This window comes from Pseudomonas asiatica, from assembly GCF_040214835.1.
In the GTDB taxonomy this organism is placed as follows: Bacteria; Pseudomonadota; Gammaproteobacteria; order Pseudomonadales; family Pseudomonadaceae; genus Aquipseudomonas; species Aquipseudomonas putida_Z.
In genome coordinates, this window is the sequence record NZ_CP157874.1 from 238398 (window position 1) to 351062 (window position 112665).

General features: G+C 63.4%; 103 protein-coding genes, 2 tRNA genes and 1 pseudogene (2 of these 106 running past the window's edge). 44 read left to right on the top strand and 62 right to left on the bottom strand.

Annotated features, from left to right (window positions below):
* Together ABNP31_RS01040 and desA are read right to left on the bottom strand one after the other, a co-directional pair.
* A protein-coding gene (locus ABNP31_RS01040) for a GGDEF domain-containing protein (protein WP_085664173.1) crosses the window boundary here: on the bottom strand, positions 1–142 show its 5' end (the start). Its footprint begins 887 nt before the window's first position; only the first 142 of its 1029 coding nucleotides appear in the window; its start codon is at positions 140–142; its stop codon lies beyond the left edge, outside the window.
* 100 nt (positions 143–242) lie between these two features.
* Positions 243–1427, bottom strand: a complete 1185-nt coding sequence (gene desA / locus ABNP31_RS01045; protein ID WP_039614263.1) for a delta-9 fatty acid desaturase DesA — start codon at positions 1425–1427, stop codon at positions 243–245.
* Between the two features lie 146 nt (positions 1428–1573).
* On the opposite strand from desA, the gene dibA reads away from it, so the two are divergent.
* Positions 1574–3469: a phosphodiesterase DibA gene (gene dibA, locus ABNP31_RS01050; protein ID WP_350012913.1), complete on the top strand. Its 1896-nt coding sequence runs from the start codon at positions 1574–1576 to the stop codon at positions 3467–3469.
* A 93-nt stretch (positions 3470–3562) separates the two neighbouring features.
* Here dibA and ABNP31_RS01055 read toward each other — a convergent pair whose 3' ends face one another.
* From ABNP31_RS01055 to tcyJ, 9 genes are all read right to left on the bottom strand, one after another.
* On the bottom strand, positions 3563–4207 hold the full coding sequence (locus ABNP31_RS01055; protein WP_008096606.1) for a methionine ABC transporter permease: 645 nt from the start codon (positions 4205–4207) through the stop codon (positions 3563–3565).
* A complete protein-coding gene (locus ABNP31_RS01060) occupies positions 4197–5306 on the bottom strand; it encodes a methionine ABC transporter ATP-binding protein (protein WP_025337312.1) in 1110 nt (369 codons plus the stop codon). The genes ABNP31_RS01055 and ABNP31_RS01060 overlap by 11 nt, the downstream gene beginning before the upstream one ends.
* A gap of 1 nt (position 5307) precedes the next feature.
* Positions 5308–6108: a MetQ/NlpA family ABC transporter substrate-binding protein gene (locus tag ABNP31_RS01065; protein ID WP_085664171.1), complete on the bottom strand. Its 801-nt coding sequence runs from the start codon at positions 6106–6108 to the stop codon at positions 5308–5310.
* Complete coding sequence (locus tag ABNP31_RS01070; protein ID WP_085618362.1) at positions 6101–7492, bottom strand: LLM class flavin-dependent oxidoreductase; 1392 nt, start codon at positions 7490–7492, stop codon at positions 6101–6103. The genes ABNP31_RS01065 and ABNP31_RS01070 overlap by 8 nt, the downstream gene beginning before the upstream one ends.
* On the bottom strand, positions 7492–8673 hold the full coding sequence (locus tag ABNP31_RS01075) for an SfnB family sulfur acquisition oxidoreductase (RefSeq protein WP_085664170.1): 1182 nt from the start codon (positions 8671–8673) through the stop codon (positions 7492–7494). Before ABNP31_RS01075 ends, ABNP31_RS01070 begins: the two co-directional genes overlap by 1 nt.
* A 134-nt stretch (positions 8674–8807) precedes the next feature.
* On the bottom strand, positions 8808–10049 hold the full coding sequence (locus tag ABNP31_RS01080) for an SfnB family sulfur acquisition oxidoreductase (RefSeq protein WP_025337316.1): 1242 nt from the start codon (positions 10047–10049) through the stop codon (positions 8808–8810).
* 375 nt (positions 10050–10424) lie between these two features.
* Positions 10425–11183 (bottom strand): L-cystine ABC transporter ATP-binding protein TcyN, encoded by a 759-nt coding sequence (tcyN, locus tag ABNP31_RS01085; protein WP_013970435.1) that lies wholly within the window; start codon positions 11181–11183, stop codon positions 10425–10427.
* A 2-nt stretch (positions 11184–11185) separates the two neighbouring features.
* A complete protein-coding gene (gene tcyL / locus ABNP31_RS01090; RefSeq protein WP_025337317.1) occupies positions 11186–11854 on the bottom strand; it encodes a cystine ABC transporter permease in 669 nt (222 codons plus the stop codon).
* Positions 11851–12645, bottom strand: a complete 795-nt coding sequence (tcyJ, locus tag ABNP31_RS01095) for a cystine ABC transporter substrate-binding protein (RefSeq protein ID WP_003257420.1) — start codon at positions 12643–12645, stop codon at positions 11851–11853. The genes tcyL and tcyJ overlap by 4 nt, the downstream gene beginning before the upstream one ends.
* 393 nt (positions 12646–13038) lie before the next feature.
* Between tcyJ and epsC the strand changes: the two genes are divergently transcribed.
* Both epsC and betT read left to right on the top strand, forming a co-directional pair.
* Positions 13039–13971 carry a serine O-acetyltransferase EpsC gene (gene epsC / locus ABNP31_RS01100; RefSeq protein ID WP_085618358.1) on the top strand — a complete coding sequence of 311 codons (933 nt, stop codon included), beginning with the start codon at positions 13039–13041 and terminating at the stop codon, positions 13969–13971.
* A gap of 333 nt (positions 13972–14304) precedes the next feature.
* Positions 14305–16266 (top strand): choline transporter BetT, encoded by a 1962-nt coding sequence (gene betT, locus ABNP31_RS01105; protein ID WP_238067660.1) that lies wholly within the window; start codon positions 14305–14307, stop codon positions 16264–16266.
* Between the two features lie 119 nt (positions 16267–16385).
* Here betT and tauD read toward each other — a convergent pair whose 3' ends face one another.
* Genes tauD through tauA form a run of 4 tightly spaced genes read right to left on the bottom strand, consistent with a single transcriptional unit; the run spans position 16386 to position 19892 of the window.
* A complete protein-coding gene (gene tauD / locus ABNP31_RS01110) occupies positions 16386–17219 on the bottom strand; it encodes a taurine dioxygenase (protein WP_238067146.1) in 834 nt (277 codons plus the stop codon).
* Positions 17220–17267: 48 nt separating this feature from the next.
* Positions 17268–18107: a taurine ABC transporter permease TauC gene (gene tauC / locus ABNP31_RS01115; protein ID WP_085618356.1), complete on the bottom strand. Its 840-nt coding sequence runs from the start codon at positions 18105–18107 to the stop codon at positions 17268–17270.
* On the bottom strand, positions 18104–18892 hold the full coding sequence (tauB, locus tag ABNP31_RS01120) for a taurine ABC transporter ATP-binding subunit (RefSeq protein ID WP_075044314.1): 789 nt from the start codon (positions 18890–18892) through the stop codon (positions 18104–18106). The genes tauC and tauB overlap by 4 nt, the downstream gene beginning before the upstream one ends.
* A 28-nt stretch (positions 18893–18920) precedes the next feature.
* On the bottom strand, positions 18921–19892 hold the full coding sequence (tauA, locus tag ABNP31_RS01125; RefSeq protein WP_075044315.1) for a taurine ABC transporter substrate-binding protein: 972 nt from the start codon (positions 19890–19892) through the stop codon (positions 18921–18923).
* A 654-nt stretch (positions 19893–20546) separates the two neighbouring features.
* Between tauA and ABNP31_RS01130 the strand changes: the two genes are divergently transcribed.
* The 8 genes from ABNP31_RS01130 to ABNP31_RS01165 all read left to right on the top strand — a co-directional run bounded on the left by ABNP31_RS01130 (position 20547) and on the right by ABNP31_RS01165 (position 27698).
* Positions 20547–21881, top strand: coding sequence for an OprD family porin (locus tag ABNP31_RS01130; RefSeq protein WP_025337324.1), 1335 nt, complete (start codon positions 20547–20549; stop codon positions 21879–21881).
* 165 nt (positions 21882–22046) lie between these two features.
* Positions 22047–22685 (top strand): peroxiredoxin, encoded by a 639-nt coding sequence (locus ABNP31_RS01135; RefSeq protein WP_013970445.1) that lies wholly within the window; start codon positions 22047–22049, stop codon positions 22683–22685.
* A 289-nt stretch (positions 22686–22974) separates the two neighbouring features.
* Positions 22975–23568 (top strand): NADPH-dependent FMN reductase, encoded by a 594-nt coding sequence (gene ssuE / locus ABNP31_RS01140; RefSeq protein WP_024087992.1) that lies wholly within the window; start codon positions 22975–22977, stop codon positions 23566–23568.
* 84 nt (positions 23569–23652) lie between these two features.
* A complete protein-coding gene (locus ABNP31_RS01145) occupies positions 23653–24618 on the top strand; it encodes a sulfonate ABC transporter substrate-binding protein (RefSeq protein ID WP_085664168.1) in 966 nt (321 codons plus the stop codon).
* A 58-nt stretch (positions 24619–24676) separates the two neighbouring features.
* Entirely contained in the window at positions 24677–25825 is a 1149-nt protein-coding gene (gene ssuD, locus ABNP31_RS01150) for an FMNH2-dependent alkanesulfonate monooxygenase (RefSeq protein ID WP_025337326.1), read from the top strand.
* 10 nt (positions 25826–25835) lie between these two features.
* Positions 25836–26633 carry an aliphatic sulfonate ABC transporter permease SsuC gene (gene ssuC / locus ABNP31_RS01155; RefSeq protein ID WP_039614250.1) on the top strand — a complete coding sequence of 266 codons (798 nt, stop codon included), beginning with the start codon at positions 25836–25838 and terminating at the stop codon, positions 26631–26633.
* Entirely contained in the window at positions 26630–27442 is an 813-nt protein-coding gene (gene ssuB / locus ABNP31_RS01160) for an aliphatic sulfonates ABC transporter ATP-binding protein (protein WP_013970450.1), read from the top strand. The genes ssuC and ssuB overlap by 4 nt, the downstream gene beginning before the upstream one ends.
* A gap of 40 nt (positions 27443–27482) precedes the next feature.
* Positions 27483–27698, top strand: coding sequence for a TOBE domain-containing protein (locus tag ABNP31_RS01165; protein ID WP_003255829.1), 216 nt, complete (start codon positions 27483–27485; stop codon positions 27696–27698).
* A gap of 139 nt (positions 27699–27837) precedes the next feature.
* On the opposite strand, the gene ABNP31_RS01170 is transcribed toward ABNP31_RS01165, so the two are convergent.
* From ABNP31_RS01170 to ABNP31_RS01185, 4 genes are all read right to left on the bottom strand, one after another.
* Positions 27838–28470 (bottom strand): TetR/AcrR family transcriptional regulator, encoded by a 633-nt coding sequence (locus tag ABNP31_RS01170; RefSeq protein ID WP_025337328.1) that lies wholly within the window; start codon positions 28468–28470, stop codon positions 27838–27840.
* Complete coding sequence (gene gshA / locus ABNP31_RS01175; RefSeq protein WP_075044319.1) at positions 28470–30047, bottom strand: glutamate--cysteine ligase; 1578 nt, start codon at positions 30045–30047, stop codon at positions 28470–28472. Before gshA ends, ABNP31_RS01170 begins: the two co-directional genes overlap by 1 nt.
* 287 nt (positions 30048–30334) lie before the next feature.
* A complete protein-coding gene (locus tag ABNP31_RS01180) occupies positions 30335–30718 on the bottom strand; it encodes a PaaI family thioesterase (protein ID WP_003257433.1) in 384 nt (127 codons plus the stop codon).
* Entirely contained in the window at positions 30718–33042 is a 2325-nt protein-coding gene (locus ABNP31_RS01185; RefSeq protein WP_350012914.1) for a Tex family protein, read from the bottom strand. Before ABNP31_RS01185 ends, ABNP31_RS01180 begins: the two co-directional genes overlap by 1 nt.
* A gap of 217 nt (positions 33043–33259) precedes the next feature.
* On the opposite strand from ABNP31_RS01185, the gene ompR reads away from it, so the two are divergent.
* Together ompR and ABNP31_RS01195 are read left to right on the top strand one after the other, a co-directional pair.
* On the top strand, positions 33260–34000 hold the full coding sequence (gene ompR / locus ABNP31_RS01190; protein WP_012270052.1) for an osmolarity response regulator transcription factor OmpR: 741 nt from the start codon (positions 33260–33262) through the stop codon (positions 33998–34000).
* A gap of 13 nt (positions 34001–34013) precedes the next feature.
* The gene (locus tag ABNP31_RS01195) at positions 34014–35327 is read left to right on the top strand and encodes an ATP-binding protein (protein ID WP_013970454.1); all 1314 of its coding nucleotides are present in this window, start codon (positions 34014–34016) and stop codon (positions 35325–35327) included.
* Between the two features lie 114 nt (positions 35328–35441).
* Here ABNP31_RS01195 and rimK read toward each other — a convergent pair whose 3' ends face one another.
* Both rimK and ABNP31_RS01205 read right to left on the bottom strand, forming a co-directional pair.
* Positions 35442–36347 (bottom strand): 30S ribosomal protein S6--L-glutamate ligase, encoded by a 906-nt coding sequence (rimK, locus tag ABNP31_RS01200; protein WP_013970455.1) that lies wholly within the window; start codon positions 36345–36347, stop codon positions 35442–35444.
* Positions 36344–36760 carry an ATP-dependent zinc protease family protein gene (locus tag ABNP31_RS01205; RefSeq protein ID WP_230491514.1) on the bottom strand — a complete coding sequence of 139 codons (417 nt, stop codon included), beginning with the start codon at positions 36758–36760 and terminating at the stop codon, positions 36344–36346. The genes rimK and ABNP31_RS01205 overlap by 4 nt, the downstream gene beginning before the upstream one ends.
* 175 nt (positions 36761–36935) lie before the next feature.
* Between ABNP31_RS01205 and ABNP31_RS01210 the strand changes: the two genes are divergently transcribed.
* Positions 36936–37337 (top strand): RNA-binding S4 domain-containing protein, encoded by a 402-nt coding sequence (locus tag ABNP31_RS01210; protein WP_013970457.1) that lies wholly within the window; start codon positions 36936–36938, stop codon positions 37335–37337.
* A 127-nt stretch (positions 37338–37464) separates the two neighbouring features.
* Here the strand turns inward: ABNP31_RS01210 and ABNP31_RS01215 are convergent, their stop codons facing one another.
* Positions 37465–38259, bottom strand: coding sequence for a phosphatase PAP2 family protein (locus tag ABNP31_RS01215; RefSeq protein WP_075044322.1), 795 nt, complete (start codon positions 38257–38259; stop codon positions 37465–37467).
* Positions 38260–38380: 121 nt separating this feature from the next.
* Here ABNP31_RS01215 and hslO point away from each other — a divergent pair, with 121 nt between their 5' ends.
* From hslO to ABNP31_RS01230, 3 genes are all read left to right on the top strand, one after another.
* Positions 38381–39280: an Hsp33 family molecular chaperone HslO gene (gene hslO, locus ABNP31_RS01220; RefSeq protein ID WP_015268604.1), complete on the top strand. Its 900-nt coding sequence runs from the start codon at positions 38381–38383 to the stop codon at positions 39278–39280.
* Between the two features lie 179 nt (positions 39281–39459).
* Positions 39460–41001, top strand: a complete 1542-nt coding sequence (locus tag ABNP31_RS01225) for a phosphoenolpyruvate carboxykinase (RefSeq protein ID WP_350012915.1) — start codon at positions 39460–39462, stop codon at positions 40999–41001.
* A gap of 290 nt (positions 41002–41291) precedes the next feature.
* Positions 41292–41732, top strand: a complete 441-nt coding sequence (locus ABNP31_RS01230; protein ID WP_075044324.1) for an acyl-CoA thioesterase — start codon at positions 41292–41294, stop codon at positions 41730–41732.
* Positions 41733–41787: 55 nt separating this feature from the next.
* Here ABNP31_RS01230 and ABNP31_RS01235 read toward each other — a convergent pair whose 3' ends face one another.
* From ABNP31_RS01235 to fdhD, 3 genes are all read right to left on the bottom strand, one after another.
* Positions 41788–42270: a glycine zipper domain-containing protein gene (locus ABNP31_RS01235; protein WP_085599970.1), complete on the bottom strand. Its 483-nt coding sequence runs from the start codon at positions 42268–42270 to the stop codon at positions 41788–41790.
* A gap of 317 nt (positions 42271–42587) precedes the next feature.
* Entirely contained in the window at positions 42588–44933 is a 2346-nt protein-coding gene (locus ABNP31_RS01240; RefSeq protein ID WP_350012916.1) for an FdhF/YdeP family oxidoreductase, read from the bottom strand.
* 5 nt (positions 44934–44938) lie between these two features.
* Positions 44939–45769 (bottom strand): formate dehydrogenase accessory sulfurtransferase FdhD, encoded by an 831-nt coding sequence (gene fdhD, locus ABNP31_RS01245; RefSeq protein WP_075044326.1) that lies wholly within the window; start codon positions 45767–45769, stop codon positions 44939–44941.
* Positions 45770–45956: 187 nt separating this feature from the next.
* On the opposite strand from fdhD, the gene lysM reads away from it, so the two are divergent.
* Entirely contained in the window at positions 45957–46397 is a 441-nt protein-coding gene (gene lysM, locus ABNP31_RS01250; RefSeq protein WP_023661080.1) for a peptidoglycan-binding protein LysM, read from the top strand.
* A 111-nt stretch (positions 46398–46508) separates the two neighbouring features.
* Here lysM and yrfG read toward each other — a convergent pair whose 3' ends face one another.
* Positions 46509–47171: a GMP/IMP nucleotidase gene (yrfG, locus tag ABNP31_RS01255; protein ID WP_003257447.1), complete on the bottom strand. Its 663-nt coding sequence runs from the start codon at positions 47169–47171 to the stop codon at positions 46509–46511.
* Between the two features lie 64 nt (positions 47172–47235).
* Here yrfG and nudE point away from each other — a divergent pair, with 64 nt between their 5' ends.
* On the top strand, positions 47236–47802 hold the full coding sequence (nudE, locus tag ABNP31_RS01260) for an ADP compounds hydrolase NudE (RefSeq protein WP_015268611.1): 567 nt from the start codon (positions 47236–47238) through the stop codon (positions 47800–47802).
* Positions 47799–48617, top strand: a complete 819-nt coding sequence (gene cysQ / locus ABNP31_RS01265) for a 3'(2'),5'-bisphosphate nucleotidase CysQ (RefSeq protein WP_350012917.1) — start codon at positions 47799–47801, stop codon at positions 48615–48617. Before nudE ends, cysQ begins: the two co-directional genes overlap by 4 nt.
* A 156-nt stretch (positions 48618–48773) precedes the next feature.
* Here cysQ and ABNP31_RS01270 read toward each other — a convergent pair whose 3' ends face one another.
* Genes ABNP31_RS01270 through rfbC form a run of 4 tightly spaced genes read right to left on the bottom strand, consistent with a single transcriptional unit; the run spans position 48774 to position 53034 of the window.
* Entirely contained in the window at positions 48774–49229 is a 456-nt protein-coding gene (locus ABNP31_RS01270; protein ID WP_085664163.1) for a YiiD C-terminal domain-containing protein, read from the bottom strand.
* Positions 49229–50635: a sigma-54-dependent transcriptional regulator gene (locus tag ABNP31_RS01275; RefSeq protein WP_025337340.1), complete on the bottom strand. Its 1407-nt coding sequence runs from the start codon at positions 50633–50635 to the stop codon at positions 49229–49231. The genes ABNP31_RS01270 and ABNP31_RS01275 overlap by 1 nt, the downstream gene beginning before the upstream one ends.
* The gene (locus tag ABNP31_RS01280; RefSeq protein ID WP_025337341.1) at positions 50632–52446 is read right to left on the bottom strand and encodes a sensor histidine kinase; all 1815 of its coding nucleotides are present in this window, start codon (positions 52444–52446) and stop codon (positions 50632–50634) included. The genes ABNP31_RS01275 and ABNP31_RS01280 overlap by 4 nt, the downstream gene beginning before the upstream one ends.
* Positions 52447–52488: 42 nt before the next feature.
* On the bottom strand, positions 52489–53034 hold the full coding sequence (gene rfbC, locus ABNP31_RS01285; protein WP_085664162.1) for a dTDP-4-dehydrorhamnose 3,5-epimerase: 546 nt from the start codon (positions 53032–53034) through the stop codon (positions 52489–52491).
* A gap of 279 nt (positions 53035–53313) precedes the next feature.
* Here rfbC and aguA point away from each other — a divergent pair, with 279 nt between their 5' ends.
* Together aguA and ABNP31_RS01295 are read left to right on the top strand one after the other, a co-directional pair.
* Complete coding sequence (aguA, locus tag ABNP31_RS01290; protein ID WP_025337343.1) at positions 53314–54420, top strand: agmatine deiminase; 1107 nt, start codon at positions 53314–53316, stop codon at positions 54418–54420.
* A gap of 185 nt (positions 54421–54605) precedes the next feature.
* A complete protein-coding gene (locus ABNP31_RS01295) occupies positions 54606–54803 on the top strand; it encodes a hypothetical protein (protein WP_075044327.1) in 198 nt (65 codons plus the stop codon).
* A 132-nt stretch (positions 54804–54935) separates the two neighbouring features.
* Here the strand turns inward: ABNP31_RS01295 and ABNP31_RS01300 are convergent, their stop codons facing one another.
* A complete protein-coding gene (locus ABNP31_RS01300; RefSeq protein ID WP_085664161.1) occupies positions 54936–57014 on the bottom strand; it encodes a TonB-dependent receptor in 2079 nt (692 codons plus the stop codon).
* Between the two features lie 504 nt (positions 57015–57518).
* Here ABNP31_RS01300 and ABNP31_RS01305 point away from each other — a divergent pair.
* Positions 57519–58838 (top strand): OprD family porin, encoded by a 1320-nt coding sequence (locus ABNP31_RS01305; RefSeq protein WP_015268619.1) that lies wholly within the window; start codon positions 57519–57521, stop codon positions 58836–58838.
* 126 nt (positions 58839–58964) lie between these two features.
* Here ABNP31_RS01305 and ABNP31_RS01310 read toward each other — a convergent pair whose 3' ends face one another.
* The 3 genes from ABNP31_RS01310 to ABNP31_RS01320 all read right to left on the bottom strand — a co-directional run bounded on the left by ABNP31_RS01310 (position 58965) and on the right by ABNP31_RS01320 (position 62969).
* Positions 58965–60632 (bottom strand): FMN-binding glutamate synthase family protein, encoded by a 1668-nt coding sequence (locus ABNP31_RS01310; protein ID WP_350012918.1) that lies wholly within the window; start codon positions 60630–60632, stop codon positions 58965–58967.
* A 227-nt stretch (positions 60633–60859) separates the two neighbouring features.
* The gene (locus ABNP31_RS01315) at positions 60860–62248 is read right to left on the bottom strand and encodes an ATP-binding protein (RefSeq protein ID WP_085664215.1); all 1389 of its coding nucleotides are present in this window, start codon (positions 62246–62248) and stop codon (positions 60860–60862) included.
* Between the two features lies 1 nt (position 62249).
* Positions 62250–62969, bottom strand: a complete 720-nt coding sequence (locus ABNP31_RS01320; protein ID WP_350012919.1) for a response regulator — start codon at positions 62967–62969, stop codon at positions 62250–62252.
* Between the two features lie 140 nt (positions 62970–63109).
* Here ABNP31_RS01320 and ABNP31_RS01325 point away from each other — a divergent pair, with 140 nt between their 5' ends.
* Positions 63110–65407: a TonB-dependent siderophore receptor gene (locus tag ABNP31_RS01325; protein ID WP_350012920.1), complete on the top strand. Its 2298-nt coding sequence runs from the start codon at positions 63110–63112 to the stop codon at positions 65405–65407.
* A 152-nt stretch (positions 65408–65559) separates the two neighbouring features.
* Here ABNP31_RS01325 and ABNP31_RS01330 read toward each other — a convergent pair whose 3' ends face one another.
* The 3 genes from ABNP31_RS01330 to ABNP31_RS01340 form a co-directional block, all read right to left on the bottom strand.
* The gene (locus ABNP31_RS01330; RefSeq protein WP_085721806.1) at positions 65560–65766 is read right to left on the bottom strand and encodes a DUF3079 domain-containing protein; all 207 of its coding nucleotides are present in this window, start codon (positions 65764–65766) and stop codon (positions 65560–65562) included.
* Between the two features lie 152 nt (positions 65767–65918).
* A tRNA-Thr gene (locus tag ABNP31_RS01335) sits at positions 65919–65994 on the bottom strand.
* Between the two features lie 98 nt (positions 65995–66092).
* Entirely contained in the window at positions 66093–66341 is a 249-nt protein-coding gene (locus ABNP31_RS01340) for a hypothetical protein (RefSeq protein WP_015268625.1), read from the bottom strand.
* Positions 66342–66917: 576 nt separating this feature from the next.
* Here ABNP31_RS01340 and ABNP31_RS01345 point away from each other — a divergent pair.
* On the top strand, positions 66918–67208 hold the full coding sequence (locus tag ABNP31_RS01345) for a DUF3077 domain-containing protein (RefSeq protein WP_003257466.1): 291 nt from the start codon (positions 66918–66920) through the stop codon (positions 67206–67208).
* Positions 67209–67596: 388 nt separating this feature from the next.
* Here ABNP31_RS01345 and ABNP31_RS01350 read toward each other — a convergent pair whose 3' ends face one another.
* The 5 genes from ABNP31_RS01350 to ABNP31_RS01370 form a co-directional block, all read right to left on the bottom strand.
* On the bottom strand, positions 67597–68802 hold the full coding sequence (locus tag ABNP31_RS01350; protein WP_085664143.1) for a methyltransferase: 1206 nt from the start codon (positions 68800–68802) through the stop codon (positions 67597–67599).
* Between the two features lie 124 nt (positions 68803–68926).
* Positions 68927–69616 (bottom strand): ABC transporter permease, encoded by a 690-nt coding sequence (locus ABNP31_RS01355; RefSeq protein ID WP_015268628.1) that lies wholly within the window; start codon positions 69614–69616, stop codon positions 68927–68929.
* Positions 69616–70308: an ABC transporter permease gene (locus tag ABNP31_RS01360; RefSeq protein ID WP_013970485.1), complete on the bottom strand. Its 693-nt coding sequence runs from the start codon at positions 70306–70308 to the stop codon at positions 69616–69618. Before ABNP31_RS01360 ends, ABNP31_RS01355 begins: the two co-directional genes overlap by 1 nt.
* 54 nt (positions 70309–70362) lie before the next feature.
* Positions 70363–71115 (bottom strand): ABC transporter substrate-binding protein, encoded by a 753-nt coding sequence (locus tag ABNP31_RS01365; RefSeq protein WP_013970486.1) that lies wholly within the window; start codon positions 71113–71115, stop codon positions 70363–70365.
* Positions 71116–71126: 11 nt separating this feature from the next.
* Positions 71127–71900: an ABC transporter ATP-binding protein gene (locus tag ABNP31_RS01370; RefSeq protein ID WP_075044343.1), complete on the bottom strand. Its 774-nt coding sequence runs from the start codon at positions 71898–71900 to the stop codon at positions 71127–71129.
* A gap of 664 nt (positions 71901–72564) precedes the next feature.
* Between ABNP31_RS01370 and gabP the strand changes: the two genes are divergently transcribed.
* Positions 72565–73950, top strand: a complete 1386-nt coding sequence (gabP, locus tag ABNP31_RS01375; RefSeq protein WP_025337364.1) for a GABA permease — start codon at positions 72565–72567, stop codon at positions 73948–73950.
* Between the two features lie 180 nt (positions 73951–74130).
* Here gabP and ABNP31_RS01380 read toward each other — a convergent pair whose 3' ends face one another.
* Positions 74131–74574, bottom strand: a complete 444-nt coding sequence (locus ABNP31_RS01380) for a hypothetical protein (RefSeq protein WP_013970488.1) — start codon at positions 74572–74574, stop codon at positions 74131–74133.
* A 59-nt stretch (positions 74575–74633) separates the two neighbouring features.
* Positions 74634–75614 carry a polyphosphate kinase 2 gene (gene ppk2 / locus ABNP31_RS01385; protein WP_085591892.1) on the bottom strand — a complete coding sequence of 327 codons (981 nt, stop codon included), beginning with the start codon at positions 75612–75614 and terminating at the stop codon, positions 74634–74636.
* Between the two features lie 192 nt (positions 75615–75806).
* On the opposite strand from ppk2, the gene ABNP31_RS01390 reads away from it, so the two are divergent.
* Positions 75807–76013, top strand: a complete 207-nt coding sequence (locus tag ABNP31_RS01390; RefSeq protein WP_350012921.1) for a hypothetical protein — start codon at positions 75807–75809, stop codon at positions 76011–76013.
* Positions 76014–76153: 140 nt separating this feature from the next.
* Here ABNP31_RS01390 and ABNP31_RS01395 read toward each other — a convergent pair.
* The 4 genes from ABNP31_RS01395 to ABNP31_RS01410 all read right to left on the bottom strand — a co-directional run bounded on the left by ABNP31_RS01395 (position 76154) and on the right by ABNP31_RS01410 (position 79899).
* Positions 76154–76229 (bottom strand) — tRNA-Phe (locus ABNP31_RS01395).
* A gap of 90 nt (positions 76230–76319) precedes the next feature.
* Positions 76320–76592, bottom strand: coding sequence for an oxidative damage protection protein (locus ABNP31_RS01400; protein ID WP_003257478.1), 273 nt, complete (start codon positions 76590–76592; stop codon positions 76320–76322).
* Positions 76589–77656: an A/G-specific adenine glycosylase gene (gene mutY / locus ABNP31_RS01405; protein ID WP_013970490.1), complete on the bottom strand. Its 1068-nt coding sequence runs from the start codon at positions 77654–77656 to the stop codon at positions 76589–76591. The genes ABNP31_RS01400 and mutY overlap by 4 nt, the downstream gene beginning before the upstream one ends.
* Positions 77653–79899, bottom strand: a complete 2247-nt coding sequence (locus ABNP31_RS01410; RefSeq protein WP_085691990.1) for an AsmA family protein — start codon at positions 79897–79899, stop codon at positions 77653–77655. Before ABNP31_RS01410 ends, mutY begins: the two co-directional genes overlap by 4 nt.
* A 302-nt stretch (positions 79900–80201) precedes the next feature.
* On the opposite strand from ABNP31_RS01410, the gene ABNP31_RS01415 reads away from it, so the two are divergent.
* From ABNP31_RS01415 to hisF, 6 genes are all read left to right on the top strand, one after another.
* Positions 80202–81863 (top strand): OFA family MFS transporter, encoded by a 1662-nt coding sequence (locus ABNP31_RS01415; protein ID WP_238067158.1) that lies wholly within the window; start codon positions 80202–80204, stop codon positions 81861–81863.
* Between the two features lie 262 nt (positions 81864–82125).
* Positions 82126–82719 (top strand): imidazoleglycerol-phosphate dehydratase HisB, encoded by a 594-nt coding sequence (hisB, locus tag ABNP31_RS01420; RefSeq protein ID WP_003255736.1) that lies wholly within the window; start codon positions 82126–82128, stop codon positions 82717–82719.
* Positions 82720–83358 carry an imidazole glycerol phosphate synthase subunit HisH gene (gene hisH / locus ABNP31_RS01425; RefSeq protein ID WP_025337371.1) on the top strand — a complete coding sequence of 213 codons (639 nt, stop codon included), beginning with the start codon at positions 82720–82722 and terminating at the stop codon, positions 83356–83358.
* A complete protein-coding gene (locus ABNP31_RS01430; protein WP_003257483.1) occupies positions 83359–83619 on the top strand; it encodes a DUF2164 domain-containing protein in 261 nt (86 codons plus the stop codon).
* Positions 83620–83646: 27 nt separating this feature from the next.
* Complete coding sequence (gene hisA, locus ABNP31_RS01435; RefSeq protein WP_003257484.1) at positions 83647–84384, top strand: 1-(5-phosphoribosyl)-5-[(5-phosphoribosylamino)methylideneamino]imidazole-4-carboxamide isomerase; 738 nt, start codon at positions 83647–83649, stop codon at positions 84382–84384.
* Between the two features lie 10 nt (positions 84385–84394).
* Positions 84395–85165, top strand: coding sequence for an imidazole glycerol phosphate synthase subunit HisF (hisF, locus tag ABNP31_RS01440; RefSeq protein WP_025337372.1), 771 nt, complete (start codon positions 84395–84397; stop codon positions 85163–85165).
* A gap of 120 nt (positions 85166–85285) precedes the next feature.
* Here the strand turns inward: hisF and choV are convergent, their stop codons facing one another.
* The 3 genes from choV to ABNP31_RS01455 all read right to left on the bottom strand — a co-directional run bounded on the left by choV (position 85286) and on the right by ABNP31_RS01455 (position 88338).
* Positions 85286–86464: a choline ABC transporter ATP-binding protein gene (gene choV, locus ABNP31_RS01445; protein WP_025337373.1), complete on the bottom strand. Its 1179-nt coding sequence runs from the start codon at positions 86462–86464 to the stop codon at positions 85286–85288.
* A complete protein-coding gene (gene choW, locus ABNP31_RS01450) occupies positions 86461–87309 on the bottom strand; it encodes a choline ABC transporter permease subunit (RefSeq protein ID WP_169774667.1) in 849 nt (282 codons plus the stop codon). The genes choV and choW overlap by 4 nt, the downstream gene beginning before the upstream one ends.
* An 81-nt stretch (positions 87310–87390) precedes the next feature.
* Entirely contained in the window at positions 87391–88338 is a 948-nt protein-coding gene (locus ABNP31_RS01455) for a choline ABC transporter substrate-binding protein (protein WP_085664137.1), read from the bottom strand.
* A gap of 453 nt (positions 88339–88791) precedes the next feature.
* On the opposite strand from ABNP31_RS01455, the gene ABNP31_RS01460 reads away from it, so the two are divergent.
* A complete protein-coding gene (locus tag ABNP31_RS01460; protein ID WP_350012922.1) occupies positions 88792–90168 on the top strand; it encodes an L-serine ammonia-lyase in 1377 nt (458 codons plus the stop codon).
* A 498-nt stretch (positions 90169–90666) separates the two neighbouring features.
* On the top strand, positions 90667–91773 hold the full coding sequence (locus ABNP31_RS01465) for a GlxA family transcriptional regulator (RefSeq protein ID WP_025337376.1): 1107 nt from the start codon (positions 90667–90669) through the stop codon (positions 91771–91773).
* A gap of 120 nt (positions 91774–91893) precedes the next feature.
* On the opposite strand, the gene ABNP31_RS01470 is transcribed toward ABNP31_RS01465, so the two are convergent.
* From ABNP31_RS01470 to choX, 5 genes are all read right to left on the bottom strand, one after another.
* On the bottom strand, positions 91894–92151 hold the full coding sequence (locus ABNP31_RS01470; RefSeq protein ID WP_003257487.1) for a hypothetical protein: 258 nt from the start codon (positions 92149–92151) through the stop codon (positions 91894–91896).
* Positions 92152–92474: 323 nt separating this feature from the next.
* Positions 92475–92951, bottom strand: coding sequence for a thioesterase family protein (locus tag ABNP31_RS01475; RefSeq protein WP_085664136.1), 477 nt, complete (start codon positions 92949–92951; stop codon positions 92475–92477).
* A gap of 10 nt (positions 92952–92961) precedes the next feature.
* Positions 92962–93927: an L-carnitine dehydrogenase gene (locus ABNP31_RS01480; protein WP_085664135.1), complete on the bottom strand. Its 966-nt coding sequence runs from the start codon at positions 93925–93927 to the stop codon at positions 92962–92964.
* Positions 93928–93945: 18 nt separating this feature from the next.
* Positions 93946–94830, bottom strand: a complete 885-nt coding sequence (locus ABNP31_RS01485) for a 3-keto-5-aminohexanoate cleavage protein (protein WP_085664134.1) — start codon at positions 94828–94830, stop codon at positions 93946–93948.
* Between the two features lie 121 nt (positions 94831–94951).
* Positions 94952–95896: a choline ABC transporter substrate-binding protein gene (gene choX, locus ABNP31_RS01490; RefSeq protein ID WP_350012923.1), complete on the bottom strand. Its 945-nt coding sequence runs from the start codon at positions 95894–95896 to the stop codon at positions 94952–94954.
* 147 nt (positions 95897–96043) lie between these two features.
* Here choX and ABNP31_RS01495 point away from each other — a divergent pair, with 147 nt between their 5' ends.
* Positions 96044–97006: a GlxA family transcriptional regulator gene (locus ABNP31_RS01495; protein WP_085618407.1), complete on the top strand. Its 963-nt coding sequence runs from the start codon at positions 96044–96046 to the stop codon at positions 97004–97006.
* Here ABNP31_RS01495 and ABNP31_RS01500 read toward each other — a convergent pair.
* The 3 genes from ABNP31_RS01500 to ABNP31_RS01510 all read right to left on the bottom strand — a co-directional run bounded on the left by ABNP31_RS01500 (position 96997) and on the right by ABNP31_RS01510 (position 98848).
* Positions 96997–97548 carry a hypothetical protein gene (locus ABNP31_RS01500; protein ID WP_075044353.1) on the bottom strand — a complete coding sequence of 184 codons (552 nt, stop codon included), beginning with the start codon at positions 97546–97548 and terminating at the stop codon, positions 96997–96999. The genes ABNP31_RS01495 and ABNP31_RS01500 overlap by 10 nt on opposite strands.
* A gap of 66 nt (positions 97549–97614) precedes the next feature.
* Entirely contained in the window at positions 97615–98331 is a 717-nt protein-coding gene (locus ABNP31_RS01505) for a hypothetical protein (protein ID WP_080958440.1), read from the bottom strand.
* Positions 98332–98446: 115 nt separating this feature from the next.
* The gene (locus ABNP31_RS01510) at positions 98447–98848 is read right to left on the bottom strand and encodes a lysozyme inhibitor LprI family protein (RefSeq protein ID WP_085664132.1); all 402 of its coding nucleotides are present in this window, start codon (positions 98846–98848) and stop codon (positions 98447–98449) included.
* Between the two features lie 287 nt (positions 98849–99135).
* On the opposite strand from ABNP31_RS01510, the gene ABNP31_RS01515 reads away from it, so the two are divergent.
* From ABNP31_RS01515 to ABNP31_RS01545, 7 genes are all read left to right on the top strand, one after another.
* Positions 99136–100113 carry a dipeptidase gene (locus ABNP31_RS01515; RefSeq protein ID WP_003257506.1) on the top strand — a complete coding sequence of 326 codons (978 nt, stop codon included), beginning with the start codon at positions 99136–99138 and terminating at the stop codon, positions 100111–100113.
* Between the two features lie 77 nt (positions 100114–100190).
* Positions 100191–100721 carry a DUF5943 domain-containing protein gene (locus tag ABNP31_RS01520; RefSeq protein ID WP_013970507.1) on the top strand — a complete coding sequence of 177 codons (531 nt, stop codon included), beginning with the start codon at positions 100191–100193 and terminating at the stop codon, positions 100719–100721.
* A 15-nt stretch (positions 100722–100736) separates the two neighbouring features.
* Entirely contained in the window at positions 100737–102797 is a 2061-nt protein-coding gene (gene dgcA / locus ABNP31_RS01525) for a dimethylglycine demethylation protein DgcA (protein ID WP_025337383.1), read from the top strand.
* A gap of 177 nt (positions 102798–102974) precedes the next feature.
* Complete coding sequence (gene dgcB, locus ABNP31_RS01530) at positions 102975–104927, top strand: dimethylglycine demethylation protein DgcB (protein ID WP_013970509.1); 1953 nt, start codon at positions 102975–102977, stop codon at positions 104925–104927.
* Positions 104927–106159 (top strand): electron transfer flavoprotein subunit alpha/FixB family protein, encoded by a 1233-nt coding sequence (locus tag ABNP31_RS01535; protein WP_039613190.1) that lies wholly within the window; start codon positions 104927–104929, stop codon positions 106157–106159. Before dgcB ends, ABNP31_RS01535 begins: the two co-directional genes overlap by 1 nt.
* Before the next feature lie 10 nt (positions 106160–106169).
* Positions 106170–106940, top strand: coding sequence for an electron transfer flavoprotein subunit beta (locus ABNP31_RS01540; RefSeq protein ID WP_003257512.1), 771 nt, complete (start codon positions 106170–106172; stop codon positions 106938–106940).
* Between the two features lie 748 nt (positions 106941–107688).
* Positions 107689–108498, top strand: coding sequence for an RHS repeat-associated core domain-containing protein (locus ABNP31_RS01545; protein ID WP_085664130.1), 810 nt, complete (start codon positions 107689–107691; stop codon positions 108496–108498).
* A 47-nt stretch (positions 108499–108545) separates the two neighbouring features.
* Here the strand turns inward: ABNP31_RS01545 and gbcA are convergent, their stop codons facing one another.
* Positions 108546–109838, bottom strand: coding sequence for a glycine-betaine demethylase subunit GbcA (gene gbcA / locus ABNP31_RS01550; protein ID WP_013970512.1), 1293 nt, complete (start codon positions 109836–109838; stop codon positions 108546–108548).
* 295 nt (positions 109839–110133) lie between these two features.
* On the opposite strand from gbcA, the gene gbcB reads away from it, so the two are divergent.
* Positions 110134–111234 (top strand): glycine-betaine demethylase subunit GbcB, encoded by a 1101-nt coding sequence (gene gbcB / locus ABNP31_RS01555; protein ID WP_015268654.1) that lies wholly within the window; start codon positions 110134–110136, stop codon positions 111232–111234.
* Positions 111235–111369: 135 nt separating this feature from the next.
* Here gbcB and ABNP31_RS26125 read toward each other — a convergent pair whose 3' ends face one another.
* Complete coding sequence (locus ABNP31_RS26125) at positions 111370–112242, bottom strand: methyl-accepting chemotaxis protein (RefSeq protein ID WP_404943662.1); 873 nt, start codon at positions 112240–112242, stop codon at positions 111370–111372.
* Between the two features lie 30 nt (positions 112243–112272).
* Positions 112273–112665, bottom strand: a pseudogene (locus tag ABNP31_RS26130) (MCP four helix bundle domain-containing protein) (its annotated part continues 330 nt past the right edge of the window); the annotation flags it as partial.

Genomic DNA, 112665 nt, shown 5'->3' on the forward strand with positions numbered 1-112665 from the left:
GGCGGGCAACCTCGCCCTGGGCGTGGAGCAGCGCAAGCAAGGTCTGGGCGGCTTCGGGAGGCGGGGTGCCGGGCAGTGTCGTTGGAATGTTCTTGGCCATGTGCACGGAGCAGATCTCGGCGTGAAAGCGTGCGGCCAGCATCTGGCCCGCCACGCGGGCGATGTGCCAGATATGAGTGTAAACGAGAGGGCGAAGTTCCGGGCGGCACGCCCCGCCAAAGGGGCGTGCCGATCAACGGCGGTCAGGCGCCGGTCGGGCGCAGGGAGTAGGTCTTGAGCTGTGCCGCGAAGTCGCGCAGGGCATGGATGCCGCTGGTTTCCGCCTCGTGTACCCAGTCCTTCATGGCGGCCAGCATGTCGTGGCCGTTGGCGCTGGTGCGCGCCCAGATCTGCTGCAGGGCCAGGCGTTTTTCGTAGATGGTCTTCAGCGCCTGGCTGTGGGCGAGCATCGACTCGATGCGCACATGGTGGCGGTCTTCCAGCAGGCTGGTCTCGCGCGACAACAGGCGCTTGGCGCGGCGGAAGTGGTGGCGTAGCGAGGCATCGACGCGGGCCAGCTCCTGCTTGACCAGCGGGCCGATCACCAGCTTGCGGTACTGGGCCATGATCTGGAAACGGTTGTTGAGGATGGCCATGGCGGTGTCCATGTCCAGGCTGGCCTTGCCGGCCACCCGGTGGGCGATAGGAGCGACGCGCTGCACCTTGGCCAGGCGCAGCAGGCAGAACAGGCGGATCCACGCCCAACCCATGTCGAACTCCCAGCGCTTGACCGACAGCTTGGCCGAGTTGGGGTAGGTGTGGTGGTTGTTGTGCAGCTCTTCGCCACCGATGACGATGCCCCACGGCACCAGGTTGGTGGCGGCGTCGCGGCACTCGAAGTTGCGGTAGCCGAGGGCATGCCCCAGGCCGTTGACCACGCCGGCCGCCCAGAACGGAATCCACATCATCTGCACTGCCCAGATGGTGATGCCGATGGTGCCGAACAGCAGCAGGTCGATTACCGCCATCAGCGCGATGCCGCCCAGCTTGTAGCGCGAGTAGAGGTTGCGCTCGATCCAGTCGTCCGGGCAGTTCTTGCCGTAGATGCGCAGGGTTTCGGGGTTGCGCGCCTCTTCCCGGTAAAGCTCGGCACCCTTGCGCAGCACCGTGCCCAGGCCCTTGTACAGCGGGCTGTGCGGGTCGTCGGGGGTTTCGCACTTGGCGTGGTGCTTGCGGTGGACGGCAGTCCATTCGCGGGTGTTCTGCGCCGTGGTCAGCCACAGCCAGAAACGGAAGAAGTGCTTGAGCGCGCCATTGAGCTCCAGGGCCCGGTGCGCGGAGTAGCGATGCAGGTAGACCGTGACGCTGACGATGGTCACGTGGGTCATCAGCAGGGTGATGCCGACCAGTTGCCAGGCCGACAAGTCGAGCAGGCCGTTGTACCACATAGGTGTAAATACCCTCGGAATGCAGGAGGAGGGGCTGATTATCCCTTGGGCAGGAAATAAATACAGTCACCCGTTCAGATAGGAAGTCACGACATGTTTCAGCCTTTATAATGCCCCATCATTTTTTATGGGCAATTGCACCCGACATGTCTGTTTCCGTTCGCGACGCCTTGCGCATGGCTGCGCTGTATGTGGTGCTCTCGATCCTCTGGCTGACGCTGGCCGAGGTGGTGTTGCACGGCATGACCGAGGATCCCCTGGCACTGACCGTGGGCCGGCAGATCAACGTGGTGGTCTGGGTGCTGCTGAGCGCCTTGCTGATCTATGTATCGAGGGTACGGCTGCTCGACTTCATCGGCGTTGGCGCGCGTATGCGTGGTGAAGACCGTGAACGCCTGCGCATGGCTGCGGCAGTGTTCGACAGCACCCTCGAAGGCGTGCTGGTGACCGATCGCGATGGCCTGATCGTGCACGTCAACCGTGCCTTCATGCGAATCACCGGCTACCAGCAGGACGAGGTCATCGGCCAGCGCCCGAACAAGTTCAAGTCGGGCCGCCATGGCCTGGCGTTCTACCAGCAGATATTCGCCACCCTGGCGGAAAAGGGCGAGTGGAGCGGCGAAATCTGGAACCGGCGCAAGAGTGGTGAAATCTACCCGCAGTGGCAGACCATTTGCGCCATCCGCGACGATGAAGGCGAGCTCAGCCATTACGTGGCGGTGTTCAGCGACATCAGCGCGATCAAGCATTCGGAACAGGAACTGGCCTACCTGGCCCACCACGACCCGCTGACCGACCTGCCCAACCGCCTGCTGTTCAACGACCGGGTCGAGCAGGCCCTGGCTGCAGCCCAGGCCAACAAGCGTGGTTGTGCCTTGCTGTTGCTGGACCTGGACCACTTCCAGAGCATCAACGACGGCCTTGGCCACACCATTGGCGACCAGTTGCTGAAACTGGTGGGCGAGCGCCTGGGTGAGGTGCTGGGCAGCGGCGTGACCCTGGCGCGCCTTGGGGGCGACGAATTTGGCGTGCTGGCGGAAAACTGCCATGAGGTCGGCCAGGCGGGCAAGCTGGCGCAGGGCATCATCGAGCGTATGCGCGAGCCGTTCCTGTTCGACGGTCACCGCCTGTTCATCAGTGTCAGCGTGGGCATCAGCCTGTTCCCCAGCGATGCCTTGAGTGCCGAGCAGTTGCTGCGCAATGCCGACTCGGCGTTGTACAAGGCCAAGAGCAACGGGCGGGCCTGCTATGCGCTGTACACCGAAGAGCTGACCGCCCACGCCCAGCAGCGGGTTGAAACCGCCGGCGATCTGCGCCGGGCCCTGGAGCAGGACGAGCTGCGGGTGTTCTACCAGCCGGTGCACGACCTGGCGAGCGGCCGCCAGGTCGGCGTCGAGGCCCTGGTGCGCTGGCAGCACCCCCTGCGCGGCCTGGTGCCGCCGGGCGAGTTCATCCCGATTGCCGAGCGTACCGGGCTGATTGCCGAGATCGACGCCTGGGTACTGCGCCAGGCGTGTCGGCAGATGGTGCGATGGCAGGGTGAAGGGCGGCAGCTGGCGTTCGTGGCGGTGAACATCTCCAGCCGCCTGTTTGGCCAGCACGAGCTGTACCAGCAGGTGGCCGAGGTGCTGCACGACACCGGTCTGGACCCGGCCTTGCTGGAGCTGGAGGTGACCGAGAGCGCGGTGATGGAGGACCCGGAGGTGGCCCTGGAGCAGTTGCATCGCCTGCGCGAGCTGGGGGTGACCCTGGCCATCGACGACTTCGGCACCGGTTATTCATCGCTGCTGCGGCTAAAGCGCTTGCCGGTGCAGAAGCTGAAGATCGACCAGGGCTTCGTTGCCGGGTTGCCGCTGGATGAGGACGACATCGCGATCGTCCGGGTGATCATCGCCCTGGCCCGCAGCATGGGCATGCAGGTGCATGCCGAGGGCATCGAGCAGGCAGAGCAGGCCAGTTTCCTGCTGCATGAGCTGTGTCAGCTGGGGCAGGGGTACTGGTTCGGGCGGCCGGTGCCTGCCGGGGATCTTCGCTGGGGTTGAAGGCCCCTTCGCGGGCATGCCCGCTCCCACAGGGATAGCGTTGTATTCAAGCCCTGTGCAGTACCTGTGGGAGCGGGCGTGCCCGCGAAGCATTCAGCGCTTGTTCAAGCCTTTCGCCAACCGGTCTCCACCCAGCTGGATCAACGCCACCAACGCCACCAGCATGGCAATCACGGTCAGCATGATCTGGCTGTCGAAGCGCTGGTAGCCATAGCGGTAGGCGATGTCTCCCAGTCCCCCGGCACCGATCGCTCCGGCCATGGCCGAGGAGTTGATCAGGGTCACCAGGGTAATGGTGAAGCCCCCGACAATCCCCGGCAGCGCCTCTGGCAGCAGCACGTGCCAGACAATGTGCCAGCGTCGGCAGCCCATGGCCTGCGCAGCCTCCACCAGGCCGTGGTCGACTTCGCGCAGGCTGACCTCGGCAATCCGCGCGAAGAACGGCGTGGCGGCAATGGTCAGCGGCACCACCGCCGCCCACACGCCATAGGTGGTACCCACCACCAGGCGGGTGAAGGGGATCAGCGCGACCATCAGGATCAGGAACGGGATCGAGCGGAACAGGTTGACGAAGGCACCCAGCACCCGGTTCAGCAGCGGGGCCTCGAAGATCCCGCCCTTGTCGCTGGTGACCAGCAGCACCGCCATCGGTACCCCCACCAGCAGGGCGATCAGCGACGACACGCCAACCATCAGCAGGGTATCGAGCAAGCCTTCCAGCAGGCGATCAAACCACATGGCCCAGTACCTCCACGTCCTCGGCCCAGCGGCGGGCGCGTTCCAGCAATTGATGGGTGTCGTGCGGCGAGTGCTGCACCGACAGGATCAGCTGCCCCAGGGCATGCTCGCCAATGGTTTCCACACCGCCCTGCAGCAGGCGCACGCGCCCGCCAAGGTCGTTGAACAGGGCAGACAGTTCGGGCTCGCCGAGCAGGGTCAGCCTCAGCACCACCGCACTGTCGCGGCTTGCCGGGCTGGCCCGCAGGCTGGCTTGCAGCGCGGCTGGCAACCTGGCTTGCAACGGCGCCAGCAGGGTACGGGTGACCTCGTGGCGTGGTGAGCCAAACACCCGCCAGACCTCACCCTGCTCGACCACTTCTCCACGTTCCAGCACCACCACCCGGTGGCAGATATCGCGGATTACCGCCATCTCGTGGGTGATCAGCACGATGGTCAGGCCTAGGCGCTGGTTGATGTCGCGCAACAGTTCGAGAATGGAAGCGGTGGTCTCCGGGTCCAGCGCCGAGGTGGCCTCGTCGCACAGCAGGATCTCGGGGTCATGCACCAGCGCCCGGGCAATGCCCACGCGCTGCTTCTGCCCGCCGGACAGCTGCGCCGGGTACACGTGGTGCTTTTCCTGCAGACCGACCAGCTCCAGCAGTTCGCGCACCTTGCGCTGGCGTTCGGCCTTGGCCACGCCGGCCACCTTCAGGGGCAGCTCGACGTTCTGCCACACGGTCTTGGCTGACATCAGGTTGAAGTGCTGGAAGATCATGCCGATACGCCGGCGCAGGGCTACCAGGTGGTCCTCGTCGAAGGGCGCGATGTCCACCTGGTCGATCAGCACCCGGCCCTGGCTGGGTTGCTCCAGACGGTTGATGGTACGCAGCAGCGATGACTTGCCGGCGCCGCTGCGGCCGATGATGCCGAAGATCTCGCCATGGCGGATGTTCAGGTCGATGCCTTGCAAGGCCGGTTGCGCCTGGCCCGGGTAGGTCTTGCCCAGGCCGATGAAGCGCACATGGGCTTCATTGACCTCCGGGCGCAAGGCCTGCTCCCTGGCCGTTGGCGGCAGTGGTTGTGCGGTGGGCGCCCGGAGCGCGCTGGCCTGGCTCATGTCAGCCCTCCCAACCGGCCTGGTAGAGCTTGCCGTGGGCTTTGTCCAAGGCTGCGCGCACCACTGGCGAGTGCTGGTAGATGTCGACGAACTTGGCCAGGCGTGGGTCGTCCTTGCTTTGCGGGCGAATGACGAACTGAATCACGTACTCCTTGTTCTCCAGGCCGTCGAACAGCAGAGCGGAGCCAGCGTCGAAGCTGTTGGCCAGGCGGATGTAGGCCGGGTAGCCCTGCACCAGGTCGGCGTCGTCATAGGCGCGTACCAGCTGTACGGCCTCGACCTGAAGGATCTTCAGTTTCTTCGGGTTGGCGACGATGTCGTCCTCGGTGGCCTTGTAGCCGACCCCCGGCTTGAGGGTGATCAGCCCGGCCTTGGCCAGCAGCTGCAGGCCACGGCCGCTGTTGATCGGGTCGTTGGCGATGGCCACGCTGGCACCTTCGGGCAGGTCGGCGAAACTCTTGTACTTTTTCGAGTACAGGCCGACGTTGTTGATGATGCCCGGGGCGTAGGGCACCAGGTTGAAGCCCGCAGCCGCCTTGGCGTTTTCCAGGAACGGGATGTGCTGGAAGTAGTTCACGTCGATGTCGCCGCTGTTGAGGCTGACATTGGGTGCGATCCAGTCGCTGAACTCGACCAGCTTAACTTCCAGGCCTTGCTTGTGCGCTTCTTCCACTGCGGCTTCCAGCGGGATGGCAAAGGCCGAGGTGGTGCCGATCTTCAGCGGCTCGGCAGCCAGCGCGCTGGCGGACAGGCCGAGGGTGAGGGCAATGGCCGCGACGGGCCGGAACAGTTTATCAAGCATGGTGCAGGGCTCCAGTCGGGGCAGGGGTAGAGGTAAAGCGGTAAGCCGAGCCAGGGTGGTCGGCGGGCAAATGCGGGTGGTCGGCCTGGAACAGTTTTTCGCGCAGGGTGCCTTCGGCGTAGGCGGTCTTGTAGCGGCCACGCTGTTGCAACTGCGGGATGACCAGGTCGATGAAGTCCTCGAAGCTTTCCGGGGTTACGGTGCGGGTCAGGTTGAAACCGTCCAGGCCGGTTTCATCGATCCAGGCGATCAGCTGTTCGGCCACCTGCTCGGGCGCGCCGACCAGGGTCACGTAACGGCCACCCAGGGCGTGCTGCTGCAGCAGGCGCCGGCGGGTCCAGGCGTTGTCCTGCAACTGGCGCGTGGCCGACTGGATGGCGTTGCCTTGGCTGAAGGCAATCGGCTCGTCCAGGGCGTAGGCGGCGAAGTCGATGCCGGTGGACGCTGCGAAGTGCGCGACCCCGGCCTCGGCGCTGGCATGGCGCAGGTACTCGGCATGCTTGGCCTGGGCCTGCTGCTCGGTGGCGGCGACGATCACCGTGATGCCCATGAACACCTTGACCGCTTGCGGGTCGCGGCCAGCGGCCTGGGCGGCGGCGCGCACCTTGTCGACCTGGGCGCGGGTGGCGGTTTTGTCCTGGCCACTGATGAACACGCATTCGGCATGGTTGCCGGCGAAGGCCAGGCCACGCTGCGAGCTGCCGGCCTGGAACAGTACCGGTGTACGTTGCGGCGAGGGCTCGCACAGGTGGTAGCCGTCGACCTTGTAGAACTCGCCCTGGTGGTTGACCTTGCGCACCTTGTCGGGCCTGGCATAGACGCGCTGCTGGCGGTCGGCGACCACGGCATCGTCGGCCCAGCTGCCTTCCAGCAGCTTGTACAGCACCTGCAGGTACTCGTCGGCCTGGTCGTAGCGGCGGTCATGCTCGGGTTGCTGCGTCAGGCCCATGGCCCGGGCAGCGCTGTCGAGGTAGCCGGTGACGATGTTCCAGCCCACCCGGCCATTGCTCAGGTGGTCCAGGGTGGAAAGGCGCCGGGCGAACAGGTACGGCGCTTCGTAGGTGAGGTTGGCGGTAAGGCCGAAGCCCAGGTGACGGGTGACGGCGGCCATGGCCGAGACCAGCAGCAGCGGGTCGTTGACCGGCAGCTGGATCGACTCCTTGAGGGTGACGTCCAGCGACTGGCCGTAGATGTCGTAGGTGCCGACGATGTCGGCGATGAACAGCCCGTCGAACAGGCCGCGCTCCAGCAGGCGCGCCAGACTGGTCCAGTAATCCAGGGTCTTGTACTGGGTCGAGGTGTCCCGTGGGTGGGTCCACAGGCCGTGGTTGATGTGCCCGATGCAGTTCATGTTGAAGGCATTGAGCAGGATCTGTTTGGCCATCAGATGGTCCCCCGGCGTGGTGGGTTGGCATCGTTGAGGTAGTAGTTGCCGATGGCGTGGTACTTCCAGCGCACCGGGTCGTGCAGGGTGTGCACGCGGGCGTTGCGCCAGTGGCGGTCGAGGTTGTGTTCGGCCAGGGTGGCCTGACTACCGCCCAGTTCGAACAGGGTGGTGCCGGCCGCGAGGGAAATCTCGGTGCTGATGGCACGGGCCTCGGCCACCGCGATGGAGGCGGCGGCCACGTTGTCGGCAGTGCTGTCGTCGCGGGCGCGGTCCAGGTATTCGCCGGCGCGCTCCAGCAAGGCTTCTGCGGCGTGCAGGCGGATCGCCAGGTGGCCGAAGCTTTTCAGCGTCAGCGGGTCATCGCTGGCCTTGTCCAGGCCGGAGTCGACCCAGGGGCGGCTGCGGGTGCGCACGAAGTGCAGGGCATCTTCGTATGCGGCGCGGGCGATGCCGGTGTCGATGGCGGCATGAAGGATCTGCGCCAGCGGGCCGACCGGGGTGGGGCGTTCGAAGGCGCTCTGGAACGGCACCACGTCGGCGGCGCTGACGTACACGTTGTCGAATACCACCGAGCCACTGCCGGTGGTGCGCTGGCCGAAGCCGCTCCAGTCGTCGATCACCTGCAGGCCCTGGCTGTCGGCCGGGACGAAGGCCAGGTGCTGCACGCCCTGTTCATCGACCACCGAGGTGGGAATGCGCTGGGCGTAGATAGCGCCGGTGGAGTAGAACTTGCGGCCGTTGATGCGAAAGCCATCGCCGTCGTGGGTCAGGCGAGTGGTGCGCTCGTTGGCGGTCTTGGTGCCCAGTTCGGCCAGGGCGTTGCCGAAGCGGCTGCCGGCCAGTACTTCGGCGTACAGGCGCTGTTGCTGTTCGGGTGTGCCGTTTACCCGCAGCACTTCCAGGCCGTAGAAATGGTTTTGCGGGATTTGCCCGAGCGAGCCGTCAGCCTGGGCGATGCGGGCGATGACCTTGGCCAGGGTTACGTTGGACACGCCGGCGCCGCCGAAGGCCTTGGGCACGCTGATGGCCCACAGGCCGGAGCGGGTGAACAGTTCCAGTTCGGCGTGCGGCAGACGGCGCTCGCGGTCGCGCAGGGCGCTGTCGCGGCGCAGGTGTCGGGCGACTTCTTCGGCGACGTTCAGGGCTTCGGTGTCGCTGGTGATGATGTTTGTAGTCATGGTGTTTCTCCGGGGCCTTGGGGCCGCTTTGCGGCCCATCGCGACACAAGGCCGCTCCTACAGGAGGTACGCGATCCCTTGTAGGAGCGGCCTTGTGTCGCGATGGGCTGCAAAGCAGCCCCAAGGCCCACAAATCAGATCCAGGAATGCCGCGCGGGCAAGGTGCCGTTGAGGTGGTAAGCGCCAACCGCGTGGTACTTCCAGCGCACCGGGTCATGCAGGGTGTGCACCCGTGCATTGCGCCAGTGGCGGTCAAGGTTGAACTCGGCGAGGGTGGCGCGGCTGCCGGCCAGCTCGAACAGCTTTTCGCTAGCCTGCAGGGCAATCTCGGTAGTCAGCACCTTGGCTTCGGCCACCGCGATCGAGGCCCGCGCCGCGCTTGCTGCATCGATCGGCGCGGCGTTGACCTCGTCGAGGACTCGCGCGGCCTTGCGCAGCAGCGCTTCGGCGGCGTGCAGCTCGAGCTTCAGGCGGCCGATGTCGGCGATTACATAGGGGTCGTCGCTGGCGCGGTCGACCTTGGCCTCGATCCATGGCCGGGCCTTTTCGCGCACGAAGCTGATGGCGTCTTCGATCGCCGCTTCGGCAATGCCGGCATCGATCGCCGCCTGGATCAGCTGCGAGGCAGCGCCCTGGATGTTGGGAATGTCGCGCTGGCGCCAGTTGTCGATCACCAGGTCAGCATCCACCGGTACCTGGTCGAGCAGCACGGTGCCGCTGGCAGTGGTGCGCTGGCCGAACCCGGACCAGTCATCGACGATGCGCAGCCCCGGGCTGCCTCGGCGCACGAATGCCAGGCGCTGGCGGCCTTCGTCGTCCAGTGCCTTGACCGCCACCCAGTGGGCGAACAGGGCGCCGGTGGAATAGAACTTCTCACCGCTGATGCGATAGCTGTCGCCGACGCGGGTGATCCTGGCCTTGAGGGTCAGGGTGTCCTTGGTGCCGCGTTCGGGGCCGGCATTGCCGATGCGCCAGCCATCGAGCACGCTGCGGAAGATCACCGCCTGCTGCGCCTCGGTGGCAGTCAGGCGCAGCAGTTGCAGCATGCCGAACTGGTTCTGCGGGATCTGCCCCAGGGCCGGGTCGGCGGCGCTGATCAGGCGGAACACTTCGGCCACGGTCTCGAATGACACATCGGGGCCGCCATGGGCCTTGGGTACGCTGATGCTGCCCAGGCCGCTGCGGGTGAACAGTTCGATCTCGGCCCATGGCAGTTTGCGTTGCTGGTCGCGGCGAGCGGCCTGCTCGCGGGCGACCTCGGCCAGTTCGCGGGCCGCTTGCAGGGCTTCGGCGTCGTTGCGCAGTACCTTGGCCGGCAGCAGCAGGGGCGAGCTGTCGAGATCGCTGTGGAATTGGGTATTGGGTTGGCTGGACATCAGTACCGCTCCTTGGCTGCACTCAATGCCCTGGCGTTACGCACTGGGGTGATTGTGATCCTGACCATTCCTGACCTCACAAAAAAGTAATGCCGCTACAGCTGATCGCGACAGATGTGTGCTGGTCCGGTGGTCCGGTTTATATACCCTAATGCTTTATAAAAAGTTTATGAACTAACTCTTTGGAATATGTATAGATGGAAGGAGGAGAGTGTCTGTTCCAGGCAGGCGCGATCGGTGTAGGAGCGGCCTTGTGTCGCGAAAGGGCTGCAAAGCAGCCCCGGCAATCTCGGCAGTAATGCTGAAAGCCTGGGGCCGCTGCGCGCCCCATCGCGACACAAGGCCGCTCCTACAGGGATCTGTGTATGTGCGTGCCTATTCGGAGGCAGCAGTCCCCAGGAACTTGCGCAAGAACTGCCGGGTACGCTCTTCCTTCGGCGCCGCAAACAGCGCCTTGGCCTCGCCCTGTTCCACGATCACGCCCTTGTCGAAGAAGATCACCCGGTTCGCCACATCGCGGGCAAAGCTCATCTCGTGGGTAACGATGATCATGGTGCGCTTCTCCTCGGCCAGGCCGCGGATGGTCGCCAGCACTTCACCCACCAGTTCGGGGTCCAGCGCCGAGGTCGGTTCGTCGAACAGGATCACCTCCGGCTCCATGGCCAGGGCGCGGGCGATGGCCACCCGTTGCTGCTGGCCACCGGAAAGGCGCCGCGGGTAGGCATCTTCCTTGCCCGCCAGGCCAACCTTGGCCAGCAGGCGCCGGCCCAGTTCGATGGCCTGCTCGCGGGGCGTCTTCTTGACGATCACCGGCCCCTCGATCACGTTTTCCAGGGCGGTGCGATGAGGGAACAGGTTGAAGTTCTGGAACACGAACCCGGCCTGCTGGCGCAAGCGGCGAATCGCACTTTGCTGCCCACCCAGCGGGCGGTTGGCGTCGATGCTGATGTCGCCAATCTGGATCTGCCCGGCATCGGGTGTTTCCAGCAGGTTGAGGCAACGCAGGAAGGTGGTCTTGCCCGAGCCGCTGGGGCCGATGATGGCCACCACTTCGCCGGGCTGCACGGTCAGGTCGATACCGTTGAGCACGGTCTGGCCCTTGAACCGCTTGGTCAGGCCTTTGACTTCAATCATGCTCAATGCTCCTGGTCATGCTGGTTGACTCGCGCTTCCATGCGGTTCTGGAAGTGCGCGAGGATGCTGCACAGCACCCAGTAGATGACCGCCACCGCCACGTACATGGTGAACACTTCGAAGGTGCGCGCGGTAATCAGCTGGGCCTGGCGGAACAGCTCGGGCACCTGGATGGTCGCCGCCAGGGCGGTGTCCTTGACCAGCGAGATGAAGCTGTTGCCCAACGGCGGCAGTGCGGTGCGCAAGGCCTGGGGCAGGATCGCCCGGCGCATGGCCTGGACGCGGGTCATGCCGATACTGGCGGCGGCTTCCCACTGGCCACGGTCGATCGAGGAAATCGCCGCGCGCAGGATTTCGCAGATGTAGGCGGCCATGTTCAGCGACAGGCCGATCAGCGAGGCCGGGATCGGGTCGAGCTCGATGCCGATCTGCGGCATGCCGAAGTAGATGACGAACAGCTGCACCAGCAGCGGCGTGCCGCGGAAGAACGACACGTAGACCCGCGCCAGCCAGTTCAGCGGCAAGATCTTCGACAACCGCATCAGTGCCAGGGCAAAGCCCAGCAGCAGGCCGAAGAACATGCCGCCAACACTGAGCAGCACTGTATAACCCGCGCCCTTCAGCAGGAAGGGCGCGGAGTCGACAACGAGTTGCAGGCTTTCAGCAATCATTTGGTGACATCGGCACCGAAGTATTTCTCGGACAGCTTGGCCAGCGTGCCGTCAGCCTTGAGCTTGTCCAGTGCCTTGTTGATCGCTGCCAGCAGTTCCGGCTCGCCCTTGCGCAGGGCCACGCCGCTTTCCAGGCGCGAGAAGGCATCGCCGGCCAGTTCGGTGTCCTTGGCTTTTTGCGCGTATTCCAGCGCGGCCAGGCGGTCGATCAGGATGGCGTCGATGCGGCCGTTGCGCAGGTCGGCGAACTTGCTCGGGTCGTCTTCATAGGTGCGCACATCGGCTTGCGGCACGTCCTTCTTGACCCATTGCTCGTAGTTGGTGCCCAGGCCCACGCCTACCTTCTTGCCGGCCAGGTCTGCGGCCTTGTGGATGTTCAGCTGCTCGGCCTTCTTCTTCAGGATCAGCGCCTGGATGCCGGAGATGGTGTAAGGCTCGGAGAAGTCATACTTCTTCTTGCGCTCTTCGGAAATGGTCACCTGGTTGATCACCACGTCCAGGCGCTTGGACTCCAGTGCGGCGAGGATGCCGTCCCACTTGGTCGGCTGCACCTTGGCCTTTACCCCCAGCTCCTTGGCCAGCAATTCGGACAGTTCCACTTCGAAGCCGGTCAGCTTGCCGTTTTCGTCCTGGAAGCTGAACGGTGGGTAGGTGCCTTCGAGGCCGACGTTGATCACGCCTTTTTCCTGGATGGTCTTCAGCTGCTCGCCGGCGAAGGCCTGGCCGAGCAGGCCGGCACCCAGCAGGAGTGCCAGGCTGGCGTTGAGTAGCGGTTTGGCGAATTTCGACATTTCAGAGCCCCGCGCTTGTTGTGTAAGTGGTGGGTGGCGACTATAGGGTCGGCTGCTTAGGCCAGGAAATACTAAAAAATTATTTTGTTATTTCCTTTTTGGTTTTTGCCAGGTGCTGGCTGCTTTGAGGGTAGGCGAGGTTGCCTGCTCCGTCATCGCGGCTTATGCCTGACTTAGCGCAGGATGGAATAAAGCGTTGTTTTTTCCAAGGGATGGATTTGCCGTAGAGTGGATTGCATGTAGGCAGGTTCGGCCCTTTCGCGGGTAAACCCGCTCCCACAGAGACCGCACAGGCATCGAAACCTGTGCAGTCCCTGTGGGAGCGGGCGAGCCCGCGAAGAGGCCGGACCTGCAAATAAAAATGAGTTTGGCCTACTCAGGCAGGAGAAAACCGTGAGCGAACAACCTTCACCCGGGCACTGGCAGTTGCAGAGCATCGTCACCGGCCTGCGCGGTGCCCGTGAGCAATGGCGTACCCGCAATGGCCGCAGCAGCGGCGAGCAGGGCGGGCGTGAGCTGCCTTCACGCGAAGCGATGCGGCACATCCTGGAGCAACTGTGCGGCGCACTGTTCCCCATGCGCCTTGGCCCGGTCGACCTGCGCGAAGAAAGCGAAGACTTCTACGTCGGCCATACCCTGGATGCCGCGCTGACCGCCTTGCTGGCCCAGGCCCGCCTGGAGTTGCGCTACGCCGCACGGCAAAGCAAGGGCGAGCTGGCCGGCGTCGATGCCCATGCGCTGAGCCTGGTGCAGGGCTTCGCCGCCGCCCTGCCGGGCCTGCGCGTGCTGCTCGACACCGATGTGCTGGCCGCCTACCACGGCGACCCGGCGGCGCGCAGTGTCGATGAAGTCCTGCTGTGCTACCCAGGCATCCTGGCGATCATCCACCACCGCCTGGCGCACCACCTGTACCAGGCCGGCCTGCCGCTGCTGGCGCGGATCAGCTCGGAGTTGGCGCATTCGGCGACGGGGATCGACATTCACCCCGGGGCGCAGATCGGCCCGAGCTTCTTCATCGACCACGGTACCGGCGTGGTGATCGGCGAAACCGCGATCATCGGCGAGCGCGTGCGCATCTACCAGGCAGTGACCCTGGGCGCCAAGCGCTTCCCCAGCGATGAGTCGGGCACCTTGCACAAGGGCCTGCCACGCCACCCGATCGTCGAGGACGATGTGGTGATCTATGCCGGGGCCACGGTGCTGGGGCGGATCACCATCGGCAAAGGCTCGACCATTGGCGGCAATGTGTGGCTGACCCGAAGTGTGCCGGCCGAGAGCAACATTACCCAGGCCAACCTGCAGCTGGATTGCCAGGACAAGAACTGATCTGGCATTTCCTTGGCCTGTACCGGCCTCTTCGCGGGTAAACCCGCTCCCACAGGGCCCCCACAGATTTTGAATCCTGTGCAGTACCTGTGGGAGCGGGTTTACCCGCGAAAGGGCCGGAACAGGAGGGCACCAATCAGCGCCCCAATTCGCATTGAAATCCGATCCATGTTTAACTTGAACGCTTGTTCAATGAAAAAACGCTGGTCCGCTGCCGGTGTTCAACAGGAGGATTCCTTTGCTGAACCCGTTCATTCCGAGCCTTACGTCATTCGACGAGGTGCGCCCCCAATGAGTGCACCGACCCCTTCCCTTGCCAATGGCAAGATCCGCATGAACCCCCCGGTGTTCTATTTCGCGGCAAGTTTCATCCTCATCTTCGGCCTGGTGGTTATTTCCTTCCCGCAAGCAGCAGGCGACTGGTTGCTGGCGGCGCAGAACTGGGCGGCGAACACGGTCGGCTGGTACTACATGCTGGCGATGACGCTGTACCTGGTCTTCGTGGTGGTCACCGCCTTGTCCGGCTACGGCAAGATCAAGCTCGGTGCCGACCACGACGAGCCCGAGTTCAGTTACCTGTCGTGGGCCGGCATGCTGTTTGCCGCCGGCATCAGCATCACCTTGTTCTTCTTCTGCGTGTCCGAACCCCTGACCCACATGCTGCAGCCGCCCCAGGGCGAAGCGGGTACGGCCGAGGCCGGGCGCCAGGCGATGCAGATCCTGTTCCTGCACTGGGGCCTGCATGGCTGGGGCGTGTTCGCCTTCGTCGGCATGGCCCTGGCCTACTTCGCCTACCGGCACAACCTGCCGCTGGCCTTGCGTTCGGCGCTGTACCCGCTGATCGGCAAGCGCATCAACGGGCCGATCGGTTATGCAGTGGACGGCTTCGGCATCATCGCCACGGTGTTCGGCCTGGGCGCCGACATGGGCTTTGGCGTGCTGCACCTGAACGCCGGCCTCGACTACCTGTTCGGCATCGACCACAGCCAGTGGGTGCAAGTGCTGCTCATCACCCTGATGATGGGCGCGGCGGTGGCCGTGGCCGTGGCCGGGGTGGAGAAGGGCGTGCGGGTGATGAGCGACATCAACCTGTTCCTGGCCTGCGCGCTGTTGCTGTTCGTGTTGTTCGCCGGGCCTACCCAGCACCTGTTCAACACGCTGATCCAGAACCTCGGTGACTACCTGGGTGCCTTGCCGCGCAAGAGCTTCGACGTTTATGCCTACGGCGAGAACCGCGACTGGCTGGGCGGCTGGACGGTGTTCTACTGGGCCTGGTGGATTGCCTGGGCGCCGTTCGTGGGCCTGTTCATCGCCCGCATCTCCCGTGGCCGCACCATCCGCGAGTTCGTCTTTGGTGTGCTGTTGATTCCGCTGGGCTTTACCCTGGCGTGGATGTCGATCTTCGGCAACAGCGCCCTGGACCAGGTCATCAACCACGGCATGACCGCGCTGGGCCAGTCGGCGCTGGATAACCCGTCGATGAGCCTGTACCTGCTGCTGGAGACCTACCCCTGGAGCAAGACGGTGATCGCCATGACGGTGTTCATCAGTTTCGTGTTCTTCGTCACCTCGGCCGACTCGGGCACCGTGGTGCTGTCGACCTTGTCGGCCAAGGGTGGTGATGCAGACGAGGACGGGCCGAACTGGCTGCGCATCTTCTGGGGCGCGATGACGGCGCTGATCACCAGTGCGCTGTTGTTCGCCGGCAGCATCGATTCGCTTAAATCGGCGGTGGTGCTGACCTCGCTGCCGTTCTCGCTGATCCTGCTGTGCATGATGTGGGGGCTGCACAAGGCGTTCTACCTGGAGTCGCAACGGCAGATTGCGCAGATGCATTCGCTGGCCCCGTTCGCCCAGTCACGCCGCGGCCGTGGTGGCTGGCGCCAGCGCCTGAGCCAGGCGGTGCACTTCCCGTCGCGTGATGAGGTGTACCGCTTCATGGACGACGTGGTGCGCCCGGCAATTGCCGATGTGCGTGAAGTGTTCGAACAGAAGGGGCTGGTGCTGATTACCCAGGACGACCCGAGCCACGACAACGTCAGCCTGAAGATTGGCCATGGCGAGGAACAGCCGTTCATTTACCAGGTGCAGATGCGTGGCTACTTCACGCCATCGTTCGCCCTGGGTGGGCTGGGTACGCAAGAGTTGAAGAACCGCCGTTACTACCGGGCGGAGGTGCACCTGAGCGAAGGCAGCCAGAACTATGACCTGGTGGGCTACAGCAAGGAGCAGATCATCAACGACATCCTCGACCAGTACGAACGGCACATGCAGTACCTGCATCTGGTCCGCTAGATTGCTGGGGCCGCCTTGCGGCCCATCGCGACACAAGGCCGCTCCTACAGGAAATCGCGTTCCCCTGTAGGAGCGGCCTTGTGTCGCGAAAGGAGGCCGAAGGCCTCCCCAGGTCCCTGTCAGAAGGGCGCATCCCCAAGGATGGTCGCCCGATGCATCACCCGCCGGTTCGGTCGGTAGTCATCCACGGCAAAATGCTGGGTCACGCGGTTGTCCCAGAACGCCACGTCATTCTCCTGCCACCGCCAGCGAATGCTGAACTCCGGCCGCGTCGCATGGGCAAACAGCAGCTTCAACAGTGCCTCGCTTTCCAGTTCGCTCAGCTCATTGATGCGCGTGGTGAACCCCTCATTGACGAACAACGCCTTGCGCCCGCTCACCGGATGCGTGCGCACCACCGGGTGCGACAGCGGCGGGTTGTTGCGCCGGGTTGCTTCCCAGCGCGCCAGGTCTTCCGGCGTGGTACCAAAGCGCTCCAGCGGGAACGACTTGGTGAAGTCATGGGTAGCGGTCAGCCCGTCGAGCAGCTCGCGCAGCGGCGCCGACAAGGCTTCGAAGGCAGCGATGCCGCTGGCCCACAGGGTGTCGCCGCCGTAGGCCGGCAACTGCTTGGCGCTGAGCACCGCGCCCAGGGCCGGGGTCGGCAGGAAGGTCACGTCGGTGTGCCACACGGCGTTGTCGCGCACATCGGTAACCGCCGTGTCGAGGATCAGCACCTGCGGGGTTTCCGGCACGTTGGGGTAGATCGGGTGGATGTGCAGGTCGCCGAAGTGGGCGGCAAAACGTGCCTGCTGCTGCGGGTTGATCGGCTGGTCGCGGAAGAACAGCACCTGGTGTTGCAGCAGCGCCTGCTCGATGGCGTCACGTTCTTCGACGGTGATATCGCGGCTGATGTCCACGCCGCTGATCTGGGCGCCAAGCGCCGGGCTGAGGGGGGTGATGGTCAGGCTCATGTCGGTCTCTTCAATCAGGCGCCAGGCTGCTGGCGTGGTCAACAGGATTCAGTGGCTCTGCCCGTGCCAAGGCACCAGTTTGCGTTGCAGGGCACGCAGACTCATTTCCAGGGCGAAGGCGATCAGCGCGATCAGCAGGATCCCCAGTACCACCACATCGGTAACCAGGAACTGCGCCGCCGACTGCACCATGAAGCCCAGGCCGCTGGTGGCGGCGATCAGCTCGGCGGCCACCAGGGTCGACCAGCCAACCCCCAGGCCAATGCGGATGCCGGTGAGGATGTCGGGCAGGGCGCTGGGCAGGATCACGTGGCGGATCAGCTGGGCCTTGGTCGCGCCCAGCGACTGCGCGGCACGCAGCTTGGCCGGGTCGACCGTGCGCACGCCGGTGGCGGTGGCGATGGCGATGGGGGCGAAGATTGCCAGGTAGATCAGCAGCACCTTGGACAGCTCGCCGATGCCGCACCAGATGACGATCAGCGGCAGGTAGGCCAGCGGCGGGATCGGCCGGTAGAACTCGATCAGCGGGTCGAGAATGCCGCGGGCCACGCGGTTGTAGCCGATGGCGATACCCACCGGGATGGCGGTGAGGGTGGCGGCAAGCAGGGCCACGCCGATGCGCCCCAGGCTGGCACCCAGGTGCTGCCACAGGCTGGCATCCATGTAGCCTTGAGTCAGCAGGGTCCCGGCCTTGGCCAGGATGTCGGCGGGCGAGGGCAGGAACAGCGGCTCGATCCAGCCGGCCGCGGTCACCAGCCACCAGGCCAACAGCAGGCTGGCCAGGGTCAGGGTGCTGATCCAGCGGGTGGGCAGGGGGCGGCGCAGCTTGGTGGCTGACCGGGGTTGGGTGTTGCGTTTGCCGGCGACCGGCAGGTCCAGGCTGCTCATGCGCGCTCCTGCAGGCTTTGACGTTGGGAGAACACCCGCGCCAGTACGTGCTCGCGGGTTTCGATGAAGGCCGGGTCGGACTTGATCGCCCGCGCCGGTTCACCGGCTGCGTAGCGTTGGCCGAAGTCCAGTTGCAGGCGCTCCACCACGCGCCCCGGGTTGGGCGCCAGCAGCACCAGCTCGCTGGCGAGGAACACTGCTTCTTCGATGTCGTGGGTAATCAGGAACACCGGCTTGGCGGTGCGTTGCCATACCTGCAGCAACAACTCCTGCATCTGCTCGCGGGTGAAGGCATCAAGTGCGCCGAACGGCTCGTCCATCAGCAACACCCGTGGGTCGGCTGCCAACGCCCGGGCCAGGCCCACGCGCTGCTTCTGGCCACCGGACAATTGCCAGATACGCCGCTCGCCAAAGCCGTCGAGGTCGACCAGGGCCAGCATTTCACGGGCCTTGGCTTCACGCTCGGCGCGGGGCACGCCGGCCAGTTCCAGGCCGAATGCGACGTTGCCCAGCACGTTCTGCCAGGGCAGCAGCGCATCGTCCTGGAACACTACGCCGCGCTCGGCGCCGGGGCCCTGGACGGGCACGCCGTCCAGGGTGATGCGCCCGCCGCTGGGGGCGACGAAGCCGGCGATCAGGTTGAGCAGCGAGGTCTTGCCGCTGCCGGAAGGCCCCAGGGCCACCAGCAATTGGCGTGGCCCCAGGCTCAGGTTGATGTCGGCCAGTACCGGGGTTTCGGCACCGGGGTACTGTGCGCTGATGCGCTCCAGTTCGAGCAAGGCCATGGCAGGCTCCGGTCGGTTTTCTACAGGCTTAGTTGGGGAGGTACTGGGCGCTGACGTACGGGGAGTAGTCCGGCAGCACCGCGTCGACCTTGCCTTGCTGCTTGAGGAAGGTGGCCGTGTCGGTCAGCGCCTGGGTGGTCGGTGCGCCCAGTGCATTGGCCTGGTCGGCGGCCAGCGGGTAGACGTTGCCCTGCAGCAGCACCGGGATGTCAGCAGGCTTGGCGCCAGACAGTTTGGCCAGCTTGCTCACGTTGTCGGGGTTGGCCAGCCAGGCTTGCGGGTTCTTGCGGTAGTCGGCGTAGGCGTCGAGGGTGACCTTGGCAAAGGCCTTGACCACGTCGGGGTGCTTGGCGGCAAAGTCCTTGCGCACGATCCATGCGTCGAAGGTCGGTGCGCCTTTCTCGGCCAGCTCGCCGGAGGTGATCAGCACCTTGCCGTTTTCCTTGGCCACGCCCAGGGCCGGGTCCCAGACGTAGGTGGCGTCGATGTCGCCGCGCTTCCAGGCGGCAATGATCGCCGGCGGCGCCAGGTTGAGGATCTGCACCTTGGACGGGTCGATGTTCCAGCTCTTCAGCGCTGCCAGCAGGCTGTAGTGGCCGGTGGAGACGAACGGCACGGCGACTTTCTTGCCAACCAGGTCTTGCGGCGTCTTGATGCTGTCGCGGGCGACCAGTGCTTCACCGGCGCCAATCTGCGTGGCGATCAGGAAGGTCTCGACCGGCAGCTTGCGGGTGGCTGCGGCGGCAAGCGGGCTGGAGCCCAGGTAGCCGATCTGTACATCGCCGCTGGCTACGGCGGTGATCACATCGGCACCGTTGTCGAATTTGCGCCAGTCGATGCTGGCCTTGCTGGCTTTTTCGTAGTTGCCATCGACCTGCGCCACCTTGGCCGGGTCGACGGTGGTCTGGTAGGCCACGGTCAGGTCGGCAGCCTGGGCCAACCAGCTGGCGCTGGCGAGGGTCAGGGCGGCGAACAGGCGCAGCGGAGCGTGCGGGATCATGGTGAACCTCTCGTCAGGCAATCGATGTGATGGATGGCGAGAAGGCTAAATGATCTAAGAAAAGTAAAATAAATAACTTTTTTGCATTAGCTTAGGAGCCAATTGTTTGAAATCACCGCCTGCCTTTACGCGATCCCTGTAGGAGCGGCCTTGTGTCGCGATGGGCCGCAAGGCGGCCCCGGCAATTTATGCGGCGTTAGCTGAGATTTTGGGGCTGCTTCGCACCCCATCGCGACACAAGGCCGCTCCTACAGGGGGCGCGTTAGCAGGGAGGGCCGGTGATTTCGCTCAATGGCGAAATCCGAGAGTGCTGCTAGGCTTTTTCGTCCCGATAGAACGATACGGAATTAGGTTATGAGCAAACGTTTGCAAATAACCAGCGGTTATGAAAAGCGAGCTGCTGCTAACGAATCGCAGTAACAGTTCCTAACATATTCCTTAAAAATCTTACCAATTCATAAAACGGTCATTTTGGATTTATAGGATTGTCATTATCCTGTAGCGCAGGTGGCGTCTTAGACCAAAGTCGCGAAACGTTTAGAAACGATTGACTAAACGGTCACGCTTTGGGACTAAATCGCCAATCCACGGTGAGCGGGGCAGCAGATCCCACCGCCAGAGATACACAAGAATTAGAACGTAGAGGAGCAAAACATGTACAAGTCCAGCCTGGCCCTGGCCGTGGCACTGGGGGTTCTCGCCCAACAAGCAGGCGCTGCCGGTTTCGTTGAAGACAGCAAACTGTCGCTCAGCTCGCGCACCATGTACTTCAACGACGACAACCGCGAAAGCGGTATCGACCAGAAAGAAAGCGGTCAGGGCTTCAAGCTCGACTACCTGTCTGGCTTCACCGAAGGCACCGTAGGTTTTGGTGTCGACGTTCAGGCACTGTGGGGCATTCACCTGGATGGTGGCCGTGGTAGCCGCCCAGATGCCAACAACACCTTCTTCCCAAGCGACTCCGATGGTTCGGCAGTCCACAACTGGGCACGCATTGGTGGTAACGCCAAGGCTCGCTTCTCCAAGACCGAGGTCCACTACGGTAGCGCCCTGGCGCCTATGCTGCCGATCCTTGTCTCCAACGATGGCCGTCTGCTGCCGCAGACCTTCGAGGGCGGCACCCTCCAGTCGAAGGAAATCGACAACCTGACCTTCAACGCAGGTCAACTGACCCACGCCATGGGTCGTGCTTCGAGCAACCGTACCGGTCTTTCCGTTTCTGGCGCCTTCCGCGACAGCAACAAGTTCCAGTTCGCCGGTGGTGACTACAAGCTCACTCCAGACCTGACCCTGCAGTACTACTACTCGAACCTGGAAGACTTCTACAAGCAGCACTTCCTGGGTGCTACCCACGTCTTCAAGATCGCCGACAACCAGTCGTTCAAGACCGACCTGCGCTACTTCGATAGCCGCAGCGACGGCAAGAATGGCGAGACCGGTTACGCCTTCGACAACAACGGTGGCTACGCGAAGAACGGGGGCGAGGTCGACAACAAGACCTGGAGCGCCATGTTCACCTACACCCTGGGTGGCCACGCGCTGATGCTCGGTCACCAGCAAGTGGGTGACGATGGTGGTTTCGTCTGGCTGAACCAAGGTAGCGTCCGCAAGGACGGCGCCACTTCCTCGCTGGAAGGCAATGGCGGCGCAAGCTTCTACCTGTTCACCGACAGCATGATCAACCAGTTCGCTCGTGCCGGTGAGAACACCACCTTCGGTCAGTACTCCTATGACTTCGCGTCCCTGGGCGTTCCAGGCCTGAAGGCTTCGGTGGCCTACCTGCGTGGTGACGACATCCGTAACAAGTCGGGCGACGGCAGCTACAACGAATGGGAACGTGACGCACGCGTCGACTACACCATTCAGCAAGGCTCCCTCAAAGGCCTGGGCTTCAGCCTGCGTCAGGGTGTCTACCGTGGTAGCGGCGAAAGCATCGGTGACAAAGACCAGACTCGCTTCATCGTGAACTACACTTACAACTTCCTGTAAGCCGTAGCTGAACAAGGAGCCTCGCCTAGTGCGAGGCTTTTTTGTGTCTGCGATTTCGTATGCCTTATGGTTATAAACAAATCAGTATTTATTCTTTTTGTTTTTAATCGAATGCAGGCACATTGAACCCACACGGTACAGAACCCAGCACAGGAGCCGCAGCCCATGAGCCTAAAACTCGGCGATATCGCCCCCGATTTCGAACAGGATTCCAGCGAAGGCAAGATCCGCTTCCACGAGTGGCTGGGTAACAGCTGGGGGGTGCTGTTCTCCCACCCGGCCGACTTCACCCCGGTGTGCACCACCGAACTGGGCCTTACCGCCAAGCTGAAGGACGATTTCGCCAAACGCGGGGTCAAGGCCATCGCCCTGTCGGTGGACCCGGTCGATTCGCACCACCGCTGGATCGATGACATCAACGAAACCCAGAACACCGTGGTCAACTTCCCGATCATTGCCGACGCCGACCGCAAGGTGTCCGACCTGTACGACCTGATCCACCCGAACGCCAGCGACACCCTGACCGTGCGCTCGCTGTTCGTCATCGACCCGAACAAGAAGGTGCGCCTGACCATCACCTACCCGGCCAGTACCGGGCGCAACTTCAACGAAATCTTGCGGGTGATCGACTCGCTGCAGCTGACCGACAACCACAAGGTCGCCACACCAGGTAACTGGCAGGACGGTGACGACGTGGTAATCGTGCCCTCGCTGAAGGACGAGGAAGAGATCAAGCAGCGCTTCCCCAAAGGTTACCGGGCGGTCAAACCCTATCTGCGGCTGACCCCGCAGCCCAATCGTTAAAGGATTCCTCGTTGCATTGCTCTTAGCCAAAGCAGGGATATTCGGGCCGTTTCGACGGCCCTTTTTTTTGCCTGCTGAAACTGCGTGGGCTTCTTCGCGGGTAAACCCGCTCCCACAGGGATAGTGCAAGTCCTAGGCCTTGTACGGTACCTGTGGGAGCGGGTTTACCCGCGAAAGGGCCAAAACAGGAGATTGATAAAAATGGAATAAACAAATGAAAAAATATGATTTCTAGATATATGCGGCGACTGTTAATGTCACCTCCAACAGAACACAAGGAAGCGCTGCAATGCTGGTCGTCTCAATCGGTGGTAGCCCCAGTACCCGTTCACGCTCCGGCGTGCTGCTGGAGCGTTCTCGCCAGTGGCTGCAGGACCGTGGCGTCGAGGTAGTGACATTCCAGGTACGTGACTTTCCCGCCGAAGACCTGCTGCACGCCCGATTCGACAGCCCGCAGGTGCAGCACTTCCAGCAGCTGGTGGCCCAGGCCGATGGCCTGATCGTCGCCACGCCGGTTTACAAGGCCTCGTTCGCCGGTGCCCTGAAAACCTTGCTCGACCTGCTGCCCGAACGCGCCCTGGCACACAAGATCGTGTTGCCGATCGCCACCGGCGGCAGCATCGCCCACATGCTGGCGGTGGATTACGCACTGAAACCCGTGCTGTCGGCACTCAAGGCGCAAGAGACCCTGCAAGGGATCTTCGCCGACGACAGCCAGGTCGCCTACGCAGAAGGCTCCAGGCCCGCGCAGCTGGTAGCGGCGCTGGAAGAACGCCTGCAGGACGCGCTGGAAACCTTCCACGTTGCACTGGCCCGTCGGCCGCGCCCCGTGGCCCCCGGCGTATTGAACGAACGCCTGATCAGTGCTCGCTGGAGCATCTGACCGGCCCAACCCGCTTTACCACCTTACTCGCCCGACAACGAGGCAAGCAGGTGCAACCCGAACCCACTCGCACAGGAGAGCGCCATGCGCACAGTCTTCTTGCGTCGCGGTCTGGTCGCCCTGTTTGCGGCGGCTGTGTCCTTCGGCGCCATCACCCAAGCCCAGGCCGAGAGCCTGCGTATCGGTTACCAGAAATACGGCACCCTGGTGCTGCTCAAGGCCAAGGGCACACTGGAAAAGCGCCTGGCCGAGCAGGGCGTGCAGGTGCAATGGACCGAGTTCCCCGGCGGCCCGCAGTTGCTTGAGGGGCTGAACGTCGGCTCCATCGATTTTGGCGTCACCGGTGAAACCCCGCCGGTGTTCGCCCAGGCCGCCGGTGCCGACCTGCTGTACGTCGCCTACGAGCCGCCAGCGCCGCACAGCGAGGCGATCCTGGTGCCGAAGGGCTCGCCGATCCAGTCGGTCAAAGACCTCAAGGGCAAGAAAGTCGCCCTCAACAAAGGCTCCAACGTTCACTACCTGCTGGTTCGCGCCCTGGAAGACGCCGGCCTGAAATACAGCGACATCCAGCCGGTGTACCTGCCCCCGGCCGACGCCCGCGCCGCCTTCGAACGCGGCAGCGTGGACGCCTGGGTGATCTGGGACCCGTACCAGGCTGCCGCCGAGAAACAGCTGCAGGCTCATACCCTGCGTGACGGCAAGGGCCTGGTCGACAACCATCAGTTCTACCTGGCCACCCGCAACTACGCGACCCAGCACCCGGCGGTGATCAACACCCTGATCGAAGAAGTGCGTGCCGTAGGTCAATGGTCCCAGGCCAACCCGCAGGAAGTGACCGACCAGGTCGCGCCGCTGCTCGGCCTGCCTGCCGACATCACCCTGACCTCGGTCAAGCGCCAAGGCTACGGTGCCGCGCCGCTCACCCCGGAAGTGGTAGCCGCGCAACAGAAGATCGCCGACACGTTCCAGGCACTGAAGCTGATTCCCAAGCCGCTGAGCGTCAAGGACGTGATCTGGACACCCCCGGCCAAGGTCGCCAGTGCGCCTTGATTGATTTGCCTGCGCCGGGGCGCCGCCCTGGCTGAGCCCCCTTGAGGAGACAACTCCAATGAGCCTTAACATCTTCTGGTTCCTTCCTACCCACGGTGACGGCAAGTACCTGGGCACCTCCGATGGCGCGCGTGCCGTCGACCATGGCTACCTGCAGCAGATCGCCCAGGCGGCCGACCGGCTCGGCTTTGGTGGCGTGCTGATCCCTACCGGGCGCTCCTGCGAGGACTCCTGGCTGGTCGCGGCATCGTTGATCCCGGTGACCCAGCGCCTGAAGTTCCTGGTCGCCCTGCGCCCCGGGATCATTTCGCCGACCGTGGCGGCACGCCAGGCAGCAACCCTTGATCGCCTGTCCAACGGCCGCGCGCTGTTCAACCTGGTGACCGGTGGCGACCCGGACGAGTTGGCCGGTGACGGCCTGCACCTGAACCATCAGGAACGTTATGAAGCCTCTGTGGAGTTCACCCGTATCTGGCGCAAGGTGCTGGAAGGCGAGGTGGTCGACTACGACGGCAAGCACATCCAGGTGAAGGGCGCCAAGCTGCTCTACCCGCCGATCCAGCAACCACGCCCGCCACTGTATTTCGGCGGTTCCTCCGAAGCCGCACAGGACCTGGCCGCCGAGCAGGTCGAGCTGTACCTGACCTGGGGCGAGCCGCCGAGTGCGGTCGCTGAAAAAATTGCCCAGGTGCGTGAGAAAGCCGCCGCCCAGGGCCGCGAAGTGCGCTTCGGTATCCGCCTGCACGTGATCGTGCGGGAAACCAACGAAGAAGCCTGGGCCGCTGCCGACAAGCTGATCTCGCACCTGGACGACGACACCATCGCTCGCGCCCAGGCCTCGCTGGCGCGCTTCGACTCGGTCGGCCAGCAACGCATGGCCGCCCTGCACAACGGCAACCGTGACAAGCTGGAAGTCAGCCCCAACCTGTGGGCCGGTGTCGGCCTGGTGCGTGGTGGTGCCGGTACCGCGCTGGTGGGGGATGGCCCGACCGTCGCGGCGCGGGTCAAGGAATACGCCGAGCTGGGCATCGATACCTTCATCTTCTCCGGCTACCCGCACCTGGAAGAGTCGTACCGGGTGGCCGAGCTGCTGTTCCCGCACCTGGATGTGCAACGCCCGGAGCAAGCCAAGACCGGTGGTTATGTGAGCCCGTTTGGCGAAATGGTGGCCAACGACATCCTGCCCAAGTCCGTTGCGCAGAGCTGAGGGCCAGGCCATGAGTCGTGCAACTTCCAACAACCTTGGCCAGCGCCTGGCGCCATGGGCGCTGCCGGTACTGCTGCTGGCTGCCTGGCAGCTGGCGGTCAGCGCCGGCTGGCTGTCGACGCGCATCCTGCCCGCGCCCAGCGCCGTGGTCAGCGCCGGCGTCGAGCTGGTGCGCAGCGGCGAGATCTGGACCCACCTGGCCATCAGTGGCTGGCGTGCCGGGCTGGGCTTCGTCATCGGTGGCAGCATCGGCCTGGTGCTGGGCTTCATCACCGGCCTGTCGAACTGGGGCGAACGCCTGCTCGACAGCTCGGTGCAGATGATCCGCAACGTGCCGCACCTGGCGCTGATCCCGCTGGTGATCCTGTGGTTCGGTATCGACGAGTCGGCAAAGATCTTCCTGGTCGCGCTGGGCACGCTGTTCCCGATCTACCTGAACACCTACCACGGCATCCGCAACGTCGACCCGGCGCTGGTGGAGATGGCGCGCAGCTATGGCTTGTCCGGCTTCAGCCTGTTCCGCCAGGTGATCCTGCCCGGGGCATTGCCTTCGATCCTGGTAGGCGTGCGCTTTGCCCTGGGCTTCATGTGGCTGACCCTGATCGTTGCCGAAACCATTTCGGCCAATGCCGGCATCGGTTACCTGGCGATGAACGCCCGTGAGTTCCTGCAGACCGATGTGGTGGTGCTGGCCATCGTCCTGTATGCGGTGCTCGGCAAGCTTGCCGACCTCGCCGCCCGCGGCCTGGAGCGTGTGTGGCTGCGCTGGCACCCGGCCTATCAAGTGGCGAAGAAGGAGGGCGCATGACCGTACTCAAAGAACAGCCGCCACGCCTGCTGCGTGGCATCCCGCTGGCTTCCAGCGGCCTGCGCAAGACCTTTGGCCAGCGCGAGGTACTGAAGGGTATCGAGTTGCATATTCCTGCCGGCCAGTTCGTCGCCATCGTCGGCCGTAGTGGCTGCGGCAAGAGCACCTTGCTGCGCCTGCTGGCCGGTCTCGACCAGCCCACTGCAGGCCAGTTGCTGGCCGGTGCCGCGCCGCTGGAGCAGGCCCGCGAAGAAACCCGCCTGATGTTCCAGGACGCGCGCCTGCTGCCATGGAAGAAGGTGATCGACAACGTTGGCCTGGGCCTGTCTGGCGACTGGCGCCCGCGTGCGCTGGAAGCGTTGGAGTCGGTTGGCCTGGCCGACCGCGCCAATGAGTGGCCGGCGGCTCTGTCGGGTGGCCAGAAGCAGCGTGTGGCCCTGGCCCGGGCGCTGATTCACCAGCCGCGCCTGCTGCTGCTGGACGAGCCGCTCGGTGCGCTGGATGCATTGACCCGTATCGAGATGCAGCAACTGATCGAACGCCTGTGGCGTCAGCACGGCTTCACCGTGTTGCTGGTTACCCACGATGTCAGTGAGGCAGTCGCCGTGGCTGACCGGGTGATCCTGATCGAGGACGGCGAGGTCGGGCTCGACCTCACTGTCGACCTGGCACGGCCTCGGGCGCGTGGTTCGCACCGCCTGGCCGCGCTGGAAAGCGAAGTGCTCAACCGTGTTCTGTCGGCCCCGGGCGCTGCGCCCGAGCCGGATCCTGTAGCCCCTTTGCCCACGCAACTGCGTTGGGCGCACTGACTCACTTACCAGACTGAAGCCATAGAGAAGGAATCAAATCATGACCATCAAAGCCATCAACGTTCGCAACCAGTTCAAAGGCACCGTGAAGGAAATCCTGGAAGGCCCGGTACTGTCGGAAATCGACGTGCAGACCGCCTCGGGCATCGTCACTTCGGTCATCACCACCCGCTCCGTGCGCGAGCTGGAGCTACAGGTGGGCAGTGAAGTGATTGCCTTCGTGAAGTCGACTGAAGTGTCCATCGCCAAGCTGTGATGGGTGTGGGCCATGGGGCTGCTTTGCAGCCCTTCGCGGGCACGCCCGCTCCCACAGGTACTGCGCAGGTTTCAGGTTTTGCGCGGACCCTGTGGGAGCGGGCGTGCCCGCGAAGGGCCGCACAGCGGCCCCAATGATCTCAGCTGGAACGCTTGGCCAGAAATGGCGGCAGATACAACCCCAGATACGCCTCGAACACTCGCTTGCCTTCCTCGGCCATGCGTGGGGTGATCGCCTCATGCAGCTGCACCGACCGCGCATACACCCGGTCACTCAACTCCATGGCCAGGGCAAACACATCCACATCCGCCGGCATCACTGGCAGATGAAAGTGCTGGTCGAACAACTTGTGCATCAAGTCGCCCAGTTCCATGTCGTGCTGCCGGTCGGCCTGCACCACTTCGCTCAGGCCATGCTGGGCCAGGATCAGTTGCCGCGCCGCGGCGTCCTCGTTGTAGATATCCAGCATGCGCTGCTCGATCAGCCGTGACAGTTCGTGCCAGGTGTTGAACGCACTGCTGTCGATCGGCGCGCTCAGCGCTTCACGGAAGGCCCGGTGTACATCGGCCGTCAACGCCTCCAGCAGCGCCGGTACGCTGGCGAAGAAGTGGTACACCGACGACGGTGGAATCTGCGCGCGCTCGGCCACGCTGTAGATCGACAGGCTCGCCACCCCCAGCTCGGCCAGCAACTCGCGTGCAGCCGCCAGGATCGCCTCGATCCTGGCCTGGCTGCTGGCGCGCGGCTTGCGCGGGGTGGCAGTGCGGGTCATCAGTTGCTGATCGCCAGGATGCTGGCCTGGTAGGCGCCGACGAACAGGTCGAAGTCGCCGACTTCCTGCTGTTCCAGGCGCGACTGCTCGGCCAGCGAGTCGCGGGCGAGGGTTTCGAAGGCCTGCTGGCGCTCGACCGGCAGTGGCTGTTCGCGGAAGGTTTCGGCGTGGATGCGGCTCTGGCGCAGGGAGAACTTGACGAAGCTTTCGTCATGCTCGGTCATGCGCGCCAGTACCTGGGCCGACGGGGTCAGCGAGGCGTCGTCGACCTTGGCCTGCTGGGCATCCAGGGCCTTGCCGTGTTCTGCACCGCCTTGCGCCTGGTCGAGCAGATCGGCCAGTGGCCGAATACGCTCGATCAGCTCGCTGGCCCAGGCCTTCAGGCCGATCGGCTGGCCATTGCGGTGCAGTTCCAGGCCCGGGCGCCGGCCTTCCTTGACCACGGTCAGGAAGTTGTTGGTGCACTGGCCGCATTCGCCATTGTCCAGTTGCGGGCTGTCTTCCAGCGCGCAGAACAGCAGGAACGCGTCGAGGAAGCGCGCCTCGGTCAGGTCGATGCCCACCGGCAGGAACGGGTTGATGTCCAGGCAACGCACTTCCACGTACTGCACGCCGCGCGAGGTCAGGGCCTGGATCGGCCGCTCGCCGGTGTAGGTGACGCGCTTGGGGCGAATGTTCGAGTAGTACTCGTTTTCGATCTGCAGGATGTTGGTATTCAGCTGTACCCACTCGCCATCCACGTGCGTGCCGACTTCGACGTAAGGCGGGTAGGGCGTGCCCACCGCCTTGCGCAGGCTGTCGGTGTAGCTGGCCAGGTTGTTGTAGCACGGCGTGAGGCCGGCCTGGGCGTTGCTCTGGTAGCCCAGGTCGCTCATGCGCAGGCTGGTGGCGTAGGGCAGGTACAGGGTTTCGGCGTCCAGCTCTTCGAGCTGGTGCGGGCGGCCACGCAAAAAGCCTTTGTCCAGGGCCGGCGAGGCGCCGAACAGGTACATCAGTAGCCAGCTGTAGCGGCGGAAATTGCGGATCAGCGCGATATAGGCCGACGACTGGTAGTCGCGGTCGCTCTCGCTGCCGCCTTCTGCGGCGCGCAGCAACGGCCACAGCGCTTCGGGCAGCGAGAAGTTGTAATGGATACCGGCGATGCACTGCATGGTGCGGCCGTAGCGCAGGGCCAGGCCCTTGCGGTAGACGTGCTTGAGCTTGCCGATGTTCGAGCTGCCGTACTCGGCGATCGGGATGTCCTCCTCGGCCGGCAGCGTGCAGGGCATCGACGGGCTCCACAGGTATTCGTCGCCCAGCTTGCTGTAGACGAAACGGTGGGTCTCTTCGAGGCTTTCCAGCACCTTGGCCGGGTCGGGAAGGGCCGGGGTGATGAACTCCAGCAGCGACTCGGAATAATCGGTGGTGATCTGCTCGTTGGTCAGCGCCGATCCCAGTGCTTGCGGATGCGGGGTCTGGGCCAGGCGACCTTCGTCGGTCACGCGCAGGCATTCGCGCTCAATACCGTGCAGGCACTGCTTGAGCAGGGGGAGATTGGCGCCGAGCAGGCTCAGGCGGCGGTTGAGGAGGTCGCTCAAGATGTATTCCTTCACGCGTCAGTCGCCCCAATATGGGGGTAGAAAAGACGGTCTACAAGGGTAGTGGGAAAAGGAACTGGCGTTGTCGCCTGGTTTACGCGGTTCCGGCATTGCGCAGCGCCGACTTCGGGGGCCGCTTCGCAGCCCATCGCCGGCAAGCCGGGCTCCCACAGGTAAACCACGATATTCAGGCTTGTGGATGACCTGTGGGAGCCCGGCTTGCCGGCGATGGGGCGCGAAGCGGCTCCCGGCTGTTGCCGAAAATACCGCAGATACCGCTTGGTGAGCTAGAGAACCGCGAAGGTTCCTTGCGCTTTCGCCACCAGCTTGTCGCCCTGAACTACGTCGGCGTCGACCACCAGGGTGCGCCGCCCGGCGTGCAGCACACGGGCGGTGCACAGGACCTCGCCGTCACTGACGGCGCGCATGTAGTTGATCTTGCACTCGATGGTGACGCTTTGCTGGTCAAAACCATGGCTGGCCGAGCAGGCCAGGCCCATGGCGATGTCCACCAGGCTGAAGATCGCCCCGCCATGCAACTTCTGGCCACGGTTGCGCAGGTGCGGTTCGAGCGCCAGGGCTACCTCGGCAACACCTGTTTCCAGGCGTTGCAGGCGGCAGCCGAGGAGCTGGCTGAAGGCGCTTTCGACGTATTCGCGTGGAACATCCATCACTTCTTCTTCAGCTGCTTGGCGTTGGCGAACAGGGCGGCCATGGCGTTGTTGGCGGGTGCCGCAGTGGCGGTTTCGCGCTGGCGCGGCGCCTGCTGCTGGCGGTTGCCGCCATTGCCGCGGTTACCACCGCGGTTGCCGTCTACCTTCTCGCCCGGGGTGTCGCTCATGCGCATGGACAGGCCGACGCGTTTGCGCGGGATGTCCACTTCCATGACCTTGACCTTGACCACGTCGCCGGCCTTGACCGCTTCACGCGGGTCCTTGATGAACTTCTCCGACAGCGCCGAGATGTGCACCAGGCCGTCCTGGTGCACGCCGATGTCGACGAAGGCACCGAAGTTGGTGACGTTGGTCACCACGCCTTCGAGGATCATGCCCGGTTCCAGGTCCTTGAGTTCCTCGACGCCGTCCTGGAAGGTGGCGGTCTTGAACTCGGGGCGTGGGTCGCGGCCGGGCTTGTCCAGTTCCTGCAGGATGTCGGTGACGGTCGGCAGGCCGAAGGTTTCATCGGTGAATTTCTTCGGGTCCAGGCGCTTGAGGAAGCTGCTGTCACCGATCAGCGAGCGGATGTCGCGGTCGGTGTCGGCGGCAATGCGCTGCACCAGTGGGTAGGCCTCGGGGTGAACCGCGGAGGCGTCCAGCGGGTTGTCACCGTTCATCACGCGCAGGAAGCCGGCGGCCTGTTCGAAGGTTTTCTCACCCAGGCGGCTGACCTTTTTCAGCGCAGCACGAGTGGCGAACGGGCCGTTGGCATCGCGATGGGCGACGATGTTCTGCGCCAGCGTGGCGTTGAGGCCGGAGATGCGCGTCAGCAGTGCCACCGAGGCGGTGTTGACGTCCACGCCCACGGCGTTCACGCAGTCCTCGACCACGGCGTCCAGGCCGCGCGCCAGTTTCAGCTGGGACACGTCGTGCTGATACTGGCCGACACCGATGGATTTCGGGTCGATCTTCACCAGTTCGGCCAGCGGGTCCTGCAGGCGGCGGGCAATCGACACGGCGCCACGGATCGACACGTCCAGGTCCGGGAATTCGCGGGCGGCCAGTTCCGATGCGGAATACACCGAAGCGCCAGCCTCGGAGACCATGATCTTGGTGATCTTCAGCGCCGGGTACTTCTTGACCAGCTCTGCCACCAGCTTGTCGCTTTCGCGGCTGGCGGTGCCGTTGCCGATGGCGATCAGCTCCACCGAGTGCTTGGCGCACAGTGCAGCCATGATCGAAATGGTGCGGTCCCAATCGTTCTTCGGCGCGTGCGGGTAGACCGTGGTGTGGTCCAGCAGCTTGCCGGTGGCATCGACCACGGCGATCTTGCAGCCGGTGCGCAGGCCCGGGTCGAAGCCCAGGGTGGCACGCGGGCCGGCCGGGGCGGCCAGCAGCAGGTCGTGCAGGTTGTGGGCGAACACATTGATCGCCTCGCCTTCGGCGTTGTCGCGCAGCTCGCCGAACAGGTCGGTTTCCAGGTGGGTGTAGAGCTTGACCTTCCAGGTCCAGCGCACCACTTCGCCCAGCCACTTGTCGGCCGGGCGGTTGCGGTTCTCGATGCCGACGTGGTTGCCGATCATCAGTTCGCACGGGTGCAGGTTGCCGGGCAGTTCTTCGCCGACTTTCAGCGAGGCGCTCAGCACGCCTTCGTTACGCCCGCGGAAAATTGCCAGGGCGCGGTGCGACGGAGCGTTGCGCAGCAGTTCGTCATGGGCGAAGTAGTCGCGGAACTTGGCGCCTTCTTCTTCCTTGCCAGGCACGACGCGGGCGCTGAGCACCGACTCCTGCTTGAGGAAGCTGCGCAGCTTGTCGAGCAGGGCGGCGTCTTCGGCGAAGCGCTCCATGAGGATGTACTTGGCGCCTTCCAGCGCGGCCTTGACGTCGGCCACGCCCTTGTCGGCGTTGACGAAGCGTGCGGCTTCGCTTTCCGGGGCGAGGTCTGGGTTGTTGAACAGGCCGTCGGCCAGCTCGCCGAGGCCGGCTTCCAGGGCGATCTGGCCCTTGGTGCGGCGCTTTTGCTTGTACGGCAGGTACAGGTCTTCGAGGCGGGTCTTGGTATCGGCCAGCTTGATCTCGCGGGCCAGTTCCGGGGTCAGCTTGCCCTGCTCCTCGATGCTGGCCAGGATGCTGGCGCGGCGCTCGTCGAGTTCGCGCAGGTAGCGCAGGCGCTCTTCCAGATGGCGCAGCTGGGTGTCGTCCAGGCTACCGGTCACTTCCTTGCGGTAGCGGGCGATGAAGGGCACGGTCGAGCCTTCGTCCAACAGGCCCACGGCCGCCTCGACCTGCTGGGGGCGTACGCCCAGTTCCTCGGCGATACGGCTGTTGATGCTGTCCATGTAAACCACCTGACATTTGTGAATACGGGGGTCGCCTGTGGGCCTGTCGCCCGGCGGCGCTGGATGAAAGCCGCGCATTATACCCATCGCAAACGGCTTGCGGTGATGGCGCCCGGCCAGCCGGAACTGGCGCCGGGGGAAAAATCTGCTAACAATGCTCACGCAACGTGCAGCAATGGCTACGCCATAATGCGCGGCGATATCAGAGGAGTTATTCATGACCGGCACGCCAAACACCGCTGAAGGTGACAAGATTCTCATCGTCGACGACGACCCGGGGCTGAGCAGCCTGCTGGAACGTTTCTTCACCAGCAAGGGCTACCGTGCCCGTGCGGTGCCCAACACCGAGCAGATGGACCGCCTGCTGCAGCGTGAGGTGTTCAACCTGGTGGTGCTCGACCTGATGCTGCCCGGCGAGGATGGCCTGTCGGCGTGCAAGCGCCTGCGCCAGCAGAACAACCAGATCCCGATCATCATGCTCACCGCCAAGGGCGATGAACTCAGCCGTATCAAGGGCCTGGAGCTGGGCGCCGACGACTACCTGGGCAAGCCGTTCAACCCGGACGAGCTGATGGCCCGGGTCAAGGCCGTGCTGCGCCGTCAGGCACCGAGCGTGCCGGGTGCGCCTGGTAGCGAAGACGAGTCGGTCACCTTCGGCGACTACGAGCTGTCGCTGGCCACCCGCGAACTCAAGCGTGGCGACGAAGTGCACATGCTCACCACCGGCGAGTTCGCCGTGCTCAAGGCGCTGGTGATGCACGCACGCGAGCCGCTGACCCGCGACAAGCTGATGAACCTGGCGCGTGGCCGCGAATGGGATGCGCTGGAACGCTCCATCGACGTGCAGATTTCGCGTCTGCGCCGCATGATCGAGCCGGACCCGTCAAAGCCGCGTTATATCCAGACCGTGTGGGGCGTGGGCTACGTGTTCGTGCCGGACGGAAACGCCGGTAAATGATGCCGCGTCGTCGATGAAAACACCGCTCTGGTTTCCGCAAAGTTTCTTCGCCCGCACCCTGTGGCTGGTGTTGATCGTCGTCCTGTTCTCCAAGGCCTTGACCCTGGTCTACCTGTTGATGAACGAGGACGTGCTGGTCGACCGTCAGTACAGCCACGGTGTTGCGCTGACCCTGCGCGCCTATTGGGCGGCCGACGAAGAAAACCGCGACAAGATCGCCGAAGCGGCAGGCCTTATCCGGGTCACCGGCTCGGGCGTGCCCGAGGGTGAGCAGCACTGGCCCTACAGCGAAATCTACCAACGGCAGATGCAGGCCGAGTTGGGCGAAGACACCGAGGTACGGCTGCGCATTCATGCGCCGCCGGCGTTGTGGGTCAATGCGCCAAGCCTGGGCCCGGGCTGGTTGAAGGTACCGCTGTACCCGCACCCGCTGCGTGGGCAGAAGATCTGGAACGTGCTGGGTTGGTTCCTGGCCATCGGCCTGTTGTCCACAGCTTCGGCCTGGATCTTCGTGCGCCAGCTGAACCAGCCGCTCAAGCGCCTGGTGTTCGCCGCCCGGCAGTTGGGCCAGGGGCGCAGCGTGCGCCTGCCGATCAGCGACACGCCCAGCGAGATGACCGAGGTGTACAAGGCCTTCAACCAGATGGCCGAGGATGTCGAGCAGGCCGGGCGCGAGCGCGAGCTGATGCTGGCCGGGGTTTCCCACGACCTGCGCACACCGCTGACGCGCCTGCGCCTGTCGTTGTCGTTGCTGGACAGCGACAGCGAACTGAGTGACGACATGGTCCGCGATATCGAGGACATGGACGCGATCCTCGATCAGTTCCTGGCCTTTATCCGCGATGGCCGTGACGAGCCGGTTGAGGAGGTCGACCTGGCCGACCTGGTGCGCGAAGTGGTGGCGCCGTACAACCAGCCGGAAGAACGGGTGCGGCTGTGCCTGGAGCCGATCCCACCGTTCCCGCTGCGCCGGGTTTCGCTCAAGCGCATGCTGGGCAACCTGATCGGCAATGCCCTGCACCACGCCGGCAAGGGGGTCGAGGTGGCCGCCTATGTGTCGGGCGACGAGAGTGCGCCGTATGTGGTGCTGAGCGTGCTGGACCGCGGGACGGGGATCGACGAGTCGGAGCTGGAGACCATCTTCAACCCGTTCATTCGTGGTGACCGGGCCCGGGGTGGCAAGGGCACCGGGCTGGGGCTGGCGATCGTCAAGCGGATTGCGGCGCAGCATGGTGGGAATGTGGAACTGCGCAATCGCTCTGGTGGCGGGATCGAGGCGCGGGTACGGTTGCCTTTGGGGCTGTTGCTGCCGCGTAATGCCGTGTGATTGCCGGGGCCGCTTTGCGGCCCTTTCGCGACACAAGGCCGCTCCTACAGAGGATCGCGTAATCCTGTAGGAGCGGCCTTGTGTCGCGATGGGCTGCGCAGCAGCCCCAAAATCTCAGCCCTTACCCTTGGTCCGAGTCTGATTAGGCCCGCCATTCTTCTCGAGATGCTCGATGATCATGGCGGCCACGTTCTTGCCGGTGGTCACTTCAATCCCCTCCAGCCCCGGCGACGAGTTCACCTCCATCACCAGCGGCCCGTGGTTGGAGCGCAGGATATCCACACCCGCCACACTCAAGCCCATCACCTTGGCCGCGCGTATGGCGGTCATGCGTTCTTCCGGGGTGATCTTGATCAGGCTGGCCACCCCACCTCGGTGCAGGTTGGAGCGGAATTCCCCAGGCTTGGCCTGGCGCTTCATCGACGCGATGACCTTGTCGCCGACCACGAAGCAGCGGATATCCGCGCCACCCGCTTCCTTGATGTATTCCTGCACCATGATGTTCTGCTTCAACCCCATGAACGCCTCGATCACCGATTCGGCGGCCTTGGTGGTTTCGCACAGCACCACGCCGATGCCCTGTGTGCCTTCCAGCACCTTGATCACCAGCGGGGCGCCGTTGACCATCTGGATCAGGTCGGGGATGTCGTCCGGCGAGTGGGCGAAGCCGGTAATCGGCAGGCCGATGCCGCGCCGCGACAGCAGTTGCAGCGAGCGCAGCTTGTCGCGGGAGCGGGCTATCGCTACCGACTCGTTGAGCGGATACACGCCCATCATCTCGAACTGGCGCAGCACCGCGCAGCCATAGAAGGTCACCGAGGCACCGATGCGCGGGATCACTGCGTCGAAGCCTTCCAGCGGCTTGCCGCGGTAGTGGATCTGCGGCTTGTGGCTGGCAATGTTCATGTAGGCCCGCAGGGTATCGATCACCACCATTTCGTGGCCCCGCTGGGTACCGGCTTCGACCAGGCGGCGGGTGGAATACAGACGCGGATTGCGCGACAGCACAGCGATCTTCATGCAGCACCTGTGGCAGTAGAAAGGGTGGCCGGGAAGGCCGGTTTGTCTTGTACGTATTTGAGGCCAGGGTTGACCACCAGCTGGCCATGGATCAGGGCCTTGGAACCCAGCAACAGGCGATAACGCATGTTCTTGCGGCAGGCCAGGGTGAACTCCACCTCCCACACACCATCGCCCAGGGCCAGTGACGTGCGGATGACATAGCGGGTCTGGGCCTGGCCGTTGGAGCTCTTGATGGTTTTCATGGTCACCAGCGGTGCCTCGCAGCGGCGGTGGCGCAACTGCACCACCGAGCCCAGGTGTGCGGTGAAACGGACCCAGGGCTGGCCGTCGCGCTCGAACGGTTCCACCTCGGTGGCGTGCAGGCTGGAGGTGCTGGCGCCAGTGTCGATCTTGGCGCGCAGCCCGGCCACGCCAAGGTCGGGCAGGGCGACCCACTCGCGCAGGCCGATCACAGTCAAATGGTCAAATGTCTTCACGGAACGCACCCTGCGGATGAGGTGGTGAACTGTAAGCACGGCGGGGATTTTTTGCATCCGATCGTTACGGTAGTACAGTTCGATGAAACACAGCGTTCGAGGTAACGGGATGGCACAAAAAGCCGAAGACGACGACAAGGTCCGCCTGGACAAATGGCTTTGGGCGGCACGCTTCTACAAGACCCGCGCGCTGGCCAAGGCGGCGATCGAGAGCGGCAAGGTGCATTGCCGGGGTGAGCGCTGCAAGCCGGGCAAGGAGCCGCGGGTGGGTGACGAGTTCGTGCTGCGCACCGGGTTCGACGAGCGCACCGTGGTGGTGAAGGCTCTGTCGGTAGTGCGGCGTGGGGCGCCAGAGGCGCAGACGTTGTACGAAGAGACCGAGGACAGCGTGCGCCGGCGTGAACAGGCGGCGGAACTGCGCAAGGCCGGGGCGATGGGCGTGACCACCGATGGGCGGCCGACCAAGAAGCAGCGGCGGCAGATTCACCAGTTGCATGGGAGCTTCGAATAGCCGGGGCCGCTTTGCGGCCCATCGCCGGCAAGCCAGCTCCCACGGGTACTGCGCAAGCCCTGAAACTTGTGCAATCCCTGTAGGAGCGGCCTTGTGTCGCGATGGGCTACGCAGTAGCCCCAAGGATCTAGCGGGTCACCGCCAAGCGCCCGACCAACGGTAACTTGGCCGCTATCGCGAACAACGGCGCCGTCCAGCGCATCAGCACCGCGCTCCCCTTGGCCGCCAGCGGCGTGTAGCAGCTCCAGCCCAACGCCAGCACCGCCATCAGCAGCCCGCCGATGTAGTCATCCTGCCCCCAGTGGGCACCGGCCACCAGGCGCGGCAACATGAACAACACCGCAAGCCCCCAGACCACCAGATACTGCACCAGGCGGCGGCTGAACACGCTCATGAACAGCGCCCAGACCAGCAGCACCGAGGCATGATCCCCCGGGAAACTCTTGCTGGAACGGTCCTTGAGCTCCCAGGCCGCCTCCAGGTTCGGATAGTAGTCGCTGAGGTGCACCACCTCGTCGAACATCATCGAAGGGCTCTTGTGCTGCCAGCCGGCTGCATCCACCCACTTGGAAAACAGCGCGCGAATCACCACTAAGAGGATTAGCGTGACCAGGAAGCCGAAAAAGGCCTGGCGCACCTGGGTTGCCTTGAACACCCAGTCGCCACGGATAAGCACTGCCAGAAGGATCAGGCCGACGACGATGTCGAATGGGCGCAGGCTACCGACGGTCCAGATGTAGCGCCAGGTGGTGTTGTCGGCCAGCGGCGCATTCAGGCTGTGGAACAGCCACTCGTCGAAAGTCAGGCACAAGATCTGGCCAATGGGCCATAACCAGAAACACAGTAGAGCGATAGGAAGCAGCGTACAGGCTGCCAATGGCCCCCAGGACCACCTTGCTTGGAACAGTGGTCGATTGTCCATAAAATACCTCTATTGCAAACAGGAATCGGAGCGCCTTGTGAGCGCTCTGTCACGGGGTTCTCGGATGTTTTCCGACAACCCTTGTAACCATTTTGTCATCATTTTCAGATAGCCAAAACCTATGAGCGACTTGCCTGATACCGATTTCACCCAACGTTTCATCTTCGACGAGCGCGATGTGCGCGGCGAGTGGGTGTCTCTCGATGACAGCTACGCCGCGGTGCTGGCGCGTCATGAGTACCCGCAGCCGGTGCAGGCACTGCTGGGCGAGCTGATGGCCGCCACCGCCTTGCTGGTGGGGGCGCTGAAGTTCGACGGCCTGCTGATTCTGCAGGCGCGTTCCGCAGGGCCGATCCCGCTGTTGATGGTCGAATGTTCCGGTGACCGGGACATCCGAGGCATGGCCCGCTACGAAGCGGACCAGATCCCGGCGGATGCGACCCTGTCGCAGCTGATGCCCGACGGCCACCTGACCCTGACCATCGATCCGGTCAAGGGCCAGCGCTACCAGGGCACCGTCGACCTCGACGGCGCCACCCTGTCGGAGTGCTTCACCAACTACTTCGTCCAGTCGCAACAGCTCAACACGCGCTTCTGGCTCAACGCCGAAGGCGGCAAGGCTCGTGGCCTGCTGCTGCAGCAACTGCCGCGCGATCGCCAGCCGGACGATGAAGAGCGTGAAGAAAGCTGGCAGCACGTTGTGGCATTGGCCACCACGCTCAAGGCTGATGAGTGGGCGCTGGACAACGAAACCCTGCTGCACCGCCTGTACCACGAAGATGCCGTGCGCCTGTTCGATATCCAGCCGCTGCGCTTCAATTGCAGCTGCTCGCGCGAACGTTCCGGCAATGCGCTGGTCAGTTTGGGCGAGCACGATGCCAAGGCGCTGGTGGAAGAATGCGGCGGGCAGGTGGAGATCGATTGCCAGTTCTGCAACGAGCGCTATTTCTTCGACGCCAGCGATGTGGCGCAACTGTTTGCTGGTGGCGGCACTGACGTAGCCTCAGAAACTCGTCACTGAAACGTTTAACTACAGGACAATCTCCTGTCGAATTGCGCAAAAGCGCAGTTCTGACAGGAGGGGCCTACTTTTTTTGGGCGTTTCTGGCATAATCCGGCCACTTTTTTCGCTGTAGTAGTTTTTTCAAGACAACTACAAAACGTTTGGAGCACTCGGCCTCGGGCCGGATGGGGTATCTCATGACGCAAGCCAACAACACCGTGTACACCGACCTGAGCGTCGATGAGCTGGTAAAAGAAGCGCTGCAACGCGGTGAAGGCGTACTAGCCGATACTGGCGCACTGGTCGTGGAGACCGGTCACCGTACTGGCCGTTCGCCGGCTGACCGTTTCATCGTCGAAGAGCCTTCCACCCAGGACGCCATTTCCTGGGGCCCGATCAACCGCAAGTTCCCGGCCGACAAGTTCGATGCCCTGTGGGAACGCGTCGAGGCGTTCAACAACGCCCAGGATCACTTCGTTTCCTACGTTCACGTAGGGGCGGCCGCCGAGCACTACCTGCCGGTGAAGATGACCACCCAGACTGCCTGGCAGAATCTGTTCGGCCGTTGCCTGTTCATCAACCCGGAGCAGTACAACCCGGCTGGCCGTGGCGAGTGGCAGGTCCTCAACGTCGCCAACTTCGTGTGCGAGCCTGAGCGTGACGGCACCAACTCCGATGGTTGCGTGATCATCAACTTCGCCCAGAAGAAGGTGCTGATCGCTGGCATGCGCTACGCCGGCGAAATGAAGAAAGCCATGTTCTCGGTGCAGAACTTCCTGCTGCCGGCTGCTGACGTGTTGCCGATGCACTGCGCGGCAAACATCGGCGAACAAGGCGATGTGACCCTGTTCTTCGGCCTGTCCGGCACCGGCAAGACCACCCTGTCGGCCGACGAAAGCCGTTACCTGATCGGTGACGACGAGCACGGCTGGGGCGAGGGCGTGGTCTTCAATATCGAAGGCGGTTGCTACGCCAAGTGCATCGACTTGTCCGAGAAGAACGAGCCGGTCATCTGGAAAGCCATCAAGCATGGCGCCGTGCTGGAAAACGTCGTACTCGACGCCAACAAGCACGCCGACTACACCGATGTCAGCCTGACCCAGAACAGCCGTGCGGCCTACCCGCTGGAGCACGTTGCCAAGCGTTCCGAAGCGAACCTGGGCGGCGAGCCGAACGCAGTCATCTTCCTGACCTGCGACCTGACTGGTGTTCTGCCTCCGGTTTCGATCCTGAACAACGAGCAGGCGGCCTACCACTTCCTGTCCGGCTACACCGCGCTGGTCGGTTCCACCGAAATGGGTTCGGGCAGCGGCATCAAGTCGACCTTCTCCACCTGCTTCGGCGCACCGTTCTTCCCGCGCCCGGCTGGCGAGTACGCCGAGCTGCTGATCAAGCGTATCAAGGGCTTCGACTCGAAGGTCTACCTGGTCAACACCGGCTGGACCGGCGGTGGCTACGGCGTTGGCAAGCGCTTCAGCATCCCGACCACCCGTGCCGTGATCGCTGCGATCCAGAGCGGCGCGCTGATCGGTGCCGAAACCGAGCACCTGGACATCATCAACCTGGACGTGCCGAAGGCCGTTCCGGGCGTCGATACCGAGCTGCTCAACCCGCGCACCAACTGGGCTGACAAGGCTGCCTACGACGAGGCCGCCAAAGGCCTGGCCAAGCTGTTCATCGAGAACTTCAAGAAGTTCGAAGTTTCCGACGCCATCAAGGCCGCTGGCCCGCAGCTGTAAGCTGCACCCGCCCGCAACGAGAAAGCCGCCCCTTGGGGCGGCTTTTTTGTTTTCTGATTCCCGGCGGGTGCAGTCTCTTGTAGGAGCGGCCTTGTGTCGCGATGGGCTGCAAAGCAGCCCCGGCAATTCAGGCATGGAAGCTGAAACCCCCGGGGCCGCGTTGCGGCCCATCGCGACACAAGGCCGCTCCTACAGAGGATCGCGACCCGCGAAGAGGCCGGTACAAGCAGCGGAAATCCGGTTTTTCTGTTTCACTGTCAGCATCCATTGCGAAGACAAGAGCCAGCCAGATGACCGAATCCCCTCAGCGCACTGCCTTCTCCCACTTCCACCCCATCCTCACCCGCCCCCAGGACAATGACCTGAACGGCCACATCGCCGGTGCCACCGTGCATGGCTTCTTCGAAACCGCCATCCAGGCGTTCCTCGTCGAACAGGCCGACCTGGACCTGCGTGACGGCGAGCTGGCGGCCTTCGTGGTCAGTTCGGCGGCGGATTTCTACGCACTGCCCGGCTTCCCGGACGTGCTGGAAGTGGGGCTGGGGGTGGCACGCCTGGCGGGCAGTACGGTGGAGTACCGCCTGGCCCTGTTCCGCCCAGGGGAGCCGGAGGCGTGTGCGGCAGGCACGGTGGTGCAGGTGTTCATCGAACGCGCCAGTGGCCGGCCAGTGGCATTGCCAGAAGCGCTGCAGGTGATCCTGTCTGGTTTGCTGCTGGAACAGCAGGCATAAAAAAGCCCCGCTGGCAGGGGCGGGGCTTTTGTTGCCGGGGTAAGGCCCTCAGGCGTTAGTCGCGCCAGTGGCGCTTGTGCTTGCGATGGCCGTAGTGGTGGCCACGGTCCCAGTGGCGGCGGTCGTCGTCATAACCACGACGGTAGCGGCGGCCTTCGTGGTAATCGTCTCTGTCGGCCTCTTTACCCAGGTAGTTACCCAGTGCGCCACCGGCACCACCGCCGGCTGCTGCGCCAATGTAGCTACCGGTAGTGCCGCCCACGGAGCGGCCGACCACGTTACCGCCTGCTGCGCCCAGCGCGCCGCCGATAGCGGCTTCCCCACGTTGACGTTTGTCGGCACCCAAGGCACCGCCAGCCGCGCCGCCCAGGCCGGCACCAATGGCGCCGCCGGTGCTACCACCGATGGAGTTGCCCACCACGGAGCCCAGTACCCCACCCAATGCGCCGCCAATGCCGGCCTCGGTGGTGCCGCCTGCCATGGCAACGCCGCTGAGCAAGCTGAAAGACAACAACAGTATCGAGGAGTACTTCTTCATCAAGAGAGCCTCATAAGGATGACGAGGCGATTTTTGAGCTTTGCAAGCACGCCTGGCAACGGAAATCCGACGAGTAACACGAGTTGTACACAATTCTCTAACTTACTGTATTTACTGTGAAACTTTATCGTTTTTTCGCTGTCTGAGACCTTTATGACGAAGCCCTGAACCGCTATGGAACAGGGCTTTTTTGATTTTTGCGCAGGGGCTTCCGGCCTCTTCGCGGGTAAACCCGCTCCCACAGGGATACCACCGCTCTCAGTCCTTGAGTTGCCTCTGTGGGAGCGGGTTTACCCGCGAAGAGGCCAACACCAGTCCTACAGGATGCGCCCGTCGTCCCGCGCCCGCTCCAGCTTGATGGCAATGAACTTCGACGTCGGCGTATGGCTGCCATCGCCAATGCTTTCCAGCGGCACCAGCGGGTTCACCTCCGGGTAGTACGCCGCCGCCTGCCCGGCCGGGATGTCGAAGGCCAGCAGGGTGAAGCCGTGCACACGGCGCACATGCTCATCCCCCCACAACGACACGATGTCGACTTGCTGCCCCGGCTGGAAGCCCAGGCGGATGATGTCGGCTTCGTTGGCGAACAGCACCTCGCGCTGGCCACGCACGCCACGGTAGCGGTCGTCCAGGCCGTAGATGGTGGTGTTGTACTGATCGTGCGAGCGCATCGACTGCATGATCAGGTCAGGCACCTGGCCGCTGGCGCGTACACGCTCGTCGAGCAGCGTGTCGGGCAGCAGGTTGGCCTTGAAGTTGGCGCGGCCGGTGCTGGTATTCCATTCGCGGCTGGCAGCGCTGTTGCCCAGGTAGAAACCGCCCGGCTCGCGCAGGCGCTGGTTGAAGCCGCTGAAGCCAGCGATGGTGTCGCCGATCAGCTCGCGGATACGGTCGTAGTCAGCCACCAGCCAGTGCCAGTCCACGGGCTTCTTGCCCAAGGTGGCAGCGGCGATACCGGCGATAACCGCTGGCTCCGAGCGCATCTGCGTCGACAGCGGCTTGAGCTGGCCATTGGAGGCGTGGACCATGCTGAACGAGTCCTCTACCGTTACCGCCTGTGGCCCTTCTGCCTGCAGGTCGATGTCGGTGCGCCCCAGGCACGGCAGGATCAGTGCCTGCTTGCCGTGCACCAGGTGGCTGCGGTTGAGCTTGGTGCTGATGTGCACGGTCAGCTCGCAGTTGCGCAGTGCCTGGGCGGTGCGCTCGGTGTCTGGCGTTGCCTGGGCGAAGTTGCCGCCCAGGCCGATGAATACCTTGGCCCGGCCGTCGAGCATGGCGTGGATCGCCTCGACGGTGTTGTGGCCATTCTGCCGGGGCACGGGGAAGCCGAAGCGCTGCTCGATGGCGTCCAGCAGGGCCACCGGCGGGCGCTCGTTGATGCCCATGGTGCGGTCACCCTGCACGTTGCTGTGACCACGCACCGGGCACAAGCCTGCGCCTGGCACGCCGATATTGCCGCGCAGCATCTGCAGGTTGACGATTTCCTGGATGGTCGGCACCGAGTGGCGGTGCTGGGTAATGCCCATCGCCCAGCACATGATCACCCGCTTGCCACGGCAGTACATGCGCGCGGCCAGTTCGATGTCGGCCAGCGCCAGGCCGGACTGGGCCTGGATGTGCTCCCACGGGGTGGCATCCACTACCGCCAGGTAGTCGTCGACGCCATGGCCATGTTCGGCGATGAAGGCGTGGTCGAAGACTGCCGGTTCGCCGTTGGCCTGGGCTTCGCGTTCCCATTGCAGGACGAACTTGGCCATGCCGCGCAGCAGCGCCATGTCGCCGCCCAGGGCCGGGCGGAAGAATGCGGTGTTGGTCGGCCGGTCGCTGTTGGTCAGCATTTCCAGCGGGTTCTGCGGGTGCTGGAAGCGCTCCAGGCCACGCTCCTTGAGCGGGTTGATACACACCACCTGGGCGCCGCGCTTTACCGCATCGCGCAGCGGGTCGAGCATGCGCGGGTGGTTGGTACCGGGGTTCTGGCCCCAGACGAAAATCGCGTCGGCGTGCTCGAAGTCGTCGAAGGTGACGGTGCCCTTGCCGACCCCGACGCTTTGCCCCAGGGCCACGCCGCTGGCCTCGTGGCACATGTTCGAGCAGTCGGGGAAGTTGTTGGTGCCGTAGGCCCGCACGAACAATTGGTACAGGTACGCTGCTTCGTTGCTGGCGCGCCCCGAAGTGTAGAACTCGGCCTGGTCAGGGCTGGCCAGCTTGTTCAGCTCGCGGGCGATCAGGGTGAAGGCGGCGTCCCAGCTGATCGGCTGGTAGCGGTCGCTGGACGCGTCATAGACCATCGGCTCGGTCAGGCGCCCCTGGTACTCCAGCCAGTAGTCGCTCTGCTGCAGTAGCGAAGTGACGCTGTAGCGGGCGAAAAAGGCGGCATCGACGCGGCGCTTGGTCGCCTCCCAGTTCACTGCCTTGGCACCATTCTCGCAGAACTTGACCATGCCGCTTTCCGGCGAGTCGCCCCAGGCGCAGCCGGGGCAATCGAAGCCGCCGTTCTGGTTGGTCTTGAGCAGCGCGCGAATGTTCTTCAGCGCGTTATCGCTGCCAACCCAGGCCTTGGCCACGCTGCGCAGCGCGCCCCAGCCACCGGCGGGGCCGTGGTAGGGCTTGTAGCGAGGGGAGGAGGCTGGGGCGTTGTCCGGGAGGTGTTGGTACGAGGTCACGACTGTTACGACTCCGCCGCTGGGCTGTAGACCCGCGGTGCGCTGTGCTTGGGCAGATGGATAAGGTTGAGGTTGTGCTTGCGCGCCCATTGCAGGGCAAGACCGGTGGGCGCCGACAGGCTGACCAGGGTCTGGATACCGGCCCGCAGCACCTTCTGGATCAGCTCCAGGCTGCATCGGCTGGTGACGATGGCCAGGCCACCCTGGCTGTCGATGCCTTGGCGCAGCAAGGCGCCGATCAGCTTGTCGAGGGCATTGTGCCGGCCGATGTCTTCGCGGCCGAGCAGCAGTTCGCCGTGGCGGTCCATGAACAGCGCCGCATGCACCGCGCCGCAGTGCTGGCCGAGGGGCTGGAAGGCATCGATGCGCTCACGCAGGCCGACCAGCCATTGCGCCGGTGGCAAGGGTGCGCCAGGCAACTTGGCCAGCTCTGGCAGTGCCTGCTCCAGCGCTTCGACCCCGCACAGGCCGCAACCACTGGTGCCGGCCAGCTGGCGGCGCTGGTTTTTCAGGTTCCAGAACGCACGGCTGGAAATCTCCAGGTCGGCATACATTGCCGAGCCGCTGCCGGAGAGTTTCAGGTCGTAGATTTCCGTGGTGCCTTCCACTATGCCGCTGCCGACACTGAAGCCGACGGCGAAGTCTTCCAGGTCGGTGGGGCTGACCAGCATCACCGCCTGATTCAGGCCGTTGTAGACAATGGCCAGGGCCACTTCTTCGGCCAGGGGCGTGCTGTCGCGTCTGGCGTCATTGAGCTGGACGTAATCGTAGGTGTTGCTGGCGGCGGGCATGGTCAAGGGCGATGAGGCCGCGCAGACCGGAGGTTTGCTGTTCATCGGGGCTGACTTTTCATCGGGGCTATCGGCAGCTTTCAGATAGCACAAGCCTAGGCGTGCGGGCCGGCGGCGTCTAATCGCTAGGGTCTATGCCTTGATAGACCGCGTCGATTGGTCGCATGGGGGCGCCAGGGGAAAAGCTGGCCTAGACTGCTGTGTCCGAGGTTTCGTCAACAAGGAGAGCGCTATGAGCTTGTTCAGTTTCGTCAAGGAAGCGGGCGAGAAGTTGATCGACCTGCTGACCCCCGGCAATGCCAATGCCGAAGAGCAGCTGAAGAAACACGTGGAAAGTGTCGGCCTGGGCAACCCGAATATCACGGCCACTGTAGAGGGCGACACGATCATCCTCAAGGGTGAGGTGGCCAGCCAGGAGGAGAAGGAGAAGATCATCCTGGCGGCGGGCAACGTCGCTGGCGTGGCCAGTGTCGATGACCAGATCACCGTGACCGGACCGGTGGCCCAGGCCGCGCGGTTCGTGACGGTGGAGAAGGGTGATACGTTGAGCGCCATTTCGAAGAAGGTGTATGGCGACCCCAACAAGTATCAGAAGATCTTCGAGGCCAACAAGCCGATGCTCAAGCACCCGGACAAGATCTATCCGGGGCAGGTGTTGCGTATTCCTGACTGATCTCTGCAGCCTGTACCGGCCTCTTCGCGGGTAAACCCGCTCCCACAGGGATCGCACACAGTTCAGACCTGTGGTGATCCTGTGGGAGCGGGTTTACCCGCGAAAGGGCCTTCACAGGCCTACCAATAATTCCCGGTAATCCTCGACCGCCGCAAACTCCTCGGTATCCCGCGGCCCTGCCTGGCTATCCGGCTGGCGCACCGCCAGCAGATGCCCCACGCCAAACCGTCGCGCACTGCGCAGAATCGCCAGGGTGTCATCGATGAACAGGCTGCGCTCCGGTTCAAAGCCGATGTCCGCCTGCAATGCGTCCCAGAACTGCGGGCTTTCCTTCGGGTAGCCATAGTCATGCGAGCTGATCAGCCGTTCGAAATACGGCGCCAGCTCCACCCGCTCCAGCTTCAGCGACAGCGAATCCCGGTGCGCATTGGTGATCATCACCACGCGCTTGCCCGCGTCGCGGATAGCGGCAAGGAAAGTATCGGCATCCGGGCGCAGGGCGATCAGGTCGGCGATTTCCTGTTTCAGCTCGCGGATCGGCAGCCGCAGTTCGCGGCTCCAGAAGTCCAGGCAATACCAGTTCAGCGTGCCGGCATTGCGTTCGAACAGCGGCTGCAGCTCCATTTCCGCCATGGCCCGGCTCACCCCGTGCAGCTCGGCATAGCGCTGGGGCAGGTGGTCCAGCCAGAAGCGGTTGTCGTAATGCAGGTCGAGCAGGGTGCCATCCATGTCCAGCAGGACGGTATCGATGGCAGACCAGGGAAGAACAGGCATGGGAAACTCTCGATCAGTCGGCAAGCCACGGTATAGTAACCCGTTCACGCCAAGGAGCCGCCCCATGCGCCAGAAACCCACCGTCCTCAGCCGCGAAATCGTCGCCAGCAGCCGCCTGTTTCGCGTCGAAGCCGTGCAATTGCGCTTCAGCAATGGCAACGAGCGTACCTACGAGCGCCTGGTGGGCCGGGGTAATGGCTACGGCGCGGTGATGATCGTGGCCATGCTCGATGCCGAGCACGCGGTGCTGGTGGAGGAATACTGCGGCGGCACCGACGAATACGAGCTGTCGCTGCCCAAAGGCCTGATCGAGCCGGGCGAGGACGTGCTGGCGGCAGCCGACCGGGAGCTCAAGGAAGAGGCCGGTTTTGGCGCGCGCCAGCTGGAGCACCTGACCGAGCTGTCGCTGTCGCCGGGCTACATGAGCCAGAAGATCCAGGTGGTGCTGGCCAGCGACCTTTACGAGGAGCGCCTGGAGGGCGACGAGCCGGAGCCGATGCGGGTCGACAAGGTCAACCTGCGCGAACTCTCGGCCCTGGCCATGCACCCACAGTTCACCGAGGGGCGTGCCCTGGCGGCGCTGTACCTGGCGCGTGACCTGCTGATTCAGCGGGGGCTGCTGGAAGCATGAACGACCTGCAATTGATGCACGAAGTGGTCAAGCTGGCCCTGTTGGCGGGCGAAGCGATCTTGCCGTTCTGGCGCGCCGATGTGGCCGTGACGAACAAGGCCGACGATTCGCCGGTCACCGCCGCCGACCTGGCGGCGCACCGGGTGATTGCCGATGGCCTGCTGGCGCTGGCGCCGCAGATCCCGGTTCTGTCCGAAGAGGACTGCAACATTCCGCTGGCCGAGCGTCAGGGCTGGAGCCGCTGGTGGCTGGTCGACCCGCTGGACGGCACCAAGGAATTCATTGCCGGCAGCGAAGAGTTCACGGTCAACATCGCCCTGGTCGAAAACGGCGAGGTGGTGTTTGGCGTGGTTTCCATGCCGACCAACGGGCGCTGCTACTTCGGTGGTCGCGGGTTGGGCGCATGGCGTGCGGAAGTGGGTGAGGCCGCCCAGGCGATCCAGGTACGCAACGCGCCGCCGGCGGATGGGCGTTTCACCGTGGTTGCCAGCCGTCGCCATTCCAGCCCGGAACAGGAAGCCTTGTTGGCCGGGTTGGGGGCTGCGGTGGGTGAGCTGGAGCTGGCCAATATCGGCAGTTCGCTGAAGTTCTGCCTGTTGGCCGAGGGCAGCGCCGATTGCTATCCGCGCCTGGCACCGACCTCGCAGTGGGATACCGCGGCGGCGCAGGGCGTGGTGGAAGGTGCTGGTGGGGAGGTAATCGGACTGGATGGCTTGCCGTTCCGGTACCCGGCGCGGGAGTCGTTGCTCAACCCGCATTTCCTGGCGTTGCCGGCAAATGCTGCGTGGCGCCAAGCCTTCCTGAGCCTGATCTGACAGGCGGACATGATCGTGTAGGAGCGGCCTTGTGTCGCGATCGGGCCGCAGCGCGGCCCCAGGGTTTCAGCATTGCCGCATTAATTGCCGGGGCCGCGTCGCGGCCCGATCGCGACACAAGGCCGCTCCTACAGGAGTCGCGACAGTCCATTGGTTTCAGCGGTGCAGCACGTACTGGCCGCTGAAGGTAACAGCAGGCTCGTCACTACCGGCATTGCTCACCGTGGTCTCCAGCGTCAACCGTGCCCTCCCGCGGCGCTGGTACATGGTCAAGAACCGCTCCCAGGTCTTTTCATCCGGCGCCGCACAGCGCGCCACCGCCGCCCCGGTAACCGGCAGCGGATAACTGATCTGCCCTTCCTGGATGACGATATGCCCGTCATCGATCCCCAACTCGCGCAAGCGCAGGTGCAGCCACCCCCAACCCACCAGCACCGCGGCGCAGTACAGGCTGCCGCCGAACATGGTGCTCTTGTGGTTGACGTTGGCCGCCAGCGGCAATTGCAGGCGCAGGGTGTGCTGCTGCCAATCGAGCACTTCCAGGCCCATTTCGCGGGTCAGGGGGATGTCGCCGTGCAGGACGGACTGCAAGTACTGGCTATCGGTGTTCATTAACGGTTGTCCTCTTGATCGTCATGCCCGCCGCTACCGCCGTCGAAGCTCAAGCCATGCTTGCGCAGCTTATCGTGGAGGGTCTTGCGGGGGATGCCCAGCGCCTCGGCCAGGCTGCGCATGGAGCTGTGTGGCTGGGCCAGTTCGGCAGCGATCAGCGAGCGTTCGAACTGCTCGACCTGTTCGCTGAGGTTGCCGCTCGGCATCGGTACCGCAGGCATTGCCGCAGGTGGCGCCTGGCCGTCCAGGGCCAGTTCCAGGCCAAGGGCGAAACGCTCGGCGGCGTTCTGCAGCTCGCGTACGTTACCGGGCCAGTCGTGACGCAGCAGCATGGCGCGCTGGGCCGGCTGCAAGGCGTGTGGCGGCAGGCCATGGCGCTGGCTGGCGGCGTCGGCGAAGTGCTGGAACAGCACCAGGATGTCATCGCCGCGTTCGCGCAGCGGTGGAATACGCAGCGGCGCCACGTTCAGGCGGTAATACAGGTCGGCGCGGAAACGCCCCTGGTCGGCTGACTGGCGCAGGTCCTCCTTGGTCGCGGCGATGATGCGGATGTCCAGCGGGATCAGCTGGTTGCCACCCAGGCGCTCGACCACCCGTTCCTGCAACATGCGCAGCAGTTTCACCTGCACATCCAGGCTCATGCTCTCGATTTCGTCGAGGAACAGCGTGCCACCGTTGGCGAACTCGAACTTGCCGATGCGGCGTTTCTGCGCGCCGGTGAACGCCCCAGGCTCATGGCCGAACAGCTCGCTTTCGACCACCGACTCGGCCAGTGCGCCGGCGTTGATCGCCACGAACGGCCCGTCGCGGCGGCTGGACAGGTCGTGCAGGGCGCGGGCCACCACCTCTTTGCCGGCACCGGTCTCACCCAGGATCAGCACATCGGCGCGGGTGCCGGCCAGGGCGCCGATCTGCTCGCGCAGGCGCTGCATGGACGGCGACTGGCCCACCAAGCGGGTGGCCAATTGCTGACGGTCGCTCAGGGCCAGGCGCAAGCTGCGGTTGTCCAGCACCAGGCGGCGCAGGGCCAGGGCGCGGCGCACGCTGTCCAGCAGGGCGTCGCTGGCAAAGGGCTTTTCCAGAAAGTCGTAGGCGCCGGCGCGCATCGCCTGCACCGCCAGCGGCACATCGCCGTGGCCGGTGATCAGCAGCACCGGCAGCTCGTTGTCACGGCCGTGCAGTTGTTCCAGCAGCTGCAGGCCATCGATGCCCGGCATGCGGATGTCGCTGACCACCACCCCGGGCCAGTCGGCCTCGATGCGTTCGGCCAGGCCCTGGGCATCGGCCAGGGCGACCACCTTGAGCCCGGCCAGGTCCAGGGTCTGGCTCAGGGCCTGGCGCAGGTGCGGGTCATCATCGACCAGGATGACCTGGGCTCGGCTGTCGATCAGTGTCTCGGTGGTCATGCCGAGGGGTCCTCCGAATTGGGCAAAGTAGCGCCAGGCGCGGCCACACGCAGCTGCAGGGTCAGCAGAGCGCCACCCTCCGGGTGGTTGGCCAGTAGCAGTTCACCGCCCAGGGCGCGCATCAGGCTTTCGCAGATGGCCAGGCCCAGGCCCAGGCCCTGGGTGCGGGTCTTGGTGGTGAAGAACGGCTCCTTGGCGTGCTCCAGGGCCTGGCGGCTGAAGCCGGGGCCGTTGTCGCGAATGTACAGGTAGACGCAGTCATCGCGCTGCTCGGCACTTAGCCACAGGCGGCGCGGGTTGGCCTTTTCGGTCAGGGCGTCGAGGGCATTGGCCAGCAGGTTGCCAAGCACCTGGCGCAGGCGGGTCTCGCCGGCCTGTACCCACAAGGTGGCTTCCGGCAGGTCGCGGATCAGCTCGACGGCCATCGCCCGGCGGCGCTTGGCCAGCAGCGCCAAGGCATCGTCCAGGGCCGGCTGCAGGGCCACGCTCTCCGGGGCATGGCGGTCACGACGGGCGAAGGCGCGCAGGTGGGCGATGATCGAGGCCATGCGCCCGGTCAGCTCGCCGATCAGCTTGAGGTTGCCACGGGCGTCCTCGGTACGCTGGTGGTCGAGCAGGATCTCGGCGTTTTCCGCGTAGCTGCGGATGGCGGCCAGCGGCTGGTTGAGTTCGTGGCTGATGCTGGCCGACATGGTGCCGAGCACCGACAGCTTGCCGGCCTGCACCAGTTCGTCCTGGGCGCGTACGGCCTCCTGTTGGGCGTTCTCGCGCTCCAGCACGGCGCTCTTGAGCCGGGTGTTCAGGCCTTCGAGGTCGGCGGTGCGCTCGGCCACGCGTTTTTCCAGTTCCTGGCGGCCACGTGCCTCGAAGTCGATGCGGTCGATGTAGTGACGGCGCCGCTGCATCACCAGGCCGGCCAGCAGCATCAGCACCAGCAGGGTGCCAGCGCCGATGGCCATCACGGTTTGCACCGAACGGTCGACCAGCATGCGCGGGGCGAGGATGCTGACCTGCCAGCCGGTTTCCTTGATGTCGCGGGTCTGGCTGATCCATGCGTCCTGGTTTAGCACCAGCGGTTGCGGGGCCTGGGTCGGGTAGGGCTGGATGGCGATGATGGCCTGGCGCTCGGCCTCGGTCAGCGCGCGGGTCGCGCGGAAGCGCCAGTCGGGCCGCGAGGTCAGGATGACCACGCCATTGTGGTCGGTCAGCAACAGCTGCTCGGGGGTGCGGCCCCACAAGGTTTCGGTGTGGTCGAGGTCGACCTTGACCACCAGTACGCCAACGATGCGTTCACGGTCTCGCACGGCGGCGGCGAAGAAGTAACCGCGCTTGGCCGATGTGGTGCCCTGGCCAAAGAAGCGCCCCAGGCGGCCGGCCATGGCTTCGTTGAAGTAGGGGCGGAAGGCGAAGTTGCGGCCGACGAAGCTGTCGCGCTTGTCCCAGTTGGAGGCGGCCAGGGTGTTGCCGCTGACGTCCATCAGGTACATCACCTCGGCGCCAGTCTGCTGGACGATGTCCTTGAGCAGGCGGTTGGCGTTTGTCACCGCTTCCAGGCGGAACGGGTCGGCCAGCACCCCGCGCAGCGCCGGCAGGTCGCCGAGTATCTGCGGCAAGGTTTCGTAGCGGTGCAGGGTACCGAGCAGGTTGGCGACGTACAGGTCGAGGGTCTGGCGGTTCTGCGAGGCCAGTTCTTCCTGGTAGTAACGTTCGGCCAGGTGATGCAGGGGCCACAGTAACGGGGCCAGGCACAGGGCCAACAGGGCCAGGCTGCGCCAGCGGGGACGGCGTGGGGGCGTGGGTTTTGCAATCATCACGTAAAGGCGCCAGAAAAGTCTGCCGCAATTATGCGCTAGTTAAGGCAGCAGTTCCGCCTCTGCCAGTGGCAGGCCGAGCTTGTCCTTGTCCGACAGCACCGGTGGCTGCTGCAGCTCCCAGTCGATGGCCAGCGTCGGGTCATCCCAGCGGATGCAGCGGTCGGCGCCCGGGTTGTAGTAGTCGGTGGTCTTGTAGAGAAACTCGGCCGACTCGCTCATCACCGCAAAGCCATGGGCGAAGCCGGGCGGAATCCACAACTGGCGATGATTGTCGGCCGACAGCTGCACCGCGACCCATTGGCCGAAGGTTGGCGAGCTCTTGCGCACGTCCACGGCAATATCACGGATTTCCCCCTGCACCACGCGCACCAGCTTGCCTTGGGTGTTTGCCACCTGATAGTGCAGGCCACGCAGCACACCCTTGATGGAGCGCGAGTGGTTGTCCTGAACGAACTCGACATTCACGCCGGTTTTCCGGGCGAACTCACGGGCGTTGAACGCCTCGAAGAAAAAACCACGGCTGTCACCAAAAATCTTTGGCTCGATGATCAGTACTTCAGGGATCGCGGTAGGGATGATGTTCATGGCGGTTCGCTGGCCCGTTCTGCTCATGTATTGACCCTAGCCGGTCTGGCCGTTTTTTCCGCCTTGGGCTTCAACGGCATTCACAAGGGCTGTCTATGGTAGAGGTCGTGCCGCTTTGGTTCTCGGCCAAGGTTGCGTATGTTTCGATTGTTATCGATTTACTAGCGGTATTTGCTCATGGATTTCCCGATTATCGGGCTTCAAATATCGATATATATCGGTTATAAATTGACAAACGCCCCAGCACAGTCCGGCTCAGGGCCATCACAGAGGTCAACCATGAAAACCCTCAACTCCACTCCCCGTGCCGATGGTTTCCACATGCCCGCCGAGTGGGCCCCGCAAACCCAGGTGTGGATGGTCTGGCCGGAGCGCCCCGACAACTGGCGCCTGGGCGGCAAGCCGGCGCAGGCTGCCCATGTGACCCTGGCCAAGGCCATTGCCCGCTTCGAGCCGGTAACCGTCGCGGTTTCCGCTGGCCAGTACGAAAATGCCCGTCGTCAGCTCGACCAGCCGAACATCCGCGTGGTCGAGATCAGCAACGACGACGCCTGGGTGCGTGACACCGGCCCGACCTTCGTCATCAACGACCAGGGTGAAGTGCGTGGCGTGGACTGGGGCTTCAATGCCTGGGGCGGCTTTGACGGCGGCCTGTACGCACCGTGGAACCGCGACGAGGAGCTGGCAGCCAAGGTCCTGGAAATGGAGCGCTGCCAGCGCTACCACACCGAAGGTTTCGTGCTCGAGGGCGGCTCGATCCACGTGGACGGCGAAGGCACCGTGATCACCACCGAAGAGTGCCTGCTCAATCGCAACCGCAACCCGCACCTGAACCGCGAGCAGATCGAAGCGGTGCTGCGCGACCAGCTGGCGGTGGACACCGTGGTCTGGCTGCCAGATGGCCTGTACAACGACGAGACCGATGGCCATGTCGACAACTTCTGCTGTTACGTGCGCCCGGGCGAAGTGTTACTGGCCTGGACCGATGATTCCAACGACCCCAACTATGCACGCTGCCATGCCGCCATGGAGGTGCTGAAGAACACCCGCGATGCCAAGGGCCGTGAATTCATCGTGCACAAGATGCCGATCCCGGGCCCGCTGTTCGCCACCGCCGAAGAGTGTGCCGGTGTCGATCAGGTGGCCGGCAGCCAGGAGCGTGACCCGTCGGTGCGCCTGGCCGGCTCGTACGTGAACTTCCTGATCGTCAACGGCGGTATCATCGCGCCAAGCTTCGACGACCCGGCAGATGCCGAAGCCAGAGCGATTCTGGCGAAGATCTTCCCCGACCACGAGGTGGTGATGATCCCAGGTCGCGAGTTGTTGTTGGGCGGTGGCAACATCCACTGCCTGACCCAGCAGCAGCCGGCACCGGTCAAGCGTTGAGCGCACGGTGAATGAAGGGGCCCGTCAGATGACGGGCCTTTTTTGTTTCCGGGGCAGTCCGCAGGCCTGTGCTGGCATATGTTTTGTATTGTTTTCAGTTAGATAGCTCGGCCATGCCGAGCTCTCGGATCTGTAACAATCCTTACGTAGATTAGCCGCTCACGGGCCAGGGAGTACGTGTAGAAATGAACGCAGCAAGTGAGTCGGCTTTGCGCCCATCGGCAGTGAATCACCAATCGCTCAGGCTTGTGGCGAAGTGGTTGAAACACCATGGATGCATCAGGGTCAGGACGACCGACCCACAACGTCTGCTTGCCGGACGATATCCCCAAGGGCTGATCAGCGAAGCAGAAATGCAGGCGCTGATGGCGGTGTGGCACTGATCGATTGCTTAAACCTGTGCTGGCCCCTTCGCGGCTAAAGCCGCTCCCACAGGTACCCCACTGGGCTCGATACATGTGGGGTACCTGTGGGAGCGGCTTTAGCCGCGAAGAGGCCGGCACAGGCGCTGGAGATCAGAAGCTGTAGCTGCCAGTCACCACCAGGCTACGCGGCTCACCCACCTCGATCTGCGCCGCGCTGGTCGCCGAGCTGTAGTAGGTCTTGTCGGCAATGTTGCTCAGCGCCGCCCGCACATCCCAGTCCTGCGTGCGGTACCCCGCCAATGCATCCCAGCGGCCATACCCCGGCAGCACCGTGGTGTTCTGGTTGTCCGCATAACGCTCGCCCACCAGCGTCAGGCCGGTTTCGGCGTACCAGCCCAGTTCCGGTTTCCAGGTCACGAACAGGCTGCCGTTGCGCTTGGCCACGTCATTGATGCGGTTGCCTTCCTGGCCGTTGTTGTCCTTGACGATGGTCGCGTCCTGCAGGCCGATACCACCGCGCACGTACCAGTTGCCAACGATGTTGCCGGTGGCGGTCAGCTCGATACCGCGCGAACGCTGCATGCCGCTGAGCAAGATGTTTTCCGGGACAAGCGGGTCGCGGGTGCGGCGGTTGTACAGTTCCAGCTCGTAGATGGCCAGGGTGGTGGTCAGGCGCTGGTCCAGCCAGTCGCTTTTAACGCCGATTTCTTTCTGGCGGGTTTCTTCCGGCTTGGCATCGTTACCGTTGCCCTTTGCGCCTGGGGTGATGCCGATCAGACCGCCACCTACAGGCGAGAAGGTCTTGCTCCACGAAGCGTAGAACGAATGGTCGCGCCACGGTGTGTAGACCACACCCAGGCGTGGGCTGGTGCTGTTGCTGTCCTGTGTTTCGCTCAGGCCATCCTTGTTGGTGGTCTGCACGTCGAACTGGTCGAAGCGTACGCCGGCAAGTACCTGCCACTGATCGTTCAGGCGGATCTGGTCTTGCAGATAAAGGCCGCGGCTATCGACCACGGTATGGTTGTCACTAAACAACGTCATTGGGCCATTGAGTTGCTGGTTGCGGCCGGGCTTGCCCAGGCCCTGCAGTTTCTGGTCGACCGCTTTGTACAGCACCGGGTCGCGCTTCTGGTTGCCGAACTCCAGGCCCAGCAACAGCTTGTGCTCCAGGCCCAGGGTGTCGAAGTCGCCCTCGGCCTCGAGGGTGTTGAACAGGTTGCGGGTGTTCAGGTCCTGCTGCCAGCGCTGGCGGGTCAAGGTGTCGGTGCTGGCGTCGTAGCCCGTGACGTAGGTGTTGTCGAACTCACTGTCGAGCTTGAACAGGCCCAGGGTATGGCGCAGCTGCCAGGTTTCGTTCAGCTGGTAGTTCAGGCGCGAGCGCAGCGACTGGGCGCGGTCATCGATGTAGTCGCGCTGGGTGTCGCCATAGGTGGTGCTGCGGCTGACATCTGCCGGGCGGCCGTTGACCCCGGGGATGCCACGGTCCGGGGTGCGGTTGTAGCGGCTGTATTCGTATTGCACCAGCCAGTTCAGGTCGGGGGTGACCTGCCAGCTGATCGACGGGGCGAACAGCTGGCGGCTGCCGTCGATACCGTCGCGGAAGCTGTTGTTGTCCTGGTTGCCCATGTTCAGGCGCAGGCTGACGGTGTCGCTGGGGTCGGCACTGAGGTCGGCATACAGGCTGCGCAGGTCCTCGCTGCCGGCCTGCGCCTCGATGCTCGAACGGCGGCCGTGCTCCGGCGCCTTGCTTACCCGGTTGACGATACCGCCCTGGCTGCCACGGCCATAAAGCACCGCTGCCGGCCCTTTGAGCACTTCGACCCGCTCGATGTTATGCAGGTCGCGGATGTACTGGCTGTCGTCGCGAATGCCGTCCAGGTAGAAGTCGTTGCTGGCCTCGAAGCCGCGGATGCGCACGCTGTCGAAGCGGGTGTCGGCACCACTGCTGACGTTGGGGATGCCTTCCAGCGCCTTGCCCAGGGTGTTGCTGCCGTAATCCAGCACGTTGACGGTCTTCACCGTGTCGATGGCCTGCGGCACATAGCGTACCGGCGTCGAGGTGCGGGTCGCGGTGCTTACCTCCTTGACCCGCGGGTTGTCCTCTTCGCGCTCGCTGTCGGCGGTTACCGACAGTTCCGGCAGGGTGGTGGTGGCGGCACTGGCCAGGCTGGCGCCGAACAGCAGCGACAGGCCAAGCGTCAGGGGTGAAAGACGGCAGGGTACAAGCATGGGCACATCCGGATCGAGCAGGTGAAAAAGAGGTGCGGATGGTAATGCTTGTTATTTGCTCTTGCTTGAGTATTTGTAAAGGGTTGTCATTACATCTGTGTCAGTTTGTTACGGTCGCTGCTGCGCCGCGTTTCCGTGCAGGAGCAGCCTTGTGCTGCGAAAGCGCCCTCACCGGAAATTGTCCGTTCGATCAAAAGGCTATTTCCTACACAAGATAAATTGTCCGCTGATAGCGCAAACCTGCATGGAAATGCACCAGACCCACAGGCAATTTTGGTTATATCAACCTGCATTTCACGACTTTTTGACATTTGTAATCGCACACGGCTAGGATTCGGCCAACGCCTGCTGGCCATGATCTTGGCCATGCTGCTGCCAGAGGCCGCCGTGTGATTACCGGCAGGCCTTCCAGTCTGGATCCGCATAGCGTCGAACCTACGAAGGGGCGTTGGTTCCTGGCGTCATATTGCAGAGCGTTTTTGATTAAGAAATAAGGAAAACAACATGTTGAAAACCAGGATCAGCCTGGTCGCCCTGGCGATGATCGCCGCGACCCAGGCACAGGCCAATGATCAGGCCGACAGCAAAGGCTTCATCGAGGACAGCCACGCCAACGTCCTGCTGCGTAACGCTTACATCAATCGTGACAAGAAGCACGGCACCGACGACCAGATCGAATGGGGCCAGGGCGTCATCGCCAACTTCTCCTCCGGCTTCACCCAGGGCACCGTCGGTGTCGGTGTCGATGCATTCGGCCTGTACGCCGTGCGTCTGGACGGCGGCAAGGGCCACAACGGTGGCGCCGGTGTCGACTTCTTCAAGCCTTCGGACTTCAAGGACGAGAACGGCAACGCCAACTCGCCGCACAACCTGGCCCGTGGTGGCGCTGCAGTGAAGTTCCGCATCTCCAACACCGTGCTCAAGTACGGTGACCAGATGCCGGCACTGCCAGTGCTGCAGTACGACGACGCCCGTCTGCTGCCAGAAAGCTTCACCGGTACCCTGATCACCTCCAAAGAGATCCAGGGCCTGGAACTGAACGCCGGCCGCTTCACCCAGGAAGCGCGCAAGAGCGCCGAGCGCCGTGACGGTGGTGGCCTGAAGTCGATCAACGTGCTTGGTGGTAGCTACAAGTTCACCGACAACTTCACCGCTTCGCTGTACACCGCCGACAACGAAGACGTGATGAAGAAGCACTACCTGGGCCTGAACTACGTCTTCCCGATCGCCAATGACCAGTCCCTGACCCTGGACTTCAACGGCTACAAGTCGGACATCGACAACAAGTTCGTCAAGAGCGCCAAACTCAACGGCGACTCCAACACCATCTGGAGCCTGGCAGCTACCTACGCGTTCGGTGCGCACTCGTTCACCATCGCCCACCAGCGCAGCACCGGCAGCACCGGCTACAACTACGGCTGGTACCAGAACGAGGGTGGCGTGGGTGACGGTGGTTCGACCATCTACCTGGCCAACTCGTACTGGTCCGACTTCAACGCCGAAGACGAGCGCTCCTGGCAGCTGGGCTACGGCCTGGACTTCGGTGCCTACGGCATCCCTGGCCTGACCTACAAGCTGGCCTACGTGGTGGGTGACAACATCAACACCCGCAACGTCGACAACCCGCAGGGCTTCGGTGAAGGTAAAGAGCGCGAGATCTTCAACCAGATCCGTTACGTGGTGCAGGACGGCCCGGCCAAGGACCTGTCGATCAAGCTGCGTAGCTCGTTCGTGCGTACCAACAACGCCGTGCAGCAGAACGGTTACAACGACGACGGCAACGAAGTCCGCGTATTCGTCGAGTACCCGATCAGCATCTTCTGATCCTGATCTGATGGCCTAGGGGCTGCTTTGCAGCCCATCGCGACACAAGGCCGCTCCTACATGAGATGGCGTACTCCTGTAGGAGCGGCCTTGTGTCGCGAAAGGGCCGCAAAGCGGCCCCGGCTTTCACGCCGTCTCCACCACTTCCCTGCGCCGCACCCCAGCAACCTTCATCTCTCCCTCCCCAGTCTCCGGCGCAAAGCTGTCACTACGCGCCATCCGCCACATCCGCGCATAAAACTCGCTTTCAATCGAGCCACTGAGCAATTCGCCCGGCTTGAGGAACGTGTGCAGGTCCGAGAACAGCCCGATTTCGCTAGGGCTGATACGCCGCGCCAGGTGCTTGGGCTTGAGCTCCGAAGGGTGTTCCAGGCCTGCGGCAGCCAACATTTCGGCCAACGTATGCAGCGTGTTGCGGTGGAAGCTTGCCACCCGCTCGGCCTTGTCCGGCACCACCAGGGCGCGCTGGCGCAGCGGGTCTTGCGTGGCCACGCCAGTCGGGCATTTGTTGGTATGGCAGCTCTGCGACTGGATGCAGCCAATGGCGAACATGAAGCCGCGCGCGGAGTTGACCCAGTCCGCCCCGATGGCCAGCACGCTGGCGATGTCGAAGGCGCTGACGATCTTGCCTGCCGCGCCAATGCGGATACTGGCGCGCAGGTTCAGGCCGACCAGGGTGTTGTGCACGAACATCAGGCCCTCGCGCATCGGCACGCCCATGTTGTCGCTGAACTCGCGTGGCGCCGCCCCGGTGCCGCCTTCCTTGCCATCGACGACGATGAAGTCCGGAGTGATGCCAGTGGCCAGCATGGCCTTGGCAATGCCCATGAACTCCCAAGGGTGGCCCAGGCAGAATTTGAACCCCACCGGCTTGCCACCCGACAGCTCGCGCAGGCTGGCAACGAACTGCAGCAACTCGACCGGGGTACGGAAGGCACTGTGCGCCGCCGGCGAGATGCAATCCTCGCCCACGCGCACGCCACGGGTTGCGGCAATTTCGGGGCTGACCTTGTGCCCCGGCAGGATGCCGCCGTGGCCCGGCTTGGCGCCCTGGCTGAGCTTGATCTCGATCATCTTCACCTGCGGCGAGCGCGCCTGCTCGGCGAAGCGCTGTGGGTCGAAGCGCCCGTCCTCGGTGCGGCAGCCGAAGTAGCCACTGCCGATTTCCCAGATCAGGTCCCCGCCATGTTCGCGGTGGTACGGGCTGATGCTGCCTTCGCCGGTGTCATGGGCAAAACGGCCCATGCGTGCACCGCGGTTCAGGGCAGCGATGGCGTTGGCACTGAGGGCGCCGAAGCTCATGGCCGAGATATTGAAGATCGATGCCGAGTAGGGCAGGCGGCATTGCGGCCCGCCAATGGCGATGCGGAACGATGCCGGGTCTGGCGTGGCCACTGGCAGCATGGAATGGCTGATGAACTCGAAGCCGGGCTTGTAGGCATCGTTGAGGGTGCCGAAGGCCTTCTCGGCGCTTTCGTTCTTGGCCCGGGCGTAGACCAGCGAACGCTGCGAGCGGGAGAACGGCAGCTTGTCGTCGTCGCCCTCGATCAGGTACTGGCGGATTTCCGGGCGGATGGTTTCGATCAGGTAGCGGATGTTGCCCAGGATCGGGTAGTTGCGGCGCACGGCGTGGTGGCTTTGCCGCAGGTCGTTCAGGCCGACCAGGCTGAGCAGCGCGGTGATCAGTGTCAACGGCCACAGCCAGGCATGCTGGGGTAGCAGCGGCAGGCTGGCGAAGGTGAACAGCAGGCAGAGGGCGAGGCAGGCGTAGCGGCTGGGTAGAGAGTGTTTCATGGGTCCATCGCAGGCAGGATGACCGGGCATAGGATAGGCAAAGGCGGGGAGGGGAAAACCTGGGTAATTGGTAAAAGACTGTTACCTGATCGCGTATTTCCAGGCTCATGCGGTCCTTTGTAGGAGCGGCCTTGTGTCGCGAAAGGGCCGCGACGCGGCCCCGGCACTCTTTGCATCAACTCAGAATCCGGGGCTGCTGCGCAGCCCATCGCGACACAAGGCCGCTCCTACAGGGGGGCGCGTAAAGGCTGATTGGGTAGTAACACGCTGACCCGCAACCCACCCCCCTCGCGGTTCGCCAGCAGCAACTCGCCCCCATGGCTGGCAGCAATCCGCTGGGCGATGCTCAACCCCAGCCCATACCCCCCGGACGCCTGGTTGCGCGACCCTTCACCACGCACGAACGGGTCGATGATGGTCGCCAGCAGGCTCGGAGCAATCCCCGGGCCGCGGTCATCGATATGGATGAACACCCCCGTGGTCGCCTGTTCCAGCGTGACCGAAACCTCCTTGGCATAACGCAACGCATTGACCAGCAGGTTCTGCAGGCAGCGCTGCAGCAGCAGGGCATCGACCCGCAGGCTGCCCGCCTGGCCATGCACCGGCAACGGCTCTTCGGCAGTGGCCAGCTCCGCGCACTGGCGCACCACCAGCCGGTCCAGGTCTACCTGCTGCAAGTTCTGCTGCTCCCCTGCACGCAGGTAATCGAGCACCTGGCCGATCATGTTGTCCATCTGCGCGATGTTCTGCCGCAGGCGCTGCCGGTTGTCGTCGTCCGGCAGGCGCTCCAGGCGCAGGCGCATGCGCGTCAGCGGGGTGCGCAGGTCGTGGGACACGGCGGCCAGGAAGTAGGCCTTGTCGTTGACCATCGCGATCAGCCGCTGCTGCATGGCGTTGAAGGCCTGGGCCGCCTGGCGCACTTCCTCCGGGCCATCCAGCGCCAAGGGCGGCTGCTCGAGGTTGCTACCCAGGCCGCGCGCGGCATCGGCCAGGCGCCGCAGCGGGCGCAGGCACAGGCGAACGGCTATCAGGCACACCAGCAATACTGCGACGATGCGCAGCGCGTACACCCGCAACAGGTAATCGCTGATCAACACCCAGGCCGACTCGCCGCTCCAGCCTTGCAGTTCCTGGCCCTCGATGGTCAGCCAGTGCCCATCGGCCAACGGCACCGCGAGCTGCAGATGCGCCTGGGCCGTGCGCAGGCCGAACAGGCTGCGCCAGACGATCGGCTGGCCCTGTTCGTCGGTCAACTGCACCTTCATCAGGCGCACGTCCTGGGCATGCCCCAATTCGTACTCGAGGGCCTGGTGCAGCAACAGCTCGACACGCCTGCGCCCGCGGCGCTCGTCCTGCACCGGCGTGGGCAGGGCTTCGCTGCAACGCACTTGGTAATGCGCTGGCGCCTGCAATGCACCGGCACGGCAGTCAGCCTGGGCGATCAACGGCGCGCTGCGTGCGGCAATCAGCCGGACAGGGGCCTCGAGAACCTGGGCAAAACGCACATCGAACCAGATGCTGCTGGACATCAACTGGATCAGCACGGTGCCGCTGACCATTATCAGCAGCAACTGGCCGAACAACGTGCGTGGCCACAGCCGGCGCAGCCAGCGCATGTCAGGCATCGGCCCCGTTGGCGGCGATGCTCAACAAATAGCCTTCGTTGCGGATAGTGAGAATTTGCGCGGCACCCGCCGGCGCGTGCCGCAGGTGCTGGCGCAGGCGGCTGACGCACATGTCCACTGAACGGTCGTCTGGCAGGTGGTCGCGGCCGAACGCACTGCGCGTCAGCTGGTCGCGGGACACCACACGGTTGTTGGCTTCCAGCAGCTCGCGCAGTACGCGGTAGTCGGAGCGGGGCAGGGTCAGGGTCTCGCCATCGGGGCGGGTGAGCAGGCGTTTCACGTGTTCCAGGCGGAAGCCGGCGAACAGCTGGGCATCTTCTACCGGCTCTTCAGCGAGCGCATCCAGGCGTTGCGGACGACGCAGCACGGCCTTGATCCGGGCGATCAGCTCGCGTGGCTCGAAGGGCTTGGCCAGGTAGTCATCAGCACCCACCTCCAGGCCGATGATGCGGTCCAGCGTGCTGCCCTTGGCCGACAGCATGATCACCGCCAGCCCCGGCGTGGCTTGCAGCTGGCGGCACAGGCTCAGGCCGTCTTCGCCCGGCAGCATCAGGTCCAGCACCACCAGCTCCACCTTGTGCCGGGCCAGTTGTTCGCGCATCTGCTCGCCGTCAGCCGCTGCCAGCACGTTATAGCCGGCATCTGTCAGGTAATCACAAAGAAGTTCGCGGATCTCGTCGTCATCGTCGACAACAAGCAAAGTTGTGCTCATGCAGAAAAACACCTGTTCGGTGAGGGCCGGTGGCGCTCGTTACGTTCGATTACATCCCCGTACAAGCCGGGTCTGGAGCCCGGGGGGCCGATCCCTAGAATCCTAACAAAAAATCATCTGCAAATACGAAGCCTTCCCAAATGAACTCCGAGAGCACCCCGAACGCCTTCCCCTCCAGCAGCCGAGGCGGCACGCGCCTCAAACCGCTGGCCCTGTTCATTGCCGTGGCCGTCAGCGGGGGCGCGATGGCTGCCGACAGCAAGCCCCTGGAACTGGAGGCCACGCAGATCGAAGACAGCGCCCTGCTGCCTGCCGACGAAGCTGGTCAGCTGGGTTACACCGTCGAAAGCACCCGCAGCTCCACCGGCCTGGCCCTGACGCCGCGCCAGACGCCGCAGTCGGTCACCACCATTACCCGCCAGCAGATGGATGACCGCGACATCCACACCATCGAGCAAGCGCTGGAAACCACCCCAGGCGTGACAGCGAGCAAGTCCGAAGTGGGCGGGCGTACCGACTACCGAGCCCGTGGTTACTCGATCAGCAACTGGAAGGTCGATGGCCTGCAGTTCCAGGGCGGCTCCGACTTCAGTGGTGGCGGCAACGCACTGAACATGGACCTGTACGAGCGCATCGACATCGTGCGCGGCGCCAACGGCCTGCTGGGCGGTACCGGCGACCCGTCGGCCACCGTCAACCTGATCCGCAAGGCACCGACCAGGACGTTCGGCGGCAGCGCCTATGCCACCTACGGCAGCTGGGACAAGCGCCGCCTGGGCGCCGACCTCAACCTGCCGCTGTCCGAAGACGGCCGCCTGCGTTCGCGCTTCGTGATGACCCAGCAGGACGCCAACTCATTCCGCGACAACCAGTCCGAACGCTCCCGCGCCGCCCTGGCCAACTTCGAGTTCGACCTGGACGACGCCACAACCCTCGGTGCCGGCTACCAGTACGAGTACAACAAGATTGTTGGTGGTGGCTGGGGTGCGAACATCCCGATCTGGTACAGCGATGGCAGCAAGACCGACCTGCCGCGCAGCACCAACGTGGTACCCAGCTGGAGCTTTGGCGAGTACACCACCCGCACCGCGTTCGGCTCGCTGGAGCACCGCTTCGACAACGACTGGACGCTGGACCTGAAAGCCGCCCAGAGCACCGCCGAAACCCTCAACCACCGCGGCCTGGCCAAGGTCAACTCGGCGGGCCGTGGCAGCTACGGCGGCTATTGGGACCAGGATGGCAGCGGTGCCGTGCTCAACGGCTTGCACAGCTCCACCGACACCACCCAGCAGTCGGCGCAGGTCGACCTGTCCGGCCCGTTCCAGCTGTTCGGCCGTACCCACCAGGCGATGATTGGCTACAACGACAGCCGCACCGTGGCCTGGTCGCCGGAATACACCTGCACCATGGTTGGCGACGGCAAGGCCAGTGCGCCTGCGCTGGGTTGCCAGTTCCGCGCCAACAACGGCTTCCCGCTGACCGACTGGCGCAATGGCGTGGATGACGACTACAACATCATCGCCTCGCGCACCGGCCGCCACAGCAAGACCACCACCCGCCTGCAGGGCATGTACGCGGCAACCCGCCTGAGCATCACCGACCCACTGTCGGTCATCCTCGGTGTGCGCACCAGCAACTACTCGGCCACCACCCGCAGCGTGGCTGGCGCACGTACCAGCCAGGAAGAGAACGGCATCGTCACCCCGTACCTGGGCGCCGTGTACGACCTCAACGACAACTACTCGCTGTATGCCAGCTACACCGACATCTTCACCCCGCAAACCGCTGAAACCAGCAGCGGCAGCAAGGTCGAGCCGATTCGCGGGCAAAGCTACGAGACGGGTATCAAGGGAGAGTGGTTCGATGGCCGCCTGAATGCCTCGGCGGCGTACTTCCGCACCAAGCAGGAAAACAAGGCAGTGCTCGACGGCGACCTGACCACCCCGACCGGTGGCGACGCCTACAAGGCCGGTTCCGGCCAGGAAACCGACGGTATCGACCTGGAAATCGCCGGCGCCCTGACCCCCAGCTGGAACCTGTACGCCGGCTACACCTACCTGCACTTCCGCCGCGTCGACAGCGACGGCCGCAGCGACCCATCGCACCTGTTCAAGGCCTCGACCACCTACCGCCTTTCCGGCTCGCTCGACCGCCTGACCCTGGGTGCCGGGGTTACTGCGCAGAGCAACATCCGCGCAATCTCCAGCCCGGCGGGCCAGCCGAGCAATGGTGTGAGCAACGGTGCCACTGACGTGAACTGGTCCGGTTATGCCATCTGGAATGCCATGGCCAAGTACCAGCTGACCGACGACACCAGCGTCAGCCTCAACGCCAACAACCTGTTCGACAAGCACTACTACACCCGCTACGGGTTCTATGCCGGGGCGATTTATGGTGACCCACGCAACCTGTCGCTGACGGTCAGCACAGCGTTCTGACCTGGCTGGCGCAGCCAGGTGTAGGAGCGGTCTTGTGTCGCGAAAGGGCTGCGCAGCAGCCCCGGCAACTTGTGCATTTACGCTGAAGTTCTGGGGCTGCTGCGCAGCCCTTTCGCGACACAAGGCCGCTCCTACAAGGGACCGCGTAAAGCTCACTTGGGCCCTGTGTCCTGCTCTTGTTCAATCGGTTTCTCCAGCCGGTCCTCGAAACTGTCCCAGTCCTCACCAAACAGTTCCACCGGGTGCATGGTCCGACTCGCCCCATTGCCACAGGCCAATGACTTGGCCGGGCAGTACAGGTCGCAGCCCCAGCAGATGCGCTCCGGGTGGCTGGGGTTTGTGGGGAATTTCTTGGCCATGGTTTCCTTCCCTCAAGGACTGACTGATCTCAGGCTAAGCTGCGTGCTGGCGTCAGGCTTGATTGAGATCAATCTTGGGGGAAGGGATGATGCAGAGCGTGCTGGAAACAAAAAAGGCCCACCTTTCGGTGAGCCTTTTTTGATACTGCGTATGGTGCCGGCACCAGGAATCGAACCCGGGACCTACTGATTACAAGTCAGTTGCTCTACCATCTGAGCTATACCGGCAATGGGGCGTCATTATAACGATCGGTTGGCGCCTGTAAACAACTTCGTTGCGAATGTTCGCAAATGACCTAAGTCACCGACCTGAAAGAAGAATTTTCCTACCAGCCGCGATGGATGGTGGTGACGCTCGGCTCGGTTTTGCCCGGGTTGAAGAACAGCTTGTCGTTGTCGCAGCCGCGCTTGCGGCAGGGGCTTTCGGTGCGCAGGGGCAGGCCGTTGTCGCCGCCCAGCTGCATGCCGGGGTGGTTCCAGCCCAGGCTGCTGGTGGGGTGGGGAGCGGTGCCGCTGGCGCAGCCGGTCAGGGCCAGGGCGAGGGTCAGCAGGGCGAGGGGCTTGGCTTGGGTCACGATGGTCGGGTCCGTTAGTCCATTGTCGGTTCTGGCGCAACGCCAGAAGGTCGCGGGGCTGGCGGGCAGCGCGCGACGTCACTTTTTAATGATTTGGGGGGCGGATGATACACCGTTGGGCGGGATCAGCGGTGAGGCTTTAGCTTTTTGTTGCCTGTTCTGGCCTCTTCGCGGGTGAACCCGCTCCCACAGAGATATCACTGTTCTCAAGCCTTGTGAGATTCCTGTGGGAGCGGGTTTACCCGCGAAAGGGCCATCAGCCGTACGAAAATTCTGAACTAGGGGGCTAACAGCTTCAGGGTTTGGTGGCTTCGGAACTATCCTACGCGCGCCGCCGAAGTATCGCTGTTGTCGGGGAAATGGCTCACGGATACCGTTTTCGGGTCGCTCTGGCGACCGGGTGTGAGAACCCGATTTTGAACGTATCGGCTGCGTAATGGCGACCGTGCGCGGGCAGACCTTGGTCTGGCCGAGCTTCCTATGTTCACTCGGTTTCTCACCTCGTGCACGGTTGCCGCCTTTGTTCCGTGAGAAAGAATGAACACGGCAACTCCTTTGAACTAGGGAGTTTGAAAATTGAAAACGATCGATACTGATCCCCGCAGCCCCAAGCCAATCACCACCGCAGGCGTGGAAACCTTCCTTGCAGCCGGTAACCCATCCCTCAATCTGCTACGCGTCGAGCCTGGCGTCCCCGTCGATGCTGCGTATGAGCATGTCTCGATCCTGATGGGCTACATCAAGCATCTGGTGCGCGAGGGGGATATGGAGGATGACCATAAATTCCTGGGCGCAGCCGATTATCTGTGCGACATGGCCAAGGCGCTGATGAACGATATCGAGATTGCCAAGAATAAGGCGCATTGAGCCCTGATGCGGTCAGTGTGGGAGCGGCCTTGTGTCGCGATGGGCCGCAAGGCGGCCCCCGTTTTTGGCGTATTTGCAGAGATCGCTGGGGCTGCGTTGCAGCCCTTTCGCGACACAAGGCCGCTCCTACAAGGGACCGCGTAAATCAAGCCATTCTGGGTAAGGCTTTAGACGCAGTCGCCAACCACAAGAAATGTTTATGCACAAGTGGCATCGGCGCCTTGCGCGAAAGGCATGCCGGATCGATACACCGCCGGTCTTTGCGCAAACGCCTGTTTTTACTGGCCTTGACGCGCAAGCTGGAATAAGCGAAACGCTTGAAATAGCGCTTGGATCCAACAGGTAATCACAAGCTTGTTCACAGAGTTATCCACAGGTTGTGCTGCGGCTAACGGTCGCGTTCGGCAAGGATAAGCAGGTTGCGCGGGGTGAGTGGGTAGTCGCAGAAGAGGCCAAGGCGCACGTTGTAGCCTTGTTCTTCGAGGAACAGGGCGCGATCGAGAACCAGCCACAGCTCCAGCGGCCGGCGGAACAGGTTGCGCACGCGCTCCAGGTTGCGGACCTCGGCCAGGCGTTGCCAGCCTGCGGCTTCCAGGGCTGCCCAGTCCGGGTTGCCAGTCAGCTGCAATTGCTTGAGTTCGGCCAGGTCGCGGCAGTACTGCTCGAAGGGCTTCTCCAGCCAGGCCACGGGTAGTGACGGTGTCGGCAGGTACTCGTCGGTCTGGCGCTGCTGGCGTTGCAGCAGGTCGAAGCCCAGGCGCCGGGCCATCGAGGTGTCGCGCTGGCGCCGCACACGGGCGCCGGCGGTAACGGTTTCGCTCAAGGGCAGGCCCAGGTCGTCCAGTGACAGCCGCAGGCTGGAGGCTTGGGCGGCTGTGGATAACGCCTGGTACTGATGCGCCGCGATGCGGTTGTAGCAGCAGGGGGCCACGGCCAGTTGCCGGCAACCTTGCTGGCTGGCCAGTTGCATCAGGCGCACATGCAGGTCGCCACAGGCGTGCAGGGCGACCACGCTTTTGTCGCCAGCCAGGTGGCGGGCGCTGTCGTTGGCCATCACATCCTGGTGCACATGCTGCGCCGGCAAGTGGTGGTGCACGCTCAGGGCCTGGCCGGCGGCGACCAGTTCGGCGTCGTATTCCAGGCAGGTCAGGTGTTGGTCGGGTTGCAGCAGGCGGCGGCCCAGGTGGCCTTTGCCGGAGCACCAGTCCAGCCAGTGACGGGGCTGTTCGCGGAAGGCCAGGTGGCTGGCGAAGGCTTCGATCTGCTGCCATTTGCGGCCGGGGACGGCTACGTCGAGGCGATGCGCGGCGGGGGGCAGGTCGGTTTCCGGGAGGTTGCCGAGTGCCGAAAGCTGTCGGGCTTGCTGGGCCAGTTGCGGGAACGGGGCGGGCAACGGGGCAGCGGTGGTGTCGGTTTCGGCGTCTGCCAGGGAGCATTGGCGCAGATGGGCGGCAAGCTCGGGGTAGGCGGTTTCCCAGGCCAGCTGCAGGCTGGTGAAGGGGCGGGGTTTCCACAGCTGCTGGTGCTCGATCAGGAACTGGTCGAGGGCCTGGAAGCGGGTGCTTAGGTGGGGGCTGTGGAGGTGGTTGGGCATGGGATGTGTGTTGGTTTTCAGGGCCTCTTCGCGGGTGAACCCGCTCCCACAGGTATAGTGCACAGCTTGAGGGCTGTGGGGTCCCTGTGGGAGCGGGTTTACCCGCGAAGAAAGCTAAGTGGTCTCAGCGGCCCTGGCACGCATCCACGCGCAACCAGCGCTCCAGCAGCTTGAAGCCCTGCACCAGCACGAACGAGATCACCAGGTAGAACACCCCGGCGGCAAAGAAGATCTCTACCGGCAGGTAGGTGCGGGCGATGATGGTACGGGCCATGCCAGTCAGTTCCAGCAGGGTCACGGTACTGGCCAGGGCGCTGGCCTTGAGCATCAGGATCACTTCGTTGCTGTACGCCGGCAGGCCGATGCGCGCGGCGCGTGGCAGCATGATGTAGAACAGCGTCTTGCCTCGCGACATGCCCAGCGCCCGCGCCGCCTCGATCTCACCCTTGGGGATCGACTGCAGCGCGCCGCGCAGGATCTCGGCGATGTAGGCAGCAGTGTGCAGGGTCATGGTCAGCACGGTGCACCAGAACGGATCGCGCAGGTACGGCCACAGCGAACTCGAACGCACCGCGTCGAACTGCGCCAGGCCGTAGTAGACCAGGAACAGCTGCACCAGCAGCGGCGTGCCACGGAAGAAGAAGATGTAGCTGAACGGCACCGCGCGCACATACCAATGGCGCGAGGAGCGGGCGATGCCTAGCGGGATGGCCAGGATCAACCCGGCAACCACCGCGATGGCTACCAGCTCCAGGGTCAGGGTCGCACCCTGGGCCAGGCGTGGCAGCCATTTGATGATGACTTCCCAATTCATTATTCAGCCCTCGCAAAGCCGCGAGCGGCGCGTTTTTCCATGAAGTGCATGCCGGTCATGGCAATGATGGTCAGGCTCAGGTAGATGCAGGCCGCAACCATGTAGAAGGTGAACGGCTCTTTGGTCACGGTCACGCCGATTTGTGCGTGGCGCATGATTTCTTCCAGGCCGATCACCGACACCAGGGCGGTGTCCTTCATCAGGATCATGAACAGGTTGCCAAGGCCGGGCAGGGCGATGCGCCACATCTGCGGCAGGATGATGCGCGACAGGATGCGGCCTTTGGACAGGCCAAGCGCCAGGCCGGCTTCACGGTGGCCCTTGGGGATCGCCAGGATGGCGCCACGGAACACTTCGGTGGCGTAGGCGCCGAAGCACAGGCCCAGGGCGATCACGCCCGCAGCGAAGGCGCTGAGCTCCAGGCCCGGCATGTTCAGGGCTTCACCGAGGGCGTTCATCAAGCCGACGGTGCCGAAATAGATAAGCAGTACCCACAGCAGTTCGGGCACGCCGCGAACCAGGGTCGAATAGAAGCCACCAAGCCATTGCAGCGGCTTGATCGCGGAAGTCTTGGCCAGGGCGCCGAGCAGGCCCAGGACCAGGCCCAGCAGCAAGGCGCAAAGCGCCAGTTTTACGGTCATCAGGGTGCCGGCCATCATGGCCGGACCGAATCCGTGCAGGTCGATATTCATGGGCAGGTCATTCTAGGGACTGGCGCGCCGCAAGGGCGCGCCGGTCGGGGCGGATCATTCGATGCTGAACGGGAAGTACTTGTCGTTGATCTTCTTGTACGTGCCGTCGGCCTTGATTTCTGCCAGGGCCTTGTTCAGGTCGTCGCGCAGCTTGGTGTCACCCTTGCGCACGGCAATGCCGATCTTGTCGCTGTCCATCACCGGCTCGCCCTTGAACTCGAAGTTCGAGCCGTCTTTGCTCTTCAGCCACTCGTACTGCACGTACTTGTCGGCCAGGATGCCGTCGATGCGGCCGGAAACCAGGTCGAGGTAGGCGTTTTCCTGGGTGTCGTAGAGTTTGATCTCGACATCCGGGTAGTTGTCTTCAAGGTAAGTGCCAGCCAAGGTTGCGCGCTGGGTGCCAATGACCTTGCCCTTCAGCGAAGGTTTGTCAGTCTTGAAGTCGACGTTTTTCGGCGCGATGAACTGCAGCTTGTTGGAGTAGTACGGCTCGGTGAAGTCCACGGCCTGCTTGCGCTCGTCGGTGATCGACAGCGACGACACCAGGAAGTCGAACTTTTTGGCGTTCAGGGCCGGGATGATGCCGTCCCAGTCGGAGGTGACGACCGAGCACTCGACTTTCATCTTGGCGCACAGGGCGTCGCCGATGTCTTTGTCGAAGCCGACCACGTTACCGCTGGCATCCTTGTTGTTGAACGGTGGGTAGGCGGCTTCGATACCCATGCGCAGTTTTTCTGCGGCCAGGGCGTTGGCCGACATCACCAGCGTGGCAGCAGCTGCCAGGAGGAACTTCTTGTAAGTGTGCATGTATTGCTCCGTTAGCGGTGGCTGGACATGAATTGCTTGCAACGCGCCGAGGTCGGGTTCTCGAAGACCTGCTGCGGCGATCCCTGCTCTTCGACCAGGCCCTGGTGCAGGAAGACGACTTCACTGGACACATGGCGGGCAAAGTTCATCTCGTGCGTCACCAGCAGCATGGTACGGCCTTCTTCGGCCAATGCGCGGATAACGTTTAGCACTTCCTGGACCATTTCCGGGTCGAGCGCCGAAGTTGGCTCGTCGAACAGGATGACCTTGGGCTTCATGGCCAGGGTACGGGCAATGGCGGCGCGCTGTTGCTGGCCACCGGAAAGCTGGGCGGGGTAGCTGTGGCGCTTGTCGTAGATGCCCACCTTGTTCAGCAGGGCTTCGGCGGCTTCGATGGCCTCGGCCTTGCTCTGGCCGAGCACGCGGCGCGGCGCCTCGATGATGTTGTCGAGGATCGACATGTGCGGCCACAGGTTGAAGTTCTGAAAGACGAAACCGATCTCGCTGCGCAGGCGGTTGATCTGGCGGTTGTCGGCGGCGACCAGGTCGCCGTTCTTGGCGGCCTTGAGCTTGAGGGCTTCACCGGCGACCAGGATTTCGCCCTGGTGCGGGTTCTCGAGCAGGTTGATGCAGCGCAGCAGGGTGGACTTGCCGGAGCCGGACGACCCCAGGATGGAGATCACGTCACCGTCGCGTGCGGTCAGCGAAATGCCCTTGAGAATTTCCTGCTCGCCGTAGCGTTTGTGCAGATTGCGGATTTCCAGCGCGGGCGTGGCCTGAGCCATGTGCGGTCCTCATGTGTACGGGTGCGTTCCCAGCTGTTGGCGGCCTTCCTGGCGTGCGCCAAGCTAGCATAGCGGCATTATCACGGCCAACAGGGTCGCTGGGGACTCGGGGCGCTGGTGGGGCGGTTTGTCGCATCGTTGCAGCGCAACGTCGCGCGGATGTCCGCGAAGGTGTCGCCCAGCACCAGAGCCTTGATGAAAAAAGGCGCGATGGTGCCAGCTTTGGCCCGCTCATGGAAGCGGTTTTAGACCTTTCGCGGACACGCCCGCTCCCACAGGTTCGTTAAAAAGCTCAAATGGTTGCACCTGACCTGTGGGAGCGGGCATGCCCGCGAACGGGGGAGGTCGGGTCTTCAGGTTGTACCTTTAGGTTGCACTTTTTTGCATTGCAGCGGTGCACAGGTGTTACCGGGGAGCACCTCTGGTGCGTTTGTAAGTGGGTATTTCAGTAATCCGATGATTTGATGGTCTTTCGGTCAGCCGTTGGCCGAAAGCCCTCCAAACCGCATGCTAAAAGGCCTGCCGACTTTTCTGACGAATGCATTCAGCACATGGCGCGCTTATTGCCAGTAGGAAACCGCCGATTGCAGCGACGCCCAGGTCAACCCCAGGCGCGCTCCGTAACCGCAGTCGGAGTGGTCCACTCCTTACAAAGGTAGTTTTAATGAGCGGTAACAATTCCAATGACCTCGCTCAGGGGCTCAAACAACGGCATGTGACCATGCTGTCCATCGCTGGCGTCATCGGTGCCGGCCTGTTCGTTGGCTCCGGCCACGCCATCGCTGCTGCCGGCCCAGCCGTGCTGCTGGCTTACGCTGCCGCCGGTACGCTGGTCGTGCTGGTGATGCGCATGTTGGGTGAAATGGCTGTCGCCTCGCCTGACACCGGTTCGTTCTCTACATATGCCGACCGCGCCATCGGGCGCTGGGCCGGTTTCACCATTGGCTGGCTGTACTGGTGGTTCTGGGTGCTGGTAATTCCGCTGGAGGCCAACGCCGCCGCGGCCATCCTGCATGCCTGGTTCCCTGCGGTCGACCTGTGGGCGTTCTCCCTGGTCATCACCCTGGCGCTGACCCTGACCAACCTGTGCAGCGTGAAGAACTACGGCGAGTTCGAGTTCTGGTTCGCCCTGCTCAAGGTGCTGGCGATCATCGGCTTCATCGCCGTGGGTTGTGCTGCCATGTTCGGCTTTGTGCCGAGCAGCCAGGTAAGCGGTGCCAGCCACCTGTTCGACACCCAGGGCTTCATGCCTAACGGCCTGGGCGCGGTGCTGGCAGCCATGCTGACCACCATGTTCTCGTTCATGGGTACCGAAATCGTTACCATTGCCGCTGCCGAGTCGAAGGACCCGGGCAAGCAGATCAGCCGCGCCACCAACTCGGTGATCTGGCGTATCTGCCTGTTCTACCTGGTGTCGATCTTCCTGGTCGTGGCCCTGGTACCGTGGAACGACCCGGCCCTGGCCGAGACCGGTTCCTACCAGACCGTGCTGAGCCGCATCGGCGTGCCGAATGCCAAGCTGATCGTCGACATCGTCGTGCTGATCGCCGTGACCAGCTGCCTGAACTCGGCGCTGTACACCTCGTCGCGCATGCTGTTCTCGCTGAGCAAGCGTGGTGACGCCCCGGCCATTGCCCAGCGCACCACCAAGTCGGCTACCCCGCATGTGGCGGTTCTGCTGTCCACTGCAGCGGCCTTCCTCTGTGTGTTCGCCAACTTCGTGGCCCCGGCCCAGGTGTTCGAGTTCCTGCTGGCCAGCTCTGGTGCCATTGCGCTGCTGGTGTACCTGGTGATTGCCGTGTCGCAGCTGCGCATGCGTGCCCAGCGTGAGGCCCGCGGCGAGAAGATCACCTTCAAGATGTGGCTGTTCCCGGGCCTGACCTGGGCGACCATTGCCTTCATCATTGCCATCCTGGTGGTAATGGCGCTGCGTGAGGACCACCGCGCCGAAATCATCGCGACCGCATTGCTGAGCATTGGTGTTGTGGCGGCTGGCTTGCTGGTGCACCGCAAGCGTGAAGCTGCCGGGCGGGTGGCGCTGGACAACTGATCCGCGCTGGCTGAAATGAAAAGGCCGCGTCCTGTGAAGGGCGCGGCCTTTTTTGTTGCCTGTTCCGGCCCTTTCGCGGGCTTGCCCGCTCCCACAGGGACGGCATTGCCTTCGGGCCTGTGGTGTTCATGTGGGAGCCGGCTTGCCGGCGATAGGGCCCGGGCAGGTTATCCAGCCCTGTCAGCCAAACTGCTTCTGCTGCTGTTGCTGCTTGGCAACCAGCTCCGAAGCCGCCACATAGGCTGCCTGGAACTCATCGCTCTCCAGCCAGGCCATGGTGGCCTCTTCGTCGGCCCCGTCCAGCCATTTGCGGTAGGCATTGAACACCAGCACGATGTAGTCGGTGGCGTGTTCTTCCTTGTGCCCCTTGAGCACCAGGGCCAGCAGCGGGTCTACCAGGAACACCGAAATCATCGGCACCAGGCCGCCTTCCTGGGCTTCCTTCATTTTCTTGAACAGCGGGTCGTAGCTGCCCGATTCCATGGCCTTGTTGTACACCTGCTCGATGCTGGCGCTGTCGCCAGCGCTGGCCTTGACTGCCTGGCCGCTGCGTACCATGCGGTTCTGCTTGGCCTTGCTGGCGGCGCGCTTGGCGCGTTTCTGTTGCTTGGTGGGGGTGGCCATGGGGTGAATCCTTGGTGGGGCGGAAATTGCGCGTATTGAAGCGCAGCAGGCACGCCGATTCAACTGGCCTGCGGCTCTGCCTCATCTTCCTCGAAACCTCGCGATGCGCGCCCGACCAGCAGCGCATCCGGGGCATGCGCCACGCTGTGGTCCTTGCCCGGGTAATCCAGCGAATGCAGGAAGTGCCGGATGCAGTTGATCCGCGCACGCTTCTTGTCATCGGACTTGATCACCGTCCACGGTGCATCGGCCGTGTCGGTATGGAAGAACATCGCCTCCTTGGCTGCGGTGTAGTCCTCCCACTTGTCCAGCGACTTGATGTCGATGGGCGACAGCTTCCAGTGCTTGAGCGGGTCGTCCCGGCGCGAGATGAAGCGGCGCAGCTGCTCTTCGCGGTTCACCGAGAACCAGTACTTGAACAGCAGGATGCCGCTGTTGCACAGCATGCGCTCCAGCTCCGGCGCCTGGCGCATGAACTCCAGGTACTGCAGTGGCGAGCAGAAATCCATCACCTTCTCGACCCCGGCGCGGTTGTACCAGGAGCGGTCGAAGAACACCATTTCTCCCGCCGTGGGCAGATGCTGGATATAGCGCTGGAAGTACCACTGACCTTTTTCCTGCTCGGAAGGCTTCTCCAGGGCCACGATGCGGGCGCCGCGTGGGTTGAGGTGCTCCATGAAACGCTTGATGGTACCGCCCTTGCCCGCCGCATCGCGCCCTTCGAACAGAATCACCACGCGCTGGCCGGTTTCCTTTACCCAACTCTGCACCTTGAGCAGCTCGATCTGCAGCGCGTGCTTGGCCTTCTCGTAGTCCTGGCGACGCAGACGGGTGCGGTATGGGTAGCTGGTCGGCAAGCGGGCCGAGGTGCTGTCTTCGTTGCTGCCCTTGGGGGCGGTGGCGACTTCCAGCGCTGCAGGCTGCTGGCTGATGCTGGTAATCGTCGGTTCCGGCTTGCGCTGGCGTGGGCGGCGCGTGCGGGCTTGGGTGGTGGCGGGCGCGCTGGGGGCGGGGAGCAGGAGGGGGGATTCTTCGCTCATGGAGGTCCTTGCGGGTCGATTCGGATGTCCATGCTCCATGCTATCGAGAGTGGGTGGCTGCCTCGTTGATGCGGGTCAATGGCTAATGGCCTGGCGCCACCTTGTCATCGGTTCCATCTGCTGTCGGCTGCAAGTGCCAAATAGGCTGCGTAGGCCTCGCACGGTGTGGGGCACTTGAATTGGAGGTTACACATGAAGCACTACTTTTTTCTCAACTTCATCAGCTATGACGAAGACGGCGAGGAGGTGGGTTACCGCTCGGGAACTCTGCCTGCTGACAACTATCGGGTGACCGCGGCGGACATCAAGAAAATCGCCGATTCGGTCCCGGGCCAGACGCTGCATTTGTTGAGCGTCTCCTACTTGGGGCAGATGACGCAGAGTGAGTTTGAGGGTTAAGCGTTTTTGTAGTGCGGCCCCCCCCTCGATGAGGCGGGGGCTTTCCTGGAGAACAAAAACCACAGACAACAAAAAACCCGCACTAGGCGGGTTTCTTGTTGTCGCTTCGGGTAACTTTGCAACCACCAGAAGCTTGAAGGTGGTGCCCAGAGACGGAGTCGAACCGCCGACACGAGGATTTTCAATCCTCTGCTCTACCGACTGAGCTATCTGGGCGACGAGGTGAATTAAATAGACTTTCAGACCGCTCGTCAACGACTTTTTGAAAAAATTTTAAATTAATTCCGTCGCTTACGTTCCGTGGGGTCATTCCGAGGGTGGAACGTAGCCTTCCGCCTGGGCGTATTCTTCGCCGGCGAAAAACTTGTCCATCTCGCCCTGGAGGAATTTGCGGTCCTCGGCGTTCATCATGTTCAGGCGCTTTTCGTTGATCAGCATGGTCTGGTGCTTCTGCCAGTCGGCCCAGGCTTTCTGCGAGATGTGTTCGAAGATGTCCTGGCCCTTGGCGCCGGGGTAGGGCGGGCGCTCCAGGCCTGGCAGTTCTTCTTTGTACTTGCGGCACATCACGGTGCGGGTCATCGGGCGTCTCCTGCAATCAGTTCGTCGGCCGCGCGTTTGAGCAGCTTTTTCACCGGGGCGGCGAGGCCCAGGCGCGGCGGGGTGGCGAGGTTATACCAGAGCCAGTCGGCCTCGGCCACGTGCTGGCCGACCGGGTCGACGCGCACCAGCCAGGGCTCGATCGCCAGCTGGAAGTGGCTGAAGGTATGGGTCAGGCCGTCCATGGCGCGGCTGTCAGCCAGGCGCAGGCCGTGCTGGTAGGCCAGATCGTCGAGCTGGGCGATGTCGTCCAGCTCCGGCAGGCTCCACAAACCACCCCACAGGCCGCTGGACGGGCGGCGGTAAAGCAGGATGGCGCCTTCGTGGTTGGCCAGCAGTGGCATCAGTGTGCGGCGTTGCGGCAGTGCCTTGCGCGGCTTGGGCTCGGGGTAGCGGGTTTCTTCACCGTGCAGGTGCGCTTCGCAGCCGCGCTGCAGCGGGCAGATCAGGCAGCTGGGCTTGCTGCGGGTGCACAGCGTGGCGCCCATGTCCATCATCGCCTGGGTGTAGTGGTTGGCTCGCTGCTGCGGGGTAAAGCGTTCGGCCGTGGCCCACAGCTGGTTGGCTACCTTGGGTTCGCCGGGGTAGCCGGCCTGGGCGGTGTACCGGGCCAGCACGCGCTTGACGTTGCCGTCGAGGATCGGTGCGCGGATGCCCATGCTGATGCTGGCGATGGCGCCGGCGGTGGAGCGGCCGATGCCGGGCAGCTCGGTGAGCTGCTCGACACTGCGCGGGAATTCGCCGCCATGCTGTTCGACCACGATCTTCGCGGCCTTTTGCAGGTTGCGTGCCCGGGTGTAGTAGCCCAGGCCCGTCCACAGGTGCAGCACTTCGTCCTCCGGCGCCTCGGCCAGGGCCTGCACGGTCGGCAGGGCCTGCATGAAGCGGTCGAAGTAGTTGAGCACGGTGCTGACCTGGGTCTGCTGCAACATGATTTCCGACACCCACACCCGGTACGGGTTGATGCCCTGTTGCCAGGGCAGGTCGTGCCGGCCGTGTTCGTCATACCAATCCAGCACTGCGCTGGAGAACTGCTCGGGGCTCATCGCTTGAACAGCCCCTTGAGCGCGTCTTTCAGTTCCGGGCTCACTTTGTCTCCGAGTTTTTCATCGATCTTGTCTTGCAGGCGGTTGCCGGCCACCTTGGCGGCAACCTTGCCCAGGCCGTCCTGGTCCAGGCGGCAGGCTTTGGCGCCCAGCTCCAGCGGGCCGCGGCAGCGCAGCGGTATTTCGACACCCACATAGCGTTCGTTGACCTGGCAGGCCGGGTCCGGCATGGCGCGCTGGTCGCCTTCGACGACCACGCCAACGTTGTAGTCCATGCCCAGTACACGCAGGTCGAGGTCACCATGGCCATTGACGGTCAGGCCCGGAATGCGTGCCTTGAGGTCCGGGTTGTTGGCGACGCCATTGCGTACTACCAGGCTGCCACGCAGTTCCTGGAACGGGGTGTCCTTGCCGCGAGGCTCGCCGGTGAGCGATTTGCGGTTCAGCGTGGCGATGGCCTTGCACAGCTGCTGTTCCAGGTTGGCATTGACCAGCACGCCGTCGTTGATGACGAAGTTGGCGTTGCCGTTGAGGGTGTCGACCAGGGCCTTCTGGCTGTTGCCGGTGGCGGTCAGGTCGCTGGTCAGGGTCAGCAGGCCTTTGACCGGTGGCGTCTGTTCCTTGCCCTCGGTCTTGATGAAGTGTTCCACCGGCACCCGCTGGATGCTGGTGTTGACGCCCAGTTGCGGCACGGCAGGGCGCACGTCGACGGTGCCCTTGGCCTCGAAGGTGCCGTTGTACAGTTCACCGCGCAGGGTTTGCAGGGTCAGCAGGCCGCCCTGGCCGATAGCCTTGAGCTGGGCGTCTTCGATCGGCAGTTTGTCCAGGGTCAGCGAGCCGAAGGCCAGGTCGGCCTGCAAGTCGAGGGCGCGCAGGCGGTCGACCGGCAGCAGCTTGTCGTCGCTCCAGGCGACCTGGGTCGGGGCGTTGGGAAGCGGCGTGGTGCCAGGGCCGGCCACCGCGGTGGCTTCCTGTTGCTTGACCTCGGCCTGGCGCGCGGCGGTGGCGCCCTTGGCCTCTTCACTCTTGGCCGGCAGGTAGCGGTCGGCGTTGAAGGTGTCGCCCTTGAGCTGCAGGCGCAGGGCCTGTTTGGCGAAGTCTTCGACGGCCACGCGGCCACTGAAGGTGCTGTCGTCCAGCTTCACCGCCAGGTCTTCCAGGGCCAGGCTGTTCGGCGTGCCCTGCAGGCGGGTGACCAGTTCCAGCTTGGCGAAGGCCGCCGGGTCGTTGGTGGCCGGCAGCGGGCGGCCGATGCTGTCGAGGAAGGTGCGCAGGTCGAACTGGGCGATGGACAGGCCGCCGCTCAGCTGTGGCGCCTTGTCCAGGTCGCGCAGGTTCAGCTCGCCCAGGGCGCGCAGCTGGTTGGCCGAGACTTTCAGGCCGTTCCACGAGGCGACATTGGCGGCCAGGTCGACCAGCAACTGGCCTTGGGCGGCGAAGGTCACGGTCTTGCCGCCGGTGGGCTCACCCGAGGTTTCGCCCGACAGGCGCATGTCTTCGAAGTTGTAGCGCTTGAGCTTGCGGTCGAAGCGCAGCTCGCCGGCCAGTTCGGTGCGGGCCTTGATGTTCGGCTGGCTGGCACTGAGGAAGGCGCTGGCCTTGAGCGGAATGTTCGCCCCTTCGTGGACCGGGCCGGTGCTCAGCTGGATGCTTTCGGCGCTGTAGCTCTGGCCGGTCTTGGCATCGGTGTACTGCACGCGGGCGTTGTTCACGGTCAGGCTGTCGATGTCCAGCTTCACGGCGCGTTCGTTGCTGGCGACCGGTGCCGACGCCTGTTCGGCCGGTGCCTGGGCCGGAGCACTGGCCTGCGCATCGGCGCTGGCGCCGTTCTGTGCGGGCAGCGGCTTGCCGATGTCTTCCCAGTTGCCATGGCCCTGTTCGTCACGGGCCAGGGTCAGGTTCAGGCCCTCGACGCGCACGTCGCTCATCTGCACTTCGCGGCGCAGCAGTGGCAGCACACGTACAGAAAGCCCGAGCATCTGCAGGTCGGCGAACGGTTCCTTGGGTTTGTTCAAGGTGGCAATGCTCGCTTCGTGCAACTCCAGGCCCAGCCACGGGAACAGGCTCCAGCCAATGTCACCGTTGAGGGTCAGCTCGACGTGAGCCTTGTCACGTGCCAGCTGGCGAATCTCGTCTTTGTAGTCGTTGGGATCGAAGAGGTGGGTCAGGGCGAAGCCCAGCGCCACGATGATCAGCAGCAACCCGAGAAGCCCAAGTCCCAGGATTTTGCCGAACGCTTTCATGGGCGAGTCCTTGTAGTCCGTTTTTGAAATTCAAGCGCCAGAGTATAGCGCCGCAGTGGTTGCCCCTGCGTATTCGACTAGAGATACAGGGCATTTCCTACGCGTACAGCAGATGGTACGGCTTTCGACCTTGATTTTTCAGCCCGCGATCAAATGCGCTCCTACAGGGGAGAGCAGGTTTTCGGAAAGAGGACCGTTTCAGCCGAGCAAAAATTAACGATATCAGATTGCTTTCACGCTACTTGATGCTGCTACCCTTGCGCCGCTTTGCCTGCACCCTCCCTATAAGAAGGATCTGATTCATGAGCAGTACCGTCGCGGCGGGGACCTTGGCCAGTGCGCCAGGCTTCCTGTCGAAGGAGCGCATCATCGCCCGTCCGGGCTTCAACCGCTGGCTGGTCCCCCCGGCCGCCCTGGCCATCCACCTGTGCATCGGCATGGCCTATGGCTTCTCGGTGTTCTGGCTGCCGCTGTCGCAAGCCCTCGGCATCACCGCCCCGGTTGCCTGCGCTGCGGACATGGGCTTCATGGCCCGTATGTTCAGCGCCGAATGCGATTGGCCGATTTCCATGCTGAGCTGGATCTACACCCTGTTCTTCGTCTTCCTCGGTTGCTCGGCGGCTGTGCTGGGTGGCTGGCTGGAACACGCCGGCCCCCGCAAGGCCGGCCTGGTGTCGGCGCTGTGCTGGTGCGGCGGCATGCTGATTTCGGCGATTGGCGTGAAAACCCATCAGCTGTGGCTGATGTGGCTGGGTTCCGGCGTAATCGGCGGTATCGGCCTGGGCCTGGGCTACATCTCGCCGGTGTCGACCCTGATCAAGTGGTTCCCGGACAAGCGCGGCATGGCCACCGGCATGGCGATCATGGGCTTCGGTGGTGGGGCCATGGTCGGTGCACCGCTGGCCACCGCGCTGATGGGCCATTTCGGCAATGCGCAGGAAGTGGGCGTGTGGCAGAGCTTCGTCGTCATGGCGGCGATCTACTTCGTGTTCATGACCGCCGGTGCCCTGGCGTATCGCGTACCGCCGACCGGCTGGAAGCCAGAAGGCTGGAGCGCCCCGGTGAAGAAAGCTGGCAACACCATGGTCACCGACCGCCACGTGCACGTCAGCGTGGCCTGGAAGACCCCGCAGTTCGCCTTGATCTGGTTGGTGCTGTGCCTGAACGTGTCGGCGGGTATCGGCATCCTCGGCATGGCTTCGCCGTTGCTGCAGGAAGTGTTCGCCGGCAAGCTGCTGGGCAACGGGCTGAGCTTCAGCGAGCTGAACAGCGCCCAGCTGGCGCAGATTGCCGCGATTGCCGCCGGCTTCACCGGCCTGCTGAGCCTGTTCAACATCGGCGGGCGGTTCTTCTGGGCGTCGTTCTCGGACTACATTGGCCGCAAGAACACCTATTTCGCCTTCTTCGCCCTGGGCGTGGGCTTGTACAGCCTGGTGCCGAACATGGGGCACCTGGGTAACGTGGCGCTGTTCGTGGCGGCGTTCTGCATCATTCTGTCGATGTACGGTGGTGGTTTTGCCACGGTACCGGCCTACCTGGCCGACCTGTTCGGCACGCAGATGGTCGGCGCCATTCATGGTCGCCTGCTGACCGCCTGGGCGGCGGCCGGGGTGCTGGGACCGGTGCTTATCACCTACCTGCGCGAGTACCAGTTGGCGGCCGGGGTGGAGCGTGCGGCTGCTTATGACATGACCCTTTACATCCTCGCCGGCCTGCTGGTGCTGGGCTTTGTCTGCAACATGCTGGTGCGACCAGTGGCCGACAAGCATTTCATGAGCGATGCCGAACTGGCTGCCGAGCGGGCGTTGAGCCATGACAAGGGCTCCGACGGGGCGCGCTCGCTGGAGTGGAAGGCGGCGCCGGGTAGCCTGCCGCTGGTGCTGCTGGCCTGGGCGGTGGTGGTCGTGCCGTTGGCCTGGGGCGTTTGGATTACCCTACAGAAGACGGCTGTGCTGTTCCATTGATTGGGGGCGCTTTGCGCCCCATCGCGACACAAGGCCGCTCCTAGATCTGTCCCCGTTTTCTCTGCGAACGCGGTCCCCTGTAGGAGCGGCCTTGTGTCGCGATGGGCTGCAAAGCAGCCCCAAGCCATGCGGTTGTATAGACCTGTAACGGTATCCAACCTGCGTAATTCCTCGTTCTGCCATATGTCATCCGCGTTTCAAGCCGGCGCGTTCTAGGCCTATAATGAAGCCCTTTTCGCCTAATGATTTTGCGGAGCTGGTGATGGTCGAACGTAAGGCTTCCGTCGAGCGCAATACCCTGGAAACCCAGGTCAAGTGCTCGATCAACCTCGATGGCAGTGGCAAGGCCCGATTCGATATCGGTGTGCCTTTCCTTGAACACATGCTGGACCAGATTGCCCGCCATGGGCTGATCGATCTGGATATCGAGTGCAAGGGTGACACGCATATCGACGATCACCATACCGTCGAAGACGTCGGCATCACCCTGGGCATGGCATTCGCCCAGGCCATCGGTGACAAGAAGGGCATCTTCCGCTACGGCCACGCCTATGTGCCGCTGGACGAAGCGCTGTCGCGCGTGGTCATCGACTTCTCCGGTCGCCCGGGCCTGCAGATGCACGTGCCGTACACCCGCGCCAGCGTCGGTGGCTTCGATGTCGACCTGTTCCAGGAGTTCTTCCAGGGCTTCGTCAACCACGCCCTGGTGACCCTGCACATCGACAACCTGCGTGGCCACAACACCCACCACCAGATCGAGACCGTGTTCAAGGCTTTCGGCCGCGCCCTGCGCATGGCCATTACCCTCGACGAGCGCATGGCCGGGCAGATGCCATCCACCAAAGGGTGCCTGTAAATGCAGACGGTAGCCGTAATCGACTATGGCATGGGCAACCTGCACTCGGTGGCCAAGGCGCTCGAGCATGTAGGGGCCGGTAAGGTGCTGGTCACCAGCGATGCCACGGTCATCCGCGAAGCCGACCGCGTGGTATTCCCGGGTGTGGGCGCGATTCGCGACTGCATGGCCGAAATCCGCCGCCTGGGCTTCGACAGCCTGGTGCGCGAAGTCAGCCAGGACCGCCCGTTCCTCGGCATTTGCGTGGGTATGCAGGCACTGCTCGACCACAGCGAAGAAAACGACGGTGTCGACTGCATCGGCATGTTCCCCGGCCAGGTGCGCTTCTTCGGCAAAGACCTGCAGGAAGACGGCGAGCACCTGAAGGTGCCGCACATGGGCTGGAACGAAGTCGGCCAGACCAACGACCACCCGCTGTGGCACGACATCCCCGACCGTGCGCGGTTCTACTTCGTGCACAGCTACTACATCAATGCCGGCAAGCCGGCCCAGGTGGTCGGCCGCGGCCATTACGGTGTCGATTTCGCCGCTGCGCTGGCCGATGGCTCGCGCTTTGCCGTGCAGTTCCACCCGGAGAAGAGCCATACCCATGGCCTGCAGCTGCTGCAGAACTTCGTCGCCTGGGACGGGCGCTGGTAAATGAGCAGGTCGAAGACCAAGGCCCCGGTCATCACCCTGGCCCCCGAGCAGGAGCGCGAAGCGCTGCACACGCTCAAGCGCTTCCTCGAAGACCGTTTCGAGCTGGAGCTGGGGTCGTTCGAAGTGGCCGAAGTCCTCGAGCTGTTCAGCAAAGAAATTGCACCCCTTTACTACAACAGGGCGATTGCCGATGTTCAGCTGCACCTCAAGGAGCGGTTCGAGAGCATCGAAAGCGATCTGTGGGCGCTCGAGAAGCCCTGAAAACCCAAGAACAGACAGGTTCCCAAGATGCTGATTATCCCCGCTATCGATCTGAAGGACGGTGCTTGCGTGCGCCTGCGCCAGGGCCGCATGGAAGACTCCACGGTATTTTCCGACGACCCGGTGAGCATGGCCGCCAAGTGGGTCGAGGGTGGCTGCCGCCGCCTGCACCTGGTTGACCTCAACGGCGCCTTCGAAGGCCAGCCGGTCAACGGTGAAGTGGTCACCGCCATTGCCAAGCGCTACCCGACCCTGCCGATCCAGATCGGCGGTGGCATCCGCTCGCTGGAAACCATCGAGCACTACGTCAAGGCTGGCGTCAGCTACGTGATCATCGGCACCAAGGCGGTCAAGCAGCCGGAGTTCGTCGCCGAAGCGTGCAAGGCCTTCCCGGGCAAGGTCATCGTTGGCCTGGACGCCAAGGACGGCTTCGTCGCCACCGACGGCTGGGCTGAAGTGAGCTCGGTGCAGGTCATCGACCTGGCCAAGCGTTTCGAGGCCGATGGCGTCTCGGCGATCGTCTACACCGACATCGCCAAGGACGGCATGATGCAAGGCTGCAACGTGCCGTTCACCAAGGCGCTGGCAGAAGCTACCTCGATCCCGGTGATCGCCTCGGGCGGCATCCACAACCTGGGCGACATCAAGGCCCTGCTGGACGCCAAGGCCCCGGGCATCATCGGCGCCATCACCGGCCGTGCCATCTACGAAGGCACCCTCGATGTCGCCGAGGCCCAGGCCTTCTGCGACAACTACCAAGGCTGAGGACTGAACCATGGCACTGGCCAAGCGCATCATCCCTTGCCTGGACGTGGACAACGGCCGGGTGGTCAAGGGCGTCAAGTTCGAGAACATCCGTGATGCCGGCGACCCGGTGGAAATCGCCCGTCGCTACGACGAGCAAGGTGCCGACGAAATCACCTTCCTCGACATCACCGCCAGCGTCGACGGCCGCGACACCACCCTGCATACCGTCGAGCGCATGGCCAGCCAGGTGTTCATCCCACTGACCGTGGGCGGTGGCGTGCGCACCGTGCAGGACATCCGCAATCTGCTCAATGCCGGTGCCGACAAGGTCTCGATCAACACGGCCGCGGTGTTCAACCCGGAGTTTGTCGGCGAGGCAGCGGACCGTTTCGGTTCGCAGTGCATCGTTGTCGCCATCGACGCCAAGAAGGTGTCCGGGCCGGGTGAACAGCCGCGTTGGGAGATTTTCACCCACGGCGGGCGCAAGCCGACCGGGCTGGATGCCGTTGAATGGGCGAAGAAGATGGAAGGCCTGGGGGCCGGCGAGATCCTGCTGACCAGCATGGACCAGGACGGCATGAAGAACGGCTTCGACCTGGGTGTTACCCGTGCGATCAGTGATGCGCTGGGTATTCCGGTGATTGCCTCGGGCGGGGTGGGTAACCTGCAGCACCTGGCTGACGGCATTCTGGAAGGGCACGCCAGTGCGGTGCTGGCGGCCAGTATCTTCCACTTTGGTGAGTACACGGTGCCGGAAGCCAAGGCCTACATGGCTTCGCGCGGGATCGTCGTTCGCTGATCCATTGTCGGGAGGGCTTTGCCCTCCTTTCGCGACACAAGGCCGCTCCTACAGGGATACGCGTTCCCCTGTAGGAGCGGCCTTGTGTCGCGAAAGGGCCGCAACGCGGCCCCAATGGCATCAACCGTGGTTCTTGCCGAGCAGCGCGTGATACAGCTCGCTGTCGCCCAGAATCCCCACCACCTTGTCATTTTCCTGCAGCACCAGCTTGTTCCCGGTCTGGTAACGAATCTGCAGCGCATCACGCATGCCGATATCCGCGTGCACCAGGGTCGGCCTGCGGCCCAGCCCTTCCACCGACTGCCCCGGCGCCCAGTTCTGCATCTCCAGCCCGTTCTGCCCCTGGCGTGCGCGCTTGATCGAGTTGCCTTCGCCCAGGTCCAGCCACGAATCGCCACCCGGGTCCAGGCACACCGAACCATTCACCCGCTTGCAGTTGTCCAGGCTGCGCATCAGGCTGCGCCCGCACAGCACGTTCAGCGGGTTGGTGTGGGCGACGAAGGTACGCACATACTCGTCGGCCGGGTTGAGCACGATCTCTTCCGGCTTGCTGTACTGGATGATCCGCCCGTCCTTCATGATGGCGATGCGGCTACCCAGCTTCAGCGCTTCGTCCAGGTCGTGGCTGACGAACACGATGGTCTTGCTCAGCTTGGCCTGCAGGCCAAGCAACTCGTCCTGCAGGCCCTGGCGGATCAGCGGGTCCAGTGCCGAGAACGGTTCGTCCATCAGCAGGATGTCGGCATCCATCGCCAGCGCCCGGGCCAGGCCCACGCGCTGCTGCATGCCGCCAGACAGTTCGTCCGGCTTCTTGTTGCGCCACTGGGTCAGGCCCACCAGCTCGAGCTTCTCGTCGACCAGCTTGCGCCGTTCCTTCTCGGGGCGGCCCTGCATTTCCAGGCCAAAGCTGATGTTCTCGCGCACCGTCAGCCAGGGCATCAGGGCGAATTTCTGGAACACCATGGCAATGCGCTTGGTGCGCATCATCTTCAGCTCGGCGGGGGTGCAGTGGGCAATGTCGATGTGCTTGCCTTCGTGCTCGACGAACAGCTTGCCGCGGCTGACGGTGTTCAGGCCGTTGATGCAGCGCAGCAAGCTCGACTTGCCAGAACCGGACAGGCCCATCAGCACGCAGATCTCGCCCTTCTGGATATCCAGGTTGGCTTTTTCGACACCCACCACCAGGCCGGTCTGCTTGAGGATCTGCTCGCGGGTCTGGCCCTGGTCGAGCAGGGCCAGCGCTTCGCGCGGCTTGTTGGAGAAGATGACGTCGACGTCTTCGAAACGAATGATGCTCATGCTTCACCCCTTACCGGCAGGTCCGGTTGCTTGCAGATACGGTCGAGCATGATCGCCAGCAGCACGATCGCCAGGCCCGCTTCGAAGCCCAGGGAAATATCGGCGGTGTTCAGTGCGTTGACCACAGGTTTGCCCAGGCCGTCAGCGCCGACCAGGGCGGCAATCACCACCATCGACAGCGACAGCATGATGCACTGGGTAACGCCGGCGGCGATGCTTGGCATCGCGTGCGGCAGTTCGATACGGGTGAGCAGCTGGCGCCGCGAGCAGCCAAAGGCCTTGCCGGCGTCCATCAGCTCCTGCGGGACGTCGCAGATGCCCAGATAGGTGAGACGGATCGGCGCGGCGATGGCGAACACCACCGTCGAGATCAGCCCCGGCACCACACCGAGGCCGAACAGGGTCAGGGTGGGGATCAGGTAGACGAAGGTAGGTACCGTCTGCATCAGGTCGAGTACCGGGCGCATGGCGGTATAGAACATCGGTTTGTGCGCGGCGACGATGCCCAGTGGCACGCCGATGGCCACGCAAACCACTGTGGCGAAGGTGACCTGCGCCAGGGTTTCCATGGTTTCCTGCCAGTAACCCAGGTTGAGGATCAGCAGGAACGACAGGGCAACGAATGCGGTCAGCGCCCACTTGCGCTGGATGAAATGCGCCAGGGCGGCGAACAGAGCGATGAGCACGAACGGATTGAAGAAAGTCAGGGCACTGGTGACGCCATGGATCATGAACTCCAGGCCTTGCGCGATGGCGTCGAAGTAATTCGCGCCGTTCTGGGTCAGCCACTCGACGAACGACGCGATGTACTGGCCCAGGGGTATTTTCTGATCGATAAGCATGATAGCGAGCTTCCACCTGCATAGATTGAAATCAACCCGGGGCAGGCACGGGCCTGCCCCGAGGTAGCGCTATTGCGTATTTCGTTACTGCGTCAGCTTGGCCTTGGCCGCCTCAAGGCCGGGTTTGCCATCCACGGTGGTTACGCCGGCCAGCCAGGCATCCAGTTTGCCAGGGTTGTCCTTGAGCCACTTCTTGGCCGCCGCCTCGGGTTTCATCTTGTCGTCCAGGACATAGCCCATCATGGTGCTTTCATCCTTGAGCTCGAACGACAGGTTCTTCAACAGCTGGCCAACGTTGCTGCATTCCTGCACATAGCCCTTGCGGGTGTTGGTCAATACGGTCGCCTTGCCGAAGTCGGGGCCGAAGAACTCGTCCCCGCCGGTCAGGTACTGCATCTTGAAGCGGGTGTTCATCGGGTGCGGTTCCCAGCCGAGGAACACCAGCGCATCGCCGCGTTTCTGCGCGCGGTCGACCTGCGACAGCATGCCGGCCTCGCTGGACTGGACGATCTTGAAGCCGGCGTCCTTCAGGCCGAAGGCGTTCTTGTCGATCATGCTCTGGATGGTGCGGTTGCCATCGTTGCCGGGCTCGATGCCGTAGATCTTGCTGTCGAGTTCTTTCTTGAACTTGGGAATGTCGCTGAAATCCTTCAGGCCCTTGTCATACAGCGCCTGGGGCACGGCCAGGGTGTACTTGGCGTTTTCCAGGTTGGCGCGCACTGTTTCTACAGTACCGGCGTCGCGGTACTGCTTGATGTCGTTCTCCATGGTCGGCATCCAGTTGCCGAGAAACACGTCCAGGTCCTTGCCGGTGGCCAGCGACTTGTAGGTCACCGGTACCGAGATCATGGTGGTGTGGGTCTTGTAACCCAGTGCTTCGAGCACAACGCTGGCGGTCGCGGTGGTTACCGTGATGTCGGTCCAGCCGACATCCGAGAACCGTACCGTCTGACATTGCTCGGGTTCGGCGGCCTGGGCCAGCAAAGGCGCGGACAGCAACGCAACCAGCAACAGCGAGGGTGAACCTTTCATGGATGGACTCCTGTGATTTTGTCTTCGGGTTCGCGTGGGTCGCCGGGCTTTCTCAGGGTCCGGTCGACCAGGCCTGCAGAGGGCAGGATGCGTGGCCGTGCTTTACGAGTCGCTTTCGATAATCCTCCAGCGCTGGGCAATCGCCTACTGGTGGGGTCGTAACCAGTACGGAACGGGTCGTATCCAGTATGGGCGATGTCGCTTATGGATTTTTCCACCCCCTCAGCCGCATTTTTACGTCACCAGGCCGCCGGAAAGCGGCGTGGCGAGGGCAGCTCCCCGGTAAAAAACAGCGCGGCGCTGCTGGACAAAAGTACGTCGGTTGCAGACGGCGAGGGGGTTGGTAAAAGCCCGATGATGCGTGCATTCAAGGCGGCCCGCTGCTTCAGCCTAGCAGCTGCCCCGCCCTGCGCATGGCGCGCAGAGACAAGCCCAGCAAGAGGTGATTCGACAATGGCCATCAGCGTGTTCGACCTGTTCAAGATCGGTGTCGGGCCCTCCAGCTCCCACACCGTCGGCCCCATGCGTGCTGGCGCCCTGTTCGTTCAGGGCCTGCGCGAACGCGGCGAGCTGGAACGTGTGAAGCGGATCGAAGTGCGCCTGTATGGCTCGCTGTCGGCCACGGGTGTGGGGCATGGCACCGACAATGCCACCATCATGGGCCTGATGGGTGAATGGCCTGACGCCATCGACCCGACCCAGATCGCACCGCGTATCGCCGACTTGCGCGAAACCAACACCTTGCAGCTGGACAGCCGCCTGCCCATCGAATTCGTCTGGGCCCGAGACATGCTGCTGCTGGACGAGAACCTGCCGTACCACCCCAACGCGATGACCCTGATTGCCGAAGGCGAGCAGGGCGAGCTGCACCGCGACACCTACTACTCGGTCGGTGGCGGCTTCGTGGTCGATGCCGCCCAGGCCGCCAGCGGTGTGCTGGATGCTGACCAGACGGTGCTGCCGTACGACTTCAACAGCGCCGCCGAACTGCTGCGCCTGTGCAAGCAAAACGACCTCAGCGTGTCGCAATTGATGATGGCCAACGAGAAGGTCTGGCGCAGCGAGGAAGAGATCCGCGCCGGCCTGCACAAGCTCTGGGAAGCCATGCAGGAATGCGTCAACAACGGCCTGAAGTACGAAGGCACGCTGCCCGGCGGGTTGAACGTGCGCCGCCGCGCCGCAAAGCTGCACCGCAGCCTGCAGGAAATCGGCAAGCCCAACGTGATCGGCTCGACCATGAGCGCCATGGAGTGGGTCAACCTGTTCGCCCTGGCGGTCAACGAAGAGAACGCCGCCGGCGGGCGCATGGTTACCGCGCCGACCAACGGTGCGGCGGGCATCATCCCGGCAGTGTTGCACTATTACATGCGCTTCAGCGATGCGGTGGACGATTCCAGCGTGGTCGATTTCTTCCTCGGTGCTGCCGCGGTGGGCATCCTGTGCAAGAAGAACGCGTCGATCTCCGGTGCCGAAGTGGGTTGCCAGGGTGAAGTCGGTTCGGCTTGCGCCATGGCTGCGGCGGGCCTTGCCGAAGTGCTGGGTGCGACCCCGCCACAGGTGGAGAATGCTGCCGAGATCGCCCTGGAGCACAACCTGGGCCTGACCTGCGACCCGGTCGGCGGATTGGTGCAGGTGCCGTGCATCGAGCGCAACGCGATTGCCGCGGTAAAGGCCATCAACGCGGTGCAGATGGCCCTGCGGGGTGATGGCGAGCACTTCATTTCCCTCGACCAGGTGATCCGCACCATGCGCGATACCGGGGCCGACATGCACGACAAGTACAAAGAGACCTCGCGCGGTGGTTTGGCAGTCAGCGCGATCGAGTGCTGATAGCTTGATCTGACCTCAAGGGCCCCTTCGCGGGCACGCCCGCTCCCACAGGAACTGTGCAATCCCTGTGGGAGCGGGCGTGCCCGCGAAGGGGCCCTTGAGATTGAAACAGGTGCAGTACGCAAGCCAATGCCCCTTTATGGTGCAGTACGACGCATACCGATCGTCGGGTGTCGTTATCAGTGTGGGCGTTGTCGGTGACACTCATGAGTGTCGTTTCTGGGCATCCTACACTGCGCATGTCACCAAATTGCTCAGCCGTTACACGCACAGCGCCTAGCACGCCAGTTCCACGAAGATTGGCCAACTCGATCAAAGCACCTGATTTGCCTGACAAAGGCGTCGTTTTCAGGTTTTTTTGGATAGCCGTTCAATTTCAGGCACGGCGTTTGCGTTGAGATTGGCACCAAGGCCCCTGCACATGAACCGGGGCCATACATAACAAGAAATCAGTGCTCGCCTGAGGCACACCCTGCATTTGTGTGAGGAGAAATCGCGATGACGTCGTACACCTCCGGGAACCCAACCCAGAACCGCACAGCCCCCCAGTCCATCGGGTTTCTCCTACTGGACAATTTCACCCTCATTTCCCTGGCATCGGCCGTCGAGCCGCTGCGCATGGCCAACCAGCTGTCCGGCCGCGAGCTGTACCGCTGGCACACCCTCACCGCCGATGGTGGACAGGTGTGGGCCAGCGATGGCTTGCAGATAACCCCTGACGCCGCCATGCACAGTGCGCCCCCCATCGATACCGTGATTGTCTGTGGCGGCGTGGGCATCCAGCGCAGCGTTACCCGCGAGCATGTCACCTGGTTGCAAACCCAGGCCCGTCAGTCGCGCCGTCTGGGCGCGGTATGTACCGGTAGCTGGGCCTTGGCCTGTGCCGGGCTGCTGGATGGTTTCGATTGCAGCGTGCACTGGGAATGCCTGGCGGCCATGCAGGAGGCCTACCCGCGGGTCAACATGAGCACCCGCCTGTTCACCCTCGACCGTAACCGCTTCACCAGCTCCGGCGGCACTGCGCCGCTGGACATGATGCTGCACCTGATCAGCCGCGACCACGGCCGTGAACTGTCGGCTGCGATTTCCGAAATGTTCGTCTACGAGCGCATCCGCAACGAGCAGGATCACCAGCGCGTGCCGCTCAAGCACATGCTTGGCACCAACCAGCCGAAGCTGCAGGAAATCGTCGCGCTGATGGAGGCCAACCTCGAAGAGCCGATCGACCTGGATGAACTGGCGGTATACGTGTCGGTATCGCGCCGGCAGCTCGAGCGCCTGTTCCAGAAGTACCTGCACTGTTCGCCGTCGCGTTACTACCTGAAGCTGCGCCTGATCCGCGCCCGGCAGCTGCTGAAGCAGACGCCGATGTCGATCATCGAAGTGGCGTCGGTGTGCGGCTTCGTGTCTACCCCGCACTTCTCCAAGTGCTACCGCGAATACTTCGGCATTCCGCCGCGTGACGAGCGCGTGGGCTCCAACACCGCACAGCAGGTGGCGATGATGCCGATCCCGCAGGCCATGACCCTGTCGCCGCACAGCGGGCCGATGGCGGCCCTGAGCCAGGCGCGCAACGAGTCGACCTTTGCCAGTGTAAGGCTCTGAAACGGAGCCGGCCTCTTCGCGGGCTTGCCCGCTCCCACAGGAGATGCACAGTGTTTGAAATCTGTGCAATCCCTGTGGGAGCGGGCAAGCCCGCGAAGAGGCCGGTGCAGGAAAACTCTGTCAGCCGCGCTTGTTGAACTGCGCCAACGCCGGCAACAGCTGTTTGTCGATGGCCTGGCGCACCGCCGGCAGGATCGTCGCGCTACCGGTATACATCTGCTCCACCATCCCCTTCAGCGCCCGTGCATTGGGCTCGGTCAGCCCACGCACCACCGCTTCGCACGCCTGCTCGGCAGTAGCGCCGGCCGGAATCTCGAACCCGCGCGCGCGCAGGTGGCCTGCCAGATCGTCCTGGTCAATCAAATCCGCATGCATCATGGCTGTTGTCCCTTTTATCGCTAAGAGAGTGCTGCTGTGATTTACGACCGATTCTGTGACGCCGGCGACATGCCCGCAACAACAGAATGGCGCCATGGCTGCTTTGGCTAAGAACAGGTCGTTCCCGGCTAAATCCACCTGCCGGGAAGTGAGCAAACTCAAGCCATCTACCGCAACGGAGGGTTTGGTCACCCTCGTTCGTGCACAGTGGATGTTGCTCGCTCTTGGCCCCGGATGCTCACGGCTTTCCGGGGTTATTTTTTGCCTGAATACATGACCTGTGGGAGCGGGCGTGCCCGCTCCCACAGGTTATGTGTTACTGCTCAGTTTGGCGTAGGCAGGGCTATCACCCGGCCGACGAACTCAGCCGAGGGCACATCCTGCTGCTCATCCACCAACCCTTGCAGCAACCCGACACTACGCTCACTGAACGGCGCCGACTTCGGCCCTGTCAGGTCCACATGCAGCAGCATCTGCTCACTGGCCGCCAGCGCTTCGTCGAACCCTGCCCGGTGCAGGCTGTGGTAGACATGCAGGCGCTTGCGATCGAAGCCGATGATCTGTGTCTGCACCCACACCTCGCTACCCAGCTTCACTTCGTGCAGGTAGTTGATGTGCGCCTCCAGGGTGAACAGCGAGTTACCGCTCTGGCCGCGACTGTCGGCATCCAGGCCGATGCGCTCCATCAGCGCGTCGGTGGCGTAGCTGAAGATCAGTAGGTAGAAGGCATCGCGCAGGTGCCCGTTGTAGTCGACCCAGTCCTCCTGGACTGGGGTGCGGTAGGTGATCAGTGCGGGCATCGCGGTCTCCTCAGTCGCCGAAAGCCATACCGTGCTTGGCCTTGCTGGTCTTCACCGCTTCCAGCACTGCCAACAGGGTGTCATCACGATAGCGCTCCAGCGCGGCGATGCTGCGGTCGCCCAGTTGCTCGGAAGTGCCTTCGACCACATCGTCGATCAGCTTGTCGGTCAGCTCTGGTGCCGGCAGGTAAGTCCACGGCAGCTGCAGCGCCGGGCCGAACTGGGCCATGAAGTGACGCATGCCTGCGTCACCACCGGCCAGGGTGTAGGTGAGGAACGTGCCCATGAACGACCAGCGCAGGCCGGCGCCGAAGCGGATGGCATCGTCGATTTCGCCGGTGCTGGCCACGCCGTCGTTGACCAGGTGCAGGGCCTCGCGCCACAGGGCTTCGAGCAGGCGGTCGGCGATGAACCCGGGCACTTCCTTGCGAACATGCAGCGGGCGCATGCCCAGGGCGGTGTAGATGGTCCTGGCAGCTTCAATGGCCTCGGGGGTGGTGCGCTTGCCGCCGACGATTTCTACCAGCGGCAGCAGGTACACCGGGTTGAACGGGTGGCCTACCACGCAGCGCTCGGGGTGGGTGGCCGATTCGTAGAACTCGCTGGGCAGCAGGCCCGAGGTGCTTGAACCGATGATCGCGTCGGGTTTGGCGGCAGCGCTGATCTTTGCGTGCAGGTCGAGTTTCAGGTCCAGGCGTTCAGGGGCGCTTTCCTGGATGAAATCGGCATCGCGGACGCATTCCTCGATGGTGGCGACGAACTTCAGGCGGTCTTGTGAGGCGCCTGGTGCCAGGCCTTGCTTTTCCAATGCCGGCCAGGCGTTGGCGATGCGCTTGCGCAACGCCTGCTCGGCGCCTGGCGCCGGGTCCCAGGCGACCACGTCCAGCCCGTGGGCCAGGGCGCGCGCGACCCAGCCGCTGCCGATCACGCCACTACCCAGGGCGGCGAAGGTCTTGATCTCGGTGATGAAGGTCATGTTGGGCTCCTGAAAGTGTCAGCGGCGTTTGAGGTTCATCTTTTCCCGGCCTTCGGCCGGGGTCAGTACACGGGCGCCAAGGCGCGAAATGATCTCTACCGCGCGCTCGACCAACTGGCCGTTGCTGGCCAGCACGCCACGGTCCAGGTACAGGTTGTCCTCCAGGCCCACCCGCACGTTGCCGCCCAGTAGCACGGCCTGGGCGGCCATCGGCATCTGCATGCGGCCGATGCCGAACCCGGCCCAGGTGACGTTGGCCGGCAGGTTGTCGACCATCGCCTTCATGGTGGTGGTATCGGCCGGCGCGCCCCACGGGATGCCCAGGCAAAGCTGGAACAGTGGGTCGTCGAGCAGGCCTTCCTTCATCATCTGCTTGGCGAACCACAGGTGGCCGGTGTCGAAGATTTCCAGCTCGGCTTTTACCCCCAGCTCGGTAATGCGCTTGGCGCCGGCGCGCAGTTGTGCCGGGGTGGAGACATAGATCGAGTTACCGTCGCCGAAGTTGAGGGTGCCGCAGTCGAGGGTGCAGATTTCCGGCAGCAGCGCTTCGACGTGGGCCAGGCGCTCCAGTGGGCCGATCAGGTCGGTACCCGCGCCGAATTCCAGCGGTGTTTCACCTGGGCCGATTTCCAAGTCGCCACCCATGCCCGCGGTAAGGTTGACGATGATGTCCACGTCGGCTTCGCGGATGCGTTCCATGACTTCGCGATACAGCGCCACGTCACGGCTGAAGCGGCCGGTTTGTGGGTCGCGCACGTGGCAGTGGACCACGGTGGCGCCGGCTTTGGCGGCCTCTACGGCAGAATCGGCGATCTGCTTGGGGGTGACTGGAACAAGGTGGCTTTTCGAGGCGGTGTCGCCGGCGCCGGTGAGGGCGCAGGTGATGATGACGTCGTGGTTCATGGCGGGGTTCCTTGTGGTGTCTGGTGGCCTTTTCGCGGGTAAACCCGCTCCCACAGGGGACGATGTTGCCCCTGGCATGTGCATGACTTGTGGGAGCGGGTTTACCCGCGAATGGGCCGGATCAGTTGGCAGTGAGGCTGAGGTTGTCGGCAGCCGGCTTGCCATCGAAGGTGGTCACACCCTCCAGCCAGCGGGCCTTGTCCTCGGGGTGGTCCTTGAGCCACTGGCGGGCCGACTCCAGTGCATCCTTGTGGTCGAGCAGCGGCTGCATCATGCGGCTCTCGTCCTCGGCGCTGAAGTTCAGGTTGGCCAGCAGGCGGTGGGCATTGGGGCAGCGTTCGGCGTAGTCCGGCGCGGTCACCGTCCACACTGTCGCGCGGCCTTCGTCAGGGCCCAGGGCGCCCTGGCTGTCGCCCAGGTAGACCATGTCGATATTCACGTTCATCGGGTGCGGCGCCCAGCCAAAGAACACCACGGCTTCGTTGCGCCGCACCGCGCGATCGACGGCGGCGAGCATGCCGGCCTCGCTGGACTCGACCAGCTGGAACTTGCCCAGGCCGAACTGGTTCTTGGCGATCATCGCCTTGATCTGGGTGTTGGCGCCGGAACCCGGTTCGATGCCGTAGATTTTCCCGCCCAGTTCCTTTTCGAACTTGTGGATGTCGGCGAAGGTCTTCAGGCCCTTGTCGGCCAGGTACTTGGGCACCGCCAGGGTGGCGCGGGCGTCTTCCAGGCTGGGTTTGTCGAGCACCTTGACCTGCTTGGCGTCGACGAACGGGGTGATGGTCTGGGTCATGATCGGGTTCCAGTAACCCAGGAACATGTCCAGGCGTTTGTCGCGGATGCCGGCGAAGATGATCTGCTGCGAGGCGCTGGTCTGTTTGGTCTGGTAGCCAAGGCCATCGAGCAGCACCTGGGCCATGGCGCTGGTGGCGATGACGTCGGTCCAGTTGACCACGCCCAGACGGACGTTCTTGCAGGCCGCAGGCTCGGCGGCGAATAGTGGGGAAGTGGCGATGCTGCTCAGGGCAAGGGTCAACAGGCTGCGGCGGATCAAGCTGTGCATGGTGGCTCTCCATCGGCAGTGCATATTGTTATTGGGGTTCGACCTCTCTGGGTCGTATGAAGAAGCTACGCTGCTGTCAGGGTGGAAAATCGCACCCTGGCGACCAACATTTGCACGGAGGCGACCACCTTTGCCGTGGAGCATGCAATGCCGCAAATCATTCACTTCCTGTTGTTGCCCGGGTTCTCGGCCATGGGTTTCATCAGTGCCCTGGAGCCACTGCGGGTGGCCAATCGTTTCAAGGGCCCACTGTATCGCTGGCAGGTGTTGAGCCTGGACGGCGGGGCGGTGCAGGCCAGCAATGGCATGTCGGTGAACGCCGATGCGGCGCTGGGGGCGGGCGAACCTGGTGGCATCCTGCTGATCGTCGCCGGTTTCGAGCCATTGGCCTGTTACGGGCCGGCGCTGCAGCAGGCGCTACGCCGCCTGGATCATGAGGGGGTTGTTCTGGGTGGCATCGATACTGGCGCGGTGGTACTGGCCGAGGCCGGCCTGCTCGACGGCCACCGCGCCACCGTGCACTGGGAGGCGCTGGAGGCGTTCAAGGAGAATTACCCGAGCCTGCAGGCCACACAGGAACTGTTCGAAATCGACCGACGGCGCATCACCTGTGCGGGCGGCACTGCCTCGATCGACCTGATGCTCGACCTGATTGCGCAATCCCATGGCAGCGAGCTGGCGGTGCAGGTTTCGGAGCAATTCGTGTTGGGCCGTATTCGGCCGCGGCAGGATCATCAGCGGATGCAGATCGCCTCTCGCTATGGCATCAGCAACCGCAAGCTGGTGCAGGTGATCGGCGAGATGGAAAAGCATACCGAGCCACCATTGAGCACATTGGAGCTGGCCGCCCGTGCCATGATCACCAGGCGTCAGCTGGAGCGCTTGTTTCGTTTGTACCTGAATGATACGCCCAGTGGCTTCTATCTTGACCTGCGTCTGGACAAGGCACGTCAGCTGCTGTGTCAGACGCAGATGAGCATCACGCAGGTCAGCGTTGCATGTGGTTTCGAGCTGCCGTCGTACTTCACCCGCCGGTACAAAAGACGCTTTGGGCGCTGTCCGCGTGAAGAACGTCAGGCGCTCAAGCCACAGCTGCCGGATCAGAACTGATCGAGGTCAGAAAGCGCCTGGAGGCGGTTTTCGACCTGTACTCGCCGTGCTTCGAAAGCCCGGGCGTCGAGTTTCGCGCCCATGTGGTCCAGTTGCAGGGCAAGGCGTGTACGTGGGGCATCCGGGTCGGTCGAACAGCACAGGTTGAAGACGATCGCCAGCGGGCTGCCGCTGTCATCCAGGTCAAATTCGATGCGCAGGTGCGAGCTGGCCGAAGTGCTGCGCAGCAGGGCGAGGTCTGGCTGTTTCAAGCCATTAAGTATGTCGTTGGCAACCCGCTCGAACTTGAGGTTGCGACGCTGGGGCGCTGGAATCCAGCCGTTGAAGACGTCTTGAAACACAGCATCCGTGGGTACGCAGTTGATGCTTTTCGTTGTCCGTTCGATCAGTTCGACACCGCTGTTTTCCAGGCCCTGCAGAAAACGGTTGAACCAGCGCTGGCCATCCTGTTGGCGATCGTGAACCTGGTTGGCCTCCAGTTGCGCCAGGCGCAGGCAGGCATGAAGGTCTTCCCAGGGTTGGTTGGCAGGTTTGGTGGGCATGCTTGTGGCCCTCGCTGCAGGCGTAGGAAGGGGAACCTGGCGCCGCTATGCGGCGCCAGGTGCAGGTCAGATGTCCAGCGCCAGGATGTCGAACGCCTGGCTGGCCAGCTTCATCCTGACGGCTTCGCGCATGGCGTCGAAGTGGCGAACACTGAACGAGCCCTGCTGCGAGGCCCGGTATACGCGGGTGTTGGACTTGTCGATGATGCGGCCAGCGGAGCCTGCGGTTTTTTCAGCCTTGTCATAGCTCAGCTGAACGCTGGTCATGTGCATGATCGGCAGGCCTTGAGGTGTCATCTCGCAGGCCGAAATCTGAATGGTGCTGGATTTGCCCGAAACGCTCACGCTGCTTTCTTCGAGCAGTTGCTGTGCCTTCGGCGTTTGCACGATCACTTCGAAGGAGCGTTTTACGCAGCGGCTCAGGCGGTGGCTGGCGCCGATCTGGACGGTGACGATCTGAGGCACCAGGGTGGCCAGCGTGTGGGTGTCCTTGTCGATTGCTTCTTCGACATGGGCGGCGCCGGTCAGCGTCCAGCCGAACTTGCCCAGGCCGTCGTTGTAGAAGTTGTACCACTCGCGCTGCTGGGTTTCCTTGTCGAACTTCTTGTTCGCCGACAGGTTCATCAGGCGCATGCCATCGAGCACGTCTTCGGCAACGCTGGCGGGTACATCCGGGGCAAAGATGCAGACGGTGTTGGCTACCATGACGGCGCGTTCTTCGCCTTCTTTCTTCAGGGCGGCAATGGCGCTGTTCATGTCGGTCTTGCTGATAGTGGAGGTCATGTCTTGGTTTCCGATCGAGTTCATCATCGGCACCTCGGGTGAGGCGCCGGGGACGCACTTTGGTTCGGATCGTCAAGACAGATAAGCCGAAAGCCTTTCCTGCCGAGGAACTCCCTTACTGCTGGCCGATGGACTGCAGGTACTCAGAGCGGTCATCGCTGCGCTGTGCCACGCAAGTGTTCCACGCCGCTTCGAACGCCTTGCTGCCCGGCTTCTCGGCGTAGGTTTCGACCTTGCAGTCGGCATCGCGCAGTTGCGCCCACAGTTTTTCGGCCGCCTCCATGCGCCCGGCCAGCGCATCTGCCTTGTCGCCTTCGTCGGCGTACTGGTCGCGAATGCGCTGTATCAGGTCGTCATACGCCGACTTCAGTTCACGCTCGGCCGTCTGCTTGTTGAACGCCGCGCAAGCGAATGTCTGCTGGTCGGTCTCGACGTTGTCGCACGGGGTGCTTTCTTCCTCGCCGGCCTGGGCGCCCGATACGACAGCCAGCAATACCAGCCATGCCATTGATTTCATCCGTTTTCTCCTCAACAAGGCTGACGAATCGGCTGGATTCTCGCTCAGCCGCCGACAAGACGATAGCTCCCTGAAGAAATGTTCATGAAACGGCCGGAAATGTCGTTATCGAGACTGTCTCTCATCGCCAGACGGCGCGCCAGAGGGCGCGATGTCGCGCATTGACGCTTTCGGCAAACCCCCTGTCGTTTTTGCATCGGGGCGCCTTTGGGCACAGGCATATGCTGGCCCCAAAGCGCCGGCAATAAGGTTTGGCGCAAACCCATTCAATAAAAGGGGACAGCCTGATGAGCCCAGCCGAACTTCACGCCGACAGCATCGTCATCGACGGCCTGATCATTGCCAAATGGAACCGCGAGCTGTTCGAGGACATGCGCAAAGGCGGGCTGACTGCGGCCAACTGCACGGTGTCGGTCTGGGAAGGCTTCAAGGCTACCGTCGACAACATCGCCGCCAGCCAGAAGCTGATCCGCGATAACAGCGACCTGGTGATGCCGGTACGCACCACCGCCGACATCCGCAAGGCCAAGGAACTGGGCAAGACCGGCATCCTCTTCGGCTTCCAGAACGCCCACGCCTTCGAAGACCAGATCGCCTACGTCGACGTGTTCAAGCAGCTGGGCGTGGGCATCGTGCAGATGTGCTACAACACCCAGAACCTGGTCGGCACCGGCTGCTACGAGCGTGACGGCGGCCTGTCGGGCTTCGGCCGCGAGATCGTTGCCGAAATGAACCGCGTCGGCATCATGTGCGACCTGTCCCACGTCGGCTCCAAGACCTCCGAAGAAGTCATCCTCGAATCGAAAAAGCCGGTCTGCTACTCGCACTGTCTGCCTTCGGGCCTGAAGGAACACCCGCGCAACAAGTCGGACGAAGAGCTGAAGTTCATCGCCGACCACGGCGGTTTCGTCGGCGTGACCATGTTCGCGCCGTTCCTGGCCAAGGGCATCGACTCGACCATCGACGATTACGCCGAAGCCATCGAGTACACCATGAACATCGTCGGTGAGGACGCCATCGGTATCGGTACCGACTTCACCCAGGGCCACGGCCAGGACTTCTTCGAGTACCTGACCCACGACAAGGGCTACGCCCGTCGCCTGACCAACTTCGGCAAGATCATCAACCCGCTGGGCATCCGCACTGTGGGCGAATTCCCCAACCTCACCGAAACCTTGCTCAAGCGCGGCCACTCCGAGCGCGTGGTGCGCAAGATCATGGGTGAGAACTGGGTCAACGTCCTCAAGGACGTGTGGGGCGAGTAAGCCGCTCTCCAAGCCTGAAAGCCCCTGCCAGCAACGCCGGGGCATCCCAATAAAAAATTTTATGGAGTTGAGTTTCCATGGCCAAGATCGCCCCGCAATTGCCAATCGAAGTAGACAGCGAGACCGGTGTCTGGACCAGCGACGCCTTGCCGATGCTGTACGTGCCGCGCCATTTCTTCGTCAACAACCACATGGGCATCGAAGAAGTCCTGGGCGCCGACAAGTACGCCGAGATCCTCTACAAGGCCGGCTACAAGTCCGCCTGGCACTGGTGTGAAAAAGAAGCCGAGTGCCACGGCCTGGAAGGCGTTGCGGTGTTCGAGCACTACATGAAGCGCCTGAGCCAGCGCGGCTGGGGCCTGTTCGAAATCCAGGACATCGACCTCGACAAGGGCACCTGCAGCGTCAAGCTCAAGCACTCCGCGTTCGTGTACGTCTATGGCAAGTGCGGCCGCAAGGTCGACTACATGTTCACCGGCTGGTTCGCCGGCGCCATGGACCAGATTCTCGCTGCCCGCGGCAGCTCGATCCGCACCGTGGCCGAACAGGTCTATGGCGGGTCGGAAGAAGGCCACGAAGATGGCCTGTTCGTTACAAAGCCGTTGTAAGCCGGAGATAGCGTCATGGCATTCGAAGCAATGTTCCAGCCGATCCAGATCGGTAAACTGACCATCCGCAACCGTGTGCTCAGCACCGCGCACGCCGAGGTCTACGCCACTGACGGCGGCATGACGACCGACCGCTACGTGAAGTACTACGAAGAAAAGGCCAAGGGCGGTATCGGCCTGGCGATCTGCGGCGGCTCGTCGGTGGTGGCCATCGACAGCCCGCAGGAGTGGTGGGCGTCGGTCAACCTGTCGACCGACCGCATCATCCCGCACTTCCAGAACCTGGCCGACGCCATGCACAAGCATGGCGCCAAGATCATGATCCAGATTACCCACATGGGCCGTCGCTCGCGCTGGGACGGCTTCAACTGGCCGACCCTGATGTCGCCGTCGGGTATCCGTGAACCCGTGCACCGCGCCACCTGCAAGACCATCGAGGTGGAAGAGATCTGGCGCGTGATCGGCAACTACGCGCAAGCTGCCCGCCGCGCCAAGGAAGGTGGCCTGGACGGCGTGGAACTGTCGGCCGTGCACCAGCACATGATCGACCAGTTCTGGAGCCCGCGGGTCAACAAGCGTACCGACGAATGGGGCGGTACCTTCGAAGGCCGCATGAAGTTCGGCCTGGAAGTACTGAAGGCCGTGCGCGCCGAAGTCGGTGACGACTTCTGCGTGGGCATGCGTATCTGTGGCGACGAGTTCCACCCCGATGGCCTCAGCCACGAGGACATGAAGCAGATCGCTGCCTACTACGACGCCACTGGCATGCTCGACTTCATCGGCGTGGTCGGTTCGGGTTGCGACACCCACAACACCCTGGCCAACGTAATCCCGAACATGAGCTACCCGCCGGAGCCGTTCCTGCACCTGGCGGCCGGTATCAAGGAAGTGGTCAAGGTCCCGGTGCTGCACGCGCAGAACATCAAGGACCCGAACCAGGCCACGCGTATCCTCGAAGGCGGCTACGTGGACATGGTCGGCATGACCCGTGCGCACATGGCTGACCCGCACCTGATCGCCAAGATCAAGATGGGCCAGATCGACCAGATCAAGCAGTGCGTCGGTGCCAACTACTGCATCGACCGCCAGTACCAGGGCCTGGATGTACTGTGCATCCAGAACGCCGCGACCTCCCGTGAATACATGGGCGTGCCGCACATCATCGAGAAGACCACCGGCGCCAAGCGCAAGGTGGTGGTGGTTGGCGCCGGCCCGGCCGGCATGGAAGCGGCCCGCGTGGCTGCCGAACGTGGCCACGACGTGACCCTGTTCGAGAAGAAGGAGCAGATCGGCGGGCAGATCACCATCGCCGCCAAGGCCCCGCAGCGCGACCAGATCGCCGGTATCACCCGCTGGTACCAGCTGGAGCTGGCGCGCCTGAAGGTCGACCTGCGCCTGGGCACCGCCGCCGACGTGGCTGCCATCCAGGACCTGCGCCCGGACATCATCGTGCTGGCGGTGGGTGGGCATTCCTTCCTGGAGCAGAACGAGCACTGGGGCGCCGCCGAAGGGCTGGTGGTCAGCAGCTGGGACGTGCTCGACGGCAAGGTTGCGCCGGGCAAGAACGTGCTGGTGTACGACACCATCTGCGAGTTCACCGGCATGTCGGTGGCTGACTTCATCGCCGACAAGGGCAGCCAGGTCGAGATCGTCACCGACGACATCAAGCCGGGTGTGGCCATGGGCGGTACTACCTTCCCGACCTACTACCGCAGCATGTACCCGAAAGAAGTGATCATGACCGGCGACATGATGCTGGAAAAGGTCTACCGCGAAGGCGACAAGCTGGTGGCGGTGCTGGAAAACGAATACACCGGTGCCAAGGAAGAGCGCGTGGTCGACCAGGTGGTGGTGGAGAACGGCGTGCGTCCTGACGAGCAGCTGTACTACGCACTGAAGGAAGGTTCGCGCAACAAAGGCCAGATCGACGTGGAGGCGCTGTTCGCCATCAAGCCACAGCCGATCCTCAGCCAGCCGGGCGAAGGCTACCTGCTGTACCGCATCGGCGACTGCGTGGCCCAGCGCAACGTGCATGCGGCGATCTACGACGCCTTGCGCCTGTGCAAGGACTTCTGATCGAGAAAAATCGTCGCCACCGGGCGCGGTCCCTGTGGGAGCGGGTTCACCCGCGAAAGCGTCAGCACAAGCAACAGAGTTGTCTGATCTGACGCATTCGCGGGTAAACCCGCTCCCACAAGGGGCCAATCCCACCTTCAGAGTGGCGCAAGAATCCAGCTGTTGTGGGAGCCTCCCATGTTGAACACCCTTCTACCTATCCTGCTGTTCGCTGCCCTTGGCCTGGCAGTGCTCGGCGCCCTGCGCCGGGTGCGCATGTGGCGGCGTGGCCGGCCGTCCAAGGTCAACCTGATCGGCGGCCTGCTGGCCATGCCGCGCCGCTACCTGGTGGACCTGCACCATGTGGTCGAGCGCGACAAGTACATGTCCAAGACCCACGTGGCCACCGCTGGCGGCTTCGTGCTGTCGGCCGTACTGGCGATCCTGGTGCACGGCTTCGGCCTGCAGAGCAAGATCCTCGGCTACGCGTTGCTGGTGGCCACGGTGATCATGTTCAGCGGCGCCATCTTCGTCTTCAAGCGCCGCCTCAACCCGCCTTCGCGCCTGTCCAAGGGCCCGTGGATGCGCCTGCCGAAGAGCCTGCTGGCGTTTGCCGTGAGCTTCTTCATCGCCACCTTGCCGGTCGCCGGCATCCTGCCGGCCAACACCGGTGGCTGGGTGATGGTGGGCATTCTCGGCCTGGGCGTGCTGTGGGGCGTGTCGGAGCTGTTCTTCGGCATGACCTGGGGCGGCCCGATGAAACACGCCTTCGCCGGTGCCCTGCACCTGGCCTGGCACCGTCGCGCCGAACGCTTCGGCGGCGGCCGTTCCACCGGCCTCAAGCCGCTGGACCTGGAAGACCCGAACGCGCCGCTGGGCGTGGAAAAGCCGGTGGACTTCACCTGGAACCAGCTGCTGGGCTTCGACGCCTGCGTGCAGTGCGGTAAATGCGAAGCCATGTGCCCGGCCTTTGCCGCCGGCCAGCCGCTGAACCCGAAAAAGCTCATCCAGGACATGGTCATCGGCCTGGCCGGTGGCACCGACGCGCAGTTCGCCGGCAGCCCATACCCGGGCAAACCGATCGGTGAGCATGGCGGCCACCCGCACCAGCCGATCGTCAATGGCCTGGTCGACGCCGAAACGCTGTGGTCGTGCACCACCTGCCGTGCCTGCGTCGAGGAATGCCCGATGATGATCGAGCACGTCGATGCCATCGTCGACATGCGCCGTCACCTCACCCTGGAAAAAGGCGCTACCCCGAACAAGGGCGCCGAAGTGCTGGACAACCTGATCGCTACCGACAACCCGGGCGGCTTCGCCCCTGGTGGGCGCATGAACTGGGCCGCCGACCTCAACCTGCAACTGCTGTCGGAGGTGAAAACCACCGAGGTGCTGTTCTGGGTCGGTGACGGCGCCTTCGACATGCGCAACCAGCGCACCCTGCGCTCGTTCGTCAAGGTGCTCAAGGCGTCGGGCGTGGACTTTGCCGTGCTCGGCCTGGAAGAGCGCGACAGCGGCGACGTGGCGCGCCGTCTGGGCGATGAGGCGACCTTCCAGCAACTGGCCAAACGCAATATCCAGACCCTGGCCAAGTACAAGTTCCAGCGCATCGTCACCTGCGACCCGCACAGCTTCCATGTGCTGAAGAACGAGTACGGCGCCCTGGGCGGGGACTATCAGGTGCAGCACCACAGCACCTACATCGCCGAACTGATCGCGGCCAACAAGCTCAACCTCGGCCAGCACAAGGGCGGCAGCGTCACCTACCACGACCCGTGCTACCTGGGCCGTTACAACGGTGAGTACGAAGCTCCGCGTGCCGTGCTCAAGGCCCTGGGTATCGAAGTGCGCGAGATGCAGCGCTCGGGCTTCCGTTCCCGTTGCTGCGGCGGTGGTGGCGGTGCGCCGATCACCGACATCCCTGGCAAGCAGCGTATCCCGGACATGCGCATGGACGACATCCGCGAGACCGAGGCCGAGCTGGTAGCTGTGGGTTGCCCACAGTGCACCGCCATGCTCGAAGGTGTGGTCGAACCGCGCCCGCAGATCAAGGACCTGGCCGAACTGGTGGCCGACGTGCTGATCGAAGAGGACGCGCCCTCTGCCCCAAAGCCGCAAACGGCCAAACGTGAACCCGCGGAGGTGCACTGATGAGCGACATTATCCGCCGCGACCCACGCGCCGAGTGGATCGCCCGTAACCGTCTGCACCCGCTGCATGCAGCGATGCAGACGCAGCAGACCAGCTGGATGGGGCCCAACGGCCTAATCCGCAAGAACCCCCATGCGATTGCCGCAGGCTTCATCGGCCCGGCCGGCATCAAGCGCATCGACCGCAGCGGCGCCCAGCAGGGCACCGCCGTGGGCGGACGACGCACGGCGGCGGCCGAGGTCAAGCTGCCGCTGCACCAGGTGCCGGCGCCGGCGTTCTACATCGCCGTGGTGCCGGACATGGTCGGTGGCCGCCTGAGCAGCCACGACCGCGACCTGCTCGGCCTGGCCCACAGCCTGGCCGGCAGCGACGGTGCAGTGCTGGCAGTGGTGTTTGGCGAGCACAAGGAAAGCAACTTTTCCACAGCCGGGGTCGACCGCCTGCTGGTCATCGAAGGCGAGGCTTTCGAAGGTTATGCACCGGAGCAACTGGTACAAGGCCTTCGGGCTGTGGATAACCAGTTCACCCCGCGCCACTGGCTGCTGCCCGACAGCCGCACCGGTGGTGGCGAACTGGGCCGGCGCCTGGGCGCGGCACTGGGTGAGCGCCCGGCGACGCGGGTATGGCAGGTCAAGGACGGCCAGTGCATCGGCCGTGCCGGTGCCGGCCAGCAAGACCTGCAGCGCGCCGTACCACGCTTGATCCTGGCGGCGGCCGAGTGCGCCGAGCCAGTCAGCGAAACCCGTCACGAAGCGCTGCCCGTGGAGTTGTCCACAAGCGTGGCGCGTAGCCTGTCGCGCATCGAAGACCTCGGTTCGGTGGCCGTGGACCCGGCCACCATTGCCATGGCCGAAGCCGAGTTCATCGTCTCGGGCGGCAACGGGGTCAAGGACTGGGACCTGTATCACAAGGCCACCGCGGCCCTTGGCGCCACCGAAGGCGCCTCGCGGGTGGCGGTGGACGACGGCTTCATGCCGCGCAACCGCCAGGTGGGTGCCACTGGTACCTGGGTTACCGCGCGGGTCTACGTGGCTGTGGGTATCTCGGGCGCGATCCAGCACCTGCAGGGCATCGGCGCCTGCGACAAGGTGGTGGCGATCAACATGGATCCGGGCTGCGACATGATCAAACGGGCCGACCTGTCGGTAATTGGCGACAGTTCGGCGATTCTCCAGGCACTGATCGAGGCTGTGGACAACTACCGCAGCGGCGGCCAGCGCGACGCGGCATAAGGGCACGAGCATGAGTACGAAAGTGATCAGCCTGGTTTCCATCGGTGCCCACCCCAGCTCCGGCCGCGCTCGCCGCGCCGAGCAGGATGCGCGCGCCGTGGAGCTGGGTTTGCAGCTGGCTGGGGATAACTTGCAGGTGGTGCATGCCGGCGACCCACGGGAAGAGGCGCTGCGCGCCTACCTGGGGATGGGTCTGGACCATCTGGATGTGCTGGAGCAGCCGGCTGGTGCCGACGTGCTGGGCGTGCTCGGGGATTACCTGCGCGATGCCGGGGCACAGCTGGTGCTGACCGGTAGCCAGGCCGAGACCGGCGAAGGGTCGGGCATGTTGCCGTTTCTGCTGGCCGAAAAGCTCGGCTGGCCGCTGATTGTGGGGTTGGCTGAAGTGGAGTCGATCGACAACGGCACCGCCCAGGTATTGCAGGCGCTGCCGCGCGGTCAGCGGCGTCGGCTGAAGGTGCGCCTGCCGTTGCTGGCGACTGTGGATAACGCTGCGCCCAAGCCGCGCCAGAGTGCTTTCGGGCCGGCGCGTCGGGGTGTTCTGGCGGCACGCAACGTGGCTATCGTCGAGGACGAACTGCTGGCCGAAGCCGAACTGCAGCCAGCCCGCCCACGGCCCAAGCGGCTGAAGGTGATCAAGGCCAAGAGCGGTGCCGACCGGATGAAGGCGGCGACGGCCAAGGCCAGTGGCGGCGGTGGCAAGGTGTTGAAGGACGTTTCTCCACAGGAAGGCGCCGAGGCCATCCTCAAGCTGCTGGTGGAAGAGGGCGTGCTGCGCTAGAGCCTCACGCGGTGCCGGTGTAGGAGCGGCCTTGTGTCGCGATGGGCTGCGCAGCAGCCCCCGGCAATCTTGACTCGTAGTCGAGATCCTGGGGCCGCGCTGCGGCCCATCGCGACACAAGGCCGCTCCTACATTCCATACACAGCCTCGATCGGGCGCTTTTGCCCACCAAATCTGTTCGCCAAGGTGTGGATAAAGTGTTGGCGCATGGCCGCAGCCCTTGTATCACGTGGCTCCCAAGCTTTTGATCAAAAAACGATCAGTCTTATCCCTGCCTTCGCATGCAACGCGCGGCAGCCCTCCTGATTTTGCCCACAATCGCTGTTAGCCGGTCTGTGGATAATCTGTTTGATAGCGCCTGTAGGCCTTATATTTAAGGGCCTCGGTACACTTGCTCAAAAAATGATCAAGTCCGGGTGAGGTCTTCTCTTTCTTCGGAAATCATGCTCTTGAGTCGCTTATCCACAGCTCGATCGAAGAGCATCCATTGGTTGCCCACAAACTCTGTTGGTGTCTCTGTGGACAAAGTGTTCGCGGAGGCCGCCAAGCCTTTATTAGCAAGGCTTTCAAAGGTTTGATCAAAAAATGTTCAATTTGCGATACCAGATAGCGAAACACCGTCGGCGAGCATTTTCCACGTTGGCTGTGTGTAAGCCTCGGGATAACTAATAGCTACCCGTCATTTTTGCCAGTTTCGTATCGATTTCAATGCTCTTAGGATCAAGGCAGGCCTTTTAGAGGTTTCGCTATGAGTTTGGTGCTTTTGCTGGCAGTCGACAGGCAGCGTTCTGTTCTCAGCGGGTTGGATAGCATCGGTAGGGTGTACACGGCCTACGGGTATTTCGCTATCCAGGGCGGACCGATAAGTGCGTTCTGTGGCGAGCCGATAGATCCCCTGACAGGTTGCTACCCTTTGGGTAATGGTCATCGCCAGTACAATCCGAAGCTCATGCGTTTACAGTCGCCAGATGAATACAGCCCGTTCGGTGAAGGCGGGCTCAATGTGTACATGTATTGTAAAGGCGACCCTGTAAACCGCCACGATCCCAGTGGCTCCATTCCTTTATGGTTGCCGCAGGCGCAGCGCGCTCTGACAGCAATTTTGCATGTGGTTTCGCCGTTGGCAATCATGCTCGGCCCACCCCCAAAAGGCGGCCTTGCGACAAATGCCTCGCGCATGGCACTAGCGGGGTCTGGTACTAGCGTCGTAGGTGCTGGTCTTGGGCTCGCCGGAGTTGGTGCAGCTCCCTATGTCTCTGCCGCAGGAACCGGACTGCTGATGACTGGTGCAGGTATCCGTCTGGCTAAATCATTATGGGATAAGCGATCAGCGCTTTGGCACGGTACCAAGAAAAACTTCAGATCGAATTTGAGAACGATTTTCAAGGTGCAAGTTAAGAAAAAGAAGCGCAGGGTGGCGCCGCCAAGCGGCTCACCAAGGAAAGCGGTAGGATCGGTTTATACGATCGAGCACGAACTCGAAGAGATCAGCGGGAAGAGTTCCTCATCGACTGTTCCAGATCTCGCACCATCCCTACAGGATATCCGGGAAGTCTAGTCAGAAAACCAAGCCTGTGAATTATCCACAGGCTTGGTTGGCGTGTATCACTGCGCCTGAACTTCCTTCAGATACGCCGCCGGCTCCGCCCCCAGGTTGTTCAGCAAGCGCTGGCTGTACCAGTCAATGAAGTTGACCACGCCAAACTCGTAGGTCTTCGAGTATGGCCCAGGCTGGTACGCAGTGGAGTTGATACCACGCTGGTTTTCCTCGGCCAGGCGACGGTCCTGGTCGTTGGTGGCGTCCCACACCTTGCGCATGTTCTCGGGGTTGTAGTCCACACCCTCCACGGCATCCTTGTGCACCAGCCACTTGGTGGTGACCATGGTTTCCTGGGCGCTGATCGGCCACACGGTGAACACGATCATGTGGTCGCCCATGCAGTGGTTCCAGGAGTGCGGCAGGTGCAGGATGCGCATCGAGCCCAGGTCCGGGTTCTGGATACGACCCATCAGCTTCTGGCAGGCCTGCTTGCCGTCCATGGTCATCGACACGGTGCCCTTGAGCAGTGGCATGCGCACGATACGGTTACGCAGGCCATGGCTCTTGTGCAGGTACGGGATCTTCTCGGCTTCCCAGGCGGCGGCGGAGGCGGCCACGTGGTCCTTGAATTCCTGGCTGGCGCGTGGGTCGTTGGTGTCGTCCCATTCCAGCAGGGTTTGCAGCAGCTCCGGGTGCGAACCGTTGCAGTGGTAGCACTCGCGGTTGTTTTCCAGCACCAGCTTCCAGTTGGCCTTTTCCATCAAGGTGGTCTGCACCGCCACCTTGGTGTTTTCCATGTCGTACGGTTCCATGTAGTGGTCCAGGGTGGCCAGGAACTCGTCGATGGCAGGCGGGTTTTCCGCCAGGCTGATGAAGATGTAGCCGCCGGCGACCTTCACGTTCACAGGCTTCAGGCCATACTGGTTCATGTCGAAGTCGGCACCCATTTCGGTACCGGCGAACAGCAGGCGGCCGTCCAGCTCGTAGGTCCACTGGTGGTACGGGCAGACCAGCTTGGCCACCTTGCCCTTGTCGCTGACGCACAGGCGCGAACCGCGGTGGCGGCAGACGTTGTGGAAGGCGTGCACCTTACCTTCGGCGCCACGCACCACGATGATCGGGTTCTTGCCGATCTGCAGGGTGATGTAGTTGCCCTTGGCCGGGATCTCGCAGGTCATGCCGGCGATCAGCCACTCCTTGTGGAAGATCTCCTGCATGTCGATCTGGAACAGACGCTCGTCGGTGTAGAAAGGCTGGGGCAGCGAGTAGGTGCGCTCGCGGGTCTGCAACATCTCGGCGGTGGCCTTGCGTGCAGGTTCCAGTGGATCGCCCAGGCTCAGGGTTGCGGTGACGTCCATCGTGTATTCCTCGGGGCCGTGTGCGGCCGGCAAAAGGTGGCTAATCGTTGTTGTGGTGCCGCAAGGCTGCTTATCAAGAAACAGCTAGTTGTTTTGCCGTGGAGTGTGCGTCCGAAGGCGTCATGAACCGTATCCATGGGCGACATGGCCGATTTGAATTACGACGCGCCAGCCCTTGCAGCGCGGGGCTGGTCGCGATAAGCACGCCGATGTCGCTGGCAGGAATGTACGTCGTCTTCAGCTTGCGCATTATCCAAGCCATAAAAAGGCCAATAGTCGGCTGCTGGAGATGAACATGTCCGATACCTTCCTCAATCCGGTCACTACCCAGACCTGGGCCAACGGCCGCCACATCGTGCGCTGCGTCAAGGTCATCCAGGAGACCTGGGACGTGCGCACGTTCTGCTTCATGGCCGATCAGCCGATCATGTTCTTCTTCAAGCCGGGGCAGTTCGTCACCCTGGAGCTGGAGATCGAAGGCAAGCCGGTGATGCGTTCCTACACCATCTCCAGTTCACCGTCGGTGCCCTACAGCTTCTCGATCACCGTCAAGCGTGTACCGGGCGGCCTGGTGTCCAACTTCCTCCACGACACCATGCACGAAGGCGCCGAGCTGCCGGTGCACGGTCCGGTGGGGCTGTTCAACGCTATCGATTTCCCGGCGCAGAAGGTGCTTTACCTCTCGGGCGGTGTCGGGATCACCCCGGTCATGTCGATGGCGCGCTGGTTCTACGACACCAACGGCAATGTCGACATGGTGTTCGTGCACAGCGCCCGTTCGCCGAAGGACATCATTTACCACCGCGAGCTGGAGCAGATGGCCTCGCGCATCCCCAATTTCAGCCTGCACATCATTTGTGAAAAGCATGGCCTGGGTGAGCCGTGGGCGGGTTATCGCGGTTACCTCAACCAGCGCCTGATGGAGCTGATCGCGCCGGACTACATGGACCGCGTGGTGTTCTGCTGCGGCCCGACGCCATACATGACTGCGGTCAAGCGCATGCTCGAAGCGGTCGGCTTCGACATGAAGAACTATCACGAGGAATCGTTTGGCGCGACGCCGCCCGAGGCCAAGGCCGATGCGGTGGAGCATGCCGAGCAGGCTGCCGACGCGCCGGAACTGGATGCGGCCGATCTCAACCTGGTGGAGTTCATCGGCAGCGAGAAGAGCATCCGCATCGCCCCGGGCGAGACTGTGCACGCGGCGGCGGCCAAGGTTGGCCTGATGATCCCGAAAGCCTGCGGCATGGGCATTTGCGGCACCTGCAAGGTGCTCAAGCTGGGCGGCGAAGTGGAGATGGAGCACAACGGCGGCATTACCGAAGAGGACGAAGCCGAGGGCTACATCCTGTCGTGCTGCAGCGTGCCGAAAGGGGATGTGCGGATCGATTACTGATCCGGGAATGCAGGGGGCTGCCTTGCAGCCCATCGCGACACAAGGCCGCTCCCACAAAGGCGCCGGTTACATCGGCCAATGTGGGAGCGGCCTTGTGTCGCGAAAGGGCCGCAAAGCGGCCCCGGCTTTTTAAAGTCAGGTACGGAACCGCGCCACCAACCCATTCAGATCCACAGCCAACCGCGACAACTCCGCACTCGCCGCACTGGTCTGATGCGCCCCGGTAGCACTCTGCACCGACAGGTCATTGATGTTCACCAGGTTGCGGTCCACTTCCCGCGCCACCTGCGCCTGTTCTTCCGCCGCGCTGGCAATCACCAGGTTACGCTCGTTGATCTGCGCCACCGCCCCGGCGATGGTGTCCAGCGCCATGCCTGCGCCACGGGCAATGTTCAGGGTGGATTCGGCACGCTCGGTGCTGGTGCGCATCGATTCCACCGCTTCTTCCGTACCGCCCTGGATACTGCCGATCATCCGCTCGATCTCGCTGGTCGACTGCTGGGTACGATGAGCCAGCGCCCGCACCTCATCAGCCACCACGGCAAAGCCCCGGCCCGCCTCACCGGCACGTGCCGCCTCGATCGCGGCGTTCAGCGCCAGCAGGTTGGTCTGGTCGGCCAGGCCACGGATCACGTCCAGCACCTTGCCGATATCGCGCGACTGTTCGGCCAGGTGAGTGATCAGTTTGGCAGTGGCCTGCACATCGCCGCTCATGCGCTCGATGGCACCCACGGTCTCCATCACCAGGTCACGTCCATCACCGGTGGAGCGGCTGGCTTCACTGGACGCTTCCGAGGTGCTCACGGCATTGCGCGCCACTTCTTCCACAGCGCTGGTCATTTCAGTTACCGCAGTGGCAGCCTGCTCGATCTCGTTGTTCTGCTGCTGCAGGCCACGGGCACTTTCGTCGGTGACGGCATTCAACTCTTCGGCTGCCGAGGCTAGCTGGGTGGCGGAACCGGCGATCTGTTGCAGGGTATCGCGCAGCTTGTCCTGCATGCGGGCCATGGCACGCAGCAGGCGGGCGGCTTCGTCAGTGCCTTCGGCGCGGATGACGTGGGTCAGGTCACCGTCGGCGACCTGTTCGGCGCTTTTGAGTGCTTCTTCGATCGGCTTGACGATGCTGCGAGTCAGCAGGAAGGCGCAGACGAAAGTCAGCACGGTGGCGGCGACCAGCAGGCCGATCACCAGGGCGAAGGCAGCGGCGTACTGGTTGGCGGCCTTCTCGTTGGTGGCGCGGGTCTGGTCGGTGTTGATGCGCACCAGGGTGTCCATGACCTTGTTGATCTGTTCGGAGTTGGCCAGCAGGTCGCGGTTGAGCAGGTCGCGCAGTTCGTCGACGCGGTCGGCCTGGCTCAGGCTGCGCATGCGCGACTCAAGTTGACGGTACTGGTTGAGCAACTGGCCGTACTGGTCGAATGCAGCCTGTTC

Coding starts and splice junctions, on each gene's coding strand:
- ABNP31_RS01325 (WP_350012920.1), top strand. CDS start 63,110: ATGAACTCCGAGAGCACCCCGAACGCCTTCCCCTCCAGCAGCCGAGGC.
- ABNP31_RS01350 (WP_085664143.1), bottom strand. CDS start 68,802: ATGCCCAACCACCTCCACAGCCCCCACCTAAGCACCCGCTTCCAGGCC.
- ABNP31_RS01365 (WP_013970486.1), bottom strand. CDS start 71,115: ATGCACACTTACAAGAAGTTCCTCCTGGCAGCTGCTGCCACGCTGGTG.
- nudE (WP_015268611.1), top strand. CDS start 47,236: ATGCGCCAGAAACCCACCGTCCTCAGCCGCGAAATCGTCGCCAGCAGC.
- mutY (WP_013970490.1), bottom strand. CDS start 77,656: ATGAGCCCCGAGCAGTTCTCCAGCGCAGTGCTGGATTGGTATGACGAA.
- ABNP31_RS01235 (WP_085599970.1), bottom strand. CDS start 42,270: ATGAAGAAGTACTCCTCGATACTGTTGTTGTCTTTCAGCTTGCTCAGC.
- ABNP31_RS01500 (WP_075044353.1), bottom strand. CDS start 97,548: ATGCCCACCAAACCTGCCAACCAACCCTGGGAAGACCTTCATGCCTGC.
- ABNP31_RS01230 (WP_075044324.1), top strand. CDS start 41,292: ATGACCGAATCCCCTCAGCGCACTGCCTTCTCCCACTTCCACCCCATC.
- ABNP31_RS01370 (WP_075044343.1), bottom strand. CDS start 71,900: ATGGCTCAGGCCACGCCCGCGCTGGAAATCCGCAATCTGCACAAACGC.
- ABNP31_RS01300 (WP_085664161.1), bottom strand. CDS start 57,014: ATGCTTGTACCCTGCCGTCTTTCACCCCTGACGCTTGGCCTGTCGCTG.
- ABNP31_RS01460 (WP_350012922.1), top strand. CDS start 88,792: ATGGCCATCAGCGTGTTCGACCTGTTCAAGATCGGTGTCGGGCCCTCC.
- ABNP31_RS01185 (WP_350012914.1), bottom strand. CDS start 33,042: ATGGACAGCATCAACAGCCGTATCGCCGAGGAACTGGGCGTACGCCCC.
- ABNP31_RS01080 (WP_025337316.1), bottom strand. CDS start 10,049: ATGTCCAGCCAACCCAATACCCAATTCCACAGCGATCTCGACAGCTCG.
- dgcB (WP_013970509.1), top strand. CDS start 102,975: ATGTTGAACACCCTTCTACCTATCCTGCTGTTCGCTGCCCTTGGCCTG.
- ABNP31_RS01480 (WP_085664135.1), bottom strand. CDS start 93,927: ATGACCTTCATCACCGAGATCAAGACCTTCGCCGCCCTGGGTAGTGGC.
- ABNP31_RS01130 (WP_025337324.1), top strand. CDS start 20,547: ATGTACAAGTCCAGCCTGGCCCTGGCCGTGGCACTGGGGGTTCTCGCC.
- hisH (WP_025337371.1), top strand. CDS start 82,720: ATGCAGACGGTAGCCGTAATCGACTATGGCATGGGCAACCTGCACTCG.
- gabP (WP_025337364.1), top strand. CDS start 72,565: ATGAGCGGTAACAATTCCAATGACCTCGCTCAGGGGCTCAAACAACGG.
- ABNP31_RS01310 (WP_350012918.1), bottom strand. CDS start 60,632: ATGAAACACTCTCTACCCAGCCGCTACGCCTGCCTCGCCCTCTGCCTG.
- ABNP31_RS01270 (WP_085664163.1), bottom strand. CDS start 49,229: ATGAACACCGATAGCCAGTACTTGCAGTCCGTCCTGCACGGCGACATC.
- ABNP31_RS01360 (WP_013970485.1), bottom strand. CDS start 70,308: ATGAATATCGACCTGCACGGATTCGGTCCGGCCATGATGGCCGGCACC.
- ABNP31_RS01510 (WP_085664132.1), bottom strand. CDS start 98,848: ATGAAATCAATGGCATGGCTGGTATTGCTGGCTGTCGTATCGGGCGCC.
- gbcB (WP_015268654.1), top strand. CDS start 110,134: ATGTCCGATACCTTCCTCAATCCGGTCACTACCCAGACCTGGGCCAAC.
- ABNP31_RS01390 (WP_350012921.1), top strand. CDS start 75,807: ATGAAGCACTACTTTTTTCTCAACTTCATCAGCTATGACGAAGACGGC.
- ABNP31_RS01505 (WP_080958440.1), bottom strand. CDS start 98,331: ATGACCTCCACTATCAGCAAGACCGACATGAACAGCGCCATTGCCGCC.
- choX (WP_350012923.1), bottom strand. CDS start 95,896: ATGCACAGCTTGATCCGCCGCAGCCTGTTGACCCTTGCCCTGAGCAGC.
- ABNP31_RS01315 (WP_085664215.1), bottom strand. CDS start 62,248: ATGCGCTGGCTGCGCCGGCTGTGGCCACGCACGTTGTTCGGCCAGTTG.
- ABNP31_RS01295 (WP_075044327.1), top strand. CDS start 54,606: ATGAACGCAGCAAGTGAGTCGGCTTTGCGCCCATCGGCAGTGAATCAC.
- ABNP31_RS01165 (WP_003255829.1), top strand. CDS start 27,483: ATGACCATCAAAGCCATCAACGTTCGCAACCAGTTCAAAGGCACCGTG.
- ABNP31_RS01520 (WP_013970507.1), top strand. CDS start 100,191: ATGGCCAAGATCGCCCCGCAATTGCCAATCGAAGTAGACAGCGAGACC.
- choV (WP_025337373.1), bottom strand. CDS start 86,464: ATGAGCATCATTCGTTTCGAAGACGTCGACGTCATCTTCTCCAACAAG.
- ABNP31_RS01225 (WP_350012915.1), top strand. CDS start 39,460: ATGACGCAAGCCAACAACACCGTGTACACCGACCTGAGCGTCGATGAG.
- ABNP31_RS01410 (WP_085691990.1), bottom strand. CDS start 79,899: ATGAAAGCGTTCGGCAAAATCCTGGGACTTGGGCTTCTCGGGTTGCTG.
- ABNP31_RS01280 (WP_025337341.1), bottom strand. CDS start 52,446: ATGATTGCAAAACCCACGCCCCCACGCCGTCCCCGCTGGCGCAGCCTG.
- ABNP31_RS01065 (WP_085664171.1), bottom strand. CDS start 6,108: ATGCTTGATAAACTGTTCCGGCCCGTCGCGGCCATTGCCCTCACCCTC.
- ABNP31_RS01535 (WP_039613190.1), top strand. CDS start 104,927: ATGAGCGACATTATCCGCCGCGACCCACGCGCCGAGTGGATCGCCCGT.
- ABNP31_RS01415 (WP_238067158.1), top strand. CDS start 80,202: ATGAGCAGTACCGTCGCGGCGGGGACCTTGGCCAGTGCGCCAGGCTTC.
- ABNP31_RS01400 (WP_003257478.1), bottom strand. CDS start 76,592: ATGACCCGCACCGTGATGTGCCGCAAGTACAAAGAAGAACTGCCAGGC.
- tauA (WP_075044315.1), bottom strand. CDS start 19,892: ATGATCCCGCACGCTCCGCTGCGCCTGTTCGCCGCCCTGACCCTCGCC.
- tcyJ (WP_003257420.1), bottom strand. CDS start 12,645: ATGTCGAAATTCGCCAAACCGCTACTCAACGCCAGCCTGGCACTCCTG.
- rfbC (WP_085664162.1), bottom strand. CDS start 53,034: ATGAACATCATCCCTACCGCGATCCCTGAAGTACTGATCATCGAGCCA.
- tauD (WP_238067146.1), bottom strand. CDS start 17,219: ATGAGCCTGACCATCACCCCCCTCAGCCCGGCGCTTGGCGCCCAGATC.
- ABNP31_RS01215 (WP_075044322.1), bottom strand. CDS start 38,259: ATGGACAATCGACCACTGTTCCAAGCAAGGTGGTCCTGGGGGCCATTG.
- tcyL (WP_025337317.1), bottom strand. CDS start 11,854: ATGATTGCTGAAAGCCTGCAACTCGTTGTCGACTCCGCGCCCTTCCTG.
- ABNP31_RS01055 (WP_008096606.1), bottom strand. CDS start 4,207: ATGTGGTTTGATCGCCTGCTGGAAGGCTTGCTCGATACCCTGCTGATG.
- ABNP31_RS01430 (WP_003257483.1), top strand. CDS start 83,359: ATGAGCAGGTCGAAGACCAAGGCCCCGGTCATCACCCTGGCCCCCGAG.
- dibA (WP_350012913.1), top strand. CDS start 1,574: ATGTCTGTTTCCGTTCGCGACGCCTTGCGCATGGCTGCGCTGTATGTG.
- tauC (WP_085618356.1), bottom strand. CDS start 18,107: ATGAGCAGCCTGGACCTGCCGGTCGCCGGCAAACGCAACACCCAACCC.
- ABNP31_RS01495 (WP_085618407.1), top strand. CDS start 96,044: ATGCCGCAAATCATTCACTTCCTGTTGTTGCCCGGGTTCTCGGCCATG.
- ABNP31_RS01455 (WP_085664137.1), bottom strand. CDS start 88,338: ATGAAAGGTTCACCCTCGCTGTTGCTGGTTGCGTTGCTGTCCGCGCCT.
- tcyN (WP_013970435.1), bottom strand. CDS start 11,183: ATGATTGAAGTCAAAGGCCTGACCAAGCGGTTCAAGGGCCAGACCGTG.
- ABNP31_RS01540 (WP_003257512.1), top strand. CDS start 106,170: ATGAGTACGAAAGTGATCAGCCTGGTTTCCATCGGTGCCCACCCCAGC.
- ssuC (WP_039614250.1), top strand. CDS start 25,836: ATGAGTCGTGCAACTTCCAACAACCTTGGCCAGCGCCTGGCGCCATGG.
- ABNP31_RS01330 (WP_085721806.1), bottom strand. CDS start 65,766: ATGGCCAAGAAATTCCCCACAAACCCCAGCCACCCGGAGCGCATCTGC.
- gbcA (WP_013970512.1), bottom strand. CDS start 109,838: ATGGACGTCACCGCAACCCTGAGCCTGGGCGATCCACTGGAACCTGCA.
- lysM (WP_023661080.1), top strand. CDS start 45,957: ATGAGCTTGTTCAGTTTCGTCAAGGAAGCGGGCGAGAAGTTGATCGAC.
- rimK (WP_013970455.1), bottom strand. CDS start 36,347: ATGAAGATCGCTGTGCTGTCGCGCAATCCGCGTCTGTATTCCACCCGC.
- ABNP31_RS01180 (WP_003257433.1), bottom strand. CDS start 30,718: ATGGATGTTCCACGCGAATACGTCGAAAGCGCCTTCAGCCAGCTCCTC.
- desA (WP_039614263.1), bottom strand. CDS start 1,427: ATGTGGTACAACGGCCTGCTCGACTTGTCGGCCTGGCAACTGGTCGGC.
- ppk2 (WP_085591892.1), bottom strand. CDS start 75,614: ATGAGCGAAGAATCCCCCCTCCTGCTCCCCGCCCCCAGCGCGCCCGCC.
- ABNP31_RS01475 (WP_085664136.1), bottom strand. CDS start 92,951: ATGCCCGCACTGATCACCTACCGCACCCCAGTCCAGGAGGACTGGGTC.
- hisF (WP_025337372.1), top strand. CDS start 84,395: ATGGCACTGGCCAAGCGCATCATCCCTTGCCTGGACGTGGACAACGGC.
- ABNP31_RS01195 (WP_013970454.1), top strand. CDS start 34,014: ATGAAAACACCGCTCTGGTTTCCGCAAAGTTTCTTCGCCCGCACCCTG.
- ABNP31_RS01275 (WP_025337340.1), bottom strand. CDS start 50,635: ATGACCACCGAGACACTGATCGACAGCCGAGCCCAGGTCATCCTGGTC.
- ABNP31_RS01135 (WP_013970445.1), top strand. CDS start 22,047: ATGAGCCTAAAACTCGGCGATATCGCCCCCGATTTCGAACAGGATTCC.
- ABNP31_RS01545 (WP_085664130.1), top strand. CDS start 107,689: ATGAGTTTGGTGCTTTTGCTGGCAGTCGACAGGCAGCGTTCTGTTCTC.
- ABNP31_RS01320 (WP_350012919.1), bottom strand. CDS start 62,969: ATGAGCACAACTTTGCTTGTTGTCGACGATGACGACGAGATCCGCGAA.
- ABNP31_RS01075 (WP_085664170.1), bottom strand. CDS start 8,673: ATGACTACAAACATCATCACCAGCGACACCGAAGCCCTGAACGTCGCC.
- ABNP31_RS01070 (WP_085618362.1), bottom strand. CDS start 7,492: ATGGCCAAACAGATCCTGCTCAATGCCTTCAACATGAACTGCATCGGG.
- ABNP31_RS01305 (WP_015268619.1), top strand. CDS start 57,519: ATGTTGAAAACCAGGATCAGCCTGGTCGCCCTGGCGATGATCGCCGCG.
- ABNP31_RS01145 (WP_085664168.1), top strand. CDS start 23,653: ATGCGCACAGTCTTCTTGCGTCGCGGTCTGGTCGCCCTGTTTGCGGCG.
- ABNP31_RS01470 (WP_003257487.1), bottom strand. CDS start 92,151: ATGATGCATGCGGATTTGATTGACCAGGACGATCTGGCAGGCCACCTG.
- ABNP31_RS26125 (WP_404943662.1), bottom strand. CDS start 112,242: ATGGCCCGCATGCAGGACAAGCTGCGCGATACCCTGCAACAGATCGCC.
- hslO (WP_015268604.1), top strand. CDS start 38,381: ATGAGCGACTTGCCTGATACCGATTTCACCCAACGTTTCATCTTCGAC.
- ABNP31_RS01465 (WP_025337376.1), top strand. CDS start 90,667: ATGACGTCGTACACCTCCGGGAACCCAACCCAGAACCGCACAGCCCCC.
- ABNP31_RS01355 (WP_015268628.1), bottom strand. CDS start 69,616: ATGAATTGGGAAGTCATCATCAAATGGCTGCCACGCCTGGCCCAGGGT.
- fdhD (WP_075044326.1), bottom strand. CDS start 45,769: ATGAACAGCAAACCTCCGGTCTGCGCGGCCTCATCGCCCTTGACCATG.
- yrfG (WP_003257447.1), bottom strand. CDS start 47,171: ATGCCTGTTCTTCCCTGGTCTGCCATCGATACCGTCCTGCTGGACATG.
- betT (WP_238067660.1), top strand. CDS start 14,305: ATGAACCCCCCGGTGTTCTATTTCGCGGCAAGTTTCATCCTCATCTTC.
- aguA (WP_025337343.1), top strand. CDS start 53,314: ATGAAAACCCTCAACTCCACTCCCCGTGCCGATGGTTTCCACATGCCC.
- ABNP31_RS01170 (WP_025337328.1), bottom strand. CDS start 28,470: ATGACCCGCACTGCCACCCCGCGCAAGCCGCGCGCCAGCAGCCAGGCC.
- ABNP31_RS01380 (WP_013970488.1), bottom strand. CDS start 74,574: ATGGCCACCCCCACCAAGCAACAGAAACGCGCCAAGCGCGCCGCCAGC.
- ssuB (WP_013970450.1), top strand. CDS start 26,630: ATGACCGTACTCAAAGAACAGCCGCCACGCCTGCTGCGTGGCATCCCG.
- ABNP31_RS01060 (WP_025337312.1), bottom strand. CDS start 5,306: ATGAGCCAGGCCAGCGCGCTCCGGGCGCCCACCGCACAACCACTGCCG.
- ssuD (WP_025337326.1), top strand. CDS start 24,677: ATGAGCCTTAACATCTTCTGGTTCCTTCCTACCCACGGTGACGGCAAG.
- ssuE (WP_024087992.1), top strand. CDS start 22,975: ATGCTGGTCGTCTCAATCGGTGGTAGCCCCAGTACCCGTTCACGCTCC.
- cysQ (WP_350012917.1), top strand. CDS start 47,799: ATGAACGACCTGCAATTGATGCACGAAGTGGTCAAGCTGGCCCTGTTG.
- tauB (WP_075044314.1), bottom strand. CDS start 18,892: ATGGCCTTGCTCGAACTGGAGCGCATCAGCGCACAGTACCCCGGTGCC.
- hisB (WP_003255736.1), top strand. CDS start 82,126: ATGGTCGAACGTAAGGCTTCCGTCGAGCGCAATACCCTGGAAACCCAG.
- ABNP31_RS01210 (WP_013970457.1), top strand. CDS start 36,936: ATGGCACAAAAAGCCGAAGACGACGACAAGGTCCGCCTGGACAAATGG.
- hisA (WP_003257484.1), top strand. CDS start 83,647: ATGCTGATTATCCCCGCTATCGATCTGAAGGACGGTGCTTGCGTGCGC.
- ABNP31_RS01485 (WP_085664134.1), bottom strand. CDS start 94,830: ATGAACCACGACGTCATCATCACCTGCGCCCTCACCGGCGCCGGCGAC.
- dgcA (WP_025337383.1), top strand. CDS start 100,737: ATGGCATTCGAAGCAATGTTCCAGCCGATCCAGATCGGTAAACTGACC.
- ompR (WP_012270052.1), top strand. CDS start 33,260: ATGACCGGCACGCCAAACACCGCTGAAGGTGACAAGATTCTCATCGTC.
- ABNP31_RS01515 (WP_003257506.1), top strand. CDS start 99,136: ATGAGCCCAGCCGAACTTCACGCCGACAGCATCGTCATCGACGGCCTG.